This is a genomic window from Rhodopseudomonas julia, from assembly GCF_030813515.1.
In the GTDB taxonomy this organism is placed as follows: Bacteria; Pseudomonadota; Alphaproteobacteria; order Rhizobiales; family Afifellaceae; genus Afifella; species Afifella julia.
The window spans coordinates 1-115,343 of sequence record NZ_JAUSUK010000001.1; the positions used below are offsets into that span (position 1 = coordinate 1).

At 63.0% G+C, this 115,343-nt stretch carries 94 protein-coding genes, 2 tRNA genes and 1 pseudogene (1 of these 97 running past the window's edge); 40 read left to right on the forward strand and 57 right to left on the reverse strand.

The annotated features are described in order from the left end of the window. Positions 1–125: 125 nt before the first annotated feature. On the reverse strand, positions 126–1,910 hold the full coding sequence (locus J2R99_RS00005) for a M10 family metallopeptidase C-terminal domain-containing protein (protein WP_307152472.1): 1,785 nt from the start codon (positions 1,908–1,910) through the stop codon (positions 126–128). Positions 1,911–2,229: 319 nt separating this feature from the next. Here J2R99_RS00005 and J2R99_RS00010 point away from each other — a divergent pair, with 319 nt between their 5' ends. The 3 genes from J2R99_RS00010 to J2R99_RS00020 are packed head-to-tail and all read left to right on the forward strand — an operon-like array spanning position 2,230 to position 5,352. Beyond that, entirely contained in the window at positions 2,230–3,276 is a 1,047-nt protein-coding gene (locus J2R99_RS00010) for an ABC transporter substrate-binding protein (RefSeq protein WP_307152473.1), read from the forward strand. 7 nt (positions 3,277–3,283) lie between these two features. Further along, positions 3,284–4,537, forward strand: coding sequence for an ABC transporter permease (locus tag J2R99_RS00015; protein WP_307152474.1), 1,254 nt, complete (start codon positions 3,284–3,286; stop codon positions 4,535–4,537). After that, complete coding sequence (locus tag J2R99_RS00020; RefSeq protein WP_307152475.1) at positions 4,534–5,352, forward strand: ABC transporter permease; 819 nt, start codon at positions 4,534–4,536, stop codon at positions 5,350–5,352. Before J2R99_RS00015 ends, J2R99_RS00020 begins: the two co-directional genes overlap by 4 nt. A 22-nt stretch (positions 5,353–5,374) precedes the next feature. Here J2R99_RS00020 and J2R99_RS00025 read toward each other — a convergent pair whose 3' ends face one another. From J2R99_RS00025 to J2R99_RS00035, 3 genes are read right to left on the reverse strand one after another with little or no spacing between them, the layout of a single operon-like run. Then, positions 5,375–7,003 (reverse strand): 5-guanidino-2-oxopentanoate decarboxylase, encoded by a 1,629-nt coding sequence (locus tag J2R99_RS00025; RefSeq protein WP_370872237.1) that lies wholly within the window; start codon positions 7,001–7,003, stop codon positions 5,375–5,377. Continuing rightward, a complete protein-coding gene (locus tag J2R99_RS00030) occupies positions 7,000–8,199 on the reverse strand; it encodes a pyridoxal phosphate-dependent aminotransferase (RefSeq protein ID WP_307152476.1) in 1,200 nt (399 codons plus the stop codon). The genes J2R99_RS00025 and J2R99_RS00030 overlap by 4 nt, the downstream gene beginning before the upstream one ends. Positions 8,200–8,244: 45 nt before the next feature. Continuing rightward, positions 8,245–8,874, reverse strand: a complete 630-nt coding sequence (locus tag J2R99_RS00035) for a TetR family transcriptional regulator C-terminal domain-containing protein (protein WP_307154095.1) — start codon at positions 8,872–8,874, stop codon at positions 8,245–8,247. A 396-nt stretch (positions 8,875–9,270) separates the two neighbouring features. On the opposite strand from J2R99_RS00035, the gene J2R99_RS00040 reads away from it, so the two are divergent. The 6 genes from J2R99_RS00040 to J2R99_RS00065 all read left to right on the forward strand — a co-directional run bounded on the left by J2R99_RS00040 (position 9,271) and on the right by J2R99_RS00065 (position 15,258). Further along, positions 9,271–10,059, forward strand: a complete 789-nt coding sequence (locus J2R99_RS00040; protein ID WP_307154096.1) for an ABC transporter ATP-binding protein — start codon at positions 9,271–9,273, stop codon at positions 10,057–10,059. A gap of 60 nt (positions 10,060–10,119) precedes the next feature. Next, complete coding sequence (locus tag J2R99_RS00045) at positions 10,120–10,893, forward strand: transporter substrate-binding domain-containing protein (RefSeq protein WP_307152477.1); 774 nt, start codon at positions 10,120–10,122, stop codon at positions 10,891–10,893. Positions 10,894–11,059: 166 nt separating this feature from the next. Then, positions 11,060–11,773: an ABC transporter permease gene (locus J2R99_RS00050; protein WP_307152478.1), complete on the forward strand. Its 714-nt coding sequence runs from the start codon at positions 11,060–11,062 to the stop codon at positions 11,771–11,773. Further along, positions 11,770–12,615 (forward strand): ABC transporter permease, encoded by an 846-nt coding sequence (locus J2R99_RS00055; RefSeq protein WP_370872238.1) that lies wholly within the window; start codon positions 11,770–11,772, stop codon positions 12,613–12,615. Before J2R99_RS00050 ends, J2R99_RS00055 begins: the two co-directional genes overlap by 4 nt. Continuing rightward, complete coding sequence (locus J2R99_RS00060) at positions 12,616–13,785, forward strand: M20 aminoacylase family protein (protein ID WP_307152479.1); 1,170 nt, start codon at positions 12,616–12,618, stop codon at positions 13,783–13,785. A gap of 27 nt (positions 13,786–13,812) precedes the next feature. Next, positions 13,813–15,258: an aldehyde dehydrogenase family protein gene (locus tag J2R99_RS00065; RefSeq protein ID WP_370872239.1), complete on the forward strand. Its 1,446-nt coding sequence runs from the start codon at positions 13,813–13,815 to the stop codon at positions 15,256–15,258. A gap of 67 nt (positions 15,259–15,325) precedes the next feature. Here J2R99_RS00065 and J2R99_RS00070 read toward each other — a convergent pair whose 3' ends face one another. Further along, a complete protein-coding gene (locus J2R99_RS00070) occupies positions 15,326–16,285 on the reverse strand; it encodes a complex I NDUFA9 subunit family protein (protein ID WP_307152480.1) in 960 nt (319 codons plus the stop codon). Positions 16,286–16,509: 224 nt separating this feature from the next. Here J2R99_RS00070 and J2R99_RS00075 point away from each other — a divergent pair, with 224 nt between their 5' ends. Continuing rightward, positions 16,510–17,904, forward strand: coding sequence for a hypothetical protein (locus J2R99_RS00075; RefSeq protein WP_307152481.1), 1,395 nt, complete (start codon positions 16,510–16,512; stop codon positions 17,902–17,904). 59 nt (positions 17,905–17,963) lie between these two features. On the opposite strand, the gene J2R99_RS00080 is transcribed toward J2R99_RS00075, so the two are convergent. The 4 genes from J2R99_RS00080 to J2R99_RS00095 form a co-directional block, all read right to left on the reverse strand. Further along, a complete protein-coding gene (locus tag J2R99_RS00080; protein ID WP_307152483.1) occupies positions 17,964–19,031 on the reverse strand; it encodes an ABC transporter ATP-binding protein in 1,068 nt (355 codons plus the stop codon). Position 19,032: 1 nt separating this feature from the next. Next, positions 19,033–19,824: an ABC transporter permease gene (locus J2R99_RS00085; protein ID WP_307152484.1), complete on the reverse strand. Its 792-nt coding sequence runs from the start codon at positions 19,822–19,824 to the stop codon at positions 19,033–19,035. Then, positions 19,821–20,675: an ABC transporter permease gene (locus J2R99_RS00090; protein WP_307152485.1), complete on the reverse strand. Its 855-nt coding sequence runs from the start codon at positions 20,673–20,675 to the stop codon at positions 19,821–19,823. The genes J2R99_RS00085 and J2R99_RS00090 overlap by 4 nt, the downstream gene beginning before the upstream one ends. Before the next feature lie 91 nt (positions 20,676–20,766). Then, a complete protein-coding gene (locus J2R99_RS00095) occupies positions 20,767–21,879 on the reverse strand; it encodes an ABC transporter substrate-binding protein (RefSeq protein WP_307152486.1) in 1,113 nt (370 codons plus the stop codon). A 262-nt stretch (positions 21,880–22,141) separates the two neighbouring features. Between J2R99_RS00095 and cobF the strand changes: the two genes are divergently transcribed. The 5 genes from cobF (at position 22,142) to J2R99_RS00120 (ending at position 30,933) form a co-directional block, all read left to right on the forward strand. Beyond that, positions 22,142–22,894, forward strand: a complete 753-nt coding sequence (gene cobF, locus J2R99_RS00100; protein WP_307152487.1) for a precorrin-6A synthase (deacetylating) — start codon at positions 22,142–22,144, stop codon at positions 22,892–22,894. A gap of 221 nt (positions 22,895–23,115) precedes the next feature. Continuing rightward, positions 23,116–25,587, forward strand: coding sequence for a UDP-forming cellulose synthase catalytic subunit (gene bcsA, locus J2R99_RS00105; RefSeq protein ID WP_307152488.1), 2,472 nt, complete (start codon positions 23,116–23,118; stop codon positions 25,585–25,587). Further along, positions 25,584–27,992, forward strand: coding sequence for a cellulose biosynthesis cyclic di-GMP-binding regulatory protein BcsB (locus tag J2R99_RS00110; protein ID WP_307152489.1), 2,409 nt, complete (start codon positions 25,584–25,586; stop codon positions 27,990–27,992). The genes bcsA and J2R99_RS00110 overlap by 4 nt, the downstream gene beginning before the upstream one ends. Then, entirely contained in the window at positions 27,989–29,278 is a 1,290-nt protein-coding gene (locus tag J2R99_RS00115) for a family 8 glycosyl hydrolase (RefSeq protein WP_307152490.1), read from the forward strand. Before J2R99_RS00110 ends, J2R99_RS00115 begins: the two co-directional genes overlap by 4 nt. Continuing rightward, complete coding sequence (locus J2R99_RS00120) at positions 29,269–30,933, forward strand: hypothetical protein (protein WP_307152491.1); 1,665 nt, start codon at positions 29,269–29,271, stop codon at positions 30,931–30,933. Before J2R99_RS00115 ends, J2R99_RS00120 begins: the two co-directional genes overlap by 10 nt. A gap of 81 nt (positions 30,934–31,014) precedes the next feature. Here J2R99_RS00120 and J2R99_RS00125 read toward each other — a convergent pair whose 3' ends face one another. The 12 genes and pseudogenes from J2R99_RS00125 to J2R99_RS00180 all read right to left on the reverse strand — a co-directional run bounded on the left by J2R99_RS00125 (position 31,015) and on the right by J2R99_RS00180 (position 40,578). Then, a complete protein-coding gene (locus tag J2R99_RS00125) occupies positions 31,015–31,485 on the reverse strand; it encodes a DUF411 domain-containing protein (protein ID WP_307152492.1) in 471 nt (156 codons plus the stop codon). 515 nt (positions 31,486–32,000) lie between these two features. Then, on the reverse strand, positions 32,001–32,423 hold the full coding sequence (gene arsC / locus J2R99_RS00130; protein ID WP_307152493.1) for an arsenate reductase (glutaredoxin): 423 nt from the start codon (positions 32,421–32,423) through the stop codon (positions 32,001–32,003). Positions 32,424–32,448: 25 nt separating this feature from the next. Continuing rightward, positions 32,449–32,637 (reverse strand): annotated as a pseudogene (locus J2R99_RS00135) (hypothetical protein); the annotation flags it as partial. Further along, the gene (locus J2R99_RS00140) at positions 32,636–33,544 is read right to left on the reverse strand and encodes a metalloregulator ArsR/SmtB family transcription factor (RefSeq protein ID WP_307152494.1); all 909 of its coding nucleotides are present in this window, start codon (positions 33,542–33,544) and stop codon (positions 32,636–32,638) included. The gene J2R99_RS00140 and the pseudogene J2R99_RS00135, both read right to left, overlap by 2 nt. Before the next feature lie 58 nt (positions 33,545–33,602). After that, positions 33,603–33,839: a thioredoxin family protein gene (locus J2R99_RS00145; protein WP_307152495.1), complete on the reverse strand. Its 237-nt coding sequence runs from the start codon at positions 33,837–33,839 to the stop codon at positions 33,603–33,605. 18 nt (positions 33,840–33,857) lie between these two features. Continuing rightward, on the reverse strand, positions 33,858–34,934 hold the full coding sequence (locus tag J2R99_RS00150; RefSeq protein ID WP_307152496.1) for a permease: 1,077 nt from the start codon (positions 34,932–34,934) through the stop codon (positions 33,858–33,860). Continuing rightward, positions 34,931–35,227, reverse strand: a complete 297-nt coding sequence (locus tag J2R99_RS00155) for an ArsR/SmtB family transcription factor (protein WP_307152497.1) — start codon at positions 35,225–35,227, stop codon at positions 34,931–34,933. The genes J2R99_RS00150 and J2R99_RS00155 overlap by 4 nt, the downstream gene beginning before the upstream one ends. 201 nt (positions 35,228–35,428) lie before the next feature. Further along, entirely contained in the window at positions 35,429–36,166 is a 738-nt protein-coding gene (locus J2R99_RS00160; protein WP_307152498.1) for an ATP-binding cassette domain-containing protein, read from the reverse strand. A gap of 40 nt (positions 36,167–36,206) precedes the next feature. After that, positions 36,207–37,154, reverse strand: a complete 948-nt coding sequence (locus J2R99_RS00165; protein WP_307152499.1) for a sugar ABC transporter substrate-binding protein — start codon at positions 37,152–37,154, stop codon at positions 36,207–36,209. 46 nt (positions 37,155–37,200) lie between these two features. Next, positions 37,201–38,142 carry an ABC transporter permease gene (locus J2R99_RS00170; protein WP_307152500.1) on the reverse strand — a complete coding sequence of 314 codons (942 nt, stop codon included), beginning with the start codon at positions 38,140–38,142 and terminating at the stop codon, positions 37,201–37,203. Further along, the gene (locus J2R99_RS00175) at positions 38,139–38,912 is read right to left on the reverse strand and encodes an SDR family NAD(P)-dependent oxidoreductase (RefSeq protein ID WP_307152501.1); all 774 of its coding nucleotides are present in this window, start codon (positions 38,910–38,912) and stop codon (positions 38,139–38,141) included. The genes J2R99_RS00170 and J2R99_RS00175 overlap by 4 nt, the downstream gene beginning before the upstream one ends. A 181-nt stretch (positions 38,913–39,093) precedes the next feature. Then, complete coding sequence (locus J2R99_RS00180) at positions 39,094–40,578, reverse strand: xylulokinase (RefSeq protein WP_307152502.1); 1,485 nt, start codon at positions 40,576–40,578, stop codon at positions 39,094–39,096. 439 nt (positions 40,579–41,017) lie between these two features. Between J2R99_RS00180 and J2R99_RS00185 the strand changes: the two genes are divergently transcribed. Together J2R99_RS00185 and J2R99_RS00190 are read left to right on the forward strand one after the other, a co-directional pair. Next, the gene (locus J2R99_RS00185; RefSeq protein WP_307152503.1) at positions 41,018–41,434 is read left to right on the forward strand and encodes a DoxX family protein; all 417 of its coding nucleotides are present in this window, start codon (positions 41,018–41,020) and stop codon (positions 41,432–41,434) included. Positions 41,435–41,500: 66 nt separating this feature from the next. Further along, entirely contained in the window at positions 41,501–42,013 is a 513-nt protein-coding gene (locus J2R99_RS00190) for a hypothetical protein (RefSeq protein WP_307152504.1), read from the forward strand. Between the two features lie 263 nt (positions 42,014–42,276). Here J2R99_RS00190 and J2R99_RS00195 read toward each other — a convergent pair whose 3' ends face one another. Continuing rightward, entirely contained in the window at positions 42,277–42,414 is a 138-nt protein-coding gene (locus J2R99_RS00195) for a hypothetical protein (protein WP_307152505.1), read from the reverse strand. On the opposite strand from J2R99_RS00195, the gene J2R99_RS17730 reads away from it, so the two are divergent. Then, on the forward strand, positions 42,397–42,558 hold the full coding sequence (locus J2R99_RS17730) for an excalibur calcium-binding domain-containing protein (protein ID WP_370872307.1): 162 nt from the start codon (positions 42,397–42,399) through the stop codon (positions 42,556–42,558). The genes J2R99_RS00195 and J2R99_RS17730 overlap by 18 nt on opposite strands. A 3-nt stretch (positions 42,559–42,561) precedes the next feature. On the opposite strand, the gene J2R99_RS00200 is transcribed toward J2R99_RS17730, so the two are convergent. The 7 genes from J2R99_RS00200 to J2R99_RS00230 form a co-directional block, all read right to left on the reverse strand. Beyond that, a complete protein-coding gene (locus J2R99_RS00200) occupies positions 42,562–43,872 on the reverse strand; it encodes a DUF3422 family protein (RefSeq protein ID WP_307152506.1) in 1,311 nt (436 codons plus the stop codon). After that, positions 43,850–44,848 carry an NAD-dependent epimerase/dehydratase family protein gene (locus J2R99_RS00205; RefSeq protein WP_307152507.1) on the reverse strand — a complete coding sequence of 333 codons (999 nt, stop codon included), beginning with the start codon at positions 44,846–44,848 and terminating at the stop codon, positions 43,850–43,852. The genes J2R99_RS00200 and J2R99_RS00205 overlap by 23 nt, the downstream gene beginning before the upstream one ends. 16 nt (positions 44,849–44,864) lie before the next feature. Next, positions 44,865–45,668 (reverse strand): glycosyltransferase, encoded by an 804-nt coding sequence (locus tag J2R99_RS00210; RefSeq protein WP_307152508.1) that lies wholly within the window; start codon positions 45,666–45,668, stop codon positions 44,865–44,867. Between the two features lie 23 nt (positions 45,669–45,691). Further along, positions 45,692–46,912: an NAD-dependent epimerase/dehydratase family protein gene (locus tag J2R99_RS00215; RefSeq protein ID WP_307152509.1), complete on the reverse strand. Its 1,221-nt coding sequence runs from the start codon at positions 46,910–46,912 to the stop codon at positions 45,692–45,694. Positions 46,913–47,284: 372 nt separating this feature from the next. Continuing rightward, on the reverse strand, positions 47,285–47,716 hold the full coding sequence (mntR, locus tag J2R99_RS00220; protein ID WP_307152510.1) for a manganese-binding transcriptional regulator MntR: 432 nt from the start codon (positions 47,714–47,716) through the stop codon (positions 47,285–47,287). A gap of 204 nt (positions 47,717–47,920) precedes the next feature. Further along, positions 47,921–48,439: a tRNA (N6-threonylcarbamoyladenosine(37)-N6)-methyltransferase TrmO gene (gene tsaA / locus J2R99_RS00225; RefSeq protein WP_307152511.1), complete on the reverse strand. Its 519-nt coding sequence runs from the start codon at positions 48,437–48,439 to the stop codon at positions 47,921–47,923. Position 48,440: 1 nt separating this feature from the next. Next, positions 48,441–48,650, reverse strand: a complete 210-nt coding sequence (locus J2R99_RS00230; protein ID WP_307152512.1) for a TOBE domain-containing protein — start codon at positions 48,648–48,650, stop codon at positions 48,441–48,443. An 89-nt stretch (positions 48,651–48,739) separates the two neighbouring features. On the opposite strand from J2R99_RS00230, the gene J2R99_RS00235 reads away from it, so the two are divergent. Genes J2R99_RS00235 through modC form a run of 4 tightly spaced genes read left to right on the forward strand, consistent with a single transcriptional unit; the run spans position 48,740 to position 52,127 of the window. Continuing rightward, a complete protein-coding gene (locus tag J2R99_RS00235) occupies positions 48,740–49,531 on the forward strand; it encodes a TOBE domain-containing protein (RefSeq protein WP_307152513.1) in 792 nt (263 codons plus the stop codon). 17 nt (positions 49,532–49,548) lie between these two features. Further along, the gene (modA, locus tag J2R99_RS00240; protein ID WP_307152514.1) at positions 49,549–50,310 is read left to right on the forward strand and encodes a molybdate ABC transporter substrate-binding protein; all 762 of its coding nucleotides are present in this window, start codon (positions 49,549–49,551) and stop codon (positions 50,308–50,310) included. A 6-nt stretch (positions 50,311–50,316) separates the two neighbouring features. After that, complete coding sequence (gene modB / locus J2R99_RS00245; protein WP_307152515.1) at positions 50,317–51,003, forward strand: molybdate ABC transporter permease subunit; 687 nt, start codon at positions 50,317–50,319, stop codon at positions 51,001–51,003. A gap of 20 nt (positions 51,004–51,023) precedes the next feature. Further along, on the forward strand, positions 51,024–52,127 hold the full coding sequence (gene modC / locus J2R99_RS00250) for a molybdenum ABC transporter ATP-binding protein (protein WP_307152516.1): 1,104 nt from the start codon (positions 51,024–51,026) through the stop codon (positions 52,125–52,127). Here the strand turns inward: modC and J2R99_RS00255 are convergent. Both J2R99_RS00255 and J2R99_RS00260 read right to left on the reverse strand, forming a co-directional pair. Continuing rightward, on the reverse strand, positions 52,124–54,181 hold the full coding sequence (locus J2R99_RS00255) for a TRAP transporter permease (protein ID WP_307152517.1): 2,058 nt from the start codon (positions 54,179–54,181) through the stop codon (positions 52,124–52,126). The genes modC and J2R99_RS00255 overlap by 4 nt on opposite strands. A 98-nt stretch (positions 54,182–54,279) precedes the next feature. Then, positions 54,280–55,296, reverse strand: a complete 1,017-nt coding sequence (locus J2R99_RS00260) for a TAXI family TRAP transporter solute-binding subunit (protein WP_307152518.1) — start codon at positions 55,294–55,296, stop codon at positions 54,280–54,282. Between the two features lie 207 nt (positions 55,297–55,503). Between J2R99_RS00260 and tenA the strand changes: the two genes are divergently transcribed. Then, complete coding sequence (gene tenA / locus J2R99_RS00265) at positions 55,504–56,181, forward strand: thiaminase II (protein ID WP_307152519.1); 678 nt, start codon at positions 55,504–55,506, stop codon at positions 56,179–56,181. A 46-nt stretch (positions 56,182–56,227) separates the two neighbouring features. Here tenA and J2R99_RS00270 read toward each other — a convergent pair whose 3' ends face one another. The 6 genes from J2R99_RS00270 to J2R99_RS00295 form a co-directional block, all read right to left on the reverse strand. Further along, complete coding sequence (locus tag J2R99_RS00270; protein WP_307152520.1) at positions 56,228–56,353, reverse strand: hypothetical protein; 126 nt, start codon at positions 56,351–56,353, stop codon at positions 56,228–56,230. Positions 56,354–56,413: 60 nt separating this feature from the next. Further along, the gene (locus J2R99_RS00275) at positions 56,414–57,358 is read right to left on the reverse strand and encodes a phosphatidate cytidylyltransferase (protein WP_307152521.1); all 945 of its coding nucleotides are present in this window, start codon (positions 57,356–57,358) and stop codon (positions 56,414–56,416) included. Continuing rightward, on the reverse strand, positions 57,351–58,022 hold the full coding sequence (locus J2R99_RS00280) for a lysophospholipid acyltransferase family protein (RefSeq protein ID WP_307152522.1): 672 nt from the start codon (positions 58,020–58,022) through the stop codon (positions 57,351–57,353). Before J2R99_RS00280 ends, J2R99_RS00275 begins: the two co-directional genes overlap by 8 nt. After that, the gene (locus J2R99_RS00285; protein WP_307152523.1) at positions 58,019–58,633 is read right to left on the reverse strand and encodes a CDP-alcohol phosphatidyltransferase family protein; all 615 of its coding nucleotides are present in this window, start codon (positions 58,631–58,633) and stop codon (positions 58,019–58,021) included. The genes J2R99_RS00280 and J2R99_RS00285 overlap by 4 nt, the downstream gene beginning before the upstream one ends. Before the next feature lie 190 nt (positions 58,634–58,823). Next, complete coding sequence (locus J2R99_RS00290; RefSeq protein WP_307152524.1) at positions 58,824–59,630, reverse strand: fructosamine kinase family protein; 807 nt, start codon at positions 59,628–59,630, stop codon at positions 58,824–58,826. Next, positions 59,627–60,130 carry a low molecular weight protein-tyrosine-phosphatase gene (locus J2R99_RS00295; RefSeq protein WP_307152525.1) on the reverse strand — a complete coding sequence of 168 codons (504 nt, stop codon included), beginning with the start codon at positions 60,128–60,130 and terminating at the stop codon, positions 59,627–59,629. The genes J2R99_RS00290 and J2R99_RS00295 overlap by 4 nt, the downstream gene beginning before the upstream one ends. A 342-nt stretch (positions 60,131–60,472) precedes the next feature. On the opposite strand from J2R99_RS00295, the gene J2R99_RS00300 reads away from it, so the two are divergent. The 13 genes from J2R99_RS00300 (at position 60,473) to brxL (ending at position 83,693) form a co-directional block, all read left to right on the forward strand. Continuing rightward, positions 60,473–62,257: a DEAD/DEAH box helicase gene (locus tag J2R99_RS00300; protein WP_307152526.1), complete on the forward strand. Its 1,785-nt coding sequence runs from the start codon at positions 60,473–60,475 to the stop codon at positions 62,255–62,257. 552 nt (positions 62,258–62,809) lie between these two features. Further along, a complete protein-coding gene (locus tag J2R99_RS00305; RefSeq protein ID WP_307152527.1) occupies positions 62,810–63,517 on the forward strand; it encodes a class I SAM-dependent methyltransferase in 708 nt (235 codons plus the stop codon). Positions 63,518–64,580: 1,063 nt separating this feature from the next. Further along, positions 64,581–65,729, forward strand: a complete 1,149-nt coding sequence (locus J2R99_RS00310) for a GIY-YIG nuclease family protein (RefSeq protein ID WP_307152528.1) — start codon at positions 64,581–64,583, stop codon at positions 65,727–65,729. Between the two features lie 97 nt (positions 65,730–65,826). Further along, positions 65,827–66,159 carry a DUF6634 family protein gene (locus tag J2R99_RS00315; RefSeq protein WP_307152529.1) on the forward strand — a complete coding sequence of 111 codons (333 nt, stop codon included), beginning with the start codon at positions 65,827–65,829 and terminating at the stop codon, positions 66,157–66,159. Then, the gene (locus J2R99_RS00320) at positions 66,156–67,841 is read left to right on the forward strand and encodes an AAA family ATPase (RefSeq protein WP_307152530.1); all 1,686 of its coding nucleotides are present in this window, start codon (positions 66,156–66,158) and stop codon (positions 67,839–67,841) included. The genes J2R99_RS00315 and J2R99_RS00320 overlap by 4 nt, the downstream gene beginning before the upstream one ends. Before the next feature lie 1,306 nt (positions 67,842–69,147). Next, complete coding sequence (locus tag J2R99_RS00325; protein ID WP_307152531.1) at positions 69,148–70,260, forward strand: hypothetical protein; 1,113 nt, start codon at positions 69,148–69,150, stop codon at positions 70,258–70,260. A gap of 131 nt (positions 70,261–70,391) precedes the next feature. Beyond that, a complete protein-coding gene (locus J2R99_RS00330; protein ID WP_307152532.1) occupies positions 70,392–70,727 on the forward strand; it encodes a hypothetical protein in 336 nt (111 codons plus the stop codon). Between the two features lie 698 nt (positions 70,728–71,425). Further along, entirely contained in the window at positions 71,426–71,794 is a 369-nt protein-coding gene (locus tag J2R99_RS00335) for a hypothetical protein (RefSeq protein ID WP_307152533.1), read from the forward strand. 2 nt (positions 71,795–71,796) lie between these two features. Next, positions 71,797–72,348, forward strand: coding sequence for a BREX protein BrxB domain-containing protein (locus J2R99_RS00340; RefSeq protein WP_307152534.1), 552 nt, complete (start codon positions 71,797–71,799; stop codon positions 72,346–72,348). 7 nt (positions 72,349–72,355) lie between these two features. Beyond that, on the forward strand, positions 72,356–75,805 hold the full coding sequence (gene brxC, locus J2R99_RS00345) for a BREX system P-loop protein BrxC (protein WP_307152535.1): 3,450 nt from the start codon (positions 72,356–72,358) through the stop codon (positions 75,803–75,805). 12 nt (positions 75,806–75,817) lie between these two features. After that, positions 75,818–79,309 carry an Eco57I restriction-modification methylase domain-containing protein gene (locus J2R99_RS00350; RefSeq protein WP_307152536.1) on the forward strand — a complete coding sequence of 1,164 codons (3,492 nt, stop codon included), beginning with the start codon at positions 75,818–75,820 and terminating at the stop codon, positions 79,307–79,309. Further along, on the forward strand, positions 79,306–81,642 hold the full coding sequence (pglZ, locus tag J2R99_RS00355; RefSeq protein ID WP_307152537.1) for a BREX-1 system phosphatase PglZ type B: 2,337 nt from the start codon (positions 79,306–79,308) through the stop codon (positions 81,640–81,642). Before J2R99_RS00350 ends, pglZ begins: the two co-directional genes overlap by 4 nt. Next, entirely contained in the window at positions 81,639–83,693 is a 2,055-nt protein-coding gene (brxL, locus tag J2R99_RS00360; protein WP_307152538.1) for a BREX system Lon protease-like protein BrxL, read from the forward strand. Before pglZ ends, brxL begins: the two co-directional genes overlap by 4 nt. Positions 83,694–83,739: 46 nt before the next feature. Here the strand turns inward: brxL and J2R99_RS00365 are convergent, their stop codons facing one another. From J2R99_RS00365 to istA, 6 genes are all read right to left on the reverse strand, one after another. After that, positions 83,740–84,144 (reverse strand): hypothetical protein, encoded by a 405-nt coding sequence (locus J2R99_RS00365; RefSeq protein ID WP_307152539.1) that lies wholly within the window; start codon positions 84,142–84,144, stop codon positions 83,740–83,742. A gap of 119 nt (positions 84,145–84,263) precedes the next feature. Beyond that, on the reverse strand, positions 84,264–84,425 hold the full coding sequence (locus tag J2R99_RS00370; RefSeq protein WP_307152540.1) for a hypothetical protein: 162 nt from the start codon (positions 84,423–84,425) through the stop codon (positions 84,264–84,266). 603 nt (positions 84,426–85,028) lie between these two features. Continuing rightward, positions 85,029–86,234: a helix-turn-helix domain-containing protein gene (locus J2R99_RS00375; RefSeq protein ID WP_307152541.1), complete on the reverse strand. Its 1,206-nt coding sequence runs from the start codon at positions 86,232–86,234 to the stop codon at positions 85,029–85,031. Further along, the gene (locus J2R99_RS00380; protein ID WP_307152542.1) at positions 86,224–86,802 is read right to left on the reverse strand and encodes a hypothetical protein; all 579 of its coding nucleotides are present in this window, start codon (positions 86,800–86,802) and stop codon (positions 86,224–86,226) included. The genes J2R99_RS00375 and J2R99_RS00380 overlap by 11 nt, the downstream gene beginning before the upstream one ends. 550 nt (positions 86,803–87,352) lie before the next feature. Beyond that, positions 87,353–88,165 (reverse strand): IS21-like element helper ATPase IstB, encoded by an 813-nt coding sequence (gene istB, locus J2R99_RS00385; RefSeq protein WP_307152543.1) that lies wholly within the window; start codon positions 88,163–88,165, stop codon positions 87,353–87,355. After that, a complete protein-coding gene (gene istA / locus J2R99_RS00390; protein ID WP_307154099.1) occupies positions 88,165–89,415 on the reverse strand; it encodes an IS21 family transposase in 1,251 nt (416 codons plus the stop codon). Before istA ends, istB begins: the two co-directional genes overlap by 1 nt. Before the next feature lie 373 nt (positions 89,416–89,788). Here istA and J2R99_RS00395 point away from each other — a divergent pair, with 373 nt between their 5' ends. Then, positions 89,789–90,850 carry a YaaC family protein gene (locus tag J2R99_RS00395; RefSeq protein ID WP_307152544.1) on the forward strand — a complete coding sequence of 354 codons (1,062 nt, stop codon included), beginning with the start codon at positions 89,789–89,791 and terminating at the stop codon, positions 90,848–90,850. A gap of 223 nt (positions 90,851–91,073) precedes the next feature. On the opposite strand, the gene J2R99_RS00400 is transcribed toward J2R99_RS00395, so the two are convergent. The 8 genes from J2R99_RS00400 to J2R99_RS00435 form a co-directional block, all read right to left on the reverse strand. Further along, on the reverse strand, positions 91,074–92,696 hold the full coding sequence (locus tag J2R99_RS00400; RefSeq protein WP_307152545.1) for a DUF6538 domain-containing protein: 1,623 nt from the start codon (positions 92,694–92,696) through the stop codon (positions 91,074–91,076). A gap of 78 nt (positions 92,697–92,774) precedes the next feature. Then, positions 92,775–92,866 (reverse strand) — tRNA-Ser (locus J2R99_RS00405). Between the two features lie 229 nt (positions 92,867–93,095). Further along, a complete protein-coding gene (locus J2R99_RS00410) occupies positions 93,096–93,797 on the reverse strand; it encodes a glutathione binding-like protein (RefSeq protein ID WP_307152546.1) in 702 nt (233 codons plus the stop codon). 108 nt (positions 93,798–93,905) lie between these two features. Continuing rightward, positions 93,906–95,201 (reverse strand): RsmB/NOP family class I SAM-dependent RNA methyltransferase, encoded by a 1,296-nt coding sequence (locus tag J2R99_RS00415; protein ID WP_307152547.1) that lies wholly within the window; start codon positions 95,199–95,201, stop codon positions 93,906–93,908. Positions 95,202–95,301: 100 nt separating this feature from the next. Then, positions 95,302–96,804 carry an IMP dehydrogenase gene (gene guaB, locus J2R99_RS00420; protein ID WP_307152548.1) on the reverse strand — a complete coding sequence of 501 codons (1,503 nt, stop codon included), beginning with the start codon at positions 96,802–96,804 and terminating at the stop codon, positions 95,302–95,304. A 245-nt stretch (positions 96,805–97,049) separates the two neighbouring features. Continuing rightward, a complete protein-coding gene (locus tag J2R99_RS00425) occupies positions 97,050–97,670 on the reverse strand; it encodes a YceI family protein (RefSeq protein ID WP_307152549.1) in 621 nt (206 codons plus the stop codon). Between the two features lie 142 nt (positions 97,671–97,812). Next, the gene (locus J2R99_RS00430; RefSeq protein ID WP_307152550.1) at positions 97,813–98,478 is read right to left on the reverse strand and encodes an RlmE family RNA methyltransferase; all 666 of its coding nucleotides are present in this window, start codon (positions 98,476–98,478) and stop codon (positions 97,813–97,815) included. 106 nt (positions 98,479–98,584) lie between these two features. Continuing rightward, positions 98,585–99,886: a Ppx/GppA phosphatase family protein gene (locus J2R99_RS00435; RefSeq protein WP_307152551.1), complete on the reverse strand. Its 1,302-nt coding sequence runs from the start codon at positions 99,884–99,886 to the stop codon at positions 98,585–98,587. Between the two features lie 340 nt (positions 99,887–100,226). Between J2R99_RS00435 and J2R99_RS00440 the strand changes: the two genes are divergently transcribed. Next, positions 100,227–100,300 (forward strand) — tRNA-Gln (locus tag J2R99_RS00440). Between the two features lie 618 nt (positions 100,301–100,918). Here the strand turns inward: J2R99_RS00440 and J2R99_RS00445 are convergent. The 3 genes from J2R99_RS00445 to J2R99_RS00455 are packed head-to-tail and all read right to left on the reverse strand — an operon-like array spanning position 100,919 to position 105,271. Continuing rightward, entirely contained in the window at positions 100,919–104,020 is a 3,102-nt protein-coding gene (locus J2R99_RS00445) for an efflux RND transporter permease subunit (protein ID WP_307152552.1), read from the reverse strand. Next, positions 104,017–105,114 carry an efflux RND transporter periplasmic adaptor subunit gene (locus J2R99_RS00450; RefSeq protein ID WP_307152553.1) on the reverse strand — a complete coding sequence of 366 codons (1,098 nt, stop codon included), beginning with the start codon at positions 105,112–105,114 and terminating at the stop codon, positions 104,017–104,019. Before J2R99_RS00450 ends, J2R99_RS00445 begins: the two co-directional genes overlap by 4 nt. A 31-nt stretch (positions 105,115–105,145) precedes the next feature. Continuing rightward, the gene (locus J2R99_RS00455; RefSeq protein WP_281275251.1) at positions 105,146–105,271 is read right to left on the reverse strand and encodes a hypothetical protein; all 126 of its coding nucleotides are present in this window, start codon (positions 105,269–105,271) and stop codon (positions 105,146–105,148) included. A gap of 140 nt (positions 105,272–105,411) precedes the next feature. Here J2R99_RS00455 and J2R99_RS00460 point away from each other — a divergent pair, with 140 nt between their 5' ends. Next, positions 105,412–106,149 (forward strand): TetR/AcrR family transcriptional regulator, encoded by a 738-nt coding sequence (locus J2R99_RS00460; protein ID WP_307152554.1) that lies wholly within the window; start codon positions 105,412–105,414, stop codon positions 106,147–106,149. Between the two features lie 257 nt (positions 106,150–106,406). Here the strand turns inward: J2R99_RS00460 and J2R99_RS00465 are convergent, their stop codons facing one another. From J2R99_RS00465 to J2R99_RS00475, 3 genes are all read right to left on the reverse strand, one after another. Continuing rightward, a complete protein-coding gene (locus J2R99_RS00465; RefSeq protein ID WP_307152555.1) occupies positions 106,407–107,762 on the reverse strand; it encodes a virulence factor family protein in 1,356 nt (451 codons plus the stop codon). After that, on the reverse strand, positions 107,759–110,377 hold the full coding sequence (gene mprF, locus J2R99_RS00470; protein WP_370872308.1) for a bifunctional lysylphosphatidylglycerol flippase/synthetase MprF: 2,619 nt from the start codon (positions 110,375–110,377) through the stop codon (positions 107,759–107,761). Before mprF ends, J2R99_RS00465 begins: the two co-directional genes overlap by 4 nt. A 316-nt stretch (positions 110,378–110,693) precedes the next feature. Then, positions 110,694–111,410, reverse strand: a complete 717-nt coding sequence (locus J2R99_RS00475) for a DUF1003 domain-containing protein (protein ID WP_307152557.1) — start codon at positions 111,408–111,410, stop codon at positions 110,694–110,696. A 288-nt stretch (positions 111,411–111,698) separates the two neighbouring features. Here J2R99_RS00475 and J2R99_RS00480 point away from each other — a divergent pair, with 288 nt between their 5' ends. Continuing rightward, on the forward strand, positions 111,699–115,343 hold the 5' portion of the coding sequence (locus tag J2R99_RS00480; RefSeq protein WP_307152558.1) for a beta strand repeat-containing protein. Its footprint extends 258 nt past the window's final position; the window shows 3,645 of its 3,903 coding nt (coding positions 1–3,645); it begins with the start codon at positions 111,699–111,701; its stop codon lies beyond the right edge, outside the window.

Sequence of the window (115,343 nt, forward strand, 5' to 3'; positions counted from 1 at the left end):
CGCCGACTTCGTCTTCTGAGGTTTTGTGACATCGCCGGGGCGGCCGCCTGCCGCCCCAATCCCCCGGCCGGTCGCCCAAAGCGGCCGGCCTTTTTGCGTCCGGCCTGGAGGGATCAGCCCGGCGATTAAAAGACGAAAGTCTCTTCGCTCAACATGGCGCGCGTCACGTCCTCAAGCGTCACGCTCGCATCGGGCGCAAGCGTGATCACCAGCCCCGCCGCCGTATCGGCAAAAGCAAGCTCGGCGAAACTCCCGGCATAGGCAGAAACGTCGAGAACATCGGTGCCGACCTCAAAGCCATCGATGACGTCGTGACCGTTGCCGGAGACGGCGGCATAGACATCGCGGTCGCCATCAGTGCCGAAGATGAAGACGTCGTCGCCGCCCGAGCCATAGACGAGGTCGCGCCCCGCGCCCGTCGTCACGGTGTCGTTGCCGGCGCCGCCAAAGAGCGTGTCGTCGCCCGCGCCGCCATCAATGACATCGTTGCCGCCGCCGGCGCCGATCTCGTCGTTGCCGGTCTGGCCATAGAGGCTGTCGTTGCCGCCCCCGCCCCAAATCACATCGTCGCCGTCGCCACCATCGATATGGTCGCTGCCCGGCACGGCGCCACCGAAGATCGTATCGTTGCCGGCATTGCCGTTGACGATGTCGCTGCCGATGCCGGAGCCGATGAAATCGTTGCCTGCGCCGCCGTCGACGCGATCGTCGCCGCCGCCGGAAAAGAGCTTGTCGTCGCCATCCCCCCCAAGAAGCGTGTCATTGCCGGCGCCACGCCCACCGAAGAGGAGATCGCTGCCGGAGAAGCCGGAGAGGATGTCGGATCCCCCGCCCCCGAGGAGCACATTGTCGAGGCCGTTGCCGTTGATCACCTCATCGCCCGCGCCGCCGGCGGCATTCTCGATCTCGGCGCCATAGGCAACCGCCAGATTGTTGCTCATGCCGCCGATCGACGACCAGGCGCCTTCGCGCAAATCGATGACGGCGTTGTCGGCAAAGCCCGAGACATTCAACGTATCGATGCCGCCGCCGTCCCAGATCGTCACGATCGGCTCGGAATTGAGCGTGAAGTCGAAGACGGCATCATAGGAACCGAGACCCGCGGCGCCGAAGCCATAGGTCGTGTCGCCGGCGCGCGTGGCATAATCGGCGCCGTAGAGGTCCTGAATGGCGAGGATGTCATAGAGCATCGGCGTCTGGGCGTAATGCATGAGCCCGTCGGCGCCGACATGATTGGTGCCGCTGCCGTCCTCGTCGGCATCGAAATAGGACATGATGGTGAAGCGGCGCGTGTCTTCGGCGAATTCGGCAGCATCGGCATAGGTGACCGCCCCGCGGGCCGCATCATAGGTGCCGGGATGGCTCAACCCGAGCGAATGGCCGATCTCGTGGAGATAGGTGAGAAAGCCGTATTTGCCGTAGGCGATGTCGCTGTCGTCGTTGAGACTGCTCCAATGGCTGTTCAGCCAGACATCGGCGCTGATGAAGGAATCGTGGCCAGAGCCGAGACCATCATAGCGAAAGCTGTACGAGGTGTAGGTGCCGTTGCCCGAGGTGGTCGAACTCTCGCCGATCGAGATGCCGCCGCCGGCCGCCGTCCGCACGATATCAGGAGCGATGAGATCGTCCCACAGCGCAAAGGCCTCATCGGTCATCGCCGCTTTGTAGGCGGAGAGCGGCTGGAAACCCGCCGCCTCGCCGCTTCCCGATGCGGAGGAGAGGATGCTGTAGGTGATGGTGTGACCAGCCCAGGAGATCGGGCTCGGGGACGCTTCATGCGTCCACGAGGTCTGAAGCTGATCGATGACGGTGGCGGAACTGGTCGCTCCGGCGACTCCAGCCCCTGTCCCGTGGCCTGTCGATTCCACAGCGGCCGCGGCAAAACCCGTCTCGTCGCTCGAAAAGGACATTGCGGCTCCCTCGCCAGTTGCGAAGGTGTGCCTAACCATCCGGGCTTGAGTGGAGCTTGAGGAGGAAGTTTGAATTTGAACGACTAAAAAGTGCAACACGAAATCAGTGCGTGCACACGGGCCCGTCGCGTCTGCACAAAAGTCTTATCAGCTTGCCCGCCTCGCCTTTTCAGGGATCAACAACAGACTAGATTTTATAGAAATTAGAATGACTTACCGTTCTACGACTTCAAGCCCATTGCGAAAAGCCATTCGTCTCGGCAACCATTGGTAGGAAGCGGTTAACGCTTCGAGCCAGAACAAGGCACAGGAGGGGAATATGAGGTCCAGAAGCAAGCTCGTCGCGGCTTTGAGCGTCGTCTTGATGGCCGGCAGCAGCATGGCGGCCGCCGAGCAGGTCACCGTCACCTCATGGGGCGGCGCCTATCAGGACGCCCAGCGCGAAGTGTATTTCAAACCTTTCGAAGAGCAGACTGGTATCGACCTCGTCGAGGAGAGCTGGGACGGCGGCATCGGCGTGCTCCGCGCGCAGGTGGAAGGCGGCAACGCCACCTGGGACGTGGTGCAGGTGGAATCGGAAGAGCTGCAGCTCGGCTGCGACGAGGGCCTCTTCGAAGAGCTCGATTGGGACCAGATCGGCGGCAAGGACCGCTATATCGAGGCCGCCGTCAGCCCCTGCGGCGTGGGCGCGATCGTCTATAATTTCGTCCTCGGCTACGACAAGGACAAGATCTCCGAGGCGCCGAGCGGTTGGGAAGATTTCTTCGACCTCGACAAATACCCGGGCAAACGCGCTCTCCGGAACGGACCGAAGACCAATCTGGAAATCGCGCTGATGGCCGACGGCGTGCCGCCCTCAGAAGTCTACGACGTGCTTGCGACAGACGAGGGCGTGGAGCGGGCCTTCAAGAAACTCGACACGATCAAATCGGATCTCGTCTTCTGGGAGGCGGGCGCCCAGCCACCGCAACTCCTCGCCTCCGGCGAAGTCGCCCTCACCTCGATCTACAACGGCCGCGTCGATGCCGCGAACAAGGCCGATGGGCGCAATTTCGGCATCGTCTGGAACGAGAGCCTTTATACGCTCGATTCCTGGGTCATCCTCGCCGGCTCCAAGAACCTCGACGCCGCCTACAAATATCTCGACTTCGTCGGAGAGGCGGAAAATCAGGCCAAGCTGCCGATGAAGATCGCGTACGGCGTCACCAATCCCGATGCGAGCGCCATGATCGCGCCGGAGCGCCTCAAAGAATTGCCGACGGCGGACGAGAACATGAAGAATGCGCTCAAAATCTCCGACACGTTCTGGCTCGACAATATCGATCGGTTGACAGAGCGCTGGAGCCGCTGGGCCTCGACCAATTAGCGGTCCGATGACCGAGACAATGCTCGCGGGACCGCGTCAAACGCGGTCTCTGAAGCGGGATCTGGCGCGCGCCGAGCGCAAGCGCAAGCGCAACGCCTTCCTCCTCGTCCTGCCTCTCATCCTCTTCGTCGTCGTCTTCTTCGTCGCACCGATCGTCGGCATGCTGGAGCGCAGCATCGTCGACACGGACCTCATGGAAACCTGGCCCGAGACGGCCGAGGCCGTGCGGGCCTATGACTGGGAGAAGAGCGCCGTGCCGGACGAGCCTGTCTTTTCAGCGCTCGCGCAGGATCTGACGCGCTCCTACGAGGACCGCACGGCAGCGGCCGTAGCCCGACGCCTCAATTACGATATCTCGGGCGGGCGTTCGCTCGTCATGGGAACGGCGCGAAAGATCGCCCGCCTCGATCAACCTCCCGCCTCCTGGCGCGACACGCTCATCGAGACAGAGCCGGATTGGGGCCGCGCCGAAACCTGGGCCGCCGTGCGCCGTGCGGCAGGCCCCCTCACCGATTTCTTCCTTCTGCAGGCGGTCGACCGCCAGCGCGACATCGACGGCGCCATCGTGCCGGTGCCGACGGAGCGCGCCGTCTATCTGCAGATCTATGCACGCACCTTCATCATCGCGCTCACTGTCACGCTGCTTTGCCTCATGATCGGCTTTCCGATCGCCTACCTCCTCGCGGGACTTCCAGAGAACACGGCCAACCTTTTGATGATCCTGGTGCTTTTGCCGTTCTGGACGCCGCTTCTCGTGCGCACTGCGGCCTGGATCGTGGTCCTACAGGAGCATGGTCTCGTCAACCAGATGCTACAATTCCTGCATCTGACGGACGGACCGATCCGTCTCGTCTACAACCGCTCCGGCGTCATCATCGCCATGACGCATGTGCTTTTGCCGTTCATGATCCTACCGCTCTACGCGGTGATGCGCACCGTGCCGCCATCCTACATGCGGGCTGCCCGCTCGCTCGGCGCGCCGCCCTTTACCGCCTTCCGCCGTGTCTACATTCCTCAGGTGATGCCCGGGATCGCGGCCGGCTCGATCCTCGTCTTCATCATTGCGCTCGGCTATTACATCACGCCGGCGCTCGTCGGCGGCGCGGCCGATCAGATGATCTCCTACTATATCGCCTTCTACACCACCGACACGGTGAACTGGGGGCTTGCGGCGGCGCTCGGCACCGGCCTCTTCGCCGCAACGCTCATCCTTTATGCGATCTACAGCCGTCTCGTGGGCGGCGTTCGGGGGGTGATGTGAGCGGCGCAGTCACCGGCACAGAAAAGGCCTGGCGCATCGTCCTTTATGTGGTGGCGATCGGCGGCTTCTTTTTTCTCGTCGCGCCGATCCTCGCCATCGTGCCCCTCTCCTTCAACGACGGCCAGTTCCTCACCTATCCGCTGCGCGGCGTCTCCTTGCGCTGGTATGAGGATTTCTTCTTCTCTGGCACGTGGATGTCGTCGATCCGCAACAGCCTGATCATCGGCGTCTTCGCGGCCACGATCGCCACCTTCCTCGGCACGCTTGCCGCCACCGGGCTCTGGCTTGCGGATTTCCCGGGAAAACGCTTCATCAGCGCCTTCCTGCTCGCTCCGATGATCGTGCCGATGGTGATCTATGCGGTCGGGCTCTACTTCTATTTCGCGCCCTTCGATCTGACGGCGACCTTCACCGGCCTCATCCTGGCGCATGCCGTTCTCGGCACGCCTTTCGTCGTGATCACGGTCACCGCGACGCTTTCCGGCTTCGACCGCACGCTCATCCGCGCCGGCCTCAGCCTCGGGGCCTCGCCAGTCCGCGTGGCACGAAGCGTCGTCTTTCCGCTGATCGCGCCAGGCGTCATCTTCGGTGGGCTCTTCGCCTTCTCCGTGTCTCTCGAAGAGGTCATCACCGTGCTCTTCATCGGCGGACCCAACCAGCGCACCCTGCCGCGCGAGATGTTCTCAGGCATCCGCGAAAACATCTCGCCCACGATCGCGGCGGCCGCCACCATCATGATCGTGCTCGCGGTGCTTCTGCTCCTCACCGCGGAGTTTTTGCGCCGGCGCTCCTCGCGGCTCCAGGCGAGAGGCTGAATCGTGAGCGGCCGAATGGCGCTCACATGTCGAAAGGCATGCGCAGCTCGATGAGTGCTGCACGCCCGTTGTCGCGGGCACGCCGCAGCGATGTCGGGAGGTCGTCGAGCTTCGACGGGCGTTCGAAGACGAGGCCATAAGCCTTTGCGATAGAGTCAAAATCGGGCGGAGTCGGCTTCACGCCTTCCGGTGTAATGCCGCGCTCGACCATGAAGGTTTCGATCTCGCGAAAGCCGAAATTGTTCCAGACGATGAAGATCACCGGCGTTGCCGCGTCGATGGCTGAGCCGAGCTCGGCCAGCGAGAATTGCAAGCCACCGTCACCCAGAAGCGCCACGACCGGACGCTCAGGCTCCGCGAGCGCGGCGCCGATCGCCGCCGGCACTCCATAGCCGAGAGCGCCGAAGCCAGTTGCGGAATTGAACCAGCCTCCGGGCGTGTCGATGTCGCAATAAAGGTTACCGGCATAGACGGGCTGCGTGCTGTCGCCGACGAAAAGGACGCCTGGCAGGGCCTCGCGGATCACGTCAAGGATCGCAACCTCTGCCTGATAGGCTTTTCCGATCTCTTCGAAGGCTGCCGCACGAAGCCTGCGCGCCATGTCATCGCCGCATCGCTTGCCGCCGACCTTTGTCTCGCCGAGAGCGCAGCAAAGTTCGGCCGCGGTCGCTCGCGCATCTCCGAGGATCGCCATCGCGGCTTGCGGCCCTCGGGCGAGCTGCGCCGCATCGATATCGACGCGCACGAGCCCTTGAAGCTCGGGAAAGCCGCCGTCCTCGTAGACATCGAAATCGGTCGGCCCCATCTCGCTGCCGAGCGCCAGGACCGCATCGCATTCGGCCAGAGCCGCACGCACGGCTTCGAGGCTCGGGCTTGCTGGCACCCGCAACGGATGGCCGGCGAGAAGACCGCGGGCATTCGCCGTCGTGATCACCGGCGCGTCGAGACGTTCCGCCAGCGCCGTCACGTCGTCGTTGGCGCGTCTTGCCCCGCCGCCGGCGATGATCACAGGCCGCCGCGCCGCGGACAAGAGATGGGCGGCGGCTTCAAGATCGGCCGCTCCGGGGTGCGGATGCGACGGGAGGGCCGGCGCACGGGCGGGAAGTCCTGCCACCCGCTCCTGCATGACATCGACCGGGATCTCGATATGGACTGGCCCGGGCCGACCGGAATTGAGGATCGCAAAAGCGCGCGCCATGACATCAGGCAGATCATCGGCCGACAGAAGCGTGTGCGAGAAAAGTGCGAAGCTCTCCATCATCGCGCGCTGGTCCGGCAATTCGTGCAACGCGCCGCGGCCATGGCCAAGCGACCCACGGCGGCCGACGCCGGAAATCACGAGCATCGGCACGGAATCGGCCCGGGCCTGCGCCATCGCCGTGATGGTGTTGGTGAGGCCCGGCCCGGTGATGACGAGGCAGACGCCGGGCTTGCCGCTGACCCTGGCATAGCCATCCGCCATGAAGCCTGCGCCCTGCTCGTGGCGTGGCGTCACGTGTCGGATCTTCGAGCCGCCAAGGCCGCGGTAGAGTTCGGCCGTGTGGACGCCCGGAATGCCGAAGACGACCTCAACGTCGTGCTGTTCGAGAAGCGCGATCAGCGCCTCGCCCGTGCTTGCCGCCATTGCGTCTTGCGTCATCTCAGCGTTCATGCCCAGCCGCCTGCGCGTTTCGGCGCGACTGCATTCTCGGCAAAGCGGGCAATGCGGGCACAGGCCACTTCCAGTCGCTCATCAGGCACCGTCAGGCTCACGCGCACGAAACAACGCGCTTCGTCGCCGAAAGAGGCTCCGGGCATGACGGCCACGCCTTCGCTTTCCAGAAGTCCCCAGGCGAAATCCTCGCCGGTCAGGCCGCTGTCGCGCACGTCGAGCAGAATGAACATGCCGCCCTCCGGCATGATCGGGCGGGCGCCGGCCGTATTCCCGAGGAAGGTCGTTACGAATTGAGCCCGGCGGTGATACGCCTCGCGCATCCGTGCCGCCGCAGGCGACGGGCGTGACAGTGCATAGGCCGTCATATCGGCGATAAAAGGCTGGCCACCGAAAAGCATCGTTTCGGAGACCGGCAGAAGCCGGGAGCAGAATTCCTCGGGTCCGATGGCCCAGCCGCTGCGAAAGCCCGGCGCGGCATGCGATTTGGAAATCGAGGAGACCGCGATGGTGCGCTCCGCGAGTTCGGGGATGTCGAAGGGCGAAGCGAATGCACCTTCGAAGACGAGTTCCTCGTAGACCTCGTCAGAGACAATCCAGAGATCGTGGCGGCGACAGACCTCGCCGATCGCCTTGAGCTCGTCGTGGCTCAAAACGGCCCCCGTCGGATTGTGCGGCGAGTTGAGGAGCAGGACCCGGCAGCGCGGCGTCACCGCCTTTTCGAGATCCGCCGGATCAAGATGAAAGCGGTTGCGCGCATAAAGCGGCACGGACCGCAGCTCCGCCCCGCTTGCCCGGATGACACCCTCATAGGTCGCGTAGAGCGGATCGGCGACGAGCACCTCATCGCCCGCTTCGACGAGCCCCGTCATCACGGCAAAGAGCGCCGTCTGCGTGCCGGGAAAGCACAGAACGTTTTCCGGCGAGACCGTACGTCCGGACCGGCTTGTGTATTTCTCTGCCAGGATGTCGAGAAGCGCCGGATCGCCACGCCCAGCCGAATAGCGCGTGCGGCCCGCATGCATGGCGCGGCTGCATTCGTCGAGAAGCTCTTTCTCCGGCGGGATGTCAGGTTCGCCGATCGTCAACTCCAGAACCTCGGCACCTTCTGCCGCCATGGCCCGAGCGCGGAAGTGGACGGCCCATTTGCCCGAGCCGAGGTCGGCAAGCCGCTCCGTGATGGAGGCGTAGCGCATGTCGTTTCTACCTTCTTGTTTGGAGTTATGGCTGGCGTGTCGGGGTCATGAGCGGGCGAGACTGAGCCCCAGAAGTGCCTCGACGGCTTCGATACCTGCTGCGACCAGCTCGTCCTCGGCGAACATGTCTTCTGCCAGGCAGCGCTCGACCCAAAGCCCGTCGATGAGGGCATTGATCTGGATCGCGAGGCGCACGCGCTCCGCAGCCTCCGCATCGCGCCCGATTTCGGCGAACAGGGAAGCAATGAGATCTTCCAACTCGCGGCGAAACTGCAGGTAGCCCGCCCGGTGGATTGCCGCCATGGCAGGATCGACATGGATGAGGCTGATGAACGTCGCCCAGAGCGACAAGGCGCGGGGATCCGCCACCGGCGGCGTCAAATTGGCGGCGATGAAGTGGCGCAGTCGGCTTTTCGCGTCGCCCTCGGTGTCGGCGACCGCGGCTTTAGCGGCTTCCGTCATGCCCTCCATCACGGATTGATAGGCCGCCTCGATCAACTGGGTCTTGCCGGAGAAATAATGCCGGATGAGGCCGTTGGTGACGCCGGCGCGGGCAGCCACCTCGCGTACAGTGATCCCCTTGAGGCCCTTTTCCGCGATGAGGTCGAGGGTCGCCTGGATCAAAGCGTGGCGCCGCTCGTCCTGCGTTGCGCGCCTGAAGCTCCGCCGGGTCATGGTGCCCGACCGTTCGCCGGAGGCTGCCGGAACCCCAACGCCGGCCGGCGAAAAACCGCCATCGCGAGCTGCCCGATCTTGGGTGAACAGCACGATTTTATCCGTCCGGTACATGTCGATTTCGGCGAATCCGCCGCCACCCGTTTGGCCATGAGCGCATTTATGCACTTGCATAACTATCGTGCAAGTGTATCAATCCGGCCCTGGGCTTCGCCCTGGACACACTCCGATCTCTCGCGAAAGGAATGGACCCATCACTGGCTTCTCGAACGCGCTCATACGAGCTTGGCGGCCGTTTCCACGTTTGACGCCGTCCCAGTTTGAAGATCTGATCCCTGCCTCGAATGCGGTTTGGGAGACAGGCCGGTGAGCCAGGAAGAAGCGCCCGCATCGAGCATCACCGAGGCGCCGACAGCGGAGCGTCCTGAAGTCGTCCGTGTCGAAAACCTTCACAAATCCTTCGGCAGCCTCGAAGTTCTGAAGGGGATTTCGTTCACCGCCCACGAAGGCGACGTGATCGCCATCATCGGCGGGTCGGGATCTGGGAAATCGACGCTTCTTCGCTGCATCAACATGCTGGAGCCCCCGACCGCGGGCAGCGTCAGCGTGCATGGTGAAACCATCGCCATGAAAAGCGACGGCGATGGCGGCCTCGTGCCCGCCGACCGTCGCCAGGTGCAGCGCATCCGCACGCGTCTCGCCATGGTCTTCCAGAGCTTCAATCTGTGGCAGCACATGACGCTTCTCGGCAACGTCATCGAAGTGCCCGTGCATGTTCTGGGCGTCCCCAGGGCCGAAGCTGTGGAGCGGGCCCGTGCCCTCCTCGACCGCGTCGGTCTGAGCGACAAGGAAGACGTCTATCCGGCTTTTCTGTCCGGCGGGCAGCAGCAGCGCGCGGCGATCGCGCGTGCGCTCGCCATTCAGCCGGAGGTGATGCTTTTCGACGAACCGACCTCGGCGCTCGATCCGGAGCTCGTTGGCGAAGTCCTGTCCGTTATTCGCGACCTCGCGCATGAGCGCCGCACCATGGTTCTTGTCACTCACGAGATGAGCTTCGCCCGCGAGGTCGCCAACCACATCATCTTTCTTGCCGAGGGAGAGATCGAAGAAGAAGGCCCGCCGGAGGCCATCTTCGACAATCCAAAATCTGAGCGTCTGCAAAAGTTCATCGGATCAATTCAATAGCGTTGGCGTGCCGGGACGTCACACCGGTCGTCATCGCACCGAGCAAAAAGGGAACTCCTCATGCACCGCATCCTCAAAAGCCTCGCTGCAGCCGCGGCCGTCGTCGTCCTTGGAGCGGGCGCTGCCAGTGCCGAGACGAAAGTCGGCATCGCCGCCGAGCCCTATCCGCCATTCACAGTCCCGGATGCCGCCGGCAACTGGTCCGGATGGGAAATCGAAATCATGGATGCGCTGTGCGAAGAGGCAAAGCTCGATTGCACCATCGTGCCGACAGCTTGGGACGGCATCATCCCGGCCCTCAACTCCGGCAAGATCGACATGATCATAGGCTCCATGTCGATCACCGAAGAGCGTCTCAAGGTGATCGATTTCAGCGACAAATACTACAACACCCCGACCGCCATCATCGGCCTCAAGGATGTCGAGATCGAGCCCACCAACGAGAGCCTTTCTGGCAAGCTTCTCGGCGTGCAGCGCTCGACCATTCACGAGAACTACGTCCACAAGCATTTTCCCGACGCCGAGGTGAAAACGTATCAGACGCAGGATGAGGCCAACCAGGATCTCGTGGCCGGCCGCCTCGACGCTGTGCAGGCGGATTCCCTTGCACTCGCAACCTTCCTCGAATCCGATGGCGGCAAGGCTTGCTGCGAGATGAAGGGCGAAGTCGAGCCCGACGAGGAAATTCTCGGACCGGGCGTTGGTGTCGGCCTCCGCCAGGGCGACACCGAGCTCAAGGAGAAGCTCAACAAGGCGATCGCCGCGATCCGCGAGAACGGCACCTACGAGAAGATCTCCGAGAAATACTTCGATTTCGACATCTACGGGAAGTGAGCGGCTCGCTCGCAGCCTGGGGAGCGGGCATCCGCCCCTCCCCTTTTCCGCCCGGCTTCTGTCCCAGCAGGTTGCGCGCCGCCTGAAAAGGCATGCCGCTTGCTAGAAGCCAGGTGCGGTCATGCGGCCGTGCCAGCATCGATGCGCCACATCCAACCGTAATGTAATGGGTCCTTTAGAACTTCTTGCCTTTTCCCCGCCCGGCTGGGGCGGCGTCCTCCTGCGCGCCCTCCTGACCTCGCTCGAAGTCGCTGCCGGCGGCTATCTGATGGGGCTCCTGATCGGCGTCGGTGGCGCTTTCGGAAAGCTCTACGGCGGGCCGATCCTGCGCGACCTCCTGGAAGCCTACACGACGATTATCCGGGCCGTTCCCGAACTCGTCCTCATCGTCCTCGTCTATTATGCCGGCACAGATCTTCTGAACCGTCTGATGGCAGCCCTCGGTTACGCGCGCCTCGACGTCTCGGGCATGGCGGCCGGCATCGCTGTCATCGGTCTCGTCCAGGGCGCCTACTCAACGGAAGTCCTTCGTGGCGCCATCAAGGCCGTGCCTTCCGGCCAGATCGAAACGGCCCGCGCCTACGGCATGCCGCCGTTTCTGCTCGTGCGGCGCATCACCCTGCCCGCCATGCTTCCGCACGCCATTCCGGGACTTGCCAATCTCTGGCTGATCGCCACCAAGGACACGGCCCTTCTCGCCGTCGTCGGCTTCACGGAACTGACGCTCGCGACACGCCAGGCGGGCGGCGCGACGCGGGAATACATGCTCTTCTTCTGCGCCGCGGGGCTGCTCTATCTGATGGTGAGCCTCGTCTCCAATGTCGTCATCGCCCTCATCGAGCGTCGGGCAAGGCGCGGCATGCCTGGGTTCTCCTCATGAGGGAGGACAATGCCGAAGCCATACATGCCATGGCGGACCTCATCGATCCGGAAGAGGACAAGGGGGCGAAAAGCGAAAGCTGGTTGAAGCCGCACCGCGTCGTGCTGCTCCTGCTCGCCGCTCTCATGGTCGCCCTCATGGCGTTCAATATGCGCTGGGACTGGCTGCCGCTTTATTGGAAGGAAATGCTGGGCGGATTGTGGGTCACGCTCGCCCTTCTCGTCGGCAGCAGTATCCTCGGCTTTGCGATGGCGGTGCCTCTCGGTCTCGCACAAGTCTCTGGTCCCGCTCCTTTGGCATGGGCCGCCCGCGGCTTCTGCACCGTGATCCGCGGCACGCCTCTGCTCCTGCAGCTCTGGCTTCTCTATTACGGACTCGGCTCGCTGTTTCCGCAGATCCCGTGGATCCGCGGCTCGTTCATCTGGCCTTATCTGCGCGAGGCCTGGCCCTACGCGCTCGCCTCACTCACCATCTCGTTTGCGGGTTATGAGGGCGAGGTGATGCGCGGGGCCCTCGCCGGTGTGCCGAAAGGTGAGCTCGAAGCCGGGCGCGCTTATGGAATGAGCCGCTTCACCGTGCTGCGCCGCATCTGGCTGCCGCGCGCGATCCAGCGCGCTTTGCCGACCTTGAACGGCGAGATCGTGCTGCAATTGAAGGCGACGCCGCTGGTTGCGACGATCACGGTCATCGACCTTTATGCGGTCATCAGCGACGTGCGCCAGGACACCTACATCATCTACGAGCCACTTCTCTTTCTGGCCTTCATCTACCTTTGCCTGACCGGCCTCCTCGTCGCGGGCTTCCGCCATCTCGAAAATCGCATCCCCACCCGAGGAGTGTGAATGGGTATCGCGCCTGATCTCAGCAATGACCTGCCCGAAATCGTCGCCATGCGGCATGAGCTGCATCGCCATCCCGAACTCGGCCTCGAAGAGGAATGGACGTCGAATTATGTCGCCGAAAAACTCCAGGGACTCGGCTACGAGGTGCATCGCGGGCTTGCGAAGACGGGTGTCGTCGCGACGCTGACGAACGGCTCAGGAAAGCGCGCGGTCGGCCTTCGTGCCGATTTCGACGCCTTGCCGATCCAGGAAAAGACCGGCCTTCCGTATCAAAGTGAGATTCCCGATCGCATGCACGCCTGCGGCCATGATGGCCACACCGCGATGCTTCTCGGCGCGGCGAAGCGGCTCGCGGAGCGGAGAAATTTCGACGGCACCGTGCATCTCATTTTCCAGCCGGCGGAGGAGAATTTCGGCGGCGCCAAGATGATGGTCGACGAAGGGCTCTTCGAGCTCTTTCCCTGCGATGCCGTCTTTGCGCTTCATAACGAGCCGCAGCTTCCGTTCGGGCAGTTTGCTCTCAGAGACGGGCCGATCATGGCGGCCGTCGACGAGGCTCGGATCGTCATTACAGGCCGCGGGGGCCATGGGGCGCATCCCGAGGACACGATCGATCCGATCGTTGCCGCCTCTTCTATCGTCATGGCCCTGCAGACGATCGTCGCCCGCAACACGCATCCGATCGAGCCCGCTGTCGTCACCGTCGGCTCGATCCATGGCGGCTCGGCGAGCAACATCATCCCCGAGAGTGTGGAAATCGTCGTCGGCATCCGCTCCTTCGACGATGCGACCCGCGATCTTCTGGAAGAGAAGATCCGCCTGATCGCGACGCGCCAGGCAGCGGGCTTTGGCGCGCGCGCAGACGTCGACTATCTCCGAAGCTACGACGCCACCATCAACGATACGGCGGAAACGGACTTCCTCCGCGCCCAGGCGATCCGTTTCGCGGGTGCCGAGAATGTCACCGACCTTGCCCGTCCCTTCATGGGCTCGGAAGACTTCGCCTATATGTTGAAGGCTCAACCGGGCAGCTATTTCTTTCTGGGGACTGGGCGCGGGCCGGATGATCCACCGCTGCATCACCCGTCCTTCGACTTCAACGATGATATTCTGGCGACCGGCGTCGCTTTCTGGACGGAATTCGCCGAAGCCTTTCTGAGCCGGGCCTGAGCGCGACCGAACATTGACGAGATCTCTATGCTGAAAAAGACCGATTTCTACATCAACGGCAGCTGGGTGGCACCGGCCGAGCCGAACCCGTTTCCCGTCATCGACCCGGCGACCGAAAGTGAGATTGCCGAGATCTCGCTCGGGAGTTCCGCCGATATCGACAAGGCCGTGACGGCGGCGCGGGCCGCCTTTCCGACCTGGAGTGCGACAGACGTCACCGAACGCATTGCCGTGATCGAACGGCTCCTGACGATCTACCGGGCTGGCGCCGAGGAGATGGCCAAGGCGATCAGCACCGAAATGGGTGCACCGATGTCGTTTTCACGCGACGAACAGGTCGGCGCCGGCGACTGGCACATCGAAGGTTTTCTGAAGGCCATCCACGAGATCGAATGGGAGCGGCCGTTGCGCGCCGATGCGCCGAGCGAACGCATCATCAAGGAGCCGATCGGCGTTTGCGGGCTCATCACGCCGTGGAACTGGCCGATGAACCAGGTGACGCTCAAGGTCGTGCCCGCGCTTCTCACCGGTTGCACGGTCGTGTTGAAGCCGTCGGAAATTGCACCCCTTTCCTCGCTCCTCTTCGCTGAGATGATCGACGCGGCGGGTGTGCCGGCCGGCGTCTTCAATCTCGTCAACGGAGACGGGCCGAGCGTCGGGGCGGCGCTGTCCGCCCATCCCGACGTCGACATGATGTCGTTCACCGGCTCGACGCGCGCTGGCTCCGCCGTCACCAAGGCGGCCGCCGATACCGTGAAACGCGTGACGCTGGAACTCGGCGGCAAGTCGCCGAACATTCTCTTCGCCGATTGCGATCTCAAAAAGCAGGTCGAGGGCGGCGTGCGCTTCTGCATGGAAAACGCCGGCCAATCCTGCAATGCGCCGACGCGGATGCTCATCGAGGCCTCGGCCTACGAGGATGCGATCGCGATCGCCAAGGAGACGGCAGAAAAAGTCGCCGTCGGCGATCCACACGAGGAAGGCGACCATATCGGCCCGCTCGTCTCGCAGACCCAGTTCGACAAGGTGCAGGATCTGATCGAGGCCGGCATCGCGGAAGGTGCGCGTCTCGTCACCGGCGGGGCGGGCCGGCCGGCCGGCTTCAATCGCGGCTACTATGCGCGGCCGACCATCTTCGCGAATGTCATCCCCGAGATGCGCATCTGGCGCGAGGAGATCTTCGGACCGGTGCTTGCGATGACGCCGTTCAAGGACGAGGCGGAAGCCATTCGCCTTGCGAACGACACACCCTATGGGCTTGCCGCCTATCTCAGCACGCAGGATCCTGAGCGCGCCCGCTATGTCGCGTTGCAGCTGCGCGCCGGCATGGTGCGGGTCAACCGCGCGCCCTTCGCGCAAGGCAGCCCCTTCGGCGGCTACAAGCAATCCGGCAATGGCCGCGAAGGTGGTATCTTCGGTCTGGACGATTTCCTGGAGACGAAGACGGTCGCATTCGGCGACATGTTCTCTTGAGCAGGCCTTGAACCAGCTAGCAGTCGCGGTCGCCTCACGGCTGCGGTCGTGCCGTATTCTACGCCAGCTATTCGGCAGAATGCCGGGCCTGCGCCGCCTTCCTGTCCTCCCGCTCCCGCAGGAAGTCTTCGACGGAGGTCGGCGTCACGCCCCAGGCCGCAAAGCCTGGCTCCTCGGTCGCGACATTGGGCGCCTCCATCAGTTCCACTTCGGTGGAGGTCACCGGCGGTTTCGGCAGCCGCTCCGCTGCCGCCGCCAGACCTTTCCAAATGCCGATCGGCAATGGAACGAGCAAGCGCCGGACACCGACTTCGTCGGCAACGATCCCGACGAGTTCGCGGTAGGTGTAAGTGCGCGGGCCGCCGAACTCGTAGGTGCGCGGCTCCGGATCAGGTCCGGCAACCACGATACGCGCGATCGCCTCGGCCACATCTCCGACAAAGGTCGGTTGCAACCGCGTCTCTCCTCTCCCGAAAAGAGGAAAGATGGGGTATTTCCGCAGAAGGTCGGAAAATGTGCAGATGAAGCCGTCCTGCGGGCCGAACATGACGGCAGGTCGCACGATGACGGCGTTTCCAAAAGCACGACGGACGACGACCTCACCCGCACCACGCGCCCCGATATAGCGGGAGGGAGAGTTCGGATCGGCACCCACCCCGGAAAGCTGGACGAGAAGAGGCACGCCGTGTCGATGCGCCAGAGCGGCGAGCTGGCCCGCCGCTTCCACATGGATGTCGCGGAAGGTCTTGCCACCGCGCTCCACATAGAGGCTGACGGCATTGACGACGGCACCCGCACCCTCGACAAGCCTTGCCACGTCCTCCGGCCGTTCGATGTCGCCTTCCACAGCGGTGAGCCCGGCCGCCCGTCCGAGGAGATCCGTGATCTTGTTCGGATGGCGGGAGACCGCCCGCACATTTCGGCCCTTCTCGAGCAGGCGTCGGCAGATCCGGTGCCCGAGAAAGCCGCCGCCACCAAAAACGACGACCGGTGCTTCTTTGCCTGCAAAGGTGCCATCTTCGGGCATGCCGTATCTCCCCGCCAAGATTTGCTTCTTTGACGAACACAACTGCCCATGACGGACTTTGCTCCCTGCGCAATTGCCACACCCGATCACCGCATCCATGCGGATGGCAGCAAAGAAGCTTTTCAATCTCATCGGAACCGAAGATGCTGATCGATCGGCGGGCCGAGGCTGTCCTTCAATCTGTCGAAGCGTAACGAGGGTTCATTGCCCGCAGAATTTTGCTGATGAACACATCCCCCCTTCCCGACCGGCTCGCCGGCTGGCTACTGGTCGCCACCTGCTTTTTCGTCTTCCTGGCGCAATGGTCGGGCGAGAGCATTCTGGTCGGCGCGGAGATCGTCACCGTCATCCCGGCAGTGCTTCTTTTGGCGCGCCGCACCGGCCGCATGCAGACCGTCTTCCTTTCGGTCGCCTGCATTCTCTTCATCGCGGCGCTGGCAACCCGTCCGGACTGGCTGACGCTCACGACATCGGCTTTGAAAACGACCGCCTTCATCGCCGCCTTTTTCACCGCGACGACGGCGCTCCGCTACGCGGCCACGAGTTCGCCTGCGGTCATCGAGTGCGGCCGCCTCCTTGCCGAACAGCCTCCGGGCCGGCGTTATCTGGCGCTGACCACCGGCGGGCATCTCTTCACACTTGTCCTCAATTACGGCTCGATCGCACTCCTCGGAGCCCTTGCGGAGGAGAGCTCACGCAGGGAAGAGAACCCGCATATCCGCGCAGTTCGCCTGCGCCGCATGCTGCTTGCCATTCAGCGTGGTTTCGCCTCGGCCCTCACCTGGTCGCCACTCGCCTTCGCCACGGCGATCTCGATCTCGTTCGTGCCGGATACGACGTGGAAGGAGATTCTGGGTCCGAGCCTCGTCAGCTCTCTCATCCTGGCTGTAGGTGGCTGGCTTCTCGACACCCTCATCAAACCCAAAGTCTCGGCCTCGCCGTCGACCCCTATCGTGACGGAGTTGAACTGGACCAGCATCTGGCCGCTTCCCGTCCTCCTCGTCGTGCTCGGGGTCAGCGTGGGCGGAATTCATTTCGTCACGGGCGTGCGGGCGACCGCTGCGGTCATTCTCGTCGTGCCGATCATCTCGCTCGCCTGGATCGCCTTTCAGAACAGGCGTGATGCCCCGATGCGCCACGTGCGGGAGCGCACCGGCCTCTTCGTGACGCGCCAGCTTCTCGGCTACCGTAACGAGCTCGTGCTCCTCACCATGGCCGGCTTCATCGGCGGCCTCGGAGGGCATCTTCTGAGCCCATTCGTTCTCGGCGCAGGCTTCGACCTGTCCTCGCTTCCGGGCTGGCTGCTGCTCATCGGCCTCCTCTGGGTCATTCCGGCCGCCGGCCAACTCGGCATGAATCCGATCCTGGCCGTCTCCCTGATCGCGCCCCTGCTGCCTGCAGCCGCAGAGGTCGGGATCGATGCAAGCGATATCGCCGTGGCGATGACCGCCGGCTGGGCCCTTGCGGCCGCCAGCTCGCCCTTTACCGCAAGCACCCTCGTCGTCGGCGGCTTCGGCAGTGTCACCGCTCGCTATGTGGGTCTCGTCTGGAACGGCCTTTATGTCGTCGTGACGGGGCTCGCGCTGTCAGCCTGGGTCGCATTTCTCGCGTTCTGGTGAGCAAGTGCCAGGTCCCGACGCATCAATCCCGGCGCTCGCGGCCGACAATCGGCGTGCCTTCACGCGGTGACGGAAATGACGTCCTCGTCCTTGAAACCGACCCGCAGCGTCTCACCCGGCTGCGGCGGTGCCGACCGGCGGTCGTTGAAGAGATCGACATGGAGATGCGTGTCGCCGACCGCGACCCCGATGCGGATGACGGAACCGAGAAAGCTCACCGTTTCGACGCGGGCGTTGAGGCAGATGCCATTATCGGCTCCGTTGACGAGGTTGAGCGCTTCCGGGCGGAGGGCAAGGACGACCGGCTCCCCGTCGCGAACGGTCGCGGGAAGCTTCTTCAAAACCACGGATTGCTCACCGATCGCCACTTCCTGCGAAGCAGCGTTTTTCACACGCGCCTCGACGCGGTTGAGCGTGCCGACGAAATTGGCGACGAAAGGCGTTGCAGGCCGATTGTAGACCTCGAACGGCGCGCCGACCTGTTCGATGCGCCCGGAATTCATGACCACGATCCGGTCGGAGATCGACAGCGCCTCCTCCTGATCATGGGTCACGAAGATCGTGGTGATGCCGAGTTCACGCTGAATGTTGCGGATCTGCTCACGCAGCGACACGCGGATTTTCGCATCCAGAGCGGACAGCGGTTCGTCGAGAAGCAGCATGCGCGGGCTCGGCGCGAGTGCGCGGGCAAGCGCCACGCGCTGCTGCTGGCCGCCAGACAGCTCGAAGGCGTAGCGCCGGCCGAGATCTGGCAAACCGATCAGCTCCAGCATCTCGGCCACGCGCTCGCGCGCCTTGGCACGCGGAACCCCGGCAACCTTGAGGCCGAAGCCGATATTGTCCCTCACATTCAGATTCGGGAAAAGCGCATAAGACTGGAAAACCATTCCCACATTTCGCTGCGAGGGCTTCAGATGGGTGATCTCCCGTCCGTCGGCGAAGATGCGGCCCTTCGTCGGTTTTTCAAAGCCAGCGATCATACGGAGAACGGTTGTCTTGCCGCATCCGGATGGACCGAGCAGCGACACGAATTCGCCGCTGTTGAACGAGAGATCCAGGTCCTCAATGACCGTATTGGTGCCAAAGGTCTTGGTGATCGCTTCGAGACTGAGGAATTCTTCGGCCATATCAATCTTTTCTGGCGGTGCTCTTCGGGGCGAAGCGCGCGAGGAGCTGGATCGCGACCATCGCGCTCCAGGTGAAGACAAAAGAGATGATCGCGAGCGCCGAGGGCTCGTAGGCCCGGTTGGCGCCGATGTTCTGCATATAAGGACCAAAGCCCGGTCGGTTGAGCAGGCTCGCCAGGACGAACTCGCCCATGACGATGGCAAGCGTCAGGAAGGCACCCGACAAGACGGCGGTGATGACGTTAGGAAAGATGATCCGCGTCAGGATCCTGAGGCGGCCGGCGCCGAGAATGGTCGCCGCCTCCGTCAATGTCTGCACGTCGATGGTCCGGAGACCCGTATCGATCGCCCGGTACATATAGGGCATGGCGAGCGCCACATAGCCGAGCATCAGCAGGATATTGGTGCCCATCACCGAGCCGGTCAGGGGCAGAAAGGACGACGAATTGTAAAGGCGGATATAGCCGAAGACGAGAATGATCGGCGGGATGATCAGGGGCATCAGCGTGAGGAATTCCACGATCGGCCTGATCTGCGGCATCCTGAGCCGCACGAAATAGGCCGCCGGCATGATGATGACGATGCCGACAACTATGGTGCAAAGGCCGATCACCAGCGAATAAGTGAAGGTCTGCTGGAAGCCCGGATCGGCGAAGACATTGCGATAGGCGTCAAGCGTATATCCCTCGCGCCGGATGCTCAGCGAAAATTCGAAGGTCGCAAGCAGCGGCAGCAGGAAATAGGCCGCGCCCAGACCGAAGACGACCCACGACCAGAAGCGATTGCCTCTCATTTGAGCCACCTTTCAGCGCGGGTGCGCACGACCAGATAGACGACGTTGGCAAGAGCGGTGATCGCGATCATGCCGACGGCAAGAGCCGCCCCGAGCTGCTGGTTCTGCAGCACGTCGCCGCGAATCTGCGCGTAAAGCAGGATCGGCACGATATTCAGCGATGAGCCGGTGAGCGCATAGGCGGTCGCGATCGCCCCGAAAGCGTTGGCGAACAACAAAGAGAGCGTGCCGAGAAGGTTCGGCCACAAGACCGGCAGTCCGACATAACGCCAGAACTGCCAGGTGGAGGCGCCGAGCGTCTCCGCCGCTTCGCTCCACTCCCGCTTCAACCCATCGATCGCCGGCGTGATGATGAGGATCATCAAGGGGATCTGGAAATAGAGATAGGTGAGCGTGAGGCCCCAGAAGGAGAGGATGTTGAAGCCGGCGCGGTAAAGGTCGAGACCGAAAACCTCCCGCAAAATGATGGTCACGAGACCCACGCGCCCGAGCGTCGCGAGAAAGGCGAAAGCGAGCGGGATGCCGGCGAAGTTCGAGGCGACGCCGGAAAAGGTCAGAAGCGTGGATCGGATCACCGGCGGCAGACGCCCGCGAATGACGGCAAGGGCGATCGCAAGGCCGATCAGGCAGCCGAGCGCGGCAGAAGCGAAAGAGACCCGTATCGAGATCGAAAACGAGCGCAGGATCTGAGGCGTGAAGAGTGCGCCAATATTGTCGAGCGTGAGCCCGCCCTGCCCGTCGGAAAAGGCTGTCGCGAAAAGGCCCAACGTCGGCAGGATCAGGAACATGATCGCAAACGCCAGAAACGGCAGGATAGCGATCGCTTCCCCAGGCCTCAGCTCGGCGAACATCTGGGAAAATCGGCGCCTTTGCGCGGGCAAGGCAACTGACCCGGATTGATCCGGGCCAGTCGTTTCAGTCGGAAGCGCGAGCGGCTTGCCGTTATTCCGCGACATTGGCGCCGACCACGGAATCCCACTTCTCCGTGATCACGGCCTTCGCGGCATTTTGCTGCTCGATGGTCGGAAACACGGCCTTGGCGTAGGATTCCGCCGGCGGCAGCGCATCGAGAAGCTCCTGCGGGATCTTTTTCTGTTCGGCGAGCGCATTGAAGCGGATCGGATGGCAATAGCCGGCGAGCCAACCAAGCTGACCTTCGTCGGAATAAAGGTATTCCATCCAAAGCTTCGCGGCGTTCGGATGCGGCGCGTAAGCGCTGATCGCCTGGACGTAGACGCCGGCCACGACACTGTCGGACGGGACGACGACGTCGGCGGCGGGATTGCCCTCAAAACCGTCGCGCCAGGCGAGCGAATTGTAGTCCCAGGCGACGACGATCGGTGTCGTGCCCTGTGCGACGGAGGCCGCCTTGCCGATCACCGGAACGAAATTGCCGCGCTCGTTGAGCTGCTTGAAATACTGGAGCCCGGCCTCTGCAGCCTTGTCGAGGTCGCCGCCGTTTTCGGCGAGGCCGGCTCCGACCACACCCTGGATAGCCTGGTTGGAGGCGCGGGGATCACCTGACAGAGCAACGGCGTTGGCGTATTTTTCGTCGAGGAGATCGGCCCAGCTCGACGGCGCTTCGCCGACGATATCCGTATTCACGAGGAACGACAGAACGCCGTAATAATCGCCGTACCAGTAACCGTCGGCGTCCTTCGCGTCGTCCGGAATCTCGTCCCAGGTGGAGACCTTGTAGGGCTCGATCAGACCTTCTTCCTTGGCCTGCGGGCCAAAAGCGAGGCCGACATCGAGAACGTCGGGCGCCTGCGGGCCGGTGTTGTTCTTGTTGGCTCGGACGGCCTCGAGCTCATCGGCTGAACCCGCATCCGGGTTCAGTTCGTTCACCTGGATGCCAGGATACTTCTCCTTGAACCCGTCGATCACATCGCCATAGCCGCACCAGGAATGCGGCAGCGCAATCGTGGTGAGCTGCCCCTCTTCCTTGGCAGCTTTGTACAGCGCATCAAGGTCCGTCTCGGCGCTCGCCGTCATCGTCGTGGCCAGGAGGGCAACGACGGATACCGAGGCAGCGTATAGAGTTGTGGTTTTCATTATGCGACTCCGTGCTGTGGCTCGGCCCCCGTTCGAATGAGAGTCGCCAAGCCGAACGTCCACTAGAACCGGCCCATGACAGATCCGTGACGCTGCGTCGGTACGGCGGCTTTGTTCACGCCACGCAACGAAAGACAATTTGTCTGTGGCGCATCCCCGCTTCGTGTCGGTCGTGTCTTGGGTCCCCGTAACCTTCGTCCTAAGAAGGCCCGATCGCAAGCTGCAAGACACATGCGCGCAGAAGAAGAATGGGACATCGGCGATGAAGAAAATCTACGTCATCGGGATCGGGGCAGGCGATCCGTCCGACCTCACGCTGCGGGCAATCGAGGCGATGCGGGCCGTCGATGTCTTTTTCTTCATGGACAAGGACGGCGCCGGCAAAGAGAATTTGATCGCCTTCCGCCAGGAGGTGCTCGCCCGGGCCGTGCCGGAGGCCTCTTACCGAAGCATTCATGCCACCAGCCCGGAACGCCCGAAAGACGGGCGCGACTACGAAAAAGGCATCGACTGGTGGCGCAGCGAGCGACGGCGGATCTTTCGCGAGATGCTGTCGGAGCTCGGCCCTGAGGAAACCGGCGGCTTCCTGATCATCGGCGATCCGGCGCTCTACGACGGCACCACGCAGATCCTGCATGAGCTCGCCGCCGAAGGCTTTGAGATCGACTTTGAGGTGGTGACCGGCATCACGAGCCTGCAGACCCTCGCCGCCCGTCACCGCATTCCGTTGAACCGCATCGGCGAAGAAATCACCGTCACCACCGCGCGCCTCTTGGCCGATACCGAGCCCGCGAAGATCTCCAATACCCTCGTGATGCTCGACGGGCGCGCCACCTTCCTGCGCTTCAAAGAGAGCGATCTCCATATCTACTGGGGCGCTTATCTCGGCATGGAAGAGGAGATCCTCATCGCCGGACCGTTGAAGGAGAAGGCGGATGAAATCGCCGAAACGATCGAGACATCGCGCTCGCGCCACGGCTGGATCATGGATGCCTATCTTCTTCGGCGGCCGTGAGGGGTGATCAGCGTTCCGCCTTGCCGTCACGTAACCCCTTGTGGTTGCATCGCACGCAATCTTTTCAGCGAAAATGAAGGATCTATTCCAAGCCCTTCTGTGACCTGATTAATTTTTGTGAAACCATGCCGCTCAAACTGCGGCCTATTCGCAATTTGATTAAGCTTTTAAACACGGGCGTCGGCTCAATATCCCCCTCAACAAGGGGTAGGAGAGGCGTCATGTCGAAAACGATGCCGCTGGCGATGTTGTGGCTTCTGGCCACCACCGCCACGCTGCTGCTGATCATGCAGCCCATCAGCATCGAAGCACAGTTCGTCATGGGCGTGGCGGCCGTCGGCGGGATGGCAGCCGTGTGGATGTTCAGCAAGGAAGGCGTTTGGCGCCAGGTTTTTCTGGCACTCGCGACCGCTGTGGTGCTGCGTTACGTCTACTGGCGCACCACTTCGACGCTGCCGCCGATTTCGGAGCCAATCAACTTCGTTCCGGGCTTCCTCGTCTACCTGATGGAAATGTTCTCGGTGCTGATGCTGTTCATCAGCCTGTTCATCACGGCGGACCCTTTGGAAAGGAAGAGGGCGCGCCAGCTTCGCGATGCGGAGCTTCCGACTGTCGATATCTTCATTCCGACCTACAACGAAGACAAAAGCCTTCTCGCCACAACCATCGCGGCAGCGCTCGCGATGGATTATCCGCTTGAAAAAAGACAGGTCTGGCTGCTCGACGACGGCGGCACCGAGCAGAAGGTCAACAATCCCGATCCGAACGTTTCGGTCCCCGCCAAGCGCCGCCGCGCCGAACTGCAGCGGCTGTGCGCGCAGCTCGGCGCCCACTATCTCACCCGCGAGCGCAACGAGCACGCAAAGGCCGGCAATCTCAACAACGGTCTCGCCTGCTCCACTGCCGATCTGATCGTGGTCTTCGATGCCGACCACGGCCCCGTCCGCTCATTCCTTCGCGAAACCGTCGGTCACTTCGCTGACGATCCGCGTCTCTTCCTGGTGCAGACGCCGCACTTCTTCCTCAATCCCGATCCGGTTGAACGGAATCTCTCGACCTTCGAGCGAATGCCGTCGGAAAACGAGATGTTCTATTCCATGATCCAGAGGGGTCTGGACAAGTGGAACGCCGCCTTCTTCTGCGGCTCGGCAGCCGTGCTTCGGCGCGCGGCGCTTGAGGAAACCGGCGGCTTCTCCGGCGTCTCCATCACCGAAGATTGCGAGACAGCGCTTGAGTTGCATTCACGCGGCTGGAACAGCCGTTATGTCGACATTCCGCTGATCGCCGGTCTGCAGCCGGAAAACTTCGTCTCTTTCATCGGCCAGCGCTCGCGCTGGTGCCGTGGCATGGTGCAGATCCTGATGCTGAAGAACCCGCTCTTCAAGCGGGGACTTCGGTTCGAACAGCGCATCGCCTATCTCTCGTCGTCCCTCTTCTGGCTGTTCCCTCTGACGCGCCTCACCTTCATGCTGGCGCCGCTTCTCTACATCATCTTCTCGCTGCAAATTTACGAAGCGAGCTTCCGTGAGTTCGTCGGCTACACCGTCGCCTACATGACCGTGAACATCATGCTGCAGAGCTATCTCTACGGGCGGCTGCGCTGGCCCTGGGTGTCGGAGCTCTACGAATACGTGCAGTCGGTCTATCTGGGCAGGGCGATCCTGAGCGTCGTCGTCAATCCGCGCGCGCCGACCTTCAACGTCACGGCGAAAGGCCAGACGAGCGACAAGGAGCAGCTCTCGGCGCTTGCTGGCCCGTATTTCGCAATCTTCGGTGTGCTCGCCGTGACCGGCATCTATGCCGGCTGGCGTTACTTCACCGAGCCCGCAGGCAATGATCTTTTGATGATCTGCGGCGTGTGGAACGCCATCAATCTCGTCATTGCCGGCGTCGCGCTCGGGGTCGTGTCGGAGATGCCGGAGCGGCGCCGGGCCCAGCGCCTCGCCGTCGTGCGGCGCGCAGTGCTCGAGATCGTCGGTGTCGGCGAAATCGCCGTATCGGTGGAGGATGTCTCCACCAGTGGCATCCGGGTGCGCCCACTTGAGGATGCGCTGCCGCCGATGAAGGCCGGCGCGACAATCGCCATGCTGCGTCTCATCAACGACGACGGCAGCGTCACCAAGGAGGCGATCGCCGTCGTTCTGCGCCGCGCCGGCAATGATGACCGCGGCCGCTTCCTCGGCATGGAATTCATCCAGCTCACGGCGCCGCAATACAAGCTCATTGCCGATCTCCTCTACCGCAACCCGGCTGTCTTCGAGACATTCCGCAGCCGGCGACGCCAGTCGCGGAGCGTCGTTGGCGCCACGGTCGGGTTCCTTTCCTGGAGCCTCTATTACACGCTGCGGGCCTTCCGGATCGGCCTCAGGCGCAATCAGCCGGCGGCAGTGGGCGCGGAACCAATTGCCAGCGCCGAAGCCGGTTTCGGTGTCGAAATGGGCCGCTCGGAGCCTGCTTTGCCGCGCGCCCAATCCCACCTGCACGTCGCGCCGGGCGCGGCGCTCGAAGCTGGAACGACCTCTGTTCCCACCCCGGCACCGGCTCCCGCGGCCTCCAGCGCGGCAGAGGCAGCTCTCGACACGCCACGGGTCGACCCGGCCGAGCCGATCGAGACGCAACGCCGGCGTTCCATCTCAACATCGACGGCCGCCACCGCTTCGCTCGGTCATGACGTCTGGGAGTATGCGGTATGAGAAACCTCGCAACCGCCGGCCTCGCACTCCTCCTGCTCGCACCGCAGGCTCAGGCGGGCAAGGTGGTCCTGTCCATCGATCAGGTTCGACCCGCATCGCCGGTGGTGGCACAGCCCGCGACCAGCCAGATGGCGATCTCCGACACGGGCGTGCCGCTCGCGACAGAGATCGATCCGGATCTTCGCCGCCTTCCCGCGTCTATGGTCGATCTGCATTTCGACGGCGAAACCGCCGGTCATGAATGGCCCGTCTATCTGACGAGGACCCAGGCCGCCTCACCGGCGGAGATGCAGCTCGGCTACATCAACAGCGTGTCGGTGATGTCGGAGGGCTCGACGCTGACCGTGACCGTCAACGAAGTCAGCATCGGTGAAATCCCAATCGCATCGCCCGACGAGCTCGCCCGCACTCGCCTCTCCGTTCCCCCGGGCCTCCTCCAGCCTGGCTACAATTCCGTGCGCATCTCGGTGCAGCAGCGGCACCGCGTCGATTGCTCGCTTGAGGGGACCTACGAATTGTGGACCCAGATCTATCCTGGCGTCACGGGATTTGCCTTCGCCGGGGCAGGTGCTGGCTTCGAGCGCTTGAGCGATCTCGCCGCTGTCAATCCAGGCCTCGATGGCGCGGTGAGCATCAGCGTGCGGGCACCGGAGACGCCGACACCGAAGGCGACCGAGAGATTTTTGCGCGCGGCCGAAATCGCCGCGATCATGACAAAGGCTCCACGCAGCGAAGTTCGCTTCGACAGCGGCCTCGCCTCAGGGCCGGGGGTCGAGATTGCGATCGGAACACCCGAGGAATTGCGTCGGCTTGGCGTATTGAAGCCCGGCGAGGCGGCGCAGCCCGGCGTGTCCGTCATCCTCCCCGACGAAATGGATTTGATCCATGGTCGGGTGTCCATCTGGATCGTAGGAGGCAGCGACGGCGCCATCGACGCAGCGCTCGCAAGCCTTGAAGCCGGAAGCAAAACGGAGCCTTCGGAAGGAACGCCCTCCGGGTTGCGTGCCGCAGAAAATGCCTTGGGCCGCCTCTTGCAGCCAGGAAATTCGGTCAGCCTGCGCGACCTCGGTGTCGTCTCGGAGGAGTTCAACGGCCGCCTCTATCGCGCCACCTTCAACATTCGCATGCCCTATGACTTTCTGTCGGCCGATTACAACCAGGCGGTGATCCGGTTGACGGCGGGCTTTGCACCTCGGCTCGATCCCAAGAGCCAGCTCCTGGTGCGCGTAAACGATCAGACGGCCTCGGTCCTGCCACTCATGGACAACGACGGCGCGCTTATGCGGGGGCGCAAAATCCCGATCCCGCTGAAAGTGCTGCATCCCGGCATCAACCGTGTGCAGATCGAGGCGCAGCTCCCCTCACCTAGCGATCGCAGCTGCAACACGCTTGCCGGGCTCTCCAGCCCCAGTCGCTTCCTCATCATGGATACGAGCGAGTTCTATCTCCCACCGGTTGCGCGCATCGCGCGCATGCCCAATCTCGCTTCGACCCTCAGCGGCGGATTCCCCTACGCCAAAGGCGAAACGACAGCCGCCTATATCCCCAATCCCGACAGCGACACGCTTTCCGCCGCCGGGACGCTCGCAGCCAATCTGGCAGCGGTCAGCGGCTCTCCTCTCAACCTCAAGGTCGCCTTCTCTGCACCCCCGGCTGACGCCGGCACCTCGATCGTCGTTGCCGCGGCCCAGTCCCTGCCTGGCTCCGTCGCGGATGCGGTCGGTCTCGATGCCGCCGGCATGCGCCAGGCATGGCGTTCGCAGATGCTGGACAGGGGTGTCGGCACAGCCGGCGTTTCCGAAGCACCGCTCTACACAGGTTCAACCGGTCGCGACGAACCGGCGCCGCAGCTCGTCTCGCAACGGCTTTTCATGCAGCCCTCCGTCTCGCTCGACGATTGGACCGAACAGATGCGGGAAAACGGCGGCTTCGGCGGACCTTTCGAGCGGGTGATCTCCTGGCTCAAGGATCAAGTCGGAACCGCAACCGCTGACATCGGCTTTGGCGACGGCACCGATCCGCTGCGGGTGAAACCCGGCAGCACACTCGTACTTGCACAAGCAGAAGCTCCCGCAAACGAGGGACGTACCTGGACGGTGGTGACGGCACCTACGAGCGGCGAGCTCGCAGCCTCTGTTTCGCAGATCAACACGGCATCGCTGCTTTACCGGCTGGACGGGCGGGCACTTGCATTCGGCCGCAACGACGGCGACATCACCAAGGCCACGAACGGCAGCTTCTATTATGTGACGACGCAGCCGCTCTCCTTCCAGAACATCCGACTCATCGCGGCAGGATGGATGTCGCTCAATATCGTCTATTACGTCCTTGGCCTCATCGCCGCCTGCGCATGCCTCGGCCTCGCAACGACGGCTCTGCTGCGGCGCGTGGGGCATTCGTCATGAGCGCGCGCGTTTCCGTCACTGCGATCGTGGCGTCCTTCTCGGCACTTCTGGCAATTTCGGCGGGTGCGGCGCTTTTGAACGACAAGCCCTCGCTAAAGGCTGCAGCCCCCTGCGAGCCGGGCGAAGACGCCAAGGTTGCGGGCCTCGTCCCTCGCAACATCGCACTCCGTCAGCCGATGGCATCGGCGGAGAGCGCCTCTCCTTTCGTAGAAACGACCTTCGAGCCGCAGCATGCGGCCGCGGTGACGCCCGTTTCGAAGTCGATCGAAGTCGCGGCGGCCGGTGCTACGAGCGGCTCGGGCTCCGATGTTGCGAAGGCAGACCTGCCCGCGCCTCTCTGGGCGAATTTCCGGGACAATTTCATCGCCGATGAGGGCCGCGTGATCGACGACGGCAATGGCAAGATCAGCCACAGCGAAGGCCAGGGATATGGCCTCCTCCTGGCGGCCTTTGCCGATGACCCGGTCACCTTTCGCCGCTTGTGGAACTGGACCGTCACCGAACTCCTAATCCGCGACGACGGCCTTGCCGCCTGGCGCTGGGAGCCCGATGCCGATCCCCACATCACCGACCCCAACAACGCCACCGACGGTGATATCCTGATCGCCTGGGCACTGATGGAGGGCGCGACCCGCTTCAACGAGCCGGAATACCGCAAGGCCGCCGGCGATATCGCTTCAGCCGTCTACGAGAATGCGACGGAAGACAGCGCCTATGGCCGCATCATTCTGCCGGGCGTTCACGGTTTTCGCGTCGATGATCGCCGCGACGGCCCCGTCGTCAATCTCTCCTATTGGGTGTTTCCCGCCTTCCCGGCCCTCGCAAAGGCCGCGCCGCAATATGATTGGGATGCCCTGCGCAACAGCGGCATCGCGCTGATGCGCGCCACCCGTTTCGGCAAAAGCGACCTGCCGAGCGACTGGATCTCGCTGTCGGGCGAAAAACCGCGACCGGCAAACGGGTTTCCCCCGACCTTTGCCTACAACGCGATCCGCATTCCCCTTTACGCAGCCTGGGCGCAGGCCGGAGACCGTTCGGATCTCGCCCCCTATCAGGCTCACTGGGAGCGGGCGCAACCGAGCACCGTCGACGTCATGTCAGGACGGGCGGTGCAGCCTCTGGGCGGCCCTGGCTATGCCGCGGTTGCGGGGCTTGTGGCCTGCGCACTCAAAGATGCGCCCTTCCCTTCCTCGGCCCGCAGCAGCCTTCCCGACCTTTACTATCCGAGTGCCCTACAGGCCCTCTCTGTCGTTGCAGCACAGGAGGCATATTCAGGATGTCGCTGAAAACGCTCCCGTTTCTTCTTCTTGCAGGGGCTGCCTGGATCGCGCCGGCACATGCGCAGACCATCACCATCAAGGCACCCGCCCACATGTCGGGCGCAGCCATCGCTCAGGTCGATGAGAGCGCCTTGCGCTATTATGCGCGTAACCAGGAGCTCGACCGTGTCGAGGCTGAAATCCATCGGCTGCAGCAATTGCATCCGGGTTGGACGCCGCCCGACGACCTCTTCACCCAGGTGACAGGCGGCAGCGACGAAACGGAGTTCTGGGAGCTGTTCGCGGCCGACCGGCTCGATGATCTCGAAGCTGCGATCGAGAAGCGCCGCCGTTCGGAGCCCAGCTGGCAGCCGTCCGAAGACCTCAAGAGCAAAGTCGCCCACAAGCGCGCCCGCCAGCGTCTCGTCAACGCCTCAGATCTCCAGCAATGGGGCAAGGTTCTCGATATCGCAGGGAGCGGCGACCTCATCCTGAGCACGGCGGACGTCGACGTCATGTGGCGGGTGGCGGAAGCGCAGGCGCACAACCATGCAGAGCAGGAGGCGCTCGCCCTCTATGAGCAAATCCTGCAGGAATCCGAAAATTCCGGGGAGCGGCTCGGCACCATACAGAAGGCGCTTGGCCTTCTGCCAGTGCGCGAGGTTGAAACGCTGATCTCGCTCGGCCGCACCAATCCAGACGGTAGCAACGAATTCGACATCGTCGAAGACGACCTGCTGCGGGCGCGTATCGGCGCGATTGCCGCCGGTAAGGACGTGGGAACGATCTCCCGTGGCGAACTCATGCGCTTCGAAGGCAGCGTGAAGGCCGATACGAGCGCGACGTCCGATGCGGCGCTTCTCGGTTGGTTCTATTACGGCCAGAACGACTGGCAGGATGCTGCGCGCTGGTTCAAGACGGCGCTCGAGCGCGGTGGTGACGTGAAATCGGCCGAAGGCGCCGTGCTTTCTCTGAGCGCACTTGAAAAGCCCGACGAAGCGGAAGCCATCGCCGCAAAATGGGAAGCGGAATCGTCGGAGGTGCGCAGCCTCTTTCTCGGGCTCGGCGCTGCGCGTCTCAGCATGGATCCCCCGCCCGATCTCACACGCGATTACGTCACCAAGCTGGCCAACGCCATCGAAGACACGCAATCCGGCGACGGCGCGCAGGCGCTCGCCTGGTACCGTTACAACACCAAGTCCTTCGATGATGCCCAAAGCTGGTTCCGGAAGGCAATGGATTGGCAGCCGCAGGATACGACGGCACTCGGCCTCGTTCTTGCGACCTTCCATCTCAACCAATGGTCAGAACTCGCGGATCTCGTGAAGAGCTTCTCGCCGGAATATCCGAGCGTCGCCGCAATCGCACCGGAGCTCAAGCGCCCGACGCGGACCGCCTCGACCGTCGATCGCACGCAACAGGTGCGGGCGGCGCGGGTCGCTCAGCGGGTGAACGATCTCTTCGGGGCAAAGCGCTACCGCGAGGCACTGGCACTTCTCGACGAGTTCGACGGCAAGTCGCGCGGCATGATGATGCTCAGAGGCTGGGCGCTCTACCACGTGCATCAGATCGCCGAAGCGCGGGAGATTTTCCGTAAGCTCGACGCGAAGAGCTCCACCAAAGAGACCCGGGAAGCGCTGGCTTGGATCATGAACGCACAGCTGCCCGCCCGTCATCGATAGACAAGAGAAAGCCTGGCACCTCCAGCCAGTCGAAAGGGCGTTCACCCAAGTGGGGTGAGCGCCCTTTCTTCATCGGGCGTCTTAATCCGACAGGCGTTCCTCGCCGCGATAGCGGGCATAGGTCGACTGTCCGGAAGCTCCGAAAGAGACGACCGGATACGTGTCCGGCTCCATGCCTGGCATGGCCATACCTTCCGAGCCGACAGGCATGCCGGGCACGGCGAGACCCGCCGTCATAGGCTTTTCATCGAGAAGCCACGCGACCATCGCCGAGGGCACGTGACCTTCCAGGACGTAGCCGCCGACCACGGCGGTATGGCATGAGGCCAGCTCGTCAGGCACGCCGAACTGTTGCTTGACGCTGCCAATGTCGTCGGTCGGGACGACTTCGACAGCAAAGCCCTCGGTGCGCATCTTATCTGCCCAGGCTGTGCAGCAACCGCAGGAGGGGTCCTTGTAGACGGTCATGGCTGGAAGTCCTTCCGCGTGAACGGAGGAGACGGCGAGCATGCCGGCAACCGCAGCGCCAGCGAGAAGAAAACGAGATTTCATCGGAAGCATCTTTCCAAAGTGCGGATGAGCCAGGTTTCACCCTGGCGATTCAGTCTGTTTCGGGCTTTGCCCGTTTCGTTCAGGAAAGAATGCTTCGTGGGGGAGGCGACAGGGCTTCCGGATCCGTTCCGACAAGCACCCTCGCATCGGGTCGCATGCCCGCCACGAAAGCGCGCCGAGGCGCGGGCACAGCCGGCAAGTGAGAGGTTGCCAAAGCTTGCAGGGTCGCAACGCAGACTGCAATACAGCCTGCCTCTTCCACCGGCGCCTCTTGGCAGCAATCATGCGACTGCTCGACCACGAGGCGCATCTCTGACACGTCCATCGGCGCCATCGTCGGGCCATGCGAGGAGGCGTAGCTCGCCTGCCCGCCGACGAGGGCCAGCAGAAGCGCAAGCAGCAACGATGCCAGACGTGGGATCCGAATTGCGAGCATCCTCTGCAATTTAGCAGATCCGTCGATACAGCGCTTGAGGCAAGTCAACGGGTTACAGAAATTTAAGCGAACGCATCCGTCATGCGACCCTGCGTCCGCTCGCATCGATGATCAGCTCCCCGTCCTCCTTGGCGAGCGGCCCGGGCGGCAGGCGGTCCAGAAGGTCGAGCACCATCTCGCTCGGGCGGCACAGCCGCACACCCTTGTGGGTACAGACGATCGGCCGGTTCACCAGGACAGGATGCGCAATCATCGCCTCCAGGAGATTCTCGTCACTGACCTCGGGATCGAGCAGGCCGAGCTCTTCGGCCGGTGATTTCGTCGTCCTCAGCGCCTCGCGCGGCGTCAGCCCTGCCGCGGCGAAGAGCGCCAGAAGCTGCGGGCGGGTCCACCCTTCTTTGAGATACTCGATGACCGTCGGCTGATAACCGGCCTTCTCGATGATCGACAGCACGTTGCGCGAGGTGCCGCAATCAGGATTGTGATGGATAACGATGTTCATGGGGTGGTCATCTCGCAAAGCATCTTCAGGTCGCAGCTGCGTCACGAACAGCAGGAGTGGGATCGATGCTGGCCACCTCGCGCTCGGCGTGTCTCCTCATGGCCGCTCCCGCTTCGTACCAGCCCTTGCTGGAATTGACAGTCTTTACCACTGACAGCATCACGGGCACCTCGATCAGAACGCCAACAGCGGTGACAAGCGCCGCACCGGAGTCAGACGGTTTCGGCGTCGGCGGAATCGGTACCGATCTCCTGCACCCGCTTTTCGAGTGCCAGCCGGTCGAGAGAGGCAATCGGCAGACTGATGAATAGCGAGATGCGATTGAAGAGCATGCGGTAGGCTTCGGCAAAGGCAAGCCGCTTCTCACTCTCCTTGCCGGTCGCGGCGGCAGGATCGGTAACGCCCCAATGTGCCGTCACCGGCTGTCCCGGCCAGACCGGGCAGGGTTCGGCGGCAGCCTGGTCGCAGACGGTGAAGACGAAGTCGAGCTTTGGCGCATTGGGCGCGGAGAATTCTTCCCAGCTCTTGGAGCGGGCGAAGGCCGTATCGTAGCCGAGCGATTTGAGCAGATCGAGCGTATAAGGATGCGGCTCGCCCCTCGGATGCGCGCCGGCTGAGTAGGCGCGGAAGCGACCCTTGCCCTCCCTGTTCAAGGCCGCCTCGGCCAGGAGAGAGCGGGCAGAGTTTCCCGTGCAGAGAAACAGGACGTTATAAGGCGCTACCATCGTCTCCTCCTTCGATGTCCGGACCTCTGTGGCCTCAGCTCCCTGTGGGTTTTTCGTCGTGCAGGCGGCATATCCCTGCGCCAGGGCGGCAAGCGGCGTGCACACTTCCGGGTGCCCGCCGCAGCAGTCTCTGATCAGGAATGCGAGGAGATCCCCGATGGCGTCGAGATCGGCCGTGTAGCGGATCGACCTCCCCTCGCGCACGCTCTTCACCAAGCCTGCGCGCAAAAGCTGACTCAGATGCGCCGACAGCGTGTTCGGCAAGACATCGAGACGCTCCGCCAGAACTCCGGCCGCCGCCCCCTCGCCGCCCGCGGCGACGAGCGCACGGAAGACCGACAAACGGGTTTCGTGCGCAAGCGCGGAGAGGACGTCGAGAGCGGTTCTTGTATCCATATTTCGATAATACGCGAATTATGGAAATACAAAAGAGGCCGACCAGATTCCCTCTCACTTACGTGGCGAGCCACTCATCAAGTGCTTCCTCACGCGGCAGACCACCGGCATGGACAAGCCGGCCGTCGATGACGATTGCGGGTGTCGACACCACGCCGTAGCTGGCGATCGCCGCGTAGTCCGTCACCTTTTCGATCTGCGCCTCAATGCCAAGCCTCGTGGCAGCATTGCGCAGCATGGCCTCGGTCGTCTCACAGCGCTTGCAGCCGGGGCCGAGCACTTTCACGTCTTTCATGGCAGAAACGCCTCCGATCTAGCCGAACAGGAAATTGAAGAGAAAGCCGACGCTGAGGATGCCTGTCCCGACGATGGCGACGAAGACGGCGATGAGCCTTCCCTTCAGCACCTTCCTCAGAATGACGATCTCCGGCAGCGAGAGCGCCAGAACCGACATCATGAAGGCGAGCGTCGTGCCGAGGGCCGCGCCCTTATCAAGAAGCGCTTCCACCACTGGGATGATGCCGGCAGCATTGGAATACATCGGGATGCCGAGGCCGATCGCGGCGGGCACCGACCACCAGGCCTCCGCGCCCATGATGCGCGCCATCAGCTCCGCCGGCACATAGCCGTGGATGCCGGCGCCAACAGCGATGCCGGCGAGAATCCAAGGCCACACCCGTCCGACGATCTCCCTCATGGAGGCAAGCCCCTCGCGGAGACGCTCCACGCCGGTAATCTCATCCTCTGCCACGCGGCAGCAGCCGCCCGTAGCATTCAACTCGCGCACCCAGTCCTGCAGCCAGGAATCGATATGCAGGCGGCCGATGACCCAGCCAGCCACGATCGCGACGCCAAGCCCGAAGGCAAGATAGAGGAGTGCCACCTGCCAGCCGACCAGACCGAAGAGAAGGCCGAGCGCCACCTCGTTCACCATCGGGGCGGCGATCAGGAACGAGAAGGTGACACCGAGCGGTATGCCGGCTTGCACGAAACCGATGAAGAGCGGAATGGCCGAACACGAGCAAAAGGGCGTCAGAATGCCGAGCCCAGCCGCCATGACGTTGCCGGCACCCTCGCGCCGACCCGACAGAAAGGCCCGCGTTTTCTCCGGCGAGAAGAAGGACTGCACCACCCCCATGGCGAAAACCACGAGGGCCAGCAGCATCAGCACTTTCGGCGTGTCGTAGAGAAAGAAGGCAATTGCCTCGCCAAGCCGGCTTTCCCTCGCGACGGGAAGCAAGCCGGTCAGCGCTTCGGCGGCCGGCTTGAGGCCCATATAAACGCCGAACCAAAGCATCAGAGCAGCTGCGGTGCCGCCATACCACAGAAGCGGTGAGGACCGCCGGCCTGGCGCGGAGGACGTACTTTCTGCAAGGCCGGAGGCGCTCATGCAGCTGCCCTCTTCGACCCGCCATCGAGCGCGACCAGGGCCGCATCCACGATCGCTGCGAGTTCGTGCGGCAGGTTCGGGTTGCGCCGGTAGCGAACCCACTGCGCATCGCGGCGGTCGACGACGAGCCCCGCAGCTTTCAGCACCCCCATATGCCGCGACATGCGCGATTGCGTTGCCTCCAAGCGCTGCATCAGCTCACAGACGCAATGCTCCCCGCCGTCCCAGACGATCTGGATGGCGGCAAGCCGCGTCGGCTCAGCCAAGGCGGAGAGAACAAGAGATACGTCCATCACAAACTCACGACTTTGCGCATATGCGTTTAAGCGCATAAACTCTCACTGCGCGACGAAGTCAAGTGCGTTGCTCGGCAGGCATGAAGGACACGGACGATATTCGCTCTCAGCGTCCGTCGGATCTGCGGTGGGCTTAGCGTTCGGTGCGAACCGGCCTCACCCCGCACGGATGGCGGCCGTTCTCCGCCTCGCTTGGGCTCAGGCGCCGCCCATGATGCGCTCCGACAGGGCCTGCGATGTCAGCCCGTCGGTCGACAGCGAGGCTTCCGTCCGGCCACCGCGCAAGATGGTCACCCGGTCGGCGACGGCCACGACGTCGTGCATATTGTGGCTGATCAGGATGACGGTGACGCCATTTTCCTTGAGCCGACGGATGAGCTTCATCACCTCTTCCGTCTCGCGCACACCGAGGGCGGCGGTCGGCTCATCCATGATGATGATTTCCGCCTTCCAGCGGAGCGCCCGGCAGATCGCCACGGCCTGACGCTGGCCGCCCGACAGGTTCTCCACCTTGGCGGTCATATCGCGCATCACCGAATTCAGCGAGATCAGGAAGTCCTGCGAGCGGGCGATCATGGCGGCGCGGTCGAGCACCTTGACGCCGAGGACCCGCCTCTCCAGCTCGGAGCCCATAAAAATGTTCTGATAGATCATCATGCGCGGCGCGAGACCGAGATCCTGGTGAATGGTCGCGATGCCGGCCGCAAGCGCGTCATGCGGGTTTGCGAGCCGCACCTTTTCGCCGCGCACATGAATGTCACCCACATCCGGGCGTTCCACGCCCGAGACGAGCTTGATCAGCGTCGATTTGCCGGCGCCGTTGTCGCCGCAGAGCGCATGCACCTCGCCGGCCGCGACGCTGAGATCGGCGCCGCGCAGCGCTTTGACGGCGCCATAGGATTTCCGGGCGTTGCGGACGGTGAGGATGTCGCTCATCTTTTTTCCGAAGTGGCCGGCGGCCCGCCGGACCCCTCGCCTACTCCTTGATGAAGTCGTCGACGTTCGATTGATCGACGAGATCGGCCTGCATGTAGAGATAAGGGCCGGAGGTGATCGTCTCTTTCGCTGCGCCGTCGACGGCGATCTTCTGCATGGCATCGACGGCAGCCTCACCCATCGCCTCGAACGGGATCGCAACGGTCGCCATCAGCATGGAATCCGGCGACTTGATGCGCCGGAACGTTTCCGGCCCGCCATCGGTAGAGACAAGAACCACGTCCCCCTTCTGCATGCCCTGCTGCTTAAGGAGATCGTCGATGATGAAGGCCTGACCATCGAAGGAAGCCCAGATGCCATCGAAATTGCCGGCATTCTGCATGATGAGAGCGTTCATGCCGTTCCGCACATCCTCCTGCCAGCTCTTGGTGCGAGCCATGGAATGGCTGCCTACTTCTTTCACCGCCTGGTTTTCGCTCAAGACGACGTCGAGCACCTTGCCGCGAATGCGCGTGCCGACATTGGATTCGAAGCGGTCCGTCAGGATCGAGCCCTCATAGCCGAGCTGCCCCAGAAGATAGAGAGCCGATTCAGAACCGACGGCGTACTCATTGACCTGGATATCGAAAAGCGCGTTCGGGCTGGCCCCGCTCATGACTGTGATCAACGGGATGCCTGCGTCCTTCACCTCTTGCATCTGCGCATCGAACTCGACGGGCTTCGACATGGCGAGCACGATGCCGTCGACGCCGCTTTGGACGAGGTTCTCGATCTGCTCGGCGTGTGTCTGCAGCGTGCCGTTGGAATTCAACACGACGACGTCCCAGCCCTTTTTCCTGGCAGCGGCTTCGACGGCATTGGCAACGCGCGCATGGGTCTCCGATGACATCTGAAAGGCGACGACGCCGAGCTCGAAGGCCTGCGCGGACACCGCGCGCGTCACCGCGAAGGCGACGACGGCAAGCGAAAGCAGCAATCTGAGTTTCATGTTCATCCCTCTTGTCGTTGGCAGAGCGCGGCTTTTTCGGCGCGCTTCATACGGAAAATGCGGCCTTCTTCAGAACGCTGGCGGAGACGCTCACCGAGGCGATGACGATGACGCCGAGCATGATATCTTGGAGGTAATAGGGCGCGCCGAGAAGCACGAGGCCGTTGGCAAGCACCGAAATGATCAGGGCGCCAACGAAGGTGCCGGCGATGTTCGGGCGTCCCGGCTCGAACATAGTCATGCCGAGAAGCACAGCAGCGATGCCGTTCAAGAGATAATCGCCCGCCATCTGCGGCGAGGCGGAGCTCAGATTGGCAACGAGAAGAACGGCCGCGATGCCCGCCGCAAAGCCCGAAAGCGTGAGGCCGATCAGCTTCATGCGCCGGGTCGCGATGCCCGCGCGATGGGCCGCCTCCTGCGCCTCTCCGGTCGCCAGCATATGCGTGCCGAGCCGCGTCTTTCGCGTCACGAACCAGGCACTGAAAACGACCGCCACCATGACGATGACGAGGACCGGGATACCGAAGAGTTCGCCGCGTGCCAGGGCGAGGAACATGGGATCCCAGCGTCCGACGAAAGCCACGCCGCCGGTCATCATGAACGTCAGCCCATTGGCGATCGCGGCCGTGCCGAGCGTGGCAATGAGCGAGGGCACCTTCACACCGGTCACGAGGAGCCCGTTCACCAGTCCGCCCAGGGTGGCGACGCCGAGGCCCGCGACGACGGCAAGCCCCCAAAACGTGCCCCCCGCGATGAGACCGCCCGTGACGACAGCGGCCAGGCTCGCGAGATTGGCGAAAGAGAGATCGAGCTCGGAGGTCAAAAGCGCGAACGTGAAGCCGGTGGCGAGGATCGCCAGAAAGCTCGTCTGCTTCAGAACATTCAGCAGATTGGCGGTGGAGGCGAAGTTGCGCGCGAAGACGAGCAGGAAGACGAAGACAAGGAGCCCCGCGAGCGCCGTCCCGTATTTGGCGATGAAATCTCTCACCCGGCCTGGTCCGCGAGCTTGCCGATCGGCGGGATCAATTCCAGCCCGCCGGTGACGGGAATGACGGCGCCCGTCACAAAGGCGGCCCGCGGCGACATGAGGAAGGCGACGACCTCCGCCACATCTTCAGGCTTGCCGAGACGACGAAGCGGTGTTCGCGCCGAGGCCGCTCGCTCCAGTTTGCCGAAGGCATCGCCCGGGAAAGCTCCACGCACCATCTCGGTGGCGATGATACCCGGCGCCACCGCATTGGCACGCACACCATCGGGCCCCAAGGCCTGGGCGATGTTGAAGGTCATCGTGTTGACGCCTCCCTTGGCCGCGCCATAGGCCGGGTTGGCGCCACCCGAAAGCCAGGCGATCGAGGAGACGAAGACCATCGCGCCGCCATTTCCGGCAGCACGCATGGCGCGCCCCACTGCCCGGCCGACACGATGGGCGCTCGAGAGATTGACGTCGATCACCCGCTCCCAGCCCTCATCGTCCTGGTCCGGAAAAGCCGCGACGTGCGATGTGCCAGCGCAATGGACGAGGCCGTCGATGCGGCCGAAGCGGGCGAGACAGGCTTCGACCAGAGCCTCTGGCGCCGAACGGTCGAGGAGATCGGCGGACGCGTAGCCGTCGTCTTTTCCCAACAGATCGGCAAGCCTTGCGCCATCATCGAGATCGGTCGCGAAGATCCGCCATCCGTCGCGTTGCATGGCAGACAAGGTCGCACGGCCGATGCCGCCACTCGCCCCGGTGATGAGAACGATCGGTTTTCCGCTCATCCAGTCGCTCCCCGCAGCTCTCGCAGCGGCATGCCGTGCCTCATCCCTCGCCTCATCTGCATCCACGAGTCATTTCAGTACATTATGCTTGAGTGTTCGCGTGGCGCAGAATGCGGCGTAAGGTCAAGGGTCGGATCGGCTCTTTGCCCCTAAAGCCGCATGTCGCTCCCGGACAGCGCATTCACTCCGGCCTCCGGCGAAGCTTCCCAAGAGACCGGGCAGCATGTGCCACCGGCTCGTGCATCTCGGTGAAAAGGGCATAGAGCATATCGTAATGCGTGTGCCGCACCGCGTTCGGCAGGTAGAAGGTGAAGTCGGCATCGGGTGCGCCCGAGCCAATGTTCTCGGCAGAGCCAAGGGCGACACAGCAAAGGGCAAAGCAACCGGCAAGCCCCATCTCGACGTGGCGGGAGACGAGCACGGGACGGCCGAGAATGTCAGCGCGGATCTGGTTCCAGAGCGGGCTTTTCGTGCCGCCTCCGGCCATACGAACGGCTTCCGCGGCAAGGCCTGTCGCAGTCTCCGCCCGCTCCAGAACCGTGCGATTGAGAAAGCCGACGCCTTGCATGACGGCGCGCACGAGATCGCCCCGGCCGTGGCCGGACGTGATACCGAGAAAGGAGGCCGCCAGATCGCCGTCCCAGAACGGTGTGCGCTCTCCATGCAGATACGGGTGAAAGAGCAGCGGGCGCGGGTTTTCAGGCTCGGCCAGAAGGGTCGCCAGCCGTTCATGGAACGGGCGAGGCGTCGGATCGAGCCAATCGACGATCCAGGCAAGAAGGTTGGCGCCGTTCTGGCCCGGCCCGCCAAGATGCCAGAGCTCCTCCCCCCAGGGGATGGTGATCAGCCCTTCGGTCTCCCCCCGCCGATGCGACAGCAGGCCGAAGACCTCAGACGAGCCGGAAATACAATAGGCACTCCCACTCTTAAGCCCCCCGAGGCCAGCGACCGCCGTCCAGCTGTCGTTGGAACCGCACAGGACCTTGGCGCCGGCAAGGGCGCTCAGCGCCCCCGGCAGACCTTCGCGCACATGACCGACAATATCCTCTGGCCGCCCGAGCGGGGGCAGAAGAGCGCGTTCAACGCCGAGGCGCGCGGCGAGGGAGGCATCGCCGCCGGCAAGAGATTGCGCCAGCCAATGCTGCGACACGCGGTCGGAACGGGCGATGCCGGTCAGTTGCAGATTGAGGTAATCCTTGGGCTCCAGAACAAGCCGCGTTTTTTCCCAATTCGCTGCCTCGTTCTCCTTCAACCAAAGGAGACGCGCTATCGGATGGAAGGCGTTGAGGCTTGCGAGCGCCCCGCTGGCGCTACGAGCCTCATCCATCCGCGCCGTCGCCAGGACGCTTTCGGCCCGCGAATCGCGAAAGCCGAGTGCCGGGCGCACACTCGTTCCCTCCTTATCGAGAAAGACCTGCGTGCGTGTGAAACCGCACAGCGCCACCGCCGCAATGCCGCCGAGACCACCCTCGCTCTCACTTGAGATGTGTTCGCAGGCGCTCTTCAGGGCGTCCCACCAGAGCGCCGGCTCCTGCTCGGAATGTCCGGGCGCCTGCTCCTCGAAGCCTGTTGGGACATTGGCACTCGCCAGGACCGCCCCGTTCGCATCGAAGATGCAGGCCTTGAGAGCGGAACCGCCGAGATCGATCGCCAGGACACGCGTCATGGGAGACGACTCCGGAGTGTTTTTTGCCGCCATGGTCGAGGCGCGCATGACGCGGCTTTCTGCCTGTACGACACCCGCGAACTTCCTGCATGGCGCAGGAAAGTTGCCTTGTCTGCGGAAGCAGAGGTCAAGCGTGATACCTTGTGCGAGAGGGTCACAGCAGATTGAAGAGCGCGCGCAGAAACAAAGAAAACCCTGCAGGACCTATAACTTAGCTCCACAGCCTCCTCATGCGACTCATCTGAGTCCATTCTTAAGCCTCTGACTTACCAGCTGTTAATTTGCGGGAGAAGCCATGCTGTGGCTTTCTCCTGGGAAGCTGATCGCTCGTCATCGCCCGTCGGAGGCTGCCAATCCTCCGCGCAGGGGCGAACAAGCGGCCGGGGCGGTTTGCGGGCCAGGCTCGCGGATCCAGGCGATCATCAAGAAGGAAATTTCCATGACCACCAAGGATCTTGAGATAATTTGGGCGCCGCGCGTGCTCAGCATCGTGCGCATCGTCGCCGCACTCCTGTTCATGGAGCACGGCACGCAGAAGCTCTTGGGCTTCCCACCGGCCGATCATGTGACGGCGGCCTTCAGCCTCGGCTGGTACGCCGGCGTTCTCGAAATGTGCGGGGGCGCTCTCCTCGTCATCGGTCTGTTCACCCGGCCGGTCGCCTTCGTTCTCTCCGGCCTCATGGCCTTCGCCTATTTCCTCGCGCATTTTCCGCGCGCCTTCTATCCCGTGCTGAATGGCGGCGATGCGGCGATCCTTTTCTGTTTCTTGTTCTTCTATCTCGTCTTCGCCGGTCCCGGCCCGTGGAGCGTCGATGCCTGGCGCTCGAACAAGGCATTTTTGCCGCCGCGCGATTGATCTCTACCGGAAGGGCGGGACGCTCCGCCCTTCCCTCTTCGCCGTCTGCGGCCAAGGAAAGCAAATATGGCCTCGCTCGTCAGGGACCCGACCGATACGATCGTGAAGCCGGCGGTGATCGCGCTCCTGGTCGTCTCGGGCGTGACCGGGATCATGATGCTCACGCACCGCTACAGCGATCTTGTCCGCTTTGCGCATGAATGGCTGAGCGTCGTCTTCATCATTGCCGCACTCTGGCTGCTTGTCCGCAACTGGAGAGCCTTTGTCCGCTCCGTCAAACGGCGCTCCGGTCGTGGCGCCTTCGGCGTTGCCCTTGTGGCATCGGTGGCGCTGACCGGAATGACGGGAAACGCTCAACATGTGAGCCCGGCAACCGTGCTTCAGGCGTTGTCGAGCGCGCCCTTGGAGAAAGCTGCCCCGGCCTTCGGACTGGAACCGGAGATCGCACTGGCGATGCTGCGCCAGGCCGGGATCAAAGCGTCACTTGGCGACACGCTCAGTACGATCGGCGCGCGCAACGGCACCAACGGCGCCGAGATCGCCTCACGCCTTGCCGAGCAGGCGCAGGCGAGCGAGTAACGCCGGCAAATCCACGCTTCAGAAAGCCGCACCGCCGTGCGCGCGCCGGCCGCCCCATTTGCAGCCTGAGGTTAACTCCTCATGCGCAGGTGGCAAAACATGCCGGGGGATATACGAAGCGAGACCGATCAGCGACCGGGCCCTTGGGGCAGATCGAAACGTCACGAAGGGCGCGGGGAAGCTGCGGCGACACCCGTCCCCGTCTGCCCTCCGATCTTGCCGAAAAAGAAGCCGAAAAACTGAGGCAGCGCTTCACACGCGTCTCAGAAACCGCCGACAGGTATCGAAGCACTCGGAAACGTCGGCTCCCCTTCGTCGCACTCGTTATCCTGGCTTTCCTTGCCGGCTTCGCTGCCGTTCTCGCCCAGCCGCATCTGCCGCCCTTGATCGTCCTGCACCATTACGCAGCGGCGCCAAACTGCGGTCTCGCCCGTCTCGTCAAGCTCGCACCAGCCAGACGTGGCGAGCCGGGCTACTGGCCGCGCCACGACGCCGACAATGATGGGATTGCAGCGAACCCGTGCCTTAGACGAACGTCGATTTGAGGTTCAGGTCGTGGTCTCATCGGGATGCTTTTTGGCAGCTGCACGCCGTGCCCGACGGACCCCGTACCACACGAGACCTGCCACGAACGGCACCGCAAGACCCGTCGCCAGACCAACATTGATCGGCGTGCCGGCGCTTTCCGCCGCTTTGAAGATATAGCCGACGAGACCGATGGCGTAATAGCTGATCGCCACCACCGACAGGCCCTCGACCGTCTCCTGCAGCTTGAGCTGCACACGCGCACGCTCGTCCATGTTCTTCAAAAGGTCTCGGTTCTGCTCTTCGAGCTCCACCTCGACACGCGCCCGCAAAAGGCTGCCAACCCGTGCGGCGCGCTGCGCCAGCGCCTCCTGGCGCTCCTCGGCCGATTCGCAAGTCGCCATCGCCGGTCCCATGCGCCGGTCCAAAAAGCCGTCGATGGTGAGCACCTCGTCCATCCGCTCCAGACGCAGATCACGCAGACGCTGTTTGACGAGTTGATAATAGGCACGCGATGCGCCGAAACGATAGCTGGTGCGCGCCGCCACGCTTTCGATCTCGGCAGAGAGTTGTGACAGGTGCCGAAGGAGATCGGCGTCGCTCGTCTTGTCGGCTCGGTCGGCCATGCGCGCACTGATATCGGCCAGCGCCTCGTCGACCGATCGCAGCCGCGGCGTTGCCTCCTGGGCGATCGGCAAAGCGAGAAGCGCGAGCGCGCGATAGGTGTTGAGTTCGACGAGCCGTTGCACGGTGCGCCCGGCATGACGCTCCTCGAGCCCCTTGTCCTGGATGAGAATGCGCGTGAAATGGTCGGAATGCAGACGGAAATCGGCCCAGACCAGAGCCTTGCCACCGGCTACGGAATTGCCGATCAGAGGATTGCCATTGAAATGCCGGAGCGAGATCTCCTCCGTGCTCGGCATCTCCACCTCTTTCGGGATGATCGCCAAATGCACCGCCGACAGGACCTCACCCGGCACGTCCGCCAGCCAGTCGCGCGGCAGTTCCTCGATGATCGTGTCTTCGAAGGGGCGGGTGAAATGCGCCCGCCGGAAGAAGGTGTAGGAGCAGAATTCCGTATGCCGCTCCCATTTCACGGTGAGCCCACCGAACTCGGCCGTGTGGTGCTTCGCGTCGCTTGAGGGCGCTGAGCCGCCGAGACGCGCACAAAGGCGCGCCAGATGCTCCCGGTCGGCCTCCAGGCTCTTCTCACCAGACAAGGCTGCAAATTGCGAAATACGCAATGGCGCGCGCATCGGCTCCGAGGGCCGCGCATGCAACTCACGGATCAGGTATTCCCGTTGCGGATGCTCAGGGAAAGGGTGTGGGTTCATTCGCTTCGGCTCCACAAACGCCGGCAAGCGCATCGATCGTGCCGGCGAAACGCGCCCGCCCGCCCGGCTGCCAGCCCAGTCTCCTTAAGCGATTACAACGCATGATGGCGACACTTCTTTCGTCGCCCCTTTCCGGCAGTGATCCTGGCCGCACCAGAACCTTGCGCAAAGCCGCTACGATCTCGCGGTTGCTGAGAAGAAGATCGGAGCAGTTGTAAACCTGTCCGGCGGCCATTTCCGCGGGAGCTTCGAGGAGGAGAGCGACAGCCTGCCCGACATCCTCGCCGTGGACCTCCGTTGCGACGCGCGGCGCAATTTCGAGAGTCCCGTCAAGAATCTGGCGCGCGATGCTCATCCACTTCGTCCGTTCCAGAGGTTCCACAAGACCATAAACGCCCGTCACTCTGAGTGAAGCGCCGGCAAAGCCCATAGTCGGCGTGGCAGGCGTGACAGAAGGAACGGCGAGCGGCGCGAAAGCCTCTGGCGGGGCAAGGCAAAGCTTGCACAGACCCGCTTCCACGGCAAACTTCACATGGCCGTAATGCGTATCGGGCTCCGGGACCATCGTCTCATCGAGAGGTCCTTCAAGAGAACCGTAGACGGCACGGCTCGACAAAAAGATCGCACGCTTCACGCCAGCGGTTTTGGCCGCCGTCAGGAAGCGCAAAGAGGCGTCACGATTGGCGCGGTAAAAGCCTTCAACATCGTCGCCCTCGCCGCCGCGGTAGCGCCCCGCAACATGCTGAAAGGCGGCATGGACGACGTGATCGACGTCCGCAAGGGCGGTTGCGAAGTCGGCCTGCGGATCGAGCTCGAGGGGCGCCCATTCGAAGGGAAAGGAGAACCACCCCTCGGGAGGCCGCTGCCGCGAGGCGAGCCGGACCCGAAAACCACGGCCGGCCAGATGGCGCGCGATCAACTGGCCGACATAGCCGGTCCCGCCGGTGACGAGAACGCGTGGCGGCTTTTCGCTCATGCTCAGGGAAGAACCCTTATGTGACAGGCACGATGGGATCGAGGGATTCCGGCAGGCCGCGCCCTTCCATGACGTTCCACCACAGATCGATCAGAGGCCCGAGCTCAGCGCGTTTGGGGTGATCTTCCTGCCAGGGCTTTTCGTATTGGTAGTGCAGGATCTTGGTGGCGTCCCAGTTCCACAGCTGCGGCAATCGGAAATAGACGTATTGCAGGACGTTGTAGATGTACGGCAGGCCGTGCCAATCGGCGAAATAATCCTGCAAAAAGCTCTGATCGGTGCGGGGCCAAAACGCGTCGGGCGCGTCGAGGACGAGCATCATCGTCTCGTAGGTCGCCTTGTCGGGCTCGGTTACGAAAACGCCGGAATTCAGCCGATGGAAACCGTCGAGCGCATCATAGACATTGGGTGCGGCCGAAAAGCCCGGATACCCGAACAGCTTGTCGCAATTGCGCAGAAAGAGCGCATCGGCATCGACGAAGACGATGCGCTCATATTCATCGAGCTCCCAGAGCCGCAGCTTGGCGAAATTGAGAAGCGGGTCGTGAAAGCTCGGCTTTTCACCCCTCGTAAAAGGCGCTTTGCGGTGCTGAGCAGCCCGGCTATGGCGCTCGCGAAAAGCCTCCGACACGTCCGGCGGACGCGTCGGAACCACCCTCACCCCTTCCGCCTCCATCTGATCGAGCCCCGGAAGATCTTCCGGGGCCAGGACAAGCAGCGGCGCCTCCGATTCCGTCATGCGGAACGAACGCGCAAGCGCCGTCGCTCCGATCAAGTAGTCAGGATTGGCGGCAAGGGTAGCATAGGCAACTTTCGCCATACGGCCGAGACTTTCTTTGAACTCTAGGAGATCGCCGTCAGTTTCGGCGAACCTGGGTGGGTATTAATCGCCTTATTGCGCTCCTTCGTCCACCCGGACACGCACGGAATGCGTGTTTTGTCGATGCGGTAGGCGTATTTGCGGGCTACATCAATCACTTCCGACAAGAGACCTTCCTCAAGTCGGATCGGGTCGAGGCCGAGAGCCAGGAACTTTTCGTTGCAGACGGAGAGCTCGTTTTCGTCCGCCTCCTTGCGAGGGTTGGGCAGATTGGCGATCTTCGCCCCCGTCATCTTCGCGACGAGCTCGGCAAGATCACGCACGCGATGGGTCTCAGTCGCCTGATTGAAGATCGTCACCGGCTCGCCCGATGCAGGTGGGTTTTTGAGGGCGATCTCGATACAGCGCACGGAATCCTGAATATGGATGAAAGCGCGCGTCTGACCGCCGGTACCATGCACGGTCAGCGGATAGCCGACCGCAGCCTGGATCAGGAAGCGGTTGAGGACGGTGCCGTAATCGCCGTCATAATCGAAACGGTTGATGAGCTGTTCGTGCATCTTCGTTTCGGCGGTGTTGGTACCCCACACCACGCCCTGGTGCAGGTCGGTGATGCGAACGCCGTCGTTCTTGGCGTAGAACTGGAAGAGCAGCTGATCGAGGCATTTCGTCATGTGATAGACGCTGCCCGGATTGGCCGGATAGAGGATATCGCGATCCTCCCACTCTCCCGTCTGGCTCTGGATCTTGACCGGCAAATAGCCTTCTGGGATCTGCGCCTTGACGGTGCCGTAGCCATAAACGCCCATCGTGCCGAGATGCACGAGATGCGCGTCGAGATCGACCGCAACCATGGCGTTCAGAATGTTGTGGGTGGCGTTGACGTTGTTGTCAACGGTGTAGGTCTTGTGACGATCCGACTTCATCGAATAGGGCGCGGCGCGCTGCTCGGCAAAGTGGATGATGGCCGCTGGACGGTTCTCATCCAGCCAATTCTTGAACCGCTCGTATTCCTTGGCGACGTCGATCAAATGGAAGCGCAGCGCGACTCCCGTCAGTTCGCGCCAGACTCGGCAACGTTCCTGGATTGAATCCATCGGGGTGAGCGACTGAACGCCAAGCTCGGTGTCGATCCAGCGACGGCTCAGATTGTCGATGATGTGGACCTCGTGCCCACGCTTCGACAAATGCAAGACGGTCGGCCAGCCGACGAAACCGTCGCCTCCTAAAACCGCGATCTTCATGACAATCCCATCTCCTGAGTGCGCTTTGCGTCGATCTTGTCACAATATCGGCGCCAGATGACAATCCCATGCTGCAAGCCAGGGATGCGACGTTGCGCGTCCACCTCATAGGGCGAAGCTGCACCGACGACACCGACGGGGCCTTCGTTCCCAGCGGCTCACCAAGGGGTCGCCAGGGGTTCGGACGTCGCGGCGAGACCTTCAGGGAAAGCTACAGAGCGCTTGCCCAGCTCAAAAAAAGGCTGCGACCGGGTGCTCAACGACCCCTCATTCCAGACAATAAAGAGGTTTTCCAAAACGACGCGACGGCACGGGCCCTTTCGGTGATGCCGAGCGGCGATCGTGGATCCGACCGCTTTCGGCGCCGCGCGCTCAAGTCTGGCGTTTGAGAAACTCCCGGAATGCCGCGAGCGTTTCGTCGCTGACATGGTGCTCCACGCCCTCGGCGTCCTGTTCGGCAATTTCACGGCTCGTGCCAATCGCAAGGAGGAAATCGCGCACCAGCGCATGACGTTCGCGCGCGCGTGCGGCAAGTGTCTTGCCGGCATCGGTCAGGAAGATCGAGCGATAGGGCTCTGAGCGCACGAGCCCGTCGCGGATCAATCGCTGAATGGTCCGATTGACGGTCGCATGCGTCACACCGAAACGCTCGACGAGGTCGGTTCCCCGCGCTTCTCCGCGAACGGCGATCAAGTCGTCGATCAGCTCGACATAATCCTCCGCCACTTCCGACTGGTGCGCCTTGCGCACCCGCTCGAAAGCCGCGCGCTGACGCGCCGGATTGAGAAGCTTGTCCTTTGGCATTGTCCGGTCCGTGGGCAGGAGCAACGCCACTTCTGTAACAAATTTTCACGGGTGAACAATGCTTAGCGACGCCTAAAGCGGAGCGCCTTGCCGCAGGTATCAAGGCCAACGGTCGAACGGTACGACGCGGCCGGAATAGGAAATGGGCCGGCTCAGGCCAACCTCGCCGCGACCCGCGGCTTTACCGCATCGCGACCCGCAGCTTCAGAATACCGGCCGCCCGGTCGCATCGCTTTCCATCTGCAAATCACCAGGATGCGGAGGTCCGGCGGGCTTATAGAGGCAGCGGTCCGGCTTGATGTCGATAAGCGGTGTCTCGTCGAGACAATCCATGCCGCGCACCAAGAGCGCCCCTTCCTCCACGGCAATAAGCCTGACGATCGAGGAGCCGATCGGATTTGGCCGCACCGGCGAGCGAAGCGCAAACGTGCCGCGGGCCTCGCCGCCGCCTCTCGGGCTCTGCAGGACGAGATCGCGGCGGGAACGGTGCAGCCAGTAGAGCACTTCGAGCCGCTCGTAGAGGGCGATCGTCCGCAGCGCCTCGGTCCACGGCTCGAAGATCTCCAACCGGCACAGCGGCCCGTCCGGACGACCCATGCGCGGACAATCCATCCGCGATTTCCAGGGCGTACGCGCAAGGCCGATGAAAACGAGTCCCGCGTCGGCCGGCGGAGGCGCCGCAACGGCGCGCTCCCTTTCGTCGGCCACGTCTCGCCCGCTCATGTCAGTCGCCGACACCGACCATGACGTCAGAGGCCTTCACGACCGCATAAGCCTCCTGACCGACCTTGAGGCCCAGTTCATCGACAGCCTCGTTGGTAATTGATGAGGTGATGACCGCTCCTCCGATGTCGATGCGAACATGCGAAGTGGTTGCCCCCTTCAACACTTCCACGACCTTGCCCTTAAGCTGGTTGCGTGCACTGAGCTTCATATCCTTGTCCCCCAAACGTCGAACTATCTCTGAACTTAGCTATACGTTATGTAGTTTGACTATACGACGTTAGGCGAGTGCCCTCGGCCATGGAAATCGAAGCCCTTGTGTCTTTGCGCAGCTCGGAATCGCCCGCGGTCGGCCGCGACAGGATTCGCCTGCTCGAAGCCGTAGCGCGAGAGGGCTCGATAACGGCCGGGGCGAAGGCGGCCGGCCTCACCTACAAGGCCGCCTGGGATGCGCTCGATGCCATGGCCAATCTGTTCGGTCAGCCCCTTCTGGAAAAGCGCACCGGCGGACGTGCCGGCGGCGGGGCGACGCTGACGCCGACGGGCATCAAGGTCATCGACGCCTATCACAAGCTCGAGGCGGAGATGGCGCGCGTCGTGCGTTCCCTTGAGCCGCATCTGTCCGGCACCGGCATCTCGCCGCTCAATCTCGTTTCGGGAGTATTGATGAAGACCTCGGCCCGCAATGCACTCAGGGGCACGATCACCCAGATCGTCTCAGACGCGGTCGCGAGCGAGGTGGCCGTCAAGGTCAACGAGGATACGACGATCTACGCAATCGTCACGCAGGAGAGCCTGAAGGCGCTCGGCCTGTGCGTCGGCCGCGAGGCAGTCGCCCTCATCAAGGCGCCCTTCGTCATCATTGCACCGGGGGAAAGCGCTCCACCTTTGTCGGTGCGCAATTGCGTTGCCGGCACGGTCCGCCGGCTGACGCCGTCGGCAGTCACGACCGAAGTCGTCCTCGACATCGGCGGTGAGAAAAGCCTCGCCGCCACCATCACTGCCGAAAGTGCTAGATCTCTGGGCCTGGAGCCCGGGAAACCGGCATGCGCTCTCTTCGACGCAGCGCATGTCATTCTTGCGATAGACTGATCATTGGGGGAACTGAAATGATGTCATTGCGCTCTCTTGCGGCCGGGCTTGTGGTCGCCGCTATCTCTTTGCCGGCATCGATGGCTGCGGCAGCCGAAACGAATGTCGCCGTCGCCGCCAACTTCACTGAAGCGGCAAAGGAGATCGCCGCGGCCTTTAAGGAAAAAACCGGCGACGAAGCGGCTCTCTCGTTCGGCTCAACCGGCCAGCTTTACACGCAAATCAGCCAGGATGCGCCGTTCGAGGTGTTTCTTGCCGCCGATGATGAGCGGCCGGCGAAAGCGGTCGTCGAAGGCTATGCGGTCGAGGGCAGCGAGTTCACCTATGCGATCGGCAAGATCGTTCTGTGGAGCACAGACACCGACCTCGTCAGCGGCGAAGAGACCCTGAAATCAGGTGATTTCAACAAGATCTCGATCGCCAATCCGACGACCGCCCCTTATGGCGCAGCGGCTGTGGAGGCGATGAAGGCGCTCGGTGTCTACGACGATCTTGAGCCGAAAATCGTCCAGGGCAACAACATCGCCCAGGCCTTTCAGTTCGTGCAAACCGGCAATGCCGAGCTCGGCTTCGTCGCACTGTCGCAGATCGCCGCCAGCGACGAAGGTTCGCGCTGGGAAGTGCCCGCAGATCTCTACACGCCGATCAAGCAGGACGCCGTCCTTCTGAAGAAGGGCGAGGAGAGCGCGGCGGCGAAGGCCTTTCTCGACTTCCTGAAGGGCCCGGAAGCCGGCGCCATCATCGAGAAATACGGCTACGGCACGGCCGCGGGAAGCTGATCGTCCGTGCTGGAGCTTTCGTCTGAAACCGTCTCGGCGATCCGCCTCACGATCGAGCTTGCTGCGATCACCACGGTGATCCTGCTCCTCGTCGGCACGCCGATCGCCTGGTGGCTCGCGCGCTCGCGTGCGTGGTGGAAGGAGGCAGTCGCGACCGTGGTCGCGCTGCCCCTCGTCCTGCCGCCGACGGTCTTGGGCTTTTATCTTCTCGTGGCGCTCGGCCCTTCGGGACCGGGCGGGCAGCTCGCAGCACTTTGGGGGGCGCGTACGCTCGCCTTCACCTTCGAGGGCCTCGTCATCGGCTCCGTCATCTATTCCATGCCCTTCGTCGTGCAGCCGATCCGCAATGCCTTCGAGGCGATGGGCGAACGCCCTCTGGAGGTGGCCGCAACTCTCCGTGCCTCGCCTTTGCGCACCTTCTGGAGCGTTGCCCTGCCGCTCGCCCGGCCCGGCTTTCTGACGGGCGCCGTCCTCGGCTTTGCCCATACGGTCGGCGAATTCGGCGTGGTTCTCATGATCGGCGGCAATATCCCTGGCGAGACCAAGGTCCTGTCCGTTGCCATCTACGATTATGTGGAGACGCTGCGCTGGGCCGAGGCGACGGTGCTGGCGGCCGGCATGGTCGTCTTCGCCTTCATCGTCATCTTGACCATGACACTCATCGAAAAGCGCGTTGCACGTCCCGGGAAATGACGATTCAGACACCTCCGCCGATGGCAGGAAGCGCGATCGAGGCCACCTTCTCAGGTCGCCTCGGAAACTTCGCACTCGACGCCGCCTTCTCCGTCCCGGCAAAAGGCGTCACCGGTCTCTTCGGCCCGTCGGGCTGCGGCAAGACCTCAGTGCTGCGCTGCGCCGCCGGCCTCAACAGGTTAGAGGGCAGGTTCTCGATTGCCGGCGAGGTTTGGCAGGACGAAAGAACGTTCCGTCCGACGCATCGCCGACCGATCGGCTACGTCTTTCAAGAGGCGAGCCTCTTCCCGCATCTCAGCGTTCGTCAGAATCTTCTCTTTGGCGCGCCGGGCAGACGACCGCCCTCCTCCGCCAACGGCACGAGTTTTGAGGAAGTCATCGAGCTTTTGGGGATCGGCGATCTCCTTGGGCGTTCGACAAGCAACCTCTCCGGCGGCGAACGCCAGCGCGTCGCCATCGGCCGCGCACTTCTCTCGCAGCCGAAGCTCCTGTTGATGGACGAACCACTTTCGGCGCTCGACCGGCAGACCAAGGATGGCATCCTGCCGTTTCTGGAGCGCCTGCACGACCGCCTCGCAATGCCCGTTCTTTATGTGAGCCACGACATTGCCGAGGTGGAACGGCTTGCCGACCATCTCGTGCTGATGCAGGCGGGCAAGGTTCTCGCCGCAGGTCCCCTCGCGGAATTGCAGGCGGACCCGAACCTCCCGCTTGCCGCCTCGCGCGAGGCCGTCGTCAGCCTCGATGCGGTCGTGGAAAGCTATGATGCCGCCTTCGGCCTTGCCCGGCTTGCCGTCGCCGGCGGGCATTTCGAGATCCCAGCCGCAGCCGGTGCACCCGGAACACGTCGCCGGATCCGCATCGCGGCAGGCGATGTGAGCCTCACCCGCCGGCCGCCCGAAGGCACAACGATCATCAACATCCTGCCGGTCCGGATCCTCTCCGAAACGCCGGTCGGCGAGCACGAAACACTCCTCGTCCTGCGCCTCGGCGAAAATGGCGATGGCGCGAAGCTCCTGTCGCGCGTCACGCGGCGCTCCTGGCACCACCTACAACTCGAGGTCGGCCAGAAGCTCTATGCGCAGATCAAGGGCGTCGCGCTCACGCCAGCGAGCGCCAGCTAGGTCGACGCCTCGCTCTCAGCGGTCCGCCGCGGCGGCACATGTTCAAATCCGAAGAAGACCTGCCGCAGGAGGACGAGGGCGAGAATGCCGAGCCCGATCGCCGTCGAGGTGAATTCCGGCGCCACCAGAAGAATGGCTGCGACGGCCAGCACCCAGCGCTCGACGAGATAGAGCGGTCCCCACAGCCATCCCGCGAACGCCGCCGACAGCGCCGTGATGCCAACCACCGTTCCGGTGAAAGCAAGCGTGAAGGCCTGCCAGGTGAAGCCGTCCGTCACCAGAAGCAGCGACGGCGAGAACACGAAGACGAACGGCACCAACGCCTTGCCCATGCCGAGCCGGAAGGCGGTATTGCCGGCCTTGAAGGGATTGGCATTGGCAATCCCTGCCCCGGCATAGGCGGCGAGCGCCACGGGTGGCGTGATGTCGGCCAAAACGCCGTAATAGAAGACGAAGAAATGCGCCACGATCGGCGCGATGCCGAGAAGCCCCAGAACCGGCGCTGCGACCGACACCATGATCAGATAGGTCGCCGTCGTCGGGATGCCGCAACCCATGACGATGCAGACGATCGCCGTCAGGATGAGCGTGATGAGGAGCGTCAGCGTCGAGACTTCCATCACGCCGAAGGGGATGTAGGGCCCGATCATTTCCGCCCACTGCCCGGCGGTGGAGGTCACCATATAGGCGATCTTGAAGGAGACGCCGGTCAGCGTGACGACACCGATGATGATACCGACGGTCGCGGCCGCAGCACCCACGGCGAGCGCGTATTTTGCGCCGAGCACGAAAGCGTCGACGACGTCCTTCACCTTGATGCGGTTCAGCGGATTGACGAGACCGATGACGATGCAGGCGGTGATGCCCCAGAAGGCGGCGAGATAGGGCGTGAAGCCCTGCAGGAGGATGCCGATCAAGAGGAAGAGCGGGATCAGCGTCGGCCAGTCCCGCTTCAGGATCACGCCGACCTTCGGCAACTCTTCTCTCGTCAGGCCACGCAGGCCGAGACGCTTCGCCTCAAAATGCACCTGACACAAGACGCCGAAGAAATGCATCGCCGCCGGCACGATCGCCGCCGTGATGATGGTCGTATAGGAGACGCCCAGAAACTCGATCATCAGAAAGGCCGCGGCGCCCATGACCGGCGGCGTGATCTGGCCGCCGGTCGAGGAAGCCGCTTCCACGGCCGCCGCGAAATGGCGCTGATAGCCGATGCGGATCATCGCCGGGATCGTCAGCGCGCCGGTCGTCACCGTGTTGGCGATCGACGATCCCGAGATCGAACCGAGAAGAGCGGACGAGAAGACGGAGACCTTGGCCGGGCCGCCGGAAAAGCGTCCGGCAAAGGCGGAGGCGAAATCGATGAAGAGACGCCCGAGGCCGATCCGCGTCGCCAAGACGCCGAAGAGGACGAAGTGGAAAACGTACGTCGCCACGACGCCGACCGGCAGGCCGTAGATGCCCTGGCTGGTGAGATAAAGGTGGTTGACGAGCGTCTTCCAATCGCTGCCCGGATGCACGAGGACGCCCGGCGCGCTTCGTCCGAAAATCGCATAGGCCATGACGATGATCGCAATCACCGGCAAGGGCCAACCCATGGAGCGGCGCGTCGCCTCCAGGAGGACGACGATCATGATCGTGCCCATGACCACGTCGATCGGCAGAGGATTGCCGACACGGAAGGCGAGATCGTTGAAGATCCAGGGGACGTAGAGCGCAGAAACGGCTGCCGCGAGGGCGAACAGCCAGTCGTAGACCGGCAGGCCGAGCGGCCGCCACAAACTCGAGGGATAAAGGGTGTCCTGGCCCTTCTTGGTCGCGGCAAAAACGATGAAGATCAAGGACAGGACGAAGGCGAGATGCACGCCGCGATGGTTGACCTCGCGCAGAAGGCCAAAGCCCGCCGTGTAATAGTGAAAGAGCGAGAGGCAGAAGAGGAGCGTCGCGGCGACATAGCCTGCGTAGCGCCCGAGCGGCCGAAAACGCACTTCCGGATCAAACCGCTCTTCGAGCTCTTTGACCGCGGCGGGGTCGATCTCTTTTTCTTCCTGCATCCTAACCTGTCGTCTTTTGGGCCTTCCGGCCTTCCACACTCAAACGTCCACAATCAGACAGGCGGCGGAAAGCCGCCGCCTGCATCACACAAACCGGCTTACTTGGAGACGCCGGCCTCGTCGTAGAACTTCTTGGCGCCCGGATGCAGCGGAATGCCCACACCGTCGAGCGCCGTGTCGAGCGTGATCACCTTGCCCTTGGCATGACCGTTGTCGAGCAGCTTGCGGGTGTTGTCGTTCCACAAAGCCTTGGTGATCCCGTAGATCAGCTCTTCCGGCTGATCGGCGCTCGTCACCAATTGTGCGCCCACGGAAAGCGTCTGCACGTCGTCTTCCTGCCCCTCATAGGTGCCGGCCGGGATCGTGTTCGCAGCGAAGAACTCGTAATCGGAGACAACGCTGTCGGCCTCGTCGCCGGCGATCGGCACGACGGTGATATCCGTGTTGGAGGCGAGCTCCACGATGGCACCAGCCGGGAAACCGCCGACGAAGAAGAAGGCGTCCATGGCACCGTCGCGCATGCGGTCGGCAGCCTGATTCGGCTTCAGATAATCCGCATCGATGTCGTCCTCACTCAAGCCCCAGGCGCCGAGGATGAGACGTGCATCGACGATGGTGCCGGAGCCCGGCTCGTCGAGAGAGACGCGCTTGCCCTTCAGATCCGCAACCGACTTGATGCCGGAGGATTTGCTGGCGATGAGATGGATGCTCTCAGGATAGAGATTGGCGATGGCGCGGAGCTTCTCCACCTTGCCCTTGCCCTCGAAGACGCCGGTGCCGGTCTGCGCCCAGTAGGCGACGTCCGACTGAGAGAAGCCGGATTCGACGCCACCGGAATTGATTGCATTGACGTTCGCAACAGAGCCATTGGAGGCGATCGCCGTCGCCACCAGGCCCGGCACGCCGCAGCTGCCGCCTTCGTCGCAGGGGCGCGAGCCCGGAGGATTGGAGATGGCATTGGCGATGAGGCCGCCGATCGGGAAATACGTCCCGGACGTGCCGCCGGTGGCGATGCGGAAGAATTTTACGTCCTGCGCAAAGGAGGTCCCGGCAAGCGCCAGACCGGCGACCGCAATCGCCGCCCCGATCAGCTTTCTGGATGGCATGAATGTCATCTTCTGTTCCCTTGTTCGTGAACTGGCACGGGAGGCCCGAAGCCTCCCGCATGGGCGGCACCATAGCTGCCGCAACAGGCCGAAGGAAACCAGATTGTGACGGAACAGCGGCACATCCCCGTAAAGCTTAAGTCGAAAGAGCCCGCCGACAGGTAGACGCTCTCCCTCTGTTCTGGCTACTTGCCGGAGAATGGGAAGGAGATCGCGATGAGCACGTTTTCTGATGCGGCCTGGGCGCGCAATGCCGGGCTCTACGAGACAATCCGCAACATGCCGTTCAACACCGAGCTTGCCGCCGGCACGCTCTCTGAAGAGCGCTTCAAGCATTACATCACCCAGGACGCGCATTACCTGGTCGGCTTCGGCAAGGGCCTGGCGATTGCCGCGGCCAAGGCACCCGACCCCGAGCGCATGGTTCAGCTCGCCAATTCCGCGCAGGGTGCGATCGTGGTGGAACGGGCGCTGCACGGTACTTTCTTCGCCGATTACGGCATCGCGCCGGAGGTCTTCGAGGCGACGCCGCTGTCGCCCGCCTGCCACCATTATGTGTCCTTCATCACGGCGACCGCCTGGAGCGAGCCTTATGAGGTGCTGCTGGCGGCGCTCCTGCCCTGCTTCTGGATCTATGCCGAGGTCGGCAACGACATTCTCGCCCGCGCCGCATCGCCCAATCCTTATTCGGCATGGATCGAAACCTATGCGGGCGAAGACTTCCAGGACGCCGTCAAGGAGATGATCGCCACCACCGATGCGGCCGTGGCCGAGGCCGCGCCCGCCGTGCAGGCCAAGGCACATGACGCCTTCGACCGGGCGGTGCAGCTTGAATGGATGTTCTGGGATTCCGCCTACCGGCTCGAGACATGGCCGGTGCGCTCAGGAGAATAGGACGCAGCCTGAAGATGACCCGCGGCTTGCAAGCCGCGGGTCATCTTCAGGCGGAATACTTGCGATCGCAGGGGCGATCCTGGTGACGCGAGACAAAGAAGAAGAACACGGCGATCGCGAGCGCACCCACAGGCATCAGACTGAAAAGCAGGATAAATTCGAGGTTGCTCATGCGACGAGCCTCCCGAGCCCCTTTCGTCCCAACCAATATTAAGCCGAAAAACCGCTCCGATCAGCTCACCGAGAAAAAGAACCGCGTCAAGTGGAAGAAGATAGGGGCGGCGAAGACAAGCGAGTCGATGCGATCGAGCACGCCGCCATGACCTTCGATCATCTGCCCCCAATCCTTCACGCCACGGTCGCGCTTGATCGCCGACATGACCAGGCCGCCGAAGAAGCCCATAATGGCGATCAGCGCCGCCATGGCGAGCGCGACAAGCGGCGTGAACGGCGTCAGCCACCACAGCCCGCCGCCAAGAAGCGTCGCGAGCCCCACACCGCCGATCAGGCCTTCCCAGGTCTTCGACGGCGACAAATTCGGCGCGACCTTTCGGCGCCCGAACAGCTTGCCGCACACATATTGGAGAACGTCGCTCGCCTGCACGACGATGATCAGGAAGGTAATCAGGAGGAGGTTGCCGCCTTCGAACCCCGGAATATCGAGATTCAAGATTGCCGGCACGTGCGACAGGCAGAAGACGCATATCATCAGTCCCCATTGCACCTGAGCGACACGCTCCATGTATCGCGCGGTCTCGGCGCGGAAGGCGGCGATGATGGGGAGAGCCAGGAAGGCATAGACCGGAATCAGAACCGAGTAGATGCCATACTGATCGGCGAGGACGAGGGCGTATTGCGCCGGCAGAAAGACGAAGAAACTCGCCGCGAGCGCGTAATGATCGCCACGTCTGGTCGGCGTCAGTGTCATGAATTCGCGCAATGCCGTGAAAGAGGCGAAAGCAAAAAGGAGAACGACACCCGTCTTGCCGAACAGGAAGGCGATGAGCATCAGCGCGACGAGCACCCACCACGCCTTGATGCGCGCATTGAGATTGTCGATCACCGCGTGCGGCTTTCGCCAGCTGATCGTCCGCTTGAGGATAAACCCGATGAGCGAGGCCACGGCCAGAATGGCAAAGACGCCCCCCGCGAGAATGAGGAGATTGGGCTCAGCCATCTTTGTGGTTCTCTCCATTGGTCGGGGCGGTCGCCAAAAGGGCGGCGCGGGCGCGATCCAGAAACGCCTGCTTTTCCTCTCCCTCACCCAGCTTGACCGGAGCGCCGAACGTCACGGTGCACAAGAGCGGCACCGGCACGATCTCACCTTTCGGCAAGACACGGTTCAGATTGTCGATCCAGACCGGGACGCACTCGATCTCGGGACGCTTCTCAGCGAGGCGGTAGATCCCGCTCTTGAACGGCAGGAGACGCTCGTCGCCCGTGTTGCGGGTCCCTTCAGGAAACAGGATCAAGGAGGCGCCGCCCGACAGCGCATCGGCCATCAGCGCGATCGGATCGGGCGTCTCTTCCGTGCGGGTGCGTTCGATCAGGACGGCGCGAAACACCTCTTCGGCGATATAGCGGCGCATCCGCGTCGCACGCCAGTAATCGGCGGCGGCAACGGGCCGCGTCACGCGCCGCAGTGCCGGCGGTAGCACCGACCACAGGAGCACGAAATCGCCGTGGCTCACATGATTGGCATAGTAGATGCGGCGATGGGTGGTGGGGTCGCAGCCTTGCCATTCCGCGCGCACGCCGGTTGCAACCCGCGCTGCGAGGATCAGGGCCGTCGTGGTCGCATCGACCAGGAAACCCGACGCGGCGGGCGGAAAATCGCTCATTCGCCTGCCCTCGCCGGCATTTCGGCAAGAGCCACGCGCACCCGCTTGACGACGGTGGCGGCGAGCAGGATCGCCACAGCCCACAGAGCGAGCGCGCTCCAATCCGGCAACAGCCCGCCGAAGCCGACCCATGTCCCGATAACGCCGAAAACGAGCGCCCGGTCGCTCTTGCCGAGCGGACCGTCATAGCGGCGGCTGGCACCCAGCGCCTGCGCCAGGACGCCGGCGAACTCCGTCAAGATGGAGAGAAGCACGACGAGGGCGACGAGCCCGGGGCCAAAGGCCGGGAGGATCGCAAAGGGCGCATAGAGAAACGCGTCGGAGACGACGTCGCCAAGCTCGTTGAAGAAGGCGCCGAGCCTGCTCTTCTGCCCATGCTCGCGCGCCAGCATGCCGTCGGCCGCGTTGAAGGCCATCCTGAGCCCAAGCCACAGAGGAATGAGGAGGAAGAGCGGACGCGCTCCAGACGCCATGACCAGGAGGCCGACGACAACGGAGATGGCGGCAGCGGCAAGCGTGACCTGGTTGGCCGTCACGCCTTTTTCGGCAAGGCGGTCAACATGCGGGCGCAGACGAGCCTGGAAGGCCGGCTTGAGATCGTAGAGGGTCATGGGCGGGCCAGGAATCGAAGCAGATCCTGGTCACAATGCCTGCCTCGGCACAGTTTGCAAGCCGGCTCAAGGCTTCGTCCCTCGCCTCAATCGGCTCCCCCCATCAAGGACTTCTAGACTCACACCGCGGCAACCTTATCGCCGGGCCCACGCGGTGCCTCGCGACATATCCTTTTCTACATGTCCGTATTTAGACGCCGAGCTTTTGGAGAAGGCCCTCGACCATCGGCCGGTAGCCGCCGCCGAAGAGACGCAAATGCACAAGGGCCGGCCAAAGCTGATAGATTGCGAGCCGCTCCTCGAAGCCCGACTCAAGCGCGCCATAGGCTTCATAAAAGGCGTCGCCCGGCCGACCGAAGAGGTTGAGCATCGCGAGATCGACCTCGTAATGACCGAAATAGCAGGCCGGATCGATCAGCCCCGAGACCCGGTCATTGGAGACGACGATGTTGCCGCCCCACATATCGCCGTGCAGGAGTGCCGCGGCGGGTCGAGCGGGAATTCGGTTCGGAAGATCGGCGGCAAGGCGTTCGATGCGGCGGGCAAGCCTGCTGTCGATATGCGGTACGTTCACGAGAAGGCGCTTGTCGCCCCAGAACGCAATCCAATCGTCGGCACGATCATTGACGATCGCCACGGGACCGAAGGCATAGTCCTCACTCCAGCCATACTTTTCGTCCCGGCGCACGTGCAATGTCGAAACCGCAAGACCGAGATCGGCCCAGGCATTTCTAAGACTGCCGCTGTCCGGCAACACTTCCATGACAAGGGCGTGGTCGTCGACCGCCAGAACTGCGGGCGCGGGCGCACCGCTTTCGCCGATCGTGACAAGCATGGCCGCCTCGGTGCGCGGGGACGGGCCGTTCTTGACGACCGCCTCGCGGCCATCATCGAGTTTGATGTGCGCGAGTTGCGAGATGTCGCCACCATGCAGCACCGTCTCGGAAGCAAGAATGCCGCCGAGAAGCTCTGCCCCGGCCTCCGCCAAGAGGCTCATGCCCGCACCTTGAGATGCTGCGCCAAACCGTGAGCGCCGGCGCTCACATCGGACCACGTGGTCTCGAAGCCCTCGTCCCCTCCGAAATAAGGATCGGCCACAGGTTCTCCCTCACGGCCTTTCACATGGTCGAGGAGCAGGCTGAGCCTCGCCGTCGCATCGGGCGGTGCAAGACGTTCAAGCGCGGCAAGGTTTTCACGGTCTAGAGCCACAATATGCGTGAAGCGATAGAAATCCTGGCGGGTGACGGTGCGCGCGCGGCAAGCAGCGACATCGACGCCGTGACGGCGCGCCACCGCCTGCGCCCGCGGATCGGGTGCTTCTCCGACATGCCAATCACCCATGCCGGCTGAATCGACGTCGACACCGATCCCCTGGGCTTCCGCTTCCTGACGAAAGGCGGCTTCGGCCAAAGGCGACCGGCAGATATTGCCAAGACAGACGAAAAGAACCGACGGGCGCTCGCCCCCCTGCAATTGCACGTGAGATCTGCGTTTCAATTTGGTCGCGTCCCATCTGCGCTTCTGGCACTCTGCATTGCACAACTCGCCTACGGATGTGATCCACCCCAAGGAACAACATAAGTAAAATTGTGCGGCCGGCACCAGAGGCGTGGGCTTTTTAGCCGATAGTATGCCTGCCGACGTCCAGTGCGATGGGATGAATTGCCTGGCTCAAGAGCGCGAACAGCCAGGGGCGAGTGACGCAGCTTCACCGCACATCATTGGCTTGCCGGCAAATCCTTGATATGGAGCAGTCAACGGCCACGGCACCATGTCGCCGCTTTTCGGAGCCGCCGCGCATATCCGCGCGGCCCGCATTCCGCCCAATTAGGATACCCAATGCCCTTTCTCACGACGAGCGCGCCGCTCGCCGCCGCGCTTGCAAGCCGTGGCTATACCGACCTCACCGACGTTCAAACGGCCGTCCTCAAACCTGAAGCCGCCGAGCGCGACCTGCTCGTGTCGGCGCAGACCGGCTCCGGCAAGACCGTCGCCTATGGTCTCGCACTCGCGCCCACTCTCCTCGGCCAAGAGGAAAGACTGCCCGAAGCCGATGAGCCGATGGCTCTGATCGTGGCTCCGACACGCGAACTCGCCATGCAGGTGACGAACGAGCTCGCCTGGCTGTTTGCAGATACCGGCGCCAAGCTTGCCACGCTGGTCGGGGGCATGGACCCTCGCGCCGAGCGCCGCCGGCTCGAGCAGGGCGTCCACATCGTCGTCGGGACACCGGGACGGCTGCGCGATCACCTCACCCGCGGCGCGCTGCAGATCGGCAATCTAAAAGCCCTCGTCATCGACGAGGCCGACGAGATGCTCAATCTCGGCTTCCGCGAGGATCTGGAATTCCTGCTGCAGGCGACACCGGCCTCCCGCCGCACGCTGCTGTTTTCGGCAACCTTGCCGCAAACCATCATGCAGTTGACGAAGCGCTACCAGAAGGACGCGCTTCGTATCGAGGTGGCGCGCGGAGAGGCAGGACATGCCGACATCGAATACCGCGCTGTGCGAATCGCGCCGAACGAGACCGAGCATGCGATCGTCAACATTCTGCGCCGGGCCGAAGCTCCGAACGCCATCGTCTTTTGCAACACCCGCGAAAGTGTCCGCCACCTTTCCTCCGGCCTGATCGAGCGCGGCTTCGCGGCCGTCACCCTGTCGGGCGAACTCAGCCAGGCGGAGCGAAACCAGGCCATGCAGGCGCTGCGCGACGGCCGGGCCCGGGTGTGCGTTGCAACCGATGTCGCGGCGCGCGGGCTCGACCTGCCGAGCCTCGATCTCGTGGTGCATGCGGATTTGCCGAGCGACGCGGAAACTCTGCAGCACCGCTCAGGACGTACCGGCCGGGCTGGCCGCAAGGGTGTCTCGGTCCTGCTCGTGCCGATCTCACGGCGCCGCAAGGCGGAGCGACTTCTGGCGGAAGCGCGCATCGATGCGGCCTGGTGCGCTGCCCCCTCGGCGGATGAAATCCGCACGGCAGACGAAGAGCGCCTGCTCGCTGACCCTGCCTTCACGGAAGAGCCGAGCGAAGAGGATGCAGCAACCGCCGCCCGGCTTCTCGCCGCGTACTCACCGGAGGTCCTGGCCGCAATGCTCGTGCGCCAGTGGCGGGCGGAGCTGCCTGCGCCGGAAGACGTCTTCGACCCGAATTTTGGCCGCGACCCCGCTGCGGGAAGGCCCGGCCGTGACCGCGACGACAGGGGTTCGTCCAAACACGCGCGCGGTGGCCCCTATGTCTGGTTCCGCATGGATGTCGGGCGACGCAACAATGCCGACCCGAAATGGCTGCTGCCCCTTTTGTGTCGACGCGGCCAGATCACAAGGCAGGAGATCGGGGCGATCAAGATCTTCGATCGGGAGACGAAGTTCGAGATCGCCGAGAGCGTCGCCGGGCGTTTTGGCGAGACCGCAGCCCATAGCGAAGGCGACGACATCACCATCTCCCAATCCGACGCACCTGGCGGCCGCGGCGGGCCAGGAGGCCGTGGAAAACCGGCGGGCCGAAGCGGCCCCAACGACGACCGCAAGGCTTTCAAGCCGAAACGCAAAGCCTTCAAAGACAACGGCGGCTCGCACGAGAGCAAGCCGACGAAGCGCCCGAAAGCGAAGAAAGCCAAGAGCTGACCCACCGGCCGGGCCGTTCAGATCCAGCGCAAAAGTCATCATGGGACGAGGCGGGGACGATACCTTCTCCGCGCCGTAGTCGACGCTCGCCATTTCGAGATCGCCCGGCTCCCGCCGAGCGCTTCTGCGCACAGCATCGCGGCGAGGCGTTGTTCGCAGCGCATTCGCAGGCGTCTGGTATCTCCGCAGAGCGAGGCGGGACATCACCGCTTCGCCTCGCGCGGCGTGGGAAGACCGAGTGGCTCGGCAGGCGTCTTGCGTCCCGGTGGCTCCTTCCACGCCTGCAGACTATCTGATCTCTCGGGAAGCAAAATATCTCTCACAACAAATATCTGACCGGCGAGCCCGCCGGAAATGGACCGTGCGACCCGCTTCGGTCCAAAATTCATCGCGCGGTCGATCTTCGTCATTGCGGCTAAGCCCTGGCCCCATTCTCGATCCTGATTTTTCTCTTCATCTTTTCGGCCTCGGAGCATATTCCGTTGCGTGGGACATAGATCCCGCCGCACGAGACATTCGGGCTCTCCCTGTCAAAACGAAGAGACTGGGCCGATGACATCCCTCTCACATGCCAAGTTCGACCCGGATCGGGCTCGCGAATATGGGAAACAGGCGCGGATCGCGCTTGCCGGATACGATGCCTGTCATGAACTCTGCGCCTGCATCCTGTCGGCTGCCTTGGCCGGGCACAAGGAGCGGTGCGTGCTCGTTGTGGGAGCGGGTGGCACCGCCGGTGAGATTATCACCACCGCCCGGCTTGAACCGGACTGGCGCTTTGTCGCGGTCGATCCGTCAGAACCGATGCTCGCACTGGCACAATCGCAGGTCGACGCTGCGGGGATCGGAGAGCGCGTTACCTTCGTTCGTGAAGAGGTTTCCGCCCTACCGCTCGAGCCTCAATATGATGCCGCGCTCATGATCGGCGTGTTGCACCATATCCCTGAAGGCAGAGACAAGGCGCGGCTTTTGGCGGACATCGCCTGCAGGCTCGTCCCGGGCGGGTCGCTCGTCCTTGCCGGAAATTGCAGGTCCTACGACAGTGAACCGCTGCTTCAAGCCGCGTGGGCAAACCGCTGGCGTCTTCACGGCGCCTCCGAGGAGGACGTCGAGGTGAAGCTGGCGCGCATCAAGGCGGGCGCCGTGCCGCCCGAATCCGAGGACGCCGTCGCCGCGCTTCTCGCCGAGGCCGGCTTTTCTATCCCTAAGAGATTCTTCGCCAGCCTCTTCTGGGCAGCGTGGCATACGCGTCGTGAAATGTAAGCCGTTGACCTATAAACGGACCGGAAATGGCGGCTGAAAATCGGGCGTTTTGCCCCGCCGAGGTCTGCGACGCAGCCGGTCGGAATTCGGATGGGCGTGGCGACTGACAGCGGCTCCAGATCACGCGTCACGCGAATCTCGAACCGCCAGTCACTGACGCCTCACAGGGTCACGCTAAGCGAGATGCATCGTTCGCTCTTGGCGTTTCGGCAAACGCCGAAACCCAAATCCACGAAATTCTGCGCTTTTATCAATGGCTTAGGGATGGCGGAGAGAAGGGAACCTCTCCCAAAACATACCCAAGTATTTGATATAGAAGCGGAATTTTTCGCGACTGGGTACACAAGTGGGTACACAAACGGGTACATTCTGTCAACAGAATGGGCTTTTTCGGGTGCTCCCAGAGGACTTCCTGAACGGGGTCGCGTGCCGCCTCAGGCTGCCGATAACGCCCCTGATCGGCACCGCTGAGCTCCTTGCGGGGCGGCGCCTCCTCCCCTTCGGAAGCCTTCACGGCGTGCCCGTTAACCATGTACGGAATTTGGAGCTCACAACTCAGGCGGGTCCTGCCAGGGTGATGGCGCTCTCAATGACGGGAGCGAAATGAGCGGCCACCGGCGCTGTTGGTACCAGCAGCCGATGGCCTGACCACACAAGCAGGAGTGTGCTTGCAATGGCTGACCGCCTTCGTAGCCCGAGAAGGGCCTTTCTCGAAATCCCCTTGTCGCTTGTCCGCTCGCCGGGAACTCCCTCGGCGTCGCCGGGCCGCACCTGCCTGCGCGCCTGACGCAGCTTTCCCTTTGATCTGACAATCGGGAAGAGCGGCTCGCCGACGGCTGACGCCCGGCGGATTCCTCGGACATTGCAGGTGCTTTCCACCTGTCCGCCTCGGCGGCCGGGACCGGCGGCGGCTGCGCGTGTCAGAGTGATCTCCGCTGCGGACATTATCGCCCTGTCCGCCGAGGGCATCCGCGTCCCCTACGCCTTCGCGGCGCCAGGCGTCCGCTGGCCGCTCTCCTCCGGTCGTCTCCTCGCCACACCACATCTGAATGAAGGAAGAGACATGTCGGAAATCATTTCCACTGCCACCAACGAAACTGCAGCCTCCAGTGATCTCGCCGAGGATGCGGCAGTCCGGCCGGAGGCCGAAGCCGCACCGGCCGCGACCGGCGCTGCCGGAGCCCAGCCGGACGGGACCCACCCTGGCGCCGAGGCCGAGGCGATGTCCGAAGCCCGGAACGAACCGGCGGCGAAAACTCTCCACCTCACCGCCGAAGATCTCGCGCCGCTGTCGTTCTGCGCCACCGACCTCGGCAGCCTCAGTGTGATCCGGAGGCTGGACGGAATGTCCGGTCCGCTCTCGGCGCGCTCTGCAGAGAACGTCGTCGGCACGGCCCGCGCCTTCACCGTGCCGTTTCGCCAGTTCGAAGCGCTGCGGGAATTTGGTGTCGGGTCGGGTGAGGCAGTGACCTACATCCTGGTCGGCCGCGAAGACGGGGAAACGCTCGCTTATGTCGGCGAGACCTCCAACATCATGAAGCGCCTGGCCCGGCATCGCTGTGACAAGGACAAGGCATTCGCCGAGATGGTCTTCGTCGTCACCTCGAAGAGCGGTCTGAACTCGAAGGATTTGGCCCGCCACAGGCAAGCGAAGTATGCGGCCCTCATCGCCTCTTCCGGCCGCGCAAAGCTCGTCGGCGCACCGCCGGAGGCGGCAGAACTTCCGCCCGTCTTCGCCGCCATTGCCGATCCTCTCCTGGACCAGGAACGTCCCCTCTTGTGGGATCTCGGCTGTCCGCTGCTTGAGCCCTCACTCCGTCATCCGGCGCTCGGCATCGTCGATGCGGAGGCTGCCGACCCCGCCTTCATCTCTCCGGAACAGGCGAAGCGCCCGATGATGGAGCTCGCCTACGCCGATCTCTTCGCACGTGGGCTTGAGTGCGACAATCTTTTCATCGTGCTTCCGGGCTCCGAAGTCCGCGTTCTCGGTGACAACGGCAATGAAGAAAGCAGCGTACGGGTGCGCCGGGCGATCCTCGAAAAGCGCGGCGTTCTGACCCCGATCCCCGGCGTCACGGACCGGCAGCGGCTGAATGCGGCCGTGGCGTTCTGGTCGAAGTCCATCGCGGCGAGGGTGCTCGCCGGATCGCATGTGCCGAGCAATGTCTGGAGGCCGATCCACCCGTGGCGCTCCCTCGAAGTCGTCGAGTAGTCCGGGCTCCATCCCCAGCACTCCACAAGAGAGGAACAGAACCGGACCGGCAACGCCGGTCCGGCAGATCCCGATCGTCTCCTAAGAAGGAAAGACAATGCATATCCTCGAGCCACACGGGTTCACCACGCCATTCGGCCGCGACCTTGAACGCGCCGAGGGCCTTGTCGCAGATCTCCGTGCGCTCCACGAAGGTCGGATTCCGACGCCGCAAAACCTCGTCAACGCACCGCTCATCGACAGATGGTCTTTCGTCACCATCCCTGGCACGGCGCTCATCGGCCACGTCTTCGGACACCCCCTTCTCGGCACGCGCGAAGTCCTGACTTCAGCCGTCTGGGTCGCTGCGCCCGGACATGGTTTTGTCCGAACCCTCTCCAGGTACTACCGGCTGGGCTTGCCCGCAGACGAGACGGAGGTCGTCTCATGAGCGACGACAAGAAAGAGAAGAAAAGCGCGCTTTCCGACTTCGCCGGGCGGCCGGGTTCGGGCGGCGATGACGACCCGCCTTCCCCGGTCTGGCCGGATCCGGATCCCGAGGGACGGGAAAGGCGCGAGCGCCGTTGGTTCCGGCGCGAGAAGGCCGCCAAAGAACGGCGTCATCTCCCGGATCTTGCCGAATTGCTCTTGGGAATGCCTTTCTTCGGCAACGACATCTCGGCGGACGTCCAGACCTGGGCCGAGCGCGTCTACCCGCTCATCCCGGAAGACGACCGCGGGAACCATCAGGCGCTGCGCGAGCACCTGATCATCCTGACCGTCTCCGCGAGCCTGGACGATCTCAAGGAAGCCTCGGAAGCTTTCCGACGTGCAGGGAAGCTGAAGCGCATCGACAAGGCGGAGGCGGCGATGCGGCTCGACTACTACCTCGCCTGTGTCGGCGACCGGCACACGCCATGGCGCATTGCCGGGGAGGCGATCTCCCGCGCCCATGACCGAAAAACGCCGCAGGACCAGGCGCTCGACTACGCGGTCGCCGCGGTCGGATGGCTGCTCCATGCTGGGCGCTACGAGCCGCTTTCCGCCGACCGGCTTGCCCGGCAGCCTTCCCGACCGCGCTCAAGTTTCCGGAACGACGCGTCGGACCTGGGCTTCGATCTTCTGGAGCGTATCCTTCAGGAACGCGAGCGGCGTCTCTACCGGCGCGTCGAAGCCCATTTCAAGTGGCTCTACGAACCGGAGAGGGTCGGCATGTCATCGCCGCCCGATGCGAGCGAGGCCGGAGCTGGCGACCTCAAGCCGGGAGATCCGGGCGTCGTCGTCTTCCGGACGGTCGGCAACACGGAAACGTCGCAACGCGTCGGAAGGGAGTTCGCCAGGCTCCTGAACAAGCGGCTGCGGCTTGCCCGACGGCCGGACCTCGCGGCCGTCTCAAAAGCCCTCGCCGATGAGTTTCCGCATGCCGTGGAAATTATTTCCGCGATCCTATCGGAGCTGGTGCCGCTGGACATTGTCCGCCTCCGGCCGATCCTCCTGGTCGGCGAGCCCGGCGCAGGCAAGACCCGCTTTGCAGAGCGGCTTTGCGACGCTCTCTCGCTCCCGCACGAGACGTACTCCTGCGGCGGCGTTGGCGACGCCGCAATCGGCGGAACCGCAAGGAGATGGATGTCGGCCGAGCCGTCGCTTCCCGTCAGCCTGATCCGGCGTTTCCGGCATGCCTCGCCCGGCATCGTTCTCGACGAGATCGAGAAAGTGGGCACCGGTCGTCACAACGGGAACGCCCTCGATGCCTTATTGCCGATGCTCGAGCCGCTGTCGGCGGCGCACTGGCATGACCCGTACATTCAGGCGCCTGTAGACCTCTCGCATGTGGTCTGGATCGCCACCGCGAACGAGCTCCGAAGCCTGCCGCCTCCTTTGCGCGACCGCTTCCGGGTGTTTCGCTTCCCGGAGCCAGGGCCGGAGCACCTCATTCCCCTTGCCGACCGGCTCATGAAGGACATCATCGTCGAGCGTGGGCTGGACCGGCGCTGGGCGATCCCGCTGGATGGGGAGGAGCTGACGGCATTGCAGGCGGCATGGTCGGGTGGCTCCGTCCGCGTTCTGCGGCGGCTCGTGGAGCGCCTCCTGACGGCGCGCGACAGGTGGAGGGCTGAAGAAGAGGTGCAGTGACCGACGTCAGGATCCGGCGGCTCTCCCACCGGCTGAGGGTCCCCGGAATCCGCACTGGCGAGCCGATAACGTGCCTGCAACTCAGGATCACTTGCGGACATGCGTTTCACGACCGCGAGACAAAAGATTCAGAACTCCGCACATTCGTTTTGAAGGTTCCGATCTTTTGTTACGCCTCTCCGCGCATTTGTTGCGCATCTCGTAGATTTTTGATTCACCCCTTAGCCGCAAATCATCATAAGTTACGAGCACGTTGCCTGCACGTTGCAACGTGACGGCGATCTCTCTTCTGGGCATGACCGTCAGGAAACTCACCGGCCGCATCGAGCCGAGCGCCAGAAACCGGGACTTGCCTGGGGAGCGCCTGCCCCCTCTTCCCAATCTGCGAACCCGACCGGCGGCCCCGGATGCGCCGTGACGCGCGCGAGACCGGCTGGGGACGGCGAGCCCCAAGACGCGGCTGGGCAGGAGCTGATCTCGCTTCTGCGCGCTTGCGATGACGAGCATTCTCGCACGGGCTCCCGTCTCTCGGCTGCCGGGTTCGATCCTGCGCGTTCAGATCTCGGCCCCACCAGCAGGTCCCCGCGGCTGACCTCCGCAGTCCACCGGCTCTGCCGTCAACATTCCTTGCCCCGCGATCGACTCCCCCCATTACTCCATGGTTGCGAAACTAATGCGCAGAGTTCTGAATCAAAATCTCAGAGCCCGGTGAAACAAATGTCCCGGGGTTCTGAATCGAATGTCGGAAGAACGACGTTCGGCTCTCCCTGGAGGGAAGCACGGCACCGGCAGCCCGCCGGGGGCCGTGAAGAAGAAGCCCTGAGGGCGTTCCGCTGGCCTTCACCGGCCCCTCGCAGCCCGGATCGCCTGCGTATAGTTCTCTCAGAGCTTTTCGACGGTATCCAAGGCCCCTTTCACCGAGTTTTTCGGTATCCATCGGGGCATCCGTGAGTTGTGTCGCCGCTTCTTGAAATGATTTTTCAGCACAACTCAGAGTCACCCCGGCGTACTTCTGGGCGTTGCTCTGCGTCCCCTCGCACGCTTGCCGCTCGTTTTTCGATATTGCTTAGCGCACACCACCGGCAGCAACATAGTCGATCACAAAATGTTACGATGCATTCGCGTAGCATATGATCGTTAACCCGATTAATATCGGCGTATCTGGCAGCCATTTTGGACAGATATATACTATAAATCTCGGCATTCCGATATTTTTGCTGTTTTGACGATCATAAATGCTTATGCAATATTATTCATGTGCTCGCGACCGCGCGCACAATCTATTCATTCAGTTAGGAGTACCTCAATGGACGTTGAAATCGACTATTCTCGCCTCCCTAAGGGCGTCGCAGACGGGCTGCGCGAGGCAGAGGAGACCGTCAGTCAGTTGGGCCGCGCCGACGCGCAGCATGCCTTCGCCTACGGGGAGGCCTTCGCCAAGGCGCAGGATCTCATCCTCTCCGAAGCGAGCGGCCTCGAACCCCAGGAGAAGAAGGCTTTCGCGAAGGCGTGGTACAAGAAGCTGCGCTTCACCCCGCGGCACGTCGCCAACTTCATCGCAGTCCACCACAACCTGCAGCCCTACAGGGCGCGCGCGGTGACGGTCGGTATCGCGCCCACGGTCCTCTTCACCGTTGCGACCGCACCGGCGGAGAAGGTCGAAGCCGTGATCTCCTCTTTCGAGGAGGGTCGGCCCATGAAGGTCGCGGAAGTGCAGGCGTTCCTGCGCGGCGGCGCGGCCGAGGAGGACCCGTCCGAGGCCGGGGGCCTCAAGGTGCTGGCCGACATCGGGGCGCGCAATGCGAGGTTCCAGGCCAAGCTGACGGCGCGCTGGCTCGTAGAGGCGCTGCCGCCGATCCTCACCGCGGCGGAGCAGAAGCTCAGCGACCGGGCCGTCGTGCGGCGCAAGTTGGCCGACCGCATCATCGCACGGGCGGGGATGGCGTCGCGGAGCCTTCACGGGCTCCTGGCGACTGACCTCGCCTACCGGGCTGACGAGGACAGGGAGGCGGCCCCTGCCGTCCCGGAGGAGTGGCGGAAGCTCCCGCTCCTTCTGTTCCACCTGCAGGAGCGGAAGAGCTGGCCGAAGGGCGACGACTTCCATGCTTGGCTGTCCGGCGAGGTCATTCCGGCTCTCCTCTGGGCCGCCGAGGGAGCGGTCCCGGCGAAGCTCCACCGGCGGGCCCTCGCCGTGCTGGAGGGCGAAGGCGCAGCGCAGACCGGCCACCCGGCGGCCATCGCCGGAGAGCCTGCGGACGAGATCGCTTTGCACGAACCGGCAGAAGCCGACGCGGAGGAGGCATCTGTCCTGAACGTCGAACCGGCTCCGGAGCCGACCGCAGCCCCTGCCCCGCGCAAGCGCCGGACCCGTCGGCCGAAGAACGACAACACCAACGCGGCCTCCGCCGCCGCAGCGTGATGCTCTCCCGGGCGGGCGGCCTCGGCCGCCCGCCTGGAAATCATTTCCGCGGCCAAGGCGCCCACCGGCACAGCCCTCAGACAATGCGCCACCCTCTGGCCACGCACTCCCGCTCCTCAGGAACCCCCATCATGAGAAAACCGAAACCACGCCGTCCGGACCAGAAGGAGAAGCAGAGGGCTTACCGCGCCCGGCAGAAAGCGGAGCGGATCCCCTCGCGCGACGACGTCGCCCGCGTCGTCCTGCGCTGGGCGATCACCGGCGCCCTCCAGCCCGGCCAGGAGAAGCAACTCGCGGGCCTCCGGAAGATGGTGATCGAACGCCTGGTCGAGCAGGAGTTCTCCGAGGAAGGAGCAAGGCGCCGTTTCGACGACATCGTGGAGCGCTATGAGAACGCCTGGGATTTCCGCGGCAAGCCCCATCTCCGCCGGGTCATCCACGGAATTCACGACGACATGCCGACATGACTCCCCCAATAATCGCGTCGATCGGTCATGCTGAGGAGCAGGGACGCAAAGGGAGACATCACAACTCGCCGCCGGCCGGCCCTTCTCCTGAGTGGAGAAGCACTTCTTTGCGCCGCAGGTCGGGCTCGTCAGCCTCTGCAAGGATGCCATGGACGGTGGATACTCCGCCGGCAAGTTTGCCGGCGGTTTTGGCTATTCATGTTGACGGGACGCGACTGCCCTGAGATTGTCTGCCGGCAGACTTATCGGCACCGGTAATGATTGACTCAATCGAAACCTCGTTCTTCTTCGTTGCGTCCGTCGCACCCACAGACGTGGCGACTGACGTGGGCTTCCGTTTTGGCGCGAAGGGCACACACTCAAGCCGGACGATGATGTTCGAGGAGATCGAACAAGTTCTCGCCGCGACGAGCAGTGAGGCACGTCGCTCAGACTACGCATACGCAATCATCGAGGCGAACTGCCTAGGTAAACCCACAGCCGCCACTCGCCGCCTTACAAGTCAAAGACTCACGGAGCTGTACGGACTTAACCCATCCCTTCCGGCCTTTCGCGTTCTCCGACGGCTTTGGGATCTCGACCACGCATCGCGTAGACTACTCGCTCTGTTGGTTTCTATCGCTAGGGATCCCCTCCTGGCTGCGACTGCGGGTTCGGTGATCTCCCTCCCGATCAACGCAGAATTCCGGCGGGAGGCCATGAAAACGGCGCTGCAGGCCGTCGTCGGCGCGCGCTTCAATGAGAACACACTCGACAAAGTCTGTAGGAATGCAGCGAGCACCTGGGCACAGGCGGGCCATCTCGCAGGACGCACATTTAAGAAGCGTCGGCCAGTAAACCCAACACCTGCTGCTGTTGCCTACGCAATCTACCTGGCCCATGCGGCAGGGTTCAGCGGCGCAGAGATTTTCTCCAGCGCTTGGCTTCGCGTTCTAGACACTGATCCCCCGAGAGCACGTCAGCTCGCACTTGAAGCAAAGCGCTTAGGCTTGATTGATCTGCGCATGGCCGGCGATGTCGTTGAACTGAGTCTGTCTCGCCTCGATCCGTCTCCAGTGAGGCTCTGAACATGGCCCGAATCGAAGATCTCGCCGAACACTACGGCCGACACATCTCTACCCCCTGGCAACGTACCGTTGCGGGCGCTCAACGTGTCGTCATGGTGATCTACGACAAAGAGCTCGAGCGGACACTTCGGGCCAGGAAGCTCGCGTTCGAGACAGCGACACGCCAAGCCGGACATGAGTGGACGGAGGTCGATCTCGCAGGCGCCTTTGGAGAGTGGATGGCAGCTGACGATTATCGCGACGAGTACTTCGCCTCTCCAGAAGATCTCCAGCTTAAACTCGAGGCCGAGTTCCCAGGGAGTGTGGCCGACAGACTTCGGGAGACCCTCCGAGCTCAAGATGTGGGCGAGAACACGGTCGTTTCCGTCTTCGGTGCCGGCTCCCTGTTCGGTCTCGCCCGAATCTCCCACGTGCTCAGAATGATCGAGTCCGACATTCGTGGACGTCTGCTCGTGTTCTTCCCCGGTCAGTTTGAGCGAAACAATTATCGCCTCCTCGATGCTCGGGATGGGTGGAATTACCTCGCCGTGCCGATCACGGCGCACAGCGACTGAGGTTTGCATGAAAATCAAAGATACTCTGCAGCGAGATCCAGCCGTTCACCCGCTCGTCAACCAGGGGCAGGCGCGCATCTCCGACGATCGCAACGAACGGACGATGGCGGAATTGCGTGGCGAGTTGGAGACCTTCGTATGTGAGGGTCAGTACGCTGATGGCGTCCAAAAGATCATTCGCTCGTTCCTCGACAACCTCGGCAAGACAAGCCAGCGCGGGGCATGGGTGAGCGGCTTCTTCGGCAGCGGCAAATCCCATCTTCTCAAGATGCTCTGCCATCTCTGGCAGGACACAGCCTTTGCTGATGGGACCACGGCTCGCAGCCTTGTCCCTTCGATCCCCGAAGACCTGCGCGCCTTGCTGCGCGAGCTTGATACGGCAGGAAAGCGAGCCGGGGGCCTGATCGCCGCTGCCGGTGCCCTGCCAAGTGGCACCACCGACAACGTGAGGCTGACGATCCTGGCGATACTGCTGCGCGCCGTTGGACTTCCCGAGCAGTATCCCCAAGCCCGATTCTGTCTGTGGCTGCATTCGCAGGGCAAGTTCGCAGAGGTCAAGTCGGCGGTCGAGGCGGCTGGCAAGTCGTTTGAACGCGAGCTGAACAATCTCTATGTCAGCGGGCCGATCGCGAGTGCGGTCATGGCCGCCGAGAAGAGCTTTGCATCGACCGAAGCAGAGGCCAAGCAGCTGCTAAAGGCGCAGTTTCCGCCCCAGGTCACCGACATCACGACCGAACAGTTCTTGCTGGTTGCGAAGGATGCCTTGAGGCTGAAGGCCAAAGACGGCCGACTGCCCTGCACGCTTCTTATTCTGGACGAGACCCAACAGTACATCGGCGACTCTCAGCAGCGAGCTTCTTTAGTAACCGAGGTGACCGAGGCTGTATCAAAACAGCTCGACAGTCACGTCATGGTTGTAGCGGCAGGGCAAAGCGCGCTGACCGAAATCCAGCTCCTGACGTATCTGCTTGACCGTTTCACGATCCGTGTGCCGCTTTCGGACGCTGAGGTCGAGACGGTGACCCGAAAGGTGCTACTGCAGAAGAAGCCCTCGGCCCTCGCCAACGTGCGATCTTTGCTCGAAAAGCACGCCGGAGAAGTCTCGCGTCAGTTGCAGGGTACGCGTATTGGCGAGATTGCTGAAGATCGCGCTGTAGTAGTTGACGATTATCCTCTCTTGCCCGTTCGTCGCCGGTTCTGGGAGCACTGCTTTCGGCAAATCGACGCTGCGGGCACCAGCAGCCAGCTGCGGTCGCAGCTGCGGATTATCCACGACGCCGTGGCCAAGGTGTCCGAGAGGCCTCTTGGCTCGATTGTTTCAGCAGACGAGCTGTTCGACGCCCTTGCCCCCGAGATGGTCAACACGGGTGTCCTTCTACGCGAGATCAATGAGCGCATCATCCGCGTTGGCCGGACCGAAGGCGAACTCGCGCAGCGGGTCTGCGGGTTGGCCTTCCTGATCGGAAAGCTGAAGCGGGAGGGAGGAGCAGACATTGGTGTCCGCGCCACGAAGGATCATCTGGCAGACCTTCTGATCGATGATCTCTCGGCCGACAACGGCAAGCTTCGGTCTGAAGTCGAGGTGATGCTCAAACGGCTTTCCGACCAAGGCGTCCTGATGCTGGTGGGAGACGAGTACCGACTGCAGACACGTGAAGGCAGTGAGTGGGACCGCGAATTCCGCAACCGTCAGACCAAACTGAACAACGACGACGCCGCAATCCAGTTCAAGCGGGATCAGCAGCTGTATGGAGAAATTGACAAGGCGGTACGCGGGATAAAGATGATCCAAGGTGCCGCGAAGGAGCCTCGGCAGTTCGTCGTTCACCGAGAGCAAACGCCTCCCACGTTAGACGGAAGCAGCGTACCGATCTGGATCCGTGACGGCTGGTCGTGCTCAGAGAAGGATGTTGTAGACGCCGCTCGCGCGGCGGGGACGGATAGCCCTGTTCTTTTTGTTTTCATCCCGCGGCAGTCGGCTGAAGATCTGCGACGGCTTATCGTCGAGGCCGACGCGACCCAGCAGACCCTGGACGCAAAAGGCAATCCGACGACTGCAGAGGGCCAAGAGGCTCGGCAAAGCATGGACAGCCGCCGCGCACGCGCCGTAGCGGATCGGGATCGCTTGATCCGGGAAGTCGTCGCCAACACCAAGGTCTTCCAGGGCGGTGGCAGCGAAGTGCTGCTCACGACCCTCGAGGATCGGATCAAGACTGCAACAGAGGCGTCTCTGGTCCGCATGTTCCCGCGCTTCAAGGAGGCCGACTCCGCAGCATGGGAGGCCGTCATCAAGCGCGCACGCGAAGGCGCGGACCATCCTTTTCAGCCAACTGGACATTCGGACGCAACGGAGAAGCACGCCGTCTGCCAGCAAGTGATCTCTACCATCGGTGCCGGCAAAACGGGCTCCGAAATCCGGAAGGTTCTCGGTGGAACTCCCTTCGGATGGCCGCGCGACGCGGTCGATGCGGCGTTGATAGCTCTGCATCGCCTCCAGCACATCACCGCCACGTTGAACGGTCAGGCAGTTCCGCTCGGCCAACTCGACCAGAACAAGATTGCAAAGTCGGAGTTCCGTGTTGAGCACGCGACGCTCTCCGTCGGCGATCGACTCATCCTTCGAAAGCTGTTCCAAGCGTTGGGCGTGTCCTGCAAAAGCGGCGAGGAGGCCGTTCGCGCGGGTGAATTCCTCGCGAGCCTCATCGCACTGGCGAAAGCGACGGGCGGTGAAGCGCCATTGCCGTCCGCGCCGGCCAACACTGAGATCGAGGATATCCAGCGGCTTGTCGGGAATGAGCAGCTGGTCGCCATCAAGGACAAGGCGCCCGCATGGGAAGAGCGGATCAAGGAATGGTCCGGCACGCGTGATCTGATCGCCGCCCGCCTTCCGGCCTGGGATATTGTGAGCCGCCTTGCGAAGCACGCGGACGGCGTGCCCGAGGCCAAGCCGCATCTGGAGGAGATCGAGGCCATCCGGGCACAGCGTCTCCTGCTCGAACCCGCGGATCCCGCGAACACCGTCCGCCAAGCGCTTTCCGCCCTGCTTCGGGATGCAGTCCAGAAAGGCCACGCCTCCCATGAGAAGGCCTTTTCGGACGCGCTTGCTTCGCTGGCCTCCAATAGCGTGTGGGCGAAGTTGAAGCCCGAAGACCAGGATACCATCAAGTCTGCGGTCGGGCTCACAGCACCATCGAAGCCGGACGTTTCGAGCGACGAGGCTCTGGCAGGCACACTGGACCGCAAGCCCTTGGCCAGCATTCAGGCCGAAATCGACGCGATTGCCGGCCGGGTCAACCAGGCGATCGAAAGGGCAGCAAGGTTGCTCGAACCCAAGGTCCAGACCGTCACGTTGGAGCGTTCGACCCTGCGCGACGCGGCCGAGGTGGAAGCGTGGGTCGAGCGGCAGAAGGCGACGCTCCTCGCCAAGATCGCCGACGGCCCTGTGTTGGTGAACTGAGGGGCTCGCGTAATGGCGTCGTTGGACAGAACTCTCCGCAAGGACCTCGAAAAGACGGTCAAGCAGGCACGCCGGGTAGCCGAGGCCGGCGCGCGCAACGCCGTGGCGCAGCTGGGTGTGGGCGATGCCGAAAGCCCCAAGCATCTGTCGTCAGAGGAGCGCGCGCTTCGCAATCGCCTCCGCGCGCACGGCCGGCAGCTGGGCGACAGGCGCGACACGAGGACTGGCGCTCAGGAGACGGCGCGCCTGGTTCAGGAATGCGCCTACGAGCACTGGCACCGGATGCTCTTCGCGCGCTTCCTCGCCGAGACGGACCTGCTGATCGAGCCTGACTCCGGCGTCGCCATCACCCTGGACGAGGTGCAGGAGCTGGCGCGCGAGAAGGCGACCGACTGGCTGCCGCTCGCGAGCGACTACGCGGAACGCATGCTGCCGCAGATCTTCCGAAACGATGATCCGGTGCTGCAGATCTCTCTCCCTCCGGAAACCCGGTCTGAGATGGAAGACCTGCTGAAGGGGCTGCCCAAGGCGGTGTTCGAGGCCGACGACAGCCTCGGCTGGGTCTACCAGTTCTGGCAGGCCGACAAGAAGGAGGCGGTCAACAAGTCCGAGGTGAAGATCGGCGCCGACGAGCTTCCCGCCGTCACCCAGCTCTTCACCGAGGACTACATGGTCCTCTTCCTGCTCCACAACACGCTCGGCGCCTGGTGGGCCGGCAAGGTGTTCGCCGGCAATCCCGCACTTGCGGCATCGGCCTCGAGCGAAGACGAGCTTCGCGCGGCCTGCAAGGTCGGCGATATCGAGTGGGGTTACCTGCGTTTCGTGCGGGAGACCGGCGAGGATGGCGCCGAGGGGGCCTGGCGGCCGGCGGCCGGCACATTCGACGGATGGCCCGAGGCCGCGAAGGATCTGACCGTTCTCGATCCCTGCATGGGCTCGGGGCATTTCCTGGTATTCGCCCTTCCGATCCTCGTCGCGTTCCGCATGGCGGAAGAGGGGCTGGCAGAGCGCGCCGCCATCGATGCCGTGCTGCTCGACAACCTGTTCGGGCTGGAGATCGACCCACGCTGCACTCAGATCGCGGCGTTCAACCTGGCCTTCGCAGCGTGGCGGCGGACAGGGTTCCATCCGCTGCCGCCACTCAACCTCGCCTGCTCCGGTCTTGCTATCGGCGTGACGAAAGCCGAGTGGCTGAAGCTGGCCGAGAAGGCGGTCGCGGCCGCCGATCCGGCAGCGAAGCGTGATCTTCTGGGGGTTGAGGACAACCTGCTGACCCACGGTCTCGAAGAGCGTGTGAAGAACGGACTTGAAGCGCTGTACGACCTTTTCGCCACGGCACCCTTGCTAGGTAGCCTTATCGAGCCGCGTGGTGCCAGCGCGGACATTTTCAACGAGGGCTTTGACAAACTCGAGCCGCTGCTAGCCCCAATACTAAAGGCAGCCGACTCCGATGAAGCATTGGAGATGGCGGTGGTGGCACACGGAACGGCCCGCGCCGCTCAATTACTAGGCCAGCAGTTCGACTTGCTAATCACCAATGTGCCATACCTTTCCAGCGGAAAACAACACACCCGCATCCAGGCCTACATAGAGAAGCATTTTCCAAAAGCTGGGCCAGACATCGCCACAGCCTTTATTCTGAGGATGCTTCAGCACATCACCGTCACTGGATCAGTGGGTGTAGTGAGCCCGTGGGGGTGGTTCTACAAGGATGGCTACAAGGATTTACGGAAGGAAATTTTGAGCAACAAGACTCTCAATCTTTCAGCCATCCTCGGAAGTCGGGCTTTTGAGCAAATTTCTGGAGAGGAAGTAAGCGTTACCCTCACTGTGCTGGATGGGAATTCTTACCGCCGTGAGAAGGCCATCTTTATTGATGCTAGTGCGTCAATGCCTGGAGAGAAGCCGATTTCAATTATGAACTCCGAGCCAATCTGGTGGAACCTTTCAGGGGGAGGCAGCGCCAACAAATATCTTATTTCTGCAAAGGCGGCGACTTCGGGAATCCTGGCCGAGCGAGTCAGGTATGCCAATGGGATCCAGACCTCTGACTATCCAAGGTGTGTTTTAAAGTTTTGGGAGACAAATCCAGAACGTCCATACTGGGAGTTCATGCAGTCCACAACTCGGGTGAACAAACCCGACGCTGGCCTGGAAAACATACTTCGATGGGAAGATGGGGAAGGCGAGCTACACAGTTTTTTGCCCTCAGTTATCAGGGGGCAGAACGTCTGGGGCAAGGCCGGCGTGGCAATAAGCGCGACCGGTGAGCTAAAGGCTTCTCTTTATCGCGGGCAAATGTACGATGAGAGCCTTGTAGCACTTATTCCGGTTGACGATCGAGATCTTCCCGCTCTTTGGGCTCTGTGCTCAAGCGACCAGTTCAACAATTTAGTCAGGCAAATCGACTCTGGCCGGAAGGTGCGATCTGGGCTTGTAAAAATACAATTTGATCGCGACCAATGGAACAAAGTTGCCCAAGAGAAGTTTTCAAAGGTTTTGCCGCGGCCGGACACCGACGATCCAACGCAGTGGATTTTTGATGGCGATCCAAAGAAATGCGTAGTGCCATTGCAGGTGGCCACCGCTCGCTTGGTTGGCTACCAATGGCCCAGACAGATTGGCATCGAATTTCCAGATTGCCGAACCGTCAGCCCGGATGGTTTGGAGCAGCATAGCGATAGTGACGGCATCGCGTGCCTCACCGCACTAAAGGGCGAAGCGCAGGCACATGAACGTATTACTGCTTTGTTGGCTCAGTCCTTTGGAGGTAACTGGTCAGCCGCAAAACTCGCAAGACTTCTCTCCGACTCTGATTTTTCGGGAAGGACACTCGACGACTGGCTGCGCGACGGTTTCTTCGATCAGCACTGCGCCCTGTTCCAGCAGCGGCCGTTCATCTGGCACATCTGGGACGGTCGGCGCGATGGCTTCCATGCGCTGGTCAACTACCACCGCCTGGCCGCGCCGAACGGCGAGGGCCGGCGGACGCTCGAGAAGCTGATCTATTCATACCTCGGCGACTGGATCGACCGGCAGCGCGCCGATCAGAAGGCCAGTGTGGAAGGCGCCGACGCCCGCCTCGCCCATGCCGAGTATCTGCGCGACGAGCTGATCAAGATCCTCGAGGGCGAGCCGCCCTACGACATCTTCGTGCGCTGGAAGCCCCTTCACGAGCAGCCGATCGGCTGGGACCCGGACATCAACGACGGCGTCCGGATGAACATCCGCCCATTCATGACGGCACGCCCCCTCGGCGCCAAGGCCAAGGGTGCCTGCATCCTGCGCGCCACCCCGAAGATCAAGTGGGACAAGGACCGCGGCAAGGAACCGACCCGGGACAAGGACGACTACCCCTGGTTCTGGGGCTGGGACGAGACCAGCGTCGACTTCGCCGGCCGCGACAAGTTCGACGGCAACCGCTGGAACGACCTGCACTACAGCCGTGCGGTGAAGCAGGCCGCCCGCGACCGTCGCCGCGCGAAGTCCGGAGGGGCGTCGTGACTTCCTCTCCTCCCAATACGCTGGTCGATGCCATCGAAGGCTCGCTGAAGCAGGCCCTGCGATCCGCAGACGGCGTTGCGCCGCCGGTGGCGCTGCTGTGGACCGATGCCGACGGCCAATGGGCGCCGCTCATGCCCGCGCTCCAGAAGGCGTTGCCGCAGCTCTACGTCCTCGGTTCTTACGCGCCAGACGACCGCCACGGCCCGGTGATCTGGCTGCGGTGCATCGTCGACCGGACCCTGCCAGACGTATCTCCTTCCGAGGGCGTCGTTCCGATCCTCTACCTGCCGAGAGTCGGCCGGCAGGACCTGCGGGCGGCAGGCGACTGTCCGCCGGAGCTGCAACCGCTGATCGAACTCCAGTACCGCGGCGCCGTCTGGCATCAGCGGAATGGCCGCGACTGGAGCGTGGACGCGTTCCTGATGTCCGACGATGGCCTCGCGCTGGATGTGGCGCGCGACGCCCGCACGCGCGAGGCGATGCTGCGCTCCCTGCCGCTGCTGGCGGCGGAACCGTTGGCGGGCCTCCGCGGCCGTCGTCTCGAGGCCGATGATTTCGATCGCCTGGCAATCGGCGATCCCGTTCGCGATCTCCTGACCTGGCTCAGCGATACCGACGTATTTCAGTCGCGCTCGGACGCCGGCCGCTGGGCCACCTTTCGCGACGTCTGCGTCCGCCAGTTCGGCTTCGACGCCGATGCCGACGGGACACAAGCCGCAGCCGATGCGCTTCTGCATGGTGGCGGGAAGTGGGATGAGGTCTGGCAGCGCTTCTGTGACGCGCCAAAGCTCTACCCCGGTGTCTCCAGCGCCCTGCGTCAGGCCCGCCCCCGCGATCTCCTCGGCCTGGCAGACCATTCCCGCCGGCCAGGCCTCAATGAGGAGATGGAGGACAAGCTCTGCAAGGCGCTGGAAGCGGTCCTGTCGATGCCGCATGCGCAAGCCTGCGATAAGGTCGTCGCGCTCGACAAGGAGCACAGAGAGCGGAGAGGCTGGGTCTGGGCGCAGCTTGGAGAGAGCCCTTACGCGGTGGCACTTGAACCCCTCGGGCGGCTTGCGGCAGCGGCGAAGACCACTCTTGGCGGCGTGACGGTTGAAGCCATGGCGGCTGACTACGCCACGAGCGGATGGCATTGCGACCGGGCGGCCATGGAGGCTCTAGCCGCCACGAAGCCGGGCGCCACCAACGGATTGATCACCAAGGTAGCGCGCGCGCTCTACGAGCCTTGGCTCGACCGCTCCGCTCGTCGCTTTCAGGAGTTGATGTCTGCACCTAGCGTAGATCCTGCAAAACTGGTCTCGCCAGTAAAGTCCGAACGCGACACATGCGTGCTGTTCGCGGATGGCCTGCGCTTCGATGTCGGTGCAATCCTGCATGAGCGTCTCGAGGCGCAGGGTTTTCGCGTGCGCATGTCACACCGCATCGCTCCGATACCTACCGTTACGGCAACCGCGAAACCTGTCGCGTCCCCAGCGCACCCGGTGTGCAAAGGCAAGACCGACGCGGATGACTTCTCGCCGGCAATCGCATCAACCGGACAGGTCGCGAACGCCTCGCGGCTGCGCGACGCGATGGCGAGAGCAGACGTGGAAGTGTTGAGCGCAGATCAGTCAGCCATGGCGACGGGGAGCGAAGGCGGTGGTTGGACAGAAGCAGGCAAGCTGGATGCGCTTGGCCATTCTCTCGATGCGCTCCTCGTTCGTCAGATCGACCCGGAGGTTGATGCCCTTGTTGAACGCATAGCCGGCCTGCTTGGCGCCGGCTGGAGCAGAGTCCGGGTGGTAACCGATCACGGCTGGCTTTTGCTTCCGGGTGGCCTACCCAAAGTGGCGCTGTCGCCACACCTCGTAGCAACCAAGTGGGCGCGCTGCGCTGCAGTTAAGGGCGGCTCGACGCCTGAGCTCCCAACCTATCCTTGGTACTGGAACCCAATTCTTCGAATAGCCTCGCCGCCCGGGATCGGGGCCTTCGTGGCCAACACCGAATACGCACACGGGGGCGTAAGTCTCCAAGAGTGCGTGATCCCGGACCTGGTAGTCGAGCACGGTGAGCAGGCCCCAACAGCGTCAATCGTCGCGGTGACGTGGCGCGGAATGCGGTGTCGGGTTGCCGTAAGCAGCAATACCCAAGAACTAATGGTCGACCTTCGGCTGAACTGGAAACATTCGGCGTCAAGTATAGTCGCCACTACAAAAGAACTGGCAGCAAATGGCGAAGCGAGCCTAGCTGTCGTGGATGATAAATACGAAGGCGCTGCAGCGTCGGTTGTCGTGTACGACTCGGCTGGTCGAATACTCGACAACAAGCCGACGACAGTCGGAGAAGATACATGAGCGTGGATTTTGATCAACTAGATAACCTTGCCGCATCGGTATTCGATGGATACTTGGTGCGAAAAGACTTGGTTCGAAAATACTCGCGACAATATCCGGTTCCGACATATGTCGTTGAGTTCCTTCTCGGGCGCTACTGCGCCAGTGTCGAAGAGAGCGAGATCGCCGAAGGTCTTCAGATTGTTGAGAAGCAGCTGAAAGATCGAACCGTTCGCACCGGCGAGGAAGAGCTGTTCAAGGCTCGTGCGAAAGAAACAGGTTCAGTCAGAATAATCGACATTGTCCGCGCTCGGCTCGACGCGAAGAACGATTGTTATGTTGCGGAGCTGCCTAGCTTAGCGTTGAGGGATGTTCGTATCGGCGATCAGCTCGTGCGCGAGAATGAGAGAATGCTTACGGACGGCTTCTACGCCGAAGTCACGCTGACTTACGACGGAATCATAGCTCAAGAAAAAGGTGGGCGACCATTCAAAGTCGACTCTCTGCGACCAATCCAGATGTCCAAGTCTGATGTACTTGACATATATTCGACGGCGCGCGGCAGCTTTGGAACTACAGAATGGGTCGACTTTCTGCTTCGCTCTATTGGCCTCGAAGCGAACGCCTTTAACGAGCGAGCCAAGCGGGTCGTCTTGTTGCGAATGATCCCATTCGTCGAGAGAAACTATAACCTTGTCGAGCTCGGCCCACGCGGCACGGGAAAGAGCCATCTGTTTCAACAAATCTCTCCCTATGCGCATCTGATTTCGGGCGGCAAGGCCACTGTAGCCAAGATGTTCGTCAATAACGCTAACGGGCAGCGGGGCCTCGTCTGCCAGTATGATGTCGTTTGCTTTGATGAGGTTTCCGGCATTTCCTTCGACCAGAAGGACGGCGTCAACATCATGAAAGGATACATGGCTTCTGGCCAGTTCAGCCGAGGCAAGGAGAATATCCGCGCCGAGGGAAGCATCGTGATGGTCGGCAACCTTGACGTAGATTTGGAGCAACAGCAACGAATTGGTCACCTTCTGAGCCCACTGCCGCCGGAGATGCGTGACGATACGGCGTTTATGGATCGCATACACGCCTACGCACCTGGTTGGGACTATCCCAAACTAAATCCGCATGAGCACCTGACAGATCACTTCGGGCTCGTGAGTGACTTCCTTAGCGAGTGCTGGAGTCGATTGAGGAACAGCAGTCGTATTGCGGCGGTGCAAGGGCGGGTCCACCTCGGCGGCGCTCTTAGTGGTCGCGACATCGAGGCCGTCAACAAGACTATCAACGGCTTGCTGAAACTGCTCTTCCCCGACCCCGAGATGCCCGTGTCGGACGAGGATCTTGAGTGGATTGTCCGCGTTGCGTTGGAGGCGCGGCGTCGTGTCAAGGAACAGCAACGTCGCGTCTTCAAGAGCGAGTTTCGCAATACACACTTCAGCTATATTTTGGGAACTGACGGGGTCGAGCAGTTTGTCTCCACACCAGAGCTCCACAGCGATGAGGCGATTGAGAGTGACCCGCTACCCCCGGGCCAGGTATGGGGTGTCAGCCTCGGCACTGGTGATACCGGCCCGGGATTGTACAGGATAGAGGTGACATGCGGACCCGGCGGAGGGGTCAAGATACTGAACCAACCGACCCCGCCGGCATTCCGGGAGAGTGTCCGCGTAGGAGAACAGAACCTGTACACGCGCGCAAAGGAGTTGGTTGGAGATCGAAACCCTCGCGAGGAGGAGTTCTCGATCCAAATGCGCCCAATGGATGCCGATAAGTCAGGTGTTGGTCTCGGTGTACCGATCCTGGTTGCACTGTGCGGGGGCTTGCTCGGACGCAACACAAAAGGAGGCACGATAGTAGTCGGAGCACTAAATCTGGGTGGATCTATCGAGATGATCCCGAATGCAGTGAGCATTGCAGAACTCGCAATCGACAAGAAAGCTGAAACGTTGCTCATGCCCGTTTCGGCTAGACGTCAATTGAATGATTTGCCGGACGATCTTTGGACAAAAATAAGCATCGAGTTCTACAAAGATGGCCCCGACGCTGTCTTCAAGGCGCTTGATGAATAGCAGCTTCGCTCTTCTGTGAGCCACACGACCACGAAACGCCGTTCGATCAACATCTTCTTTTTCGATGGCGATCCGAACAGCTCGCCCAATTAGAGAGCCAGTTGTGGGGATTCTCGGATTCCGGCATCAGGATACGGTAATCCTGCCCTCCGGCGCGAGCGTACTCTCGCATTCTCCGCAGACGCTCGCGAAGCGCCTCGAACCCGTCGACCTCCCACGCTTCGTCGAGATCCTGATACGGCATAGCCAGCGCGGAGAGATGCCGATCGATGGTTCGGATCCGATATGCGCGTGAGTTGCGCCCCGTTTCCGTTTGAGCGCCGCCCTGTTCGACCCAGATTCGGTAATCGCCTTCCTTCTTCATGGCGCGCTCATTCGGATCTTGACCAGGCAGATAGCAAAAACCGAGAAATATCAGTTTGAAAGTCCGATACCACTTATCGGTCTGCAACGCGGAATCGCCGATTTTTACCTACGCCTTGCCCATCCTCTATTGGCCGAGTGGTCACCGACCCTTTTTCGGCCATGGAAATCATTTCCGCCGCCCCTCCAGCTCCTCTTCCCGCCGCCTCAGATACGGCCGAGATCCAGCCCCTCCGGCAAAGGGATCGCCGAGAGGATCGCGATCTCGTCCTCGCGCAGGTGTTTGGAGCCGTAGCGGTCGCCGACGCTCGTCGGGGCGGGGCCGGTTTGCCGGTCGATGGTGCGCGGATCGACATGGGCGATGCGCATGACGTCCTTCGAGGTGTGGCGTGATGAGTGGAAGACGAGCTCGCGCGGGCGGTGGATGCCCGCCTTCTTCAGGCGATAGACGCGCTTGGAGGCGGTGCTCGGCGGGTCGGCGACGCCGCTGTGCAGCGCCGGAAAGAGCCACTGCCCCTCCTTCTTCTTGCGGGGGCATAGTCGAGAAAGCCGACCTCCGCGAACACCGAGTGCAGCGCGAAGATGCGGATGCTCGTCTCCGTCTTGATCGCCCGCCGCTTCGCCCTGCCATCCGGCAGGAGCAGATCCTTCGTCAGGTCGGCAACCCAGAGTCCCTTCTTCAGCTCGTAGATGTCCGTGCCCTGCTCCTCCCCCGGAGGTGACCGCGGAAATGATTTCCGCTTCGCGCCCATGTCGGTCGTCGAATCACATAAGGCCTACCTCCGAAACCGGACATTGAGCGGCACGGTACGGAGGCCACCCGCACCGGTGCTCGTCATCTCCGGCACGGCGATGCGCGCTTCGTCAGACAGGCGGCGACGCGACCGCCACAAGCGTCGGCCGCTGGAGGCCGGCGTCTTGCTAAGTGTTCGCGTGTGTCAATTTCTCTTTCCAATATAACGCCGACGACTTTTATTCGATAGATTTCAACGACGGAACGAAGTCAATCTCGGCAGATTCTGGCATGAGGAAGCCAGAAGGAAGACCGGTAAGCTGCTCGATCATCGGCGGGTTGAACGACAGTGCCGCCCGAATCTCATCCTTCTCCATGCGTCCACTCTCGATGACCAGTTCGACCACCCGCCGAAGCAGGATCGGTTGCTCGATCGGCAGTCCGCTGGGCCCATCCAACGGCTCCTGCCTGCGCCACTTCTTTGCGGAAATCTGCTTGTAGAGATTGGTCACCTGCTGTTCGTCGAAGACGCCGAGGCTCTTGCAACGGTAGATCATTGCCGCGATGGACACCTTCCACCTCGTCTTTAGATCGACAAACGCGGTCAGGCGCGGTGTGAAGACCTCGTTGGGAAACGACTTCCGCGGCAGCAGAAATGCGCCAGCGAAATAGTCTGCCTCGCGCTCGATCTCTTTCAGGCGATCCTTGTCTTCGATCTCGACGGCGTCGACCCAGCGATGAAGAACCAAGTGGCCAAGCTCATGCGCCGCGTCGAAGCGGGCGCGGGCGCCGCTATCCTTATCTGACGCTAGAAAGATGAACGGACGAGCCCCGCTCCAGAACGAAAACGCCTCAACCTTCTCGCCAGGCATCTCGACCCGGCAGACGAGAACGCCCTTTGATTCGAGCAGGCGCACGACGTTCGAGATCGGGCCCAGTCCCAGCCCGAACAATTGACGGACCTGCTCGGCAATCTCCTCGATCTCGTCCTCGTCGTAACCGGGGGAACCACGATTGCTCGGCTCGAACGCCGGCAAGTCGACGGCAGGATAATTGGCGATGGAATCGAAGGCATAGGCGGTCTGAGACAGCCAGCGCGCCATCACTTCGCAAGCCATGTTGCGCCGCTTGGTGTCAGCGCCGACCTTTCGAAAGAAGTTGGTGCTGTGCATACCGAAGGTCGGCGGCTCTTCCTTCACGAAGAATGCCATCGGCTGCTCAAGCGCGTCGGCGATCGCATTCATCGTCGCCGGCTCCGGCACCCGCTCCCCAGACTCGTAGAACGAGATCGACTGCCGGCTGACGCCGGCGATCGATGCAAGCTCGGTCTGCGTCAAGCGACGCGCTAGACGCGCTTCGAGCAGCCGTCCCGGGACGAGGCGGCTGCTTCGCTCTTGACGTGCGTCCGCTCCAGGAAAGCGGACGACGTTGTCGCTAGTCACCATGGTCTTTGCGCCATTTTTCAATGTCCTGTTTCAGAAGCTCTGTCGATTCGAAGTCGGTGTCAGTGTCTTCGACAGGCGGCCCGGAAGTCGGAACCTCATGCGCCATGTGAAGCAGATTGTCCGTCCTGAACCTGTAATCACGATGGTGCATCGGATGTGGCACCGTCAGATGAGCAAAGTTGAGTTGCTGATGCCCGTGAACCAGCAGGAGATGGGGGAACCCCTTGATCTCCTGCTCGTCCGCGAATTCAGGCAACGGAAAGAATGGCTCGTTGTTCATCCGACCGTTCTCACGAAACCTGACACTGCGGGGCTGCTTCTTCGGGTCGGCGACCTGACTGATGGTCACTACCGAGTGTGAGGGACGGATCTCCAGGTACCGTCCCGTCGGATGATTGAACGTCTTCCATTGATAGTCGAAGGGAAGACGGCCGCTGTCGATCAGCCGCACGAATGCGAGGTCGACAGCCCATGCGACGATTCTCCCTCGGTTGTCGACCGCACTTGGAACTTGGAACACAGGCTCATCGGCGACGATCTTTTCGACCGTCTGGTAAGCCGTCTTCAATGTGGTTGGGATCAGGTGCCAGTAACGCTTTTGGAACTGGTCCTCAGGAAGGCCTTCGGGTCTACTATGCTCATATAACCACCCTCTCGGTTTGGTTGTGGTCCGCCGCAGGCAACCAAATCCGAATAATCGGCCGTTTTGTCAACTGGTATAGCCGAACCTTGGGAATGTATCAACAGCAAAGGGTCTTCCTCGACCGCATGCCGCTCCTCTCGCCCTCGTGCTCGTCTTCCTCTCCGATCGACTTCGCGGTGTTGGTCTAGCCGGAACTCAGCGACCGTTGCCGATCGTAGTTTCATTTTCGCGAAGGCAGGCATAATTCTTCGCTCTGTTTGCCGACGTCCTCGGCACACAGTTCGAAGCAGGCCTTTGGAATTCATCTGAGCAGCAAGAGTACCAAACCGGAACCTTCAATGCTGCTTGCGCGACGCCCGGCCACTTTCTCTAGACTTCGAGCAGAAAGCGGTTGGGAAGAGCCTCATGCAGGAAGGGTGTCAAGCGACAGCAGGAAGTGACCCCTTCGCGCCAGGAAGAACTGACCCCCTGGCATTCAGGTCGTGGCTTCGTTTGTCGTCTCTTGCGCAGGGGCCTTCTGAAGGAGGCCGCTGCGCCGCTTGGCCCGCAGCCGGTAGCTGTCGCCGCGGATGGTGATCACGTGGCTGTGGTGGAGCAGCCGGTCCAGGATGGCAGTCGCCACCACCGCATCGCCGAAGACGGTGCCCCATTCGCTGATGTTGCGGTTGGAGGTGATCAGCATGGCTCCCCTCTCGTAGCGTCGGCTGACCAATTGGAAGAACAGATGCGCTGCGTCGGGCTCCAGGGGCAGATAGCCGAGCTCGTCGACGATCAGGAGCTTCGGCTTCGCCAGCCCCAGGAGCCGATCATCGAGCCGCTTCTCCGCATGTGCCTTGGCAAGAGAGGCGACCAGGGTCGTCGCCGTGACGAACTGGACGGAGTAACCCGCCAGGATCGCCTCGCGGCCGAGTGCGATCGCAAGATGCGTCTTGCCAACGCCCGGCGGCCCGAGCAGCATCAGGTTCTCGCCGTTGGCAATCCATCGCCCGGCGGCCAGATCGCGGATCTGTCTCGGATCGACCGAGGGCTGCGCCTCGTAGTCGAAGCTGGCGAGGTCCTTCACGACCGGGAAGTGCGCGAGCTTCAGCGCCATCTCGATCCGGCGATGGTCCTTGCGTTCGATCTCCCGCTGACAGAGCAGCGCCAGCGTCTCGCGGGCCGACAGGTTCGCCCGTCCGGCCTCGTCGAGCAGGTTGTCGAGCTGATCGCGCACGCCGGTGAGCTTGAGCCGCGTCAGCATGGCGTCCAGCGGATCGAGGATGGGAGCAGCCTTGTTGGCACGCGCCATCAGAAGCCTCCTCCGGCGACCGCCTCGTATTCGGCGAGAGGCCGCAGCAGGGCGGACATGGCGGGCGCTGCGTCTTCGCAAGCATCGGCCACGATCCGCACGACCCGTCCGCGGGAGCCCGCAACACCTGCCAGATGCGCCGGATCGACGATCCGCTCACGTCGGCCACGAGCTTCCGCATGCGCCGCGACCTCGCGCGCCCCATGGCGGATGCGAACCTGACCGGCGGCGACCATCACCTCGACCGTCTCGCCGATCAGCCGCCAGGGGACCGAGTAGGCGTTGCCGTCGACCTCCACGGCGCAATCGTTGCGCACACGGCGCTGAAGCGCCCGGCAGGCGCGGAACGGCGGGCGATCGCCAAGCGGCTTCAGCGCAGCCCTCTCGTCGCGCTCGTAACGAAGCTGCGGCGCTTCGCCCGTCGTGCCGTGCATCCGCGCATTGGCGATCTTGCGTTCCCAGACGGCCAGATGCGCCTCGAATGCCTCCCAGCTCTCAAAGCCGCGGCCAGCCACCGCGTTCTTCTTCACATAGCCCACGCCCGATTCCGTCTTGCCCTTGGTGCGGGCGCGATACGGTGCACAGGCCTTCGGCCGGAAGCCCCAGTGACGGGCAAACGCCAGGAACCGGGCGTTGAAGACGACCATGCGCGTCGCCGCATCGTGGTCGACGACCAGCGCGCGGGCATTGTCCAGGAGCACTTCCTCCGGCACACCGCCGAACATCAGGAAGGCGCTCTCCAGCCCCTCAAACCAGCTCTCCTGCCTGGCGTGGCGGAACGCCCGCACATGGATCACCCGCGAGTAGCCGAGCGTGGCGACGAACAGAAACGCCTTCAAAGGGCGCCCGCCGATCTCCACGAACCGCTCCCCGAAGTCGATCTGCAGCTGCCTGCCCGACGCCGTCTCAAAGCGAACCGTCGCACGCGCTTCTGCCGCAAGCTCCTGCCGGTAAGGCTCAAGTGCCCGCTGCACCGTCCTCAGGCTCGCCACGATGCCGCGTTCTGAAGCCAGCTCCTGGCGCACCACATCGGCGTTGCCACGATGGCGCCGCAACCGCTCGCGCAGAAAGGCCTCCTGGCCATCGAGCAGCCTCGCCCGCACCGGCTTCTTGAAGGGCCGCCAGCCTCCGGCTGCCAGATAGCGCTTCACCGTGCCCCGGTTGACGCCCAGTTCCTTCGCGATCCGCTTCGAGCCCCAGCCCAGATCCTTGAGCTTCAGCATCGCCGCTACCGCCTCCGGCTCGACCATCACCTCCCTCCGCGGCTCCTTGAACCGCAGAGGCTGACCGCACAAACGCGCCTCTGAAACCTCTTGCCTCATTCAAAACCCCCTTTCTCGCCGATGGCGCCAGGGGGGTCCATTCTCAATGGCGCCAGGGGGTCAGTTTTCCATGTCGCCGGACAGGTAGGGCAGCTTTCATCAGACTGCCCCGAAGCTGCCAGTCTCCTTTCGGCCCATCGATACCGATAGGCGAATGGCTCGGCCGGGGTGGAAATGGGACTGGCGACTTTGAGAGGAAGATCATCAAAACCGGACCTTCGCCAGCCCCTTGCAATCGAAGAATCCGCCCATCGCTCCTGAGAGCCTTGCCAAAATCATCGGTCACGGTGAAGCATAGTTCATGAGCGATATCATACGAATCTCCGATCGACCTGTCCGCTTTCACCGCGCTACTTGTGATCCCGATTTCTCTGAGCGGCGCGTTATCGCGTCGTCACCTTGGGAGTTCGTTTCGCTATGGCTTCGCAAAAACGGTAATGCGCACGCCAAGGTTTACTGGGAGCAGGCGCGTCACTTCTTCGAGTCGGCGCGAGAGCTTCCTGTCCAGTCTGCACCTCTGCCCCTCTACTACTCGTTTTTGAACGCAGTGAAGGCGCTACTCGAAACGAAAGAAGCCGCATACAACCCCTACCATGGCGTCGCCGGGTTTGACATGAGGGCTGGCGGTCGCGTTTTACTTGATAATGAAGGTATCAAGATCAGAGGAGCCGGGCTACTTCCATCACTGATCTCCTATTTCCAGGAAACGGAAACTGACACTCGCTACTCGCTGTCTGAAGTGCTTTCCAACCTCGCGTTCATCCATAGAGCCTTTACAATAAGCTATCGTAGGAGGGAGCTTTTCCTTAGCATTCATGAGCCGAGATACGTCAAGGCCGAGGCTGGACGAGCGCGTTTTCAGGCGACGCTGCCCGACGAGCATACGCACGGACAGACCATCAATACGATCCCTGCGGCATTTGCTGTGAGGCAGCTCGACGACGAGGAAGACGATGACGGATGGGGCGATCATGTAATCGAGAGCGTCGAAACGTTTGCTTGGTCAGGCGCTAGGCGTCCGACCGCTGCGGACCTTATAGCTCTGACCGATTTTCATCGGAACTTGCGTCGCGATGTTAACTATATCTCCGGCACGCAGCCCTTCTGGTATATCAAGCGTAACCTTGCCGCCTACCGACGGATCGAACGAAATAATCTCGTCCTGATTTTGATGGCGATGCATCGCATGAGCGAGATCTCTCGCTACAAACCCACTGAATTGAACAACTTGCTCAAGGGGCCTCGGAACTGGATCGTCTATGAATTTGTTCGAGGCGCACAAAATCAGTTCATTGATGAGATTGCAGCCGAAATCACGGGCTACGAAATCTCTCCTGCTGGTGTGCGCCAATCTACGTTCTAACCTGTTATGGTGAAGAAAGTTTGTTAGGGCTTCATCTTATTAGCTAACGGCGCAGAACGTATGGCTGCTTCCGATCGTCGAAGACTTGCTTTCGTATGTCGGAGTTGGGTCGTGACCGGAACGGCAGCTTTCCGCCTGCAACGTCTGGAAGCTGACGGTCGGTTATCGGCCCTTCACAGTCCTTAAGGCAAGCTCGCGGTGTCCATTCTGACCCCCCCGGAAATCATTTCCGCCGCGCCTCCAGCTCCTCTTTCCTCCGCCTCAGATACGGCCCCAGATCAAGCCCCTCCGGCAGCGGGATGGCCGAAAGAACCGCGATCTCGTCCTCGCGCAGGTGCTTGGAGCCGTAGCGGTCGCCGACGCTCGTCGGCGCGTGGCCGGTCTGCCTGTCGATCGTACGCGGGTCGACATGGGCGATGCGCATCAGGTCCTTCGAGGTATGGCGCGAGGAATGGAACACGAGTTCGCGCGGGCGGTGGATGCCCGCCTTCTTCAGGCGGTAGTTGACGCGCTTGGAGGCTGTGCTCGGCGGGTCGGCGACGCCGCTGTGCAGCGCGGGGAAAAGCCACTGCCCCTCCTTCTTCCTGCGGGCATAGTCGAGAAAGCCGACCTCCTCGAACACCGCGTGCAGCGCAAAGATGCGGATGCTCGTCTCCGTCTTGATCGCCCGCCGCTTCTCCCTGCCATCCGGCAGGAGCAGCTTCTTCGTGAGGTCGGCAACCCAGAGCCCCTTCTTCAGTTCGTAAATGTCCTTGCCCTGCAGATAGATGAGCTCCGCAAGCCTGGCTCCCGTCAGCGTGCCGAGAAGCGGCAGCCAGCGATCGTCGGGGCGGCCCTCCGCTGCGGCGAGAGCGAACCAGCGATTGAGTTCCTCCACCGAGAACGCCTCCCGCTTCACCGAGACGGTCGCCTCCGCAGGCACGAAGATCCGGCCGCGCTCGAAGGGGTTGCGGCAATCGTGCCTGACGCAGAGCTCGCCGAAGGCGGTCCGGACGATGCCCACATAGTTGTCCTTGATCGTCTTGCGGCCGAAGCAGGGAAGCGGGTGGCGCCCCTCCTCCAGGAGCTGGCGATGCTTCTCGGCTGCCTCTTTCAGGCTCAGATCCTTGAAGAGGTCCTTCTTCATCCAGTTCGTCGGCAGGTTCGCCAGCATGTCGGCAAAGCCCTGGAGGTCGGAGAAGGCGTAGTCGTCGAGCGGCTTGTCGCCCGCATAGGCGATGAAGTCGGCGAGACGATTGCGGATGGAGCGCGCGAACTTGTCGTCGATGCCGCGCCTGCGCTTGGCGGCGACGTAGTCCTCGATGCATTCGCTCAAGGAAGGCGCCTTGCCGCCGCTCTTTGCGACCTTGGCCTCCTTCAGCAAGGCGGCGAGTTGCTCCAGCAGCCCGCCAGCGTCCGCGCCACCGGCTTCGCCTTCCTCGGCAAGTTCCGCGACCTTTTCCGTGGCGCTGCGCAGCACATGCGCGTCGCTGGCGCGCTCCTCTCTGTAGCGCTCCTCGATCGCACGAAGCTGCTCGGCGTGGAACCGCCGCTCCTCCGCCGCCAGGTCCATCCATTGCCTGCGGTCTTCCGCGTGCGATTTCCGAACCTCTTCAAGGGTCGCCTTCAGCATCCCGATCAGTTCGTCGCGCGTTTCGTCGTCCTCGCTCATTTCGCCGCCCCTCGCCTTCAAGGCGAGAAATGCGGATTCCGCCCTTCCAGCGAGTAAACGCGCCTGGCTTTGGGCCTCGCGTGTTGTCGCAGTGCCGATCGGAATGCGGATGGGCGTGGGGCCGAGAACCGGCTCCAGATCACGCGGCACGCGAATCTGGAACCTCCAGACGGCGCCGCGGCGGGCGAGATGCATCGTTCGCTCCTGGGTACATTGGTGGGTACCAAAAACCCGAATCCGCGAAATTCTGCATTTTTATCAATGGCTTAGGGATGGCGGAGAGGAAGGGATTCGAACCCTCGAGACGGGATAAACCGTCTACTCCCTTAGCAGGGGAGCGCCTTCGACCACTCGGCCACCTCTCCACCTCCCGAAATGGCCGGTTTCGCGGCCCGCGTCAACCGGGTCTCTTGAGGGAAAAGCTCTTGGTTCTGTCTGCACCCGCATGATCGGACCCGCGCCGTCGTTGAGGAAGCCCGACCGACAGCGCGAGAATGCCCGTTCCAGCCGTGCTCGCGATCGGGCACGGCATTCTTTCAACGCCACGAAATCGATAGCGACGTTGCGAAGCAGCCTCCGCCAAGAAGGTTCGGTCTATCGCCGCGTGCGCTGACCGAAGAGCACCGCCTGCGCGTCCTTGTCGGTGGACAGATCCATTTGCTTGTCGAGCCCGACCACGAAGGCCTGCTCGAAGGCTGGACGCGCGAGCAGCATCTGCCGCCAACGCGCGACATTGGGGAAATTCGCCAGATCGACGCCCTGCTTTTCCGGAGACCGCGCCCAGGGCAGGATCGCCATATCGGCGATCGTGAGCTCTTCGCAGGCCACGAAGCTGCGATCCTCCAGCTGGCGGTCGAGGACGCCGTAAAGCCGGTCGGTCTCATCCTCGTAGCGCTTGATCGCGTAAGGGACCTTCTCCGGCGCGTAATTGCGAAAATGATGGTTCTGCCCAAGCATTGGACCGAAGCCCGCCATCTGCCACATCAGCCAGCTTTCCACCTCGACGCGCTTTGCTTCGTCCGTTGGATAGAAGCGGCCGAATTTGCGGCCGAGATACATGAGAATCGCGCCCGATTCGAACATCGAAATCGGCTCGCCGTCCGGCCCGTCGCGGTCGATCAGCGCCGGCATGCGGTTGTTGGGCGAAATCTTTAAAAAGTCCGGCTGAAACTGCTCGCCCTTGCCGATATCGACAAAGTTGACGCCGTAGGGGACGCCGACTTCCTCCAGAAACAGGGTCACCTTAAAGCCGTTCGGCGTCGGCCAGAAATAGAGCTGAAGCGCGGGCTCTGCCATGAAACACTCCTTTGCATTCGTGCCCATAGCTAGTCGCGACCAGACCCGTGGCAAGCGCGATCGCGATGGTCGCAAAGACCACCTGGCCGCCACCTTAAGGCTGCGGCACTAAGGCTGCCGCGCCATCGCAGCGACGAAGAACCCATCGGTTGCCGTTGAGGCTGGGGTGAGAACGAGGCCTGCGGGCGTCGCCCAGCGCGGCTTGTCCGCCGCCGTCACCTTGTCCCAGGCGGGGGCAAGGTCGAGCGCCTGAAACTCCGGCTGCGCTTCGGTGAAGGCCGCAACACGCTCGCCGTTTTCAGCGGGGAACAGAGAACAGGTGACGTAGACGAGAAGCCCGCCGGGCCGCACGAAGCGGGAGGCTGCGTGAAGGATCTTCTCCTGCTCGTCGGCGCGCAGCTGAAGGGCGTCTTCTCTTATGCGCCATTTCGCATCCGGCCTGCGCCGCCATGTGCCGGAGCCGGAACAGGGCGCATCAACGAGGACGACGTCCATGCGCCCGTCAAGATCATCGAGCGCGCCCTCGCCCGGCTGACGCACCTGCACATTGCGCGCTCCCGCGCGTTTCAGCCGCTCAAAGATCGGCGCCAGGCGGTGGCGGTCGGCATCATGGGCATAGATCTGGCCGCGATTGGCGAGCGCCGCCGACAGAGCGAGGGTCTTACCGCCGCCGCCGGCACAGAAATCGAGGATCTGCCCGCCGCTGTCGTCGACACCTGAGGCTGCGAGAAGGGCCGCGAGCTGGCTCGCCTCGTCCTGGATCTCGATGCGGCCGCGCTGATAGGCTTCGTCGGCCTGAACGTTCGGATGGCGGCGTGCGCCCTCGCGCGGCGGCACACGCAGGCCGACGGGTGAGAGGCGCGTCTTCTCCACGTCGAAGCGCGCAAGCTGCGCTTCCACCTTGTCGCGCTCCGCCTTCAGCACGTTGACCCTGAGATCGAGCGGCGGTCGCCCGCCAAGCGCCATCGCCTCCTCGACCCAGGCGGTCCCGAAGACCCTTTCCAGCTCTTTTGCGGCAAAGTCCGGCACATCGGCGCGGACGGCCTCCGGCATGTTCTCCTCAGACGCCGCTTGAAGTCTCTCAAGCTCCGATTCCGTCAGCTTCTCAGGCGCATGTCGGTCTTCGCTAAAAAGTTGATTCAAACTTTCGACCGGCTCGGCCCAATGGAACACCACTGCCCCAAGCGCCAAAGCCCGCGGCGTCTCCTCCCCCATCCTCCAGGCGATGGAAGAACGCCGGCGAAGCGCGTCATAGACGAGATCGCCGATCGCCGCGCGGTCGCCGGAGCCCGCAAATCGATGCGACAGCCCCCAATCCTTGAGCGCCTCCGCCACCGGCCGGTGGCGCTCCTCCACATCCGTCAAGACCGCAATGGCCGCATCGATCCGCCCGGGAAGGCGCATGGCTTCTGCCTCTTTGAAAAAAGCGGCCGGGCGACAAGAACCGCCCGGCTCGATATCCGTCCTACGCTCTGCAGCGCTTCGGTAGCGCCCCTAAAGCCGCCTAGGAGCGACCCGGATAGTTCGGGCTTTCGCGCGTCAGCTGCACATCGTGCACATGGCTTTCCTGCAGGCCAGCGCCGGAAATCCGCAGGAACTGCGCCTTGTTGCGGAATTCCTCGAGATTCTGCGCCCCGACATAGCCCATGGCGGCCCGAAGACCGCCGGCGAGCTGGTGGAGAACGCCACCGACCGGACCCTTATAAGGCACCTGACCTTCGACGCCTTCCGGCACGAGCTTCAAGCTATCGCGCACCTCCGCCTGGAAATAGCGGTCAGCGGATCCCCGGGCCATGGCGCCGACGGAGCCCATGCCCCGATAGGCTTTGTAGGAGCGGCCCTGGTAGAGATAAACCTCGCCTGGGCTCTCGTCCGTGCCGGCGAGAAGCGAGCCGACCATGGCGACCGAAGCGCCGGCGGCAAGCGCCTTGGCAAGATCGCCGGAGAATTTGATGCCGCCGTCGGCGATCACGGGAATGTCGGCTTTCGAGGCTTCCTCCACCGTCTCCAGAATGGCGGTGAGCTGTGGCACGCCAACGCCGGCGACGACCCGCGTCGTGCAGATCGAGCCCGGACCGATGCCAACTTTGATGCAATCGGCGCCGGCATCGATGAGCGCCTTGGCGCCTTCGGCCGTCGCCACATTGCCGGCAACGATCTGCGTTTCGTTGGAGAGTTTCTTGATCTTCGTCACGCTTTCCAGAACGCGCGAGGAATGGCCGTGGGCGGTGTCGACCACGATGACGTCGCAGCCGGCATCGATCAGCCGCTCGGAGCGCTCAAGCCCGGCATCGCCGACATTGGTGGCGGCGGCGGCCCGCAGACGGCCCTGCGCATCCTTGGCTGAATCGGGATGCAGACGCGCCTTCTCGATGTCCTTGACCGTGATGAGGCCGATGCAATTGTGCCTCTCGTCGACGACGAGCAGCTTTTCGATGCGGTGCTGGTGAAGGAGCCGCTTGGCTTCTTCCTGGCTGACATTGTCCCGCACCGTGACGAGATCTTCCCGCGTCATCAGTTCGTAGACACGCTGGTTCGGATCGGAGGCAAAGCGCACATCACGGTGTGTGAGGATGCCGACGAGCCGGCCCGTCACCGTGCCGCCGCTGCCGGCATTTTGCACGACCGGAATGCCGGAAATGTCGTTCGCCTTCATCAGGGCCTGGGCGTCGGCAAGCGTCGCGTCGGGGCCGATGACGACCGGGTTCACAACCATTCCCGATTCGAATTTCTTGACCTGCCGCACCTGCTCGGCCTGGATCTCGGGATCGAGATTGCGATGGATGACGCCGAGCCCGCCCGCCTGCGCCATGGCGATGGCGAGCTTCGCTTCCGTCACCGTATCCATGGCGGAGGAGATAATCGGCAGTTTCAGGGAGATCGTGCGCGTGAGCCGGGTGGAAAGATCGGTCTCGCCGGGCAGCACGTGGCTGTGGGCGGGACGCAGAAGCACGTCGTCGAAGGTAAGAGCTTCGCGACCGGTCGAGACATCAATGATTTGTGGCATGCCACCTCCGAGAGGGATCGCAAGGGTGCGATTGGGCGTAAGTGAGGTTGGCGCGGGTCATTAACACGCAGGTGACGGCTTGCAAATGGCCTGGGGACCGCTTTCCCCTTTTGCACGGCTGCCCTGCAGAGAGAAAGGGCCGATAGGGCGAACAGGCAGCCGACCCAAATGCGTGGTTCCGATTGCAACCGTTGCGCGGGAGAGGAGAGCGATCCGCAAAGGCGCACCGCTCTTCGCACTCTCACTCAGGGCTTTACGAAGGCGGCGTTGATTTCGAGCTGCACGTCGTCCGACACGGCAGGCGCATATGCGCCGAGGCCGAAGTCGCTTCTCTTGATCGTGGTTGAGCCATAAAATCCGAAATTCAGGCTATCAGTCATCGGGTTGGTGCCCGCGCCCACGAGCACTGCGTCGATCGTCACCGGCTTGGTCTGATCCTTGATCGTCAGATCGCCGACAATCGTGGCCTTATTCCCCTCAGCCACCGTGACGGATGTCGAAACGAAGCGAGCTGCGGGATATTGCGCGGCGTTGAAGAACTCGGCCGACTGAAGGTGCTCACCGAACTCCGGCAAGGTCACGCGCACCGCATCGATCGGAAACGTCACCTCCACCTTCGCGCCCGAGGGATTCTTGGGGTCGATGGTGATCGATCCTTCCGAAGCGCCGAACAGACCTTCCAGCATCGAGAAGCCGAGATGGTTTACCGTCCAGGTGACCTGGGTATGGTCTGGATCGACCTGATACGTGCCGGCCTCGATACGGGCGGGTTCCGCCTGCCCTGGCTGCTCTGTGGCGGTCGGAACCGGTTGAGCGAGGGCGGTGCCAGCGGCGAGAGCGATCGCAGCAGCAAGGATGACGCGCATGGAATGCCTTCTTCAAAGTTGAAAGGGGGGAGGCCTCGGGCCGGCTTTGAATATGGCACGCCCGGCGCCTGCCCGAAAGCTCTGCGGCCACCGTCGCGTCGGTCCATTGGGCCCGTCACGACCCAGCGCGGGCTTCCGATCGCTACCCTTCGTCGGCCCGGCCACGGAAGCCGGTCGCAAGAAGATAGGTCTCTGGACTGTCAGAGCGGCTCGCCGGCGGCTTCACGTGGAGAACCTTGGCGTAGCTTTTCTTGAGCTCGGCAAGGAGCGTATGCTCGGTGCCACCGCGGAAGACCTTCGCCAAGAACGCACCGCCCGGCGCCAGAATCTCATCGGCGAAGGCGGCAGCCGTCTCGACGAGCGCCACGATGCGCAAATGATCGGTCGGCTTGTGGCCTGTCGTCGGCGCGGCCATGTCGGATAAGACGAGATTGGCCTTATGCCCGCCGAGCGCCGCCTTGAGCGCCTCGGGCGCATCCTCGTCGAGGAAGTCCTTCTGCAGGAAGGCCACACCCGCGAGCGCGTCCATCTCCAGATAATCGATTGCCACGACGCGCGGCGCCTCGTCCGACGATTGCACCCGCGTTGCCGCGACCTGCGACCAGCCGCCCGGTGCCGCGCCGAGATCGACGACCCTAAGCCCAGGCTTCAAGAGCCCGTACTTCTCGTCGATTTCCAGAAGCTTGTAGGCGGCACGCGAACGCATGCCTTCCGCTTTCGAGCGGGTGACATAGGGATCGTTGATCTGGCGCTCCAGCCAGCGGCGCGAAGAGGCCTTGCGTTTCTTGTGGCTTGTCAGCCGCGCCATTCCGGCCTCTCCCTATCGTCTTCGAAAAGCCCGAGACTGCGAGCGTCAAGCAAGTGTCGGACGAACCGCCTGAGCGGGCAGCGTATATCCAACTGCGCCGACGATTTCATTCATCGCCTCCGGAGGTCTCCGGCCGGCCGCGCCTTTTTCCCTTCGACTCGCAAGCCCTCGTCTCGCCGCCCCTCGCCTCGCCGCGGCGGTGCTGATCGTGGCGAGGCTGATCCGGGCGCGGTTTCAGATGCCCGTCGGCGCGCATCAATTGGATGAGAATCCCTTCGCGCAGGCCGCGATCGGCAACGCGCAGGCGCTCGCACGACCATTCGGAGCGGATCGCCTCGAAGATGGCGCAACCGGCCAACACCAGATCCGCACGTTCCCGGCCGATGCAGGGATTGGCGATGCGGGCGGCGTAATCCATGGCACGCAGGCGCGTCATCATCGCTTCGATGTCTGCGGCTTCCATCCACAGACCGTCGACGGAGCGCCGGTCATAGCGCGGCAGATCGAGATAGACGCCGGCAAGCGTCGTCACCGTTCCGGACGTGCCGAGGAGGTGGAAGCGGCGCTCGCGCAAAGCACTTTGCAGGGCAGACCGGGCGCGGAAGCGGAAAAACTCCTTGCGCACGTCCTCCACCATCGCCTGGAAGACAGAGGGCGTCACATCAACGCCCCCATAGCGCTCGGCGAGCGTCACCACGCCCACAGGCAGAGATGCCCAGGCGCGCACGAGACCGCGGCGGCGCCCGCGTCGCCGGTCGAGCCAGACGATTTCCGAGGAACCGCCACCGATATCGAAAAGAACGGCCCCCTCTGTCGTGGGGTCCAAGAGCGGGGCACAGCCCGCGGCGGCGAGATGCGCCTCCGTGCGCCGGTCGATCATCTCCAAACGGAGACCGACCTCGCTCTGCACCCTTTCCAGAAAATCACGTCCATTCGTCGCCTGACGGCAGGCTTCGGTCGCGATGAGGCGCGTTCTTGCGATCGGCCGCGTCTCGAGCTTCTGCCGGCAGACTTTCAGTGCTTCCACGGCGCGCGATTGCGCCTCCTCGGAAAGGCAGCCGTTCTGACCAACACCTTCCCCGAGCCGGACGATGCGCGAAAACGAATCGACGACACGAAAATGCTCGCCCCGCGGCTCGGCAATCAAAAGCCGGCAATTGTTCGTCCCGAGATCGAGCGCGGCGTAGTACGGCCCGCGCTCAAAACTGCCATGGCGCCCGCGCCATCTCATGCCCGATCGACGGGAGCCGCTCTTATGTTCGGCACCTTCGCGCTCCATCCGCCGATGGGAGGGCTGCGCAGCGCCTGCAGCGTCAACCGCCGCCTCGCGCAAGGATGATGCGCGCGCCAGCGGCTCCGTCGGACCGGGCAGGAATGCGGGTCGCACCGCATCCGTGCCCTTGGTCATGTGCTCTCCTCGCGCGGTCTACTGGTTGAGACCGCGCCTTCGTTGGCCGAAGAGTAACAGTGTCGCCGGCAAAGGGAAACGGGCAAGGCCGCACAGCGTGCGGGTCGACGAAGATCTTTGACCGTGGAACGTCTCTTCGCGGGCGCTTTTTTCGCATCTGCTGCACCTTCCGAAGGAGTTCGCCCCAAGAAAGGCTGCGGGCAGCGGCCTGCGTGCCAGGCTCTGCAAAACCTTGTGCGTGTCGTGAAGCCTGTGCATGGCTTGTCGCGCCAGCAGAAAATCGCTGCAATGGCCTTGCAAAGCGCGAACGTGGAATCTAGGTAGACGCGGTTCGGCCCGTTGGGGAATAGTTTAACGGTAGAACAGCGGACTCTGACTCCGTCGGTCCTGGTTCGAATCCAGGTTCCCCAGCCAATCACCCATAAGTGATTGATATTCTTTTGTGCTTCTGAGCCGCAAGGCCGATTCACACGGACCTGTCTCACAGAGATGTCTGACCGCTCCCGTCCTCGACCGGAGGACTTTTGAGCGTGACAACGATTCAGCACGTGCATCGCCGTGGCGCCGTATATTGGTGGCGCCGCCGTTGACCCTTTCTCGCTATCCATGGTTGCAGGGCGGCGATCGAGGCGAGCCTGCGCACGAGATGCCCACTGGCGGCACGTCGAATCGCGCCAGCCGTGACGATGGCCAGAGAGTGGCTGAGGACGAGTGCAGGAACCCGCATGCTGACGAGGGACGCGGCCCGGCGCTTTCTGGCATCCGCAGCAAAGGGGCACAGCGAGAAGCTCGACGCCGTCGCGGCGCCGAACTCGCGGCGGGCGGTCGGCGGAAGGCAAAAGGACCGATCGGCGATGGCGTGGACAACTCCCATTCTCGCCGTGCGCGGACAGCAGGCCCGGCCGGAAAAGGGCTTGCACCAGCAAGAGGGCGACTTTCGTGTTCCCCGCAGACGCGGGGATGAACCGAGGATCGCCCTCCCCTCATCAGCGATGCTTGGGTGTTCCCCCGAACACGCGGGGGATGAACCCTTCATCGATCTGCGGCGGCGACGCCGTTTGCATGAGATAGAATGGCGGCGTGCGTAAAGCGTTTGCGCAGCCGCGACGAGAGATCATCGACGAAGGAGTAGATCACCGGAATGACGATCAGGCTAAGGGCGGTCGAGACGAAAAGCCCGCCAATGACGACAAGCCCCATCGGCCTCCGAAAGCTTGGATCACCGCCCGACAGCCCCAGCACGACGGGGCACATGCCGCCGATCATCGCGATCGTCGTCATCACCACGGGACGCGCTCTCTTGTGACAGGCGTCGAGCAGGGCTTCGCCCCTCTGCCAGCCCTTCTGCTGGGCGGCCGCCGCGTATTCGACGATGAGGATCGAGTTCTTGGTGACGATCCCGATCAGCATCAAAAGGCCGATGGCCGTCGCCATCGAGAAGCTGGTGTCGGTCAGAACCAACGGCAAGAGCGCGCCGCCGAGCGACAGCGGAATGGCCATCAGGATCGTGAACGGCTGCAGAAAATCGTGGAAGAGCAGCGCGAGCACGCAATAGATGCAGACTAGGCCGATCACCAGCGCGACAACAAAACCGGCGAACATGGAATCCATGCGCTCGACCTCGCCTTCATCGACCATTCTGACGCTCGCCGGCAGGGTTTTGATGGCGGGAAGCGCCTGAACCTCCTCCATCACGGCGCCGATGCTCCTGCCGTTCAGCTCGACGCTGACCGTGACGTTTCGCTCGCGGTCGATGCGTGAGATGCTCGTCGGACCCGTGCCGAGCTTGACGTCGGCGACGGACCCGAGCGTCACGCTTCCGCCGTTGCCGTCGACGCGCAACTGGCGAATGTCCTCGAGATTGCTGTCCGGGTCGATGTCGAGTTTCAGCCGGATCGGCAGCTGGCGTTCCGGCAGGTTGAGCTTGGGCTGAGAGAACGCGTAGTCGCCACAGGTGGCGATGCGCACGACGTCGGCGATGGCCTCGGGCGTCACGCCGACGGCGCTGGCATGGGCGCTGTCGGGAACGATCTGCACCTCCGGCGCCTCAAGGGCGGCGGTCGAGGTGACTGCGCCAAGTCCAGGCAGACCGCGCATCTGGTCCTCGAGAGCCTTTGCTGCCTGGAGCAGCGTCGCGTCGTCATTGCTGGCGAGAACGACGCCGAGGGTGCTGCCGTCGCCGCCGGCCCCAACCTCAACCCGCGCGCCCGGCACACGGTCCAACGCGGCGCGGATGTCGTTCTCGATCTGCGTCTGAGACCGATCGCGCTCGTCGAGCGGCGTCAGATCGACGGTCAGCAGGGCTCCGGTCACGTCCGCGGTGATGGCAAGATTGGGGCCGCCGCTGTTGCTGCCGGAGGCGCCCACTACGGCAAAGACAGACCGAACCTGTCCGACCTTGGCGATGGCGGCCGCCGCCTGTCGCACGACCGCGTCCGTTTCTTCCAGGCTGCTGCCCGGCTGGACGTTGAGGGTGACCGTCGTCTGGGCGATGTCGGCAGGCGGAACGAAGGCGATCTCCAGGAGCGGAACCAGAGACAGGGACGCGGCGATGAAGAGGATGACCGCCAGAAGCGCCAGCTTGCGCCAGGCAAGGCACGAGCACGCGAGACGCATGTAGGCCCGCATCAACCAGCCGTCGGCATGGCTGTTCGTGGCGCCCTGGGATTTCAGGAGGGAAGCGGCCATCATCGGCGTGAGAAGCCGCGCCACCAGGAGCGAGGCGAGGACCGCCGCCGCCGCCGTGACGCCGAACTGCCGGAAGACGAGGCCAGGGATGTCGCCCATGAACGCCGTCGGCAGGAAGACGGCGACCAGGGTCAGGGTCGTGGCGATGACGGCGATGCCGATCTCCTGCGTCGCCTCGATGGTCGCCGCGCGCGGCGTGCCGCCATAGGAGATATGACGTTCGATGTTCTCGACCTCGACGATGGCGTCGTCCACCAGGATGCCGACCACCAGCGACAGGGCGAGCAGCGAGATCACGTTCAGCGTGAAGCCGAACCAGTCCATGACAATGAAGGTTGGGATCATGGCCAGCGGCAGTGCGGCGGCCGAAACCAAGGTGGCGCGCCAGTTCCTCAGGAACAGCCACACGATGACAATGGCGATCACGATTCCCTCGGCGAGCATGTGCATCGAGGCCTCGTAGTCGTCGCGCGTCGCCTTGACCGTGTTGGACGCCTCGACGATCGAAACTTGGCGATGGGCGGCCGCGAAGTCGGCGCTCACCGAGCGGATCCCATTGGCGACGGCGACATCCGAATAGCCGTTGGAGCGCTTGATCTGGACCCCGATGACGCGCTCGCCATTGAGATAGGCGAGCGAGGTTCGGTCGGCATGCGCGTCCGAGATCGTCGCGATCTGGTCGAGCCGGACCGAGGTTCCGTTGGCGGCGGGCACGGAGACCGAGGACAGACGGTCGACCGTGTCGGCCGCGCCGAGAACCCGGATCGACTGGCGCGACGACATGGTCTGGACACGGCCGCCGGACTGGTCGAGCTGGACCGAGCGCAGAAGGCCCGCGACGTCCGTCACCGACAGCCCGAGAGCGGCGAGTTTGCCGGGATCGACCGCGACGACGATCTCGCGATCGATCCCGCCGACGCGCGCGACGTCGCCGACCCCCTCAACCGACCGCAGCGCCTTCGTCATGTCGTTGTCGACGAACCAGGAGAGTTCCGCCTCGTTCAGGCTGGCGGAGGTCACGGCATAGGTGATCAGCACCGAATCCTGGACTGACAGTTTGGTGACGCTCGGCGCCCCCATTTCGGACGGCAGATCCGCACGCACGCTGTCGACGGCATTGCGGACCTCGTTGAGGGCTTCTTCCGGATCCTTGGCGATCTCAAACTCGGCCATCACCGAGACGGAGCCATCGTTCACCGTCGTCGTGATGTGATTGAGCCGGCTCAGAGAAGCGACGCTGTCCTCGATCTTGCGCGCCACCTCCGTTTCGAGCTGCGCGGGCGCGGCGCCTTCGAGATCGGCGGAGATCTGGATGAGGGGCAGGTCGAGATCGGGGAAGGACTGAACGCCCAGCTTCGAGAAGGAGAACAGTCCGCCGATCAGGAGCAGGACGAAGAGAAGGACGACGGGAACGGGATTGCGGACAGCCCAGGCGGAGACGTTCATTTCCGCGTCTCGTTCTCGGCAACCACCATGACGGGAGCACCGTCGAACAGGAAGCCGCCGCCGTTCTCGACCAGTCGCGCGTGCTCATCGAGCCCCGAAACCACTTCGACGCGGCCATCGCGGCGGCGGCCGATCGTCACCTGGCGTCGTTCGACGGTGTTCCCGGTGAGGCGATAGACGTAGCTGGCTCCGCCCTCCATGGTCACCGCCGTCGACGGAACGGTCGTCACCGTCTGGCTGTCGATGTCGATCGCACCGCTGGCAAACGAGCCGGGGGTGAGATCGCAGCCCATCGGCAAGTCGACGTAGATCATCACGCGTCCCGTGGCGCGGTCTGCCGTCGGAGCCATGGTTCTCACCGACCCCGTACACAGTGCGTGTCTCTGATCGAAGATCCGCGCCTGCTGACCCTTCACGATGTGCGTCAGATCCTTTGCCGTGACCTCGGCCTGCCATTCGATCCGGTTCTGGCGAAGGACGCGGAAGAGCTCGGCACCCGCCGTCGGCACGGCGCCGAGCGTGGCGGATTTTTGCGAGACGACGCCATCGTCGATCGCGCGAATAGTCGTCTGCCGGAGCTTGAGCCGTGTACCGTCCAGGATCGCCTGTTCGGCCTCCAGATTGGCCTTGGCCACCTTTTCGCCGCTCAGCGCATCCTCGATATCCTTCTGCGACATTGTTCCCTTGGCGTTTTGCGAGAGTCGCCGTGCGCGATCGGCGTCGGTCGTCGCCTTTTCGAGGTTCGCCTCGGCGCTTGCGACGACGGCAACCTGGCGGCGCAGGTCGGCTTCCACGGCGTCGTGCGACAGACGTGCGAGGACTTGTCCCTTCTTCACCACATCGCCTACGTCGACGAGAATTTGCTCGATCCGGAGCTCGCCGACTTCGGTGGAGATCGACGCCTCATCCCAGGCGGCGACCCAGCCGCTGGCGGCGATGGTGGAGGTCCAGCGCTCCTGCCGAGGCTCGATCGCCTGGACGGCCAGGACCGGCTTCGAAACCGCCGGACCGTCCTCGGCGGCGACGTTGGGGGGAGCGAACGGCACTCCCGCCAGGCAGAGCGTCGCAAGGAACAGAGATCGTCTTTGGCTCATCGGAGCCTCCTTCCGCGGATCATCCGCAGGATTAGCGCTGCTCGGCAGGGGCCGCTGTCGGCATCAGCCGGACGAGGCTGAGGCAGACGAAGACGACGGCTGCGACGAGGGCGAGATTGACGAGCATCGCGCGACCCTGACCGGCGAGGGAGGCCACGCGGCGCGACCTGGTTGGAACCCTCTAAGGACCTTTCACGTCCCCACTCGACAATTCTGATACGGTGTTTATTTGCAATACGCTGTATCGCACGGATTCGGCGTAGTCAATGTCGTCACGATGCGCGACAAGGAGATCTCATGAGCAACCAGAAAGAATCACGCGTCCCGAACCCGTTTCTGGTGTGGGAGAGGCCGGAACCCGAGAAGCGGCCGGCGCCCGTGCCGCTGAGCCGGGATCGTATTGTGCGGGCGGCTCTCGCACTGGCGGATGCGGAAGGCCTCGCCGCCGTCTCCCTGCGCAAGATTGCAGCCCTGCTCGGTTCCAGTCCGATGCGGCTCTACGGGTATATCGACACCAAGGAGGAGCTGCTCGATCTGCTGGTGGATGCCGTGTACGGAGAGATGATCGCGGAAGGCCCGCTCGAGGGGGGCTGGCAGGATGCCCTGCGGACGATGGCGCATCGCACGCGCGAAGCAGTCCACCGGCATGCCTGGCTGACCGAGCTTCTGAGCGGGCGCCCGCACCAGGGCCCGAACGCCATGGTCTATAACGAGGCATCACTCGCCGCACTGAGTAGCCAGCGCGGCTTCGAGGACATCGCCGTGACGCTTCAAACTCTGAAGACCGTCAACGCCTACGTGGTGGGAGCCCTCCAGGACGAGGCCAGTGAACGCCATGCCATCCAGGCGAGCGGCATGACCAAGGAAGAATGGCAGCTTGCCACCTATCCCTATCTTGAGCGTATGCTGGCCACCGGGCGCTTTCCGAACATTGCCCGGATCGTGAAGGAGGTCGAGCACCCCTCCCCCGCGGAGGAGTTCGAGCGCGGGCTCCAGATCATTCTCGATGGCGTCGCCGCGCGGATGAACTCCTGAGGCACGCGGGATCATTCTGGCCTTGCGTGACCTGGCTCCCGGGTTTCTGCGCTATGTTGGGGATGGTCGCGATCGACGAAATATCCGCCACGACGTGACGAGCGCGCCAAAGCCACCAATCCGTTTTCGGCCATTCTGTGCCTAGGATAGGAGAACGTCGCCTCATCCGCACCGGAGATTGTTTGCCTCCGAGAGGCAGAGCGTGAGGAGAAAACGGCATCTTCCAAGCCCCCGGCGTGGGATCTGGGGCGTGTCGGCTACTTGTCCTTGAGCCGCGACTTCAGTCCAGAAAGAATTGTCGCGGCGAGCGCATCGTAGTCGCCGTCGAAATGGTGTCCGCCCGTCGTCTCGATGATTTCGATGTGTGAATCCGCAAGTGCCGGGCAGACGGTGGCGCGGCTGTCATCGGCGCCATAGACACATTGAAGCTTTGCGGGGTCGATCCGCTCGATCTGAGGCAAAGTCGGATGCGAGGAGGCGGAGGCCACGCCGAGCCATCCCGAGACCGTGATTTCGAACTCTGCGGACGGGGCAACGGCGAGAAGCGATATCTGGGCGACCTTGGCCTGGTGCGGCGCATCAAGCGCGTTGTAGACCTCCGGCATCATATCGGCGCCGAAAGAATAGCCGACGAGCGCGACGTGGCCGACCGCCCATTTCGCGGTGTAGGCATCGATCAACCCTGCAAGGTCATGCGCGACCTCTTCGGGCGTCTTCTCCGACCAGAAATAGCGCAAGGAATCGACCCCGATCGTGGGAAGGCCCTTCGCCTGGAAGATGCCCGCAATCGTCCTGTCGAGATCCCGCCAGCCACCATCGCCGGAATAGACGATCGCCATGGCATCGACGGCGGGTGTGGCGGCAAGCTCCACGATCGGCATGTCGGCCGCGCCCTCCTGCTCCCGGGAGGTGAGCTTGAGGAGCGCATCCAGTTTCCCTTCAAATCCCGCCTCAGCCCCCTCTCCATCGGTCACAGAAACGGCGAAATGCTCGGAGACGAGGTCCGCTATATGGGCTTTGGATGCCTGCGTTGCCGTGGGGGAAAAGTAGACATCGACCGGATCGGGCAAAGGGCCCGGAGACAGGCCATAGATGGTCTCGCCCGCCAGGTTCTGGCGCGGCGCCCCGGAGCAGAGCGGCTTCCTTAACGAGATGCCGGGCGTCGGATCGAGAGCGAGCGTGTGGCCTACCGTCGCCTCCGGCGTTTGGGCCGCAATGGCGATCGCCAGGCCACCACCCGCGCCCTCGCCGGCGATGATCGGCGCGTGATAATCCGATGTACCTGCCTGTCTCTGAAGCTTGTGGCTCAAGGCCTCGATATCAGAAACGAGATAGGCGCAATCGCCGTCCTCTGCATCGAGAGCCGCGAGATAGCGAGGCAGGTCCACGCCAACGACGATGGCGCGATGCTCAGCCAGAGACCGGGCAGAGGCATCGTCCTCGTCGCTCCAGCCGTCCCGATCGGAAATAAGAAAGACAATCCCGCTCACGGGCGCACCGCCATTGAGGATGCGGGCGATCGCCGGCTGACCGGAATCGAGGATGGCAGCCGACGCGTCAAAACTCGCCGACCCGCAGAGCACGGCCAGAACCGCGCAAAACAGATGCTTCATTTGGAAACCACCCCACGCAAACCGCCGCCGATGAGGACCGTGACGTCGGTCAGTGCAATCAAAGGATTGATGCCGCCGGATACGGCCATGTACCTCGGCTCCCAATGTGGATCGAACTTGTCCTTGAAGCCGTGCAGCCCCTTGAAATGGTAGAACCGCTCGCCGTGCTCGAAGACCGCACGTCCGACCCGGTTCCAGAGCGTCGCAGCGCTTCCCGAGCGAAACCCGGAGAGCGGCGCCATGCCGAGATCGAACCATTCATATCCCTCCTCTTTGAAGAGAAGGATGAGCTTCAAGAACAGGAAATCCATCGTCCCGTTGGGAGCATCCGGTGCGACGCGCATGAGATCGATCGACGCCTCGTACCGCACCTGCGTGGTCAGGAGCGTCGCAAAGGCGATGATCCGCCCCTGGTGCCTGAGGCATGCCACGGGCTGCGCGGCGACATAGGCTTCATCGAAGGCCCCGAGCGAAAACGCCTTTTCCCGGACGTTGTGATACGCCAGCCAGACGTCTGAAACCGCTTTGAGTTCGTTCAGGATTTCCGGAACGCGGTCGGCGGGATAGACCTCGAACTCAAAGCCTGCCCGTTCTCCCTTGCGCAACGCGTTGCGGAAGTTCGAGCGCCGGCCGCCTTGCAGCTCGAAATCGGCAAGTTTCACCTTTGCACTCTCGCCGAGCTTGAACGCGGCGAGACCCGCATCCGCGTAAAGGCTCAAATCGCGTGGCCCGACTTCGTAGAACACGGCGCGGCCGCCATGCTGCCGCGCGGTCTCGACGAATTTCCACACGAGGCCGGGCCAGGACGCTCTCGCCCCGACGGGGTCGAAAAGCGCGACCCATGAACGTCCCTGGCGCGCGAACATGATGAAAGCGGCCCCGTCTTCGGAGAACATCAGGCTCTTGTCTCCCATTCGCACGAGATTCGCATCCGGGCGTTCCTGTTGCGCGGCGATCGCAACGGCATGCTCAAGCTGTTCGGCGGTCGCCTTTTCGCGAATGCCGGGCCATGGCCTGACGAGAGACCAGACGGCGATCGTCGCGATCGCGAACGCAATGCCGACGAGCGCGCGGAGGCTGCGCGGAGCATCGGCCGTCACTTCGAACTGCCACCAAAGCTCGTGCGTGTAGGCGACCTCCTTATAGGCGAACATCATCACCGCGAAGCAGGAGACGAGGATCGTCGCCACGGCCACCAGCCAGCGAAGGCTGAAGGTTTCATGCATCAGCGAGGACGGACGCGAGAATTCCGCTCGTGTCGCAAGGAGCGCGATGAGGAGCAGAGAAAGGATGACGGTTTCGCCGACGGCGAGAGCCTTCAAGGGCGCGAATGCCAAAGCGAGAAGAGTTGCGACAACCGTCACCCACCAGGCGCCGTCGAGACGGAAAAGCAGTCCCCGGGCGGTGATCAGCAAGAGCGTGCCGAGGATGCTCGAGAGGAAGTGCGCGCCTTCGATGATGGGGAGCGGAACGAAGGCATTCAGAAGGCCGAGACGCTGCGGGGCGGCAGGCGTGAGGCCGGACAGGACGAGCATGCCTCCCGACAGAAGGCTGAGGGCAGCGAGAACGGGCGGGATGAGTTGGGCAGCGCCCGCCAAAGCCGTGCCCGCGACGGCCCGTCTTGCCTCCAGAGCGATGATCGTCAAAGTCGCAGCCGCGAGAGGCAGTGCGTAATAGATCAGACGGTAGAGAACCAGAGCGGCGAGCACACGGTCGACCGGCAAGGTAGCCGAGAGGGCCGCGATCATCACCGTCTCGAACACGCCGAGACCAGCCGGTACGTGGCTGAGCACGCCGAGCGCGACAGCGATGGCATAGACCGGGACGAAGCCCACAAAGCCGATCGAATCTTGCGGAAGCAGCACCCACAAGACGGCGGCGGATGCGGTGATATCGAGGAGCGTGATGGCGAGCTGGCGCAGGATCAAGCCGGCGCGAGGCAGCACGATGTGGACGGAGCGCAGCCGCAAGGTCCGCGCTTGCCGCAAGGAAGCGATCACGGGGGAGAATGCAAGAAGCAGCACCACGCCTCCGGCGGCACGGAGGAGCGGAACGGGCATCCGGAGAGCCTCGGCAACGGGGCCACCCGCAAAGATCAGGCCAAGACCGGCCGTTGCCACGAGCCCGAGCCCGAAGCCCGCGGTGATGAAGGCCACGACGCGCGCGATTTCCTCCGGTTTCAGGCCAAGCGGGGTGTAAAACCGGTAACGCACCGCGCCGCCGGAGAGTGGCCCGAAACCCGCCGTGTTTCCGACGGCGTAGGCGCAGAAGGACGCGAGCGCGACGCGCGGATAAGGCAGGCGTCTGCCGGCATATTCGAGCCCGGAGACATCATAGAAGCTCAACGCCAGAAAACTCAGCGCCGTCAGCGCGCCCGCCGCGCCGAGCCGCCACCAGGACACCTCGGAGAGAGCCTCGACGACTGCCGAATAGGTGACATCCTGGGCGAGACGGCTGACGGCGAGAGCCATGAAGGCGAGCAGCACCACGGCCACGCCGGGCGCCAGAAAGCGACGCCAGCGCCGGCGCGGTTGTCTCTGGCCGTCCAAGCTCTGTCGGTCCGAGCCAGCCGCCTCGTCCGGCGCCGCAACCCGGGAAGATCCCGCAGCCTCCATCCCAATCAGCCTCCGACCCCACAGGACGTGCCAGCGGGCCATTGCCCGCGATCCAAGATGTGGCTTGCGCCTGTATCTCTCATTCGCCTCTGCCCCGTCCACTGGAACCGGAGCGACGGCCTCATATTCGAAAAATCGATCTTCGTCGTCGATCCGCGAGGCCCGGCAGCTCCGGCTTCGACCGCTTCAAAGGACTTGGCCAACCATCTGCGCGCCGCTGAAACGAGACGAGAGGCAAGAGCCGCACGCCGTTCCAAGAACGGATCTCCGCGCCGGCGGTTTTTGCCTCAGCATTTTCGCAAGACCTCGTCGGACATCACGGCGTCAAACGTTCGATGAGCTTCTCTTGCAGGCGTTCCAGCCTTTCCAACCTTGTGGATTGTTGCGAGAGCTGGTGATCGATCTTCTCATGGAGCTGCCGGACCTCCAGCTCGGCTTTCAAGTTGACCTGATAATCGTTCTGCGCCCGCATCCGGTCGCGCGCCTCCTGGCGGCGCTGGCTCATCATGATGATCGGCGCCTGGATCGCCGCGAGCGTGGACAGCACCAGGTTGAGAAGGATGAACGGGTAAGCATCGTATGGTTTGAAGAGCCAGCCGGTGACATTGAGCATCATCCAGAGGCCGCAGACGAGCGAAAACGAGAGGATGAAGGTCCATGAACCGCCAAAGGCCGCCACGCGGTCGGCCATCCGGTCGCCGAATGTGGCCCTCTCATCGAAGGTGATATCCGGCGCGGCGGTGACGATGTCGCCGGTTCTAAGGCTGTCGAGAACCTCCTGCTCCAAGGGGCCGAGGTCGCCATTGGCGTCGCTGAGGAGCTCCCTCAGAGAGCGCCTTCGATAGGTCTCAAGGTCCTCGGGGCAGATCCAGGACCCCTCCGACCATTGCGGATGGTCCCTTCCGATCAGGGCCGAGATGGCCGGGCGCACCGCCGCCCACGGAACCGCCCTCTCCTGCCGCAAGCTCTTGCCGCAGACGACGCATGTGGGGCTTTTCGCGCCGCTTTGAGGAGGGGCGTCTGCGCGTTCCATCGGGCTTCACACGACCAAATCCGGAAGCCGGAATTTAACTCCCCCGCCGCAGGCTGACCAGCGCTCAGAGCGTTCTCTTTGGAGACGAACAGGCCTCCCGACACGCGGCGTATAACTGTCTTTCGGGGGCAGATTGACCGAAAGCGGAAACCCCGATCACTTCTAAAAGTTGATCGATTATCCAAGCCGCAACCCTCACGCAAGCTACGTACTTAGAATGCATCTAAATCGGTTATATAAACCAAAAGCTGTGCTCACCTAGAGTTACCACCCCACAGGAGTGCTGCCATGGCGGATTCATCGGTGAGCCAGAGTTCGGGTCTGGAATCCAAGCTTTACGAGGCGATGGATCTCTTCGACGCCACCAACGTCGTGAGCGGCGTCGACGTTAACAGCTCCTCCCTGGCCGAAACGTTCGCTGCAGCCCCGCTCAACACGGCAACCAATCTCGCCCGCCCCGACAGCACCACCAACGCCGTCACCAATCTCGCATCGGACAGCACCTCCGGCCTCATGGCCGACAACGCACTTGAACCCCTGACGTCCGTGCCCGAAGCGGCAACAGCCGGGGCAGACGCAGCCTCCCCGGCTCGTCCGAACTTCGATGTGAGAGAGCTCGCATCCGACTTCCCCGAAATCTCTGAGGCCGGCGCTTCCGGCACCGCCAATGCCGCGCCAGGCGGCAGTGCAGCGCTGTCGCCTGGCGCGTTGCAACCCCCCGGCGTTGCTCTCGACGGCAATCCAGACCCCGACCTTCTCGACAATCCTGGCGACCTCCCGGAAACGACGGATGCGCCTGATGCTCCCGTTCCAGGTCTCGACCCGGACCTGCCCACGTCCGATAGCCTCCCCGACGATACCGCCGATGACGATGCTCCGGAAACGCTGGTTGCTGACGGCGACGGGGGCGATACTTCAGACGGGACGGGCCCCAACGACACTCCGACGGACGTGACGCCCGAGGACCCGCTTCCGGATTCCGAGCTTCCAGATATCGATATCGAGACGCCTGTCGATATTCCGGACACTCTCGACGAGGTCACGGATTTGCTCGATGACACGCTCGATACGAGCACCGATATCATCGACGATATTCTCAACGATGGGACGGATAGCCTCACGGATGCGATCGACGATCTTCTCGGCGGCGGAACCGACGGTCCGGCTCAGGATGGCGACACCGATCTTACCCTTGACGCTGATCTCGACCTGCCGATCGTCGGGGATATAACCGCCGATCTCGACATCACTCTCGATCCTGTCGAAGAGATTCTGGGTGATATCGATATCGACATCATCGCTGATGCCGATCTCGGCAATGTCACCGGCGAGATCACGGATGCGGCAGACGAGGTTTTGGAAACGGTCGGTGACATCGCCGACGACCTGACCGACACTCTGACGGACGTTGCCGCCGGCACGGGCGATGCTGTCGGTGATCTTGTGGGCGACCTCACCGGAGGTCTTCTCGGCGGCGGAACCGACGGTCCGGCTCAGGATGGCGACACCGATCTTACCCTCGATGCCGATCTCGGCCTGCCGATCGTCGGGGATATAACCACCGATCTCGACGTCACTCTCGACCCCGTCGAAGCGCTTGTGGGCGACATCGACGTCGATCTGGTCGCTGACGTGGACCTGACCGGGACGACCGACACGACCATTGAGGCGGTCGCCGAAACCACCTCCGAGTTGGCAGACACGGCAGGTGGCCTCCTTGATGACGCCGTCGACACCACTCTGGAGAGCGGAACGGACGCCGTCGACGGACTCACAGGTGGCCTTACCGGCAATCTTCTCGGTGACGACACAGTCGGAGAGCCGGCGCCCGAGGCGAGCGGCGACACCGACCTCACCCTCGATGCCGATCTCGGCCTGCCGCTCGTGGGCGAGACGACGGCCGATCTTGACGTCAATCTCGACCCCGTCGAAGCGCTTGTGGGCGACATCGACGTCGATCTGGTCGCCGACGTGGACCTCACCGGGACGACCGACACGACCATTGAGGCGGTCGGCGAGGTTCTGGAGACCGCTGGCGAGATCACCGACGACCTCACAGCCGATCTGACCGACACGACGGGTGACATAGCCGAGGCCGTCGACACCACTCTGGAGAGCGGAACCGACGCCGTCGACGGACTTACCGGCGGGCTCACAGGCAATCTTCTCGGTGACGACACAGTCGGAGAGCCGGCGCCCGAGGCGAGCGGCGACACCGACCTCACCCTCGATGCCGATCTCGGCCTGCCGCTCGTGGGCGAGACGACGGCCGATCTCGACGTCAATCTCGACCCCGTCGAAGCGCTTGTGGGTGATATCGACGTCGATCTGGTCACCGACCTCGACCTCACCGGGACGACCGACACGACCATTGAGGCGGTCGGCGAGGTTCTGGAGACCGCTGGCGAGATCACCGACGACCTCACAGCCGATCTGACCGACACGACGGGTGACATAGCCGAGGCCGTCGACACCACTCTGGAGAGCGGAACGGACGCCGTCGACGGACTTACCGGCGGGCTCACAGGCAATCTTCTCGGTGACGACACAGTCGGAGAGCCGGCGCCCGATGCGAGCGGCGACACCGACCTCACCCTCGATGCCGATCTCGGCCTGCCGCTCGTGGGCGAGACGACGGGCGATCTCGACGTCAATCTCGACCCCGTCGAAGCGCTTGTGGGTGATATCGACGTCGATCTGGTCGCCGACCTCGACCTCACCGGGACGACCGACACGACCATTGAGGCGGTCGCCGAAACCACCTCAGAGCTGACCGACACCGCAGGTGGCCTCCTTGATGACGCCGTCGACACGACCGGGAACGTCGTCGAAGCCGTCGACACCACTCTGGAGAGCAGAACGGACGCCGTCGGCGGACTTACCGGCGGGCTCACCAGCAATCTTCTGGGTGACGACACAGTCGGAGAGCCGGCGCCCGATGCGAGCGGCGACACCGACCTCACCCTCGATGCCGATCTCGGCCTGCCGTTCGTGGGCGAGACCACGGCCGATCTCGACGTCACTCTCGATCCCCTCGAAGCGCTTGTGGGCGACATCGACGTCGATCTGGTCGCTGACGTGGACCTGACCGGGACGATCGACACGACCATTGAGGCGGTCGGCGAGGTTCTGGAGACCGCTGGCGTGATCACCGACGACCTCACAGCCGATCTGACCGACACGACGGGTGACATCGCCGAGGCCGTCGACACCACTCTGGAGAGCGAAACGGACGCCGTCGACGGGCTCACAGGTGGCCTTACCAGCAATCTTCTCGGTGACGACACAGTCGGAGAGCCGGCGCCTGAGGCGAGCGGCGACACCGACCTCACCCTCGATGCCGATCTCGGCCTGCCGCTCGTGGGCGAGACCACGGCCGATCTCGACGTCGCTCTCGATCCCGTCGAAGCGCTTGTGGGCGACATCGACGTCGATCTGGTCGCTGACGTGGACCTCACCGGGTCAACCGATGGAACCGTCGAGGCGGTCGGCGAGGTTCTGGAGACCGCTGGCGTGATCACCGACGACCTCACAGCCGATCTGACCGACACGACGGGTGACATCGCCGAGGCCGTCGACACCACTCTGGAGAACGGAACGGACGCCGTCGGCGGACTTACCGGCGGACTCACCGGCAATCTTCTCGGTGACGACACAGTCGGAGAGCCGGCGCCTGAGGCGAGCGGCGACACCGACCTCACCCTCGATGCCGATCTCGGCCTGCCGCTCGTGGGCGAGACGACGGCCGATCTCGACGTCACTCTCGACCCCCTCGAAGCGCTTGTGGGCGACATCGACGTCGACCTTCAAACGGATGGATCGCTTCTTCAGAGCGAACCGGTTTCCGAGCCGATCGATCTTGAGGTCGATGCCGAGGCCGCGATTGCTCTCTTCGATCAGCTCGATGCCGACATTGCGGCAAGCCTCGATGGA

Coding starts and splice junctions, on each gene's coding strand:
- J2R99_RS00445 (WP_307152552.1), bottom strand. CDS start 104,020: ATGAACGTCTCCGCCTGGGCTGTCCGCAATCCCGTTCCCGTCGTCCTT.
- J2R99_RS00175 (WP_307152501.1), bottom strand. CDS start 38,912: ATGAGCGGAAAACCGATCGTTCTCATCACCGGGGCGAGTGGCGGCATC.
- J2R99_RS00280 (WP_307152522.1), bottom strand. CDS start 58,022: ATGAGCGATTTTCCGCCCGCCGCGTCGGGTTTCCTGGTCGATGCGACC.
- J2R99_RS00080 (WP_307152483.1), bottom strand. CDS start 19,031: ATGGCCGAAGAATTCCTCAGTCTCGAAGCGATCACCAAGACCTTTGGC.
- J2R99_RS00260 (WP_307152518.1), bottom strand. CDS start 55,296: ATGACATTCATGCCATCCAGAAAGCTGATCGGGGCGGCGATTGCGGTC.
- J2R99_RS00050 (WP_307152478.1), top strand. CDS start 11,060: ATGGGTCCTTTAGAACTTCTTGCCTTTTCCCCGCCCGGCTGGGGCGGC.
- J2R99_RS00155 (WP_307152497.1), bottom strand. CDS start 35,227: ATGGACGTATCTCTTGTTCTCTCCGCCTTGGCTGAGCCGACGCGGCTT.
- J2R99_RS00340 (WP_307152534.1), top strand. CDS start 71,797: ATGGCCCGAATCGAAGATCTCGCCGAACACTACGGCCGACACATCTCT.
- J2R99_RS00430 (WP_307152550.1), bottom strand. CDS start 98,478: ATGGCGCGGCTGACAAGCCACAAGAAACGCAAGGCCTCTTCGCGCCGC.
- J2R99_RS00315 (WP_307152529.1), top strand. CDS start 65,827: ATGCATATCCTCGAGCCACACGGGTTCACCACGCCATTCGGCCGCGAC.
- J2R99_RS00230 (WP_307152512.1), bottom strand. CDS start 48,650: ATGAAGCTCAGTGCACGCAACCAGCTTAAGGGCAAGGTCGTGGAAGTG.
- J2R99_RS00370 (WP_307152540.1), bottom strand. CDS start 84,425: ATGCGCATCGCCCATGTCGATCCGCGCACCATCGACCGGCAAACCGGC.
- J2R99_RS00330 (WP_307152532.1), top strand. CDS start 70,392: ATGAGAAAACCGAAACCACGCCGTCCGGACCAGAAGGAGAAGCAGAGG.
- J2R99_RS00400 (WP_307152545.1), bottom strand. CDS start 92,696: ATGCATCTCGCCCGCCGCGGCGCCGTCTGGAGGTTCCAGATTCGCGTG.
- J2R99_RS00210 (WP_307152508.1), bottom strand. CDS start 45,668: ATGGCGAAAGTTGCCTATGCTACCCTTGCCGCCAATCCTGACTACTTG.
- J2R99_RS00095 (WP_307152486.1), bottom strand. CDS start 21,879: ATGAAAACCACAACTCTATACGCTGCCTCGGTATCCGTCGTTGCCCTC.
- J2R99_RS00060 (WP_307152479.1), top strand. CDS start 12,616: ATGGGTATCGCGCCTGATCTCAGCAATGACCTGCCCGAAATCGTCGCC.
- istA (WP_307154099.1), bottom strand. CDS start 89,415: ATGGTCGAGCCGGAGGCGGTAGCGGCGATGCTGAAGCTCAAGGATCTG.
- brxC (WP_307152535.1), top strand. CDS start 72,356: ATGAAAATCAAAGATACTCTGCAGCGAGATCCAGCCGTTCACCCGCTC.
- J2R99_RS00415 (WP_307152547.1), bottom strand. CDS start 95,201: ATGCGCCTTCCCGGGCGGATCGATGCGGCCATTGCGGTCTTGACGGAT.
- J2R99_RS00035 (WP_307154095.1), bottom strand. CDS start 8,874: ATGACCCGGCGGAGCTTCAGGCGCGCAACGCAGGACGAGCGGCGCCAC.
- J2R99_RS00475 (WP_307152557.1), bottom strand. CDS start 111,410: ATGGAACGCGCAGACGCCCCTCCTCAAAGCGGCGCGAAAAGCCCCACA.
- J2R99_RS00465 (WP_307152555.1), bottom strand. CDS start 107,762: ATGAAGCATCTGTTTTGCGCGGTTCTGGCCGTGCTCTGCGGGTCGGCG.
- J2R99_RS00335 (WP_307152533.1), top strand. CDS start 71,426: ATGAAAACGGCGCTGCAGGCCGTCGTCGGCGCGCGCTTCAATGAGAAC.
- istB (WP_307152543.1), bottom strand. CDS start 88,165: ATGGCGCGTGCCAACAAGGCTGCTCCCATCCTCGATCCGCTGGACGCC.
- J2R99_RS00375 (WP_307152541.1), bottom strand. CDS start 86,234: ATGGTGACTAGCGACAACGTCGTCCGCTTTCCTGGAGCGGACGCACGT.
- J2R99_RS00300 (WP_307152526.1), top strand. CDS start 60,473: ATGCCCTTTCTCACGACGAGCGCGCCGCTCGCCGCCGCGCTTGCAAGC.
- cobF (WP_307152487.1), top strand. CDS start 22,142: ATGAAGAAAATCTACGTCATCGGGATCGGGGCAGGCGATCCGTCCGAC.
- J2R99_RS00410 (WP_307152546.1), bottom strand. CDS start 93,797: ATGGCAGAGCCCGCGCTTCAGCTCTATTTCTGGCCGACGCCGAACGGC.
- J2R99_RS00215 (WP_307152509.1), bottom strand. CDS start 46,912: ATGAAGATCGCGGTTTTAGGAGGCGACGGTTTCGTCGGCTGGCCGACC.
- J2R99_RS00180 (WP_307152502.1), bottom strand. CDS start 40,578: ATGACGCGTGTCCTGGCGATCGATCTCGGCGGTTCCGCTCTCAAGGCC.
- J2R99_RS00110 (WP_307152489.1), top strand. CDS start 25,584: ATGAGAAACCTCGCAACCGCCGGCCTCGCACTCCTCCTGCTCGCACCG.
- J2R99_RS00290 (WP_307152524.1), bottom strand. CDS start 59,630: ATGAGCCTCTTGGCGGAGGCCGGGGCAGAGCTTCTCGGCGGCATTCTT.
- J2R99_RS00395 (WP_307152544.1), top strand. CDS start 89,789: ATGAGCGATATCATACGAATCTCCGATCGACCTGTCCGCTTTCACCGC.
- J2R99_RS00120 (WP_307152491.1), top strand. CDS start 29,269: ATGTCGCTGAAAACGCTCCCGTTTCTTCTTCTTGCAGGGGCTGCCTGG.
- tenA (WP_307152519.1), top strand. CDS start 55,504: ATGAGCACGTTTTCTGATGCGGCCTGGGCGCGCAATGCCGGGCTCTAC.
- J2R99_RS00015 (WP_307152474.1), top strand. CDS start 3,284: ATGACCGAGACAATGCTCGCGGGACCGCGTCAAACGCGGTCTCTGAAG.
- J2R99_RS00460 (WP_307152554.1), top strand. CDS start 105,412: ATGAGCAACCAGAAAGAATCACGCGTCCCGAACCCGTTTCTGGTGTGG.
- J2R99_RS00005 (WP_307152472.1), bottom strand. CDS start 1,910: ATGTCCTTTTCGAGCGACGAGACGGGTTTTGCCGCGGCCGCTGTGGAA.
- J2R99_RS00085 (WP_307152484.1), bottom strand. CDS start 19,824: ATGAGAGGCAATCGCTTCTGGTCGTGGGTCGTCTTCGGTCTGGGCGCG.
- J2R99_RS00055 (WP_370872238.1), top strand. CDS start 11,770: ATGAGGGAGGACAATGCCGAAGCCATACATGCCATGGCGGACCTCATC.
- J2R99_RS00435 (WP_307152551.1), bottom strand. CDS start 99,886: ATGACCAAGGGCACGGATGCGGTGCGACCCGCATTCCTGCCCGGTCCG.
- J2R99_RS00270 (WP_307152520.1), bottom strand. CDS start 56,353: ATGAGCAACCTCGAATTTATCCTGCTTTTCAGTCTGATGCCTGTGGGT.
- J2R99_RS00235 (WP_307152513.1), top strand. CDS start 48,740: ATGGAAATCGAAGCCCTTGTGTCTTTGCGCAGCTCGGAATCGCCCGCG.
- bcsA (WP_307152488.1), top strand. CDS start 23,116: ATGTCGAAAACGATGCCGCTGGCGATGTTGTGGCTTCTGGCCACCACC.
- J2R99_RS00025 (WP_370872237.1), bottom strand. CDS start 7,003: ATGAACGCTGAGATGACGCAAGACGCAATGGCGGCAAGCACGGGCGAG.
- J2R99_RS00070 (WP_307152480.1), bottom strand. CDS start 16,285: ATGCCCGAAGATGGCACCTTTGCAGGCAAAGAAGCACCGGTCGTCGTT.
- J2R99_RS00305 (WP_307152527.1), top strand. CDS start 62,810: ATGACATCCCTCTCACATGCCAAGTTCGACCCGGATCGGGCTCGCGAA.
- J2R99_RS00185 (WP_307152503.1), top strand. CDS start 41,018: ATGACCACCAAGGATCTTGAGATAATTTGGGCGCCGCGCGTGCTCAGC.
- mprF (WP_370872308.1), bottom strand. CDS start 110,377: ATGGAGGCTGCGGGATCTTCCCGGGTTGCGGCGCCGGACGAGGCGGCT.
- J2R99_RS00350 (WP_307152536.1), top strand. CDS start 75,818: ATGGCGTCGTTGGACAGAACTCTCCGCAAGGACCTCGAAAAGACGGTC.
- modA (WP_307152514.1), top strand. CDS start 49,549: ATGATGTCATTGCGCTCTCTTGCGGCCGGGCTTGTGGTCGCCGCTATC.
- J2R99_RS00425 (WP_307152549.1), bottom strand. CDS start 97,670: ATGCGCGTCATCCTTGCTGCTGCGATCGCTCTCGCCGCTGGCACCGCC.
- J2R99_RS00115 (WP_307152490.1), top strand. CDS start 27,989: ATGAGCGCGCGCGTTTCCGTCACTGCGATCGTGGCGTCCTTCTCGGCA.
- J2R99_RS00075 (WP_307152481.1), top strand. CDS start 16,510: ATGAACACATCCCCCCTTCCCGACCGGCTCGCCGGCTGGCTACTGGTC.
- J2R99_RS00255 (WP_307152517.1), bottom strand. CDS start 54,181: ATGCAGGAAGAAAAAGAGATCGACCCCGCCGCGGTCAAAGAGCTCGAA.
- J2R99_RS00165 (WP_307152499.1), bottom strand. CDS start 37,154: ATGAAACTCAGATTGCTGCTTTCGCTTGCCGTCGTCGCCTTCGCGGTG.
- modC (WP_307152516.1), top strand. CDS start 51,024: ATGGCAGGAAGCGCGATCGAGGCCACCTTCTCAGGTCGCCTCGGAAAC.
- J2R99_RS00195 (WP_307152505.1), bottom strand. CDS start 42,414: ATGGTGCAGGACGATCAAGGGCGGCAGATGCGGCTGGGCGAGAACGGC.
- J2R99_RS00065 (WP_370872239.1), top strand. CDS start 13,813: ATGCTGAAAAAGACCGATTTCTACATCAACGGCAGCTGGGTGGCACCG.
- J2R99_RS00150 (WP_307152496.1), bottom strand. CDS start 34,934: ATGAGCGCCTCCGGCCTTGCAGAAAGTACGTCCTCCGCGCCAGGCCGG.
- mntR (WP_307152510.1), bottom strand. CDS start 47,716: ATGCCAAAGGACAAGCTTCTCAATCCGGCGCGTCAGCGCGCGGCTTTC.
- J2R99_RS00160 (WP_307152498.1), bottom strand. CDS start 36,166: ATGAGCGACATCCTCACCGTCCGCAACGCCCGGAAATCCTATGGCGCC.
- J2R99_RS00030 (WP_307152476.1), bottom strand. CDS start 8,199: ATGCGCTACGCCTCCATCACGGAGCGGCTTGCCGACCTCGGCTCGGGC.
- J2R99_RS00320 (WP_307152530.1), top strand. CDS start 66,156: ATGAGCGACGACAAGAAAGAGAAGAAAAGCGCGCTTTCCGACTTCGCC.
- J2R99_RS00310 (WP_307152528.1), top strand. CDS start 64,581: ATGTCGGAAATCATTTCCACTGCCACCAACGAAACTGCAGCCTCCAGT.
- J2R99_RS00285 (WP_307152523.1), bottom strand. CDS start 58,633: ATGACCCTCTACGATCTCAAGCCGGCCTTCCAGGCTCGTCTGCGCCCG.
- J2R99_RS00190 (WP_307152504.1), top strand. CDS start 41,501: ATGGCCTCGCTCGTCAGGGACCCGACCGATACGATCGTGAAGCCGGCG.
- J2R99_RS00205 (WP_307152507.1), bottom strand. CDS start 44,848: ATGAGCGAAAAGCCGCCACGCGTTCTCGTCACCGGCGGGACCGGCTAT.
- J2R99_RS00140 (WP_307152494.1), bottom strand. CDS start 33,544: ATGGATACAAGAACCGCTCTCGACGTCCTCTCCGCGCTTGCGCACGAA.
- J2R99_RS00090 (WP_307152485.1), bottom strand. CDS start 20,675: ATGTTCGCCGAGCTGAGGCCTGGGGAAGCGATCGCTATCCTGCCGTTT.
- J2R99_RS00010 (WP_307152473.1), top strand. CDS start 2,230: ATGAGGTCCAGAAGCAAGCTCGTCGCGGCTTTGAGCGTCGTCTTGATG.
- J2R99_RS00275 (WP_307152521.1), bottom strand. CDS start 57,358: ATGGCTGAGCCCAATCTCCTCATTCTCGCGGGGGGCGTCTTTGCCATT.
- J2R99_RS00450 (WP_307152553.1), bottom strand. CDS start 105,114: ATGAGCCAAAGACGATCTCTGTTCCTTGCGACGCTCTGCCTGGCGGGA.
- guaB (WP_307152548.1), bottom strand. CDS start 96,804: ATGCCACAAATCATTGATGTCTCGACCGGTCGCGAAGCTCTTACCTTC.
- J2R99_RS00145 (WP_307152495.1), bottom strand. CDS start 33,839: ATGAAAGACGTGAAAGTGCTCGGCCCCGGCTGCAAGCGCTGTGAGACG.
- tsaA (WP_307152511.1), bottom strand. CDS start 48,439: ATGAGCGGGCGAGACGTGGCCGACGAAAGGGAGCGCGCCGTTGCGGCG.
- J2R99_RS00045 (WP_307152477.1), top strand. CDS start 10,120: ATGCACCGCATCCTCAAAAGCCTCGCTGCAGCCGCGGCCGTCGTCGTC.
- J2R99_RS00325 (WP_307152531.1), top strand. CDS start 69,148: ATGGACGTTGAAATCGACTATTCTCGCCTCCCTAAGGGCGTCGCAGAC.
- J2R99_RS00200 (WP_307152506.1), bottom strand. CDS start 43,872: ATGAACCCACACCCTTTCCCTGAGCATCCGCAACGGGAATACCTGATC.
- J2R99_RS00125 (WP_307152492.1), bottom strand. CDS start 31,485: ATGAAATCTCGTTTTCTTCTCGCTGGCGCTGCGGTTGCCGGCATGCTC.
- arsC (WP_307152493.1), bottom strand. CDS start 32,423: ATGAACATCGTTATCCATCACAATCCTGATTGCGGCACCTCGCGCAAC.
- brxL (WP_307152538.1), top strand. CDS start 81,639: ATGAGCGTGGATTTTGATCAACTAGATAACCTTGCCGCATCGGTATTC.